This window comes from Mycobacterium basiliense, from assembly GCF_900292015.1.
Lineage (GTDB): Bacteria > Actinomycetota > Actinomycetes > Mycobacteriales > Mycobacteriaceae > Mycobacterium > Mycobacterium basiliense.
In genome coordinates this window covers 2,130,032-2,245,374 of the sequence record NZ_LR130759.1, presented here as the reverse complement: position 1 = coordinate 2,245,374, position 115,343 = coordinate 2,130,032, and the positions used below count along the sequence as shown (strand labels likewise).

Below are 115,343 nucleotides of genomic sequence, written 5' to 3'. Positions count from 1 at the left end.
GGTGCCGGGGAGCCCGATGTCCCCGATGGCGCGGTCGTGGCAGAGGTCCCAGATGCACCGGGAGTCTGAGAAGTCGCGGTGGTCGATTTTTGTCCGCATCCCGCAACGACGGTCCCGACAAGTGCTGCCGCGAACAGGATCGCTATGGACACCTTGGTCGCGGGCCGCGGGGAGACGCTGCGGTGGGAGATTTGTGCTTGCGAGTTCAAGCCATTCATGGCCAGCCTTTGCTGAGTTGTCCAAACCGGTTGTAGTGGGCAGCGGTCACCGCCCTCCTGGTACGGCACGGACGGCGTCCAGCGGTCGGACCCCCGCCCATGGCTGCGGGTCTGGGTGACTGCTCCCCGCACCCTGGTTCACCAGCAACGACACTGTCGTTGAAGCTACGCCGTTGCCCTCACAGCATGTTCCCCAGATCACATTTGCCGGAGAGCGCGACAGTAACATGCGTCAGCCGGCGTGGAAACCTTTTCCCAGAAGCAACGATCGGGCGCGCGGCGCCAAGGCGGCGGATGACGTGCACGTTCGCGGACCGGGCTCCGCTGGTCGCCAGTCGCCGGATTGCCGTGCCCGGCGACGCCATGCGGCTAACCTAAACCGGGTGAATCTCGGCGGTAATCAGGCAGCAATTCGTGAGGTCTGCGATGCCGGCTTGCTTTCCGGTGCCGTGACGGTCGTTTGGCACAACGGAGAAGTGTTGCAGGTCAACGAAGTCGGCTACCAAGACGTCGACGCCGGGTTGCCGATGCGACGAGACACGCTGTTTCGCATCGCGTCGATGACCAAGCCAGTCACGGTGGCCGCGGCGATGAGCCTGGTCGACGAGGGCAAGCTGACGTTGCGCGACCCGGTCACCCGCTGGGCACCCGAACTCGCCAACCTGACGGTGCTAGACGATCCGCACGGCCCCGTGGACCAGGTCCATCGCGCCCGGCGACCGATCCTGGTGGAGGATCTGCTCACCCATACCAGTGGGCTGGCGTACAGCTTTTCGGTCTCCGGGCCCATCTCCCGGGCATACATGCGGCTGCCATTCGGCCAGGGTTCGGACGCCTGGTTGGCCGAACTCGCCGCGCTACCCCTGGTGCACCAGCCCGGCGAGCGGGTGACCTACAGCCATGCCATCGACGTGCTCGGGGTCATCGTGTCCCGCATCGATGACAAGCCGTGTCACCAAGTGCTTGAGGAACGAGTGCTGGGTCCGGCGGGCATGGTCGACACGGGATTCTTCGTGTCGACCGAAGCACGAGGGCGCGTGGCGACGATGTATCGGCTCGACGAGCAGAACCGGTTACGGCATGACGTCATGGGTCCGCCTCGGGTGATGCCGCCGAAGTTCTGTAACGCCGGTGGCGGCCTGTATTCGACCGCCGATGATTACCTGCGGCTTATCCGGATGTTGCTGGGCGGCGGAATGATCGACGGGGTTCGGGTCTTGTCGGCGGAGTCAGCACGCCTGATGCGCACCGACAGGCTGAGCGACGAGCACAAGCGCCACAACTTCCTGGGAGCACCGTTCTGGGTGGGCCGCGGGTTCGGGCTCAACCTGTCGGTGGTGACCGACCCTGCCAAGTCCGCTCCGCTGTTCGGGCCGGGTGGCCTGGGCACGTTCAGTTGGCCCGGCGCGTATGGCACGTGGTGGCAGGCCGACCCCGCCGCCAACCTGGTCCTGTTGTACCTGATCCAACACTGCCCGGACTTGTCGGTGAACGCGGCGGACGCCGTCGCCGGTAACCCGGGTCTGGCGAAGCTTCGGACCGCACAACCGAGGTTCGTCCGCCACACCTACCGTGCACTCGGACTGTAGCGGTGAGCCGGCACCATGACGCGGTTCCCTTCCCCACACCTTTCCGGCCCGCGGCTATTGCTACGCCCACCGGTGCTCGACGACGCAGACGCATTGTTCGAACGGATCGCCGGTGATCCCGAAGTCACCCGATTCTTGCTGTGGACCGTCCATCCCGATGCGGCAGAAACGCGCCGGGTGATTCTGCACCAGCTGATCGAGGCCGACCGCGAGCGAACCTGGGTGGTCACCCTGCGCGGCAGCAATGACATCGTTGGACTCCTCAGCTGCCGCAGGTTCGCGCGTCACTCCGCGGAGGTTGGCTACTGCCTCGCTCGGCGATGGTGGGGCATGGGTCTGATGTCCGAAGCACTCAACCTGCTGCTGGACCAGCTCGCCGCCGACCCCGCGATTTATCGGGTGTGGGCCACCTGCCATGTCGACAACGGCAGGTCGGCGCTGCTACTGCAGCGGGCAGGGTTCGTATTGGAGGGCCGCCTGGCTCGGAATGCTGTTTACCCGAACGTGGCGCCCGAACCGGATGACAGCCTGCTCTACGCGAAGATCCTGCGCTGAATCGCGCACCCGGATGACCGGGCGTTGACAGCGCACATCGGCCGATTCTAGCGTTAAGAACGAACGTTCGTTCCTAACAGGGAGGCGTCGTCGTGCGTGTTTCCGTAATGCAGTTCGTGACCGATCTGACTCCACCCCCGCAGGTGGTCGCGGGGTGGGCCGAGGAGCGTGGGTTCGACGGCCTATACGTACCCGAGAAGACGCACGTGCCGATCAGTCGAGCCACGCCGTGGCCGGGCGGTGAGCTGCCCGACTGGTACCGCCGCTGCTTCGACCCCTTCGTCGCGCTCACCGCGGCCGCTGCGGTAACCACCCGATTGCGGGTAGGCACCGGGGCCTGTCTGGTTGCTGTGCACGATCCCATCCTGCTGGCCAAACAGATCGCATCCCTGTGCACCGTGTCGAACTCCCGGTTCGTGCTAGGAATCGGGTTCGGGTGGAATGTTGAAGAGCTGGCCGACCATGGCGTGCCGTTCGCCGACCGGATCGCAGTCACGGTGGACAAACTTGGGGCCATGCGTGCGCTGTGGGCCGCCGAACCGACACCCTATCGAGGGCCGCACGCCTCGGTACCACCCTCATGGGCCTGGCCTAAACCCCCGATCGGCCCGAGCGTGCTGTTCGGTTGCCGGTCCGGCGCGCGGGCCTTTGATGTGATTGCCCGTCACGGTGACGGGTGGCAACCGATCGAAGGATACGGAGAAACCATTGGGGCGCTTACCATGTTGCGCTCCGCATTCGCGCGGGCCGGACGCGACCCGGCCAGCGCGCAGGTGTGCGTGTACTCATCGGCAGGCGACCCGGCGACGCTGGAGAAGTATCGGGTGGCCGGTGTCGACGAAGTCGCGCTAACACTCCCCTCCGCAGGTCACGACGAGGTGCAATCGGCGATGGACAGCTTGGCACCGTTGCTCGAGGAATTCGGGGCGGAAGCGAAAAGCCATGCCTAGTGCGGAAGTTGGCCGCAAGACCCGCGAACAGATTCTCCACACCGCGATGAATGTGGCATCGGTCAAGGGATTGGCCGGGCTGTCTATCGGCGAGCTGGCCACCGAACTCGGGATGAGCAAATCGGGCCTGTTTCGCCACTTCGGCGCCAAAGAACAGCTGCAATTGGCCACCGTCGACGCCGCCATGGGCGTGTTCGAACGGGAGGTCCTCAACCCTGCACTGGCAGCCGAGGCCGGGCTGGGCCGGCTGCGGGCCCTGATGCGAGCATGGGTCGGCTACCTCGAGCGCGATGTGTTCACCGGTGGCTGCTTCTTTGTCGCCGCGTCCGCCGATGTCGACTCGCGGCCCGGGCCGGTGCGTGACCTCATCGCCGAGGCCGGCCACGCAGGAATCGCCGCAATGACGGCCGAAATCGAAGCGGCGCAACGCCTCGGGCAGTTGGGCGCGCACGTCGAAGCACGCCAGCTGGCATTCGAGTTGCACGCATTTGCGATGGAGGCCAACTGGTCCCGCCTGCTGTTGGACGACGACGACGCCTGCGACCGGGCCCGCGCGGCCATCGACACGGCGCTGGCACGAGCCGGCGCCGGCGCCAAGGGGGACGAGAAGTGAAGTTCATCAACCATATTGAGCCAGTGACGCCCAGGCGAGCCGTCGGCTGCGTCGCCGATGTGTACGCCGAGGTGCGTCACGATTTCGGACGAGTCGTCGAGCCGATGGTCATGTTCTCCCCCGATGAACGACTGCTGGCCGCCGCCTGGGCAACGGTGCGGGAATCCCTGATGGCGGGACAGGTGCCCCGCGCTCGCAAGGAGGCCGTCGCGGCCGCGGTCGCGGCCGGCCTGCGCTGCCCGTGGTGCGTCGACGCTCACACCACCCTGCTCTACGCCACGGGCGCGAGCGACACGGCAGCCGCGATCGCAGCCGACAAGGAGCTATCCGCCGACGATCCGAATGCACCGCTGGTGGCATGGGCCGCCGGCACCGGGCAGCTGTCGCGGCAGGAGGTACCCTTCGGCGCGGCAGAGGAGGCCGAATATATCGGCACCGCACTGGCATTCCACTTCATCGCGCGGGTTGTCCTGGTCCTGCTCGACGAGACCTTCTTGCCCGGGGGTCGGCGCACCCAGGCCTTGCTCCGGCGAGCCGGTGGGCTGGCGTTCGGCCGCAAGGCGCGCGCCGACCGCCCATCCGGACTGTCCACCCAACGACTAACATCCCGAGCACTACCCCACGAACTCCGCTGGGCCGCTTCATCTTTGCCGTTGGCCACCGCGATTGCCGCGCTCGACCATCACCTGGAGACCTCGGCGCACCTAACCGAACCTAGCCGGCAGTTGGTGCGGCGGGTCGTGGATTCCTGGCGTGGCGACCCCATGCCACTGAGCAGCGGCTGGACCACCGAGCACACCGCGCAGCTGCCTGCCGACCTGCGAGCAGCCACCCGCCTTGCCCTGTTGACCAGCCTGGCCCCGCACCAGGTCACCGGCGCCGACGTCGCCGCCGCACGACCGGCACTAGCTACCGATGCGGCGCTGGTCAACGCGCTGGCGTGGGCCGCGTGGGCCGCCGCACGCCGCATCGGCAACGGGATCACCCAGCCGGCGATCGAGCAGCCGAACCCGAACGGCCAGCACCACGGCACGGGCTGGGGCGGGTGATCCACGCGCGGGCGGTGGCCCAACAGCTCATTCAGCATGCACCGTCGGCCCTACGAGGTCCTCGCACAGTACCCCGCCTTCCTCCTGAATTGCTGCCGCGAGCGCGGAAACCGCAGCGACGTTCAGCGCAGACACCGCTTCGACGATCTCCGGGATGTCTGCGGCGCCCTCGGGCTGGGTCTTCAGCATATTGATCGTGGCTTGAGCGAGCTCGACCCTGTACGTGATGGCGCCCTTCAACTCGTCCACCTCTTCGGCTAAGTCGTCGTAGCATTCCTCCGCGGCCGCGAGGTCCGTCAGTACCCCATCTAGTTCGCGCACGATGGCTTCAAGGTTGGCCATGGCTGCCTCGGCAGCCTCTCCCCACCACGTCAGTCCTAGACCTGCCAAGAGCTCGTCACAAGCTGCCTTCTGTGCGGTGAGCACCGCCGAAGTCGCCTTGATCCTCGCCGCCTGGGCAAATACGGCGTCTTCATCGATGTCGGGCCACGCGTTAGCACCGGTCATCAGAATGGTTTCGACTTGGCCGGTCGGCCTTGGGATCGGCATTATGCTTACCTCCTGAGACGTAGCGCCGTGCAGCATCAGCTAGTACCAATAACATGAACCCGGGATATCGTCTACGAGTTCAGCTGAAAATCTCCCCGGGTAAATAGTCTCGGCGACTGCGAAATTCATCGAACTTGCGCAATATTATTCATCAACGCACGAGAAACTTCATCGCTCCCCTAGGCGCCGAAATGGGAACACTCGATACGAAACATCGGTACAAATTCAGCAACAGCAGGCGAAAAATTCACCGACGAGCCACACGCACCTTGATGACGCGGATCCACCAGCGCTAACGAGACAATCTGAGCGTGCCAACGGTTGACAACGGTGCGGGTTACTTAGGAATAATGACACCGTACTTCAGGCGCCAGTCCAACCGAGAAATACCTAACACGCAAGCAGCCAGCGCCGGCACATTCGCAGAGAAGGAGCCAACAATGACGATGCCGGCAGGGGTCACAAGCTTCCCAGCCCTCCGTTCATTGGCGGATCGCCTGGGCGTAATTTCCGCACAGATCGCCTCCCAGCGTCTCACGGAGCCTTATCTTGCGCTCGGACTTGACGACGCGTCGGCCAACTTCAATGAAATATCGCCAGAGATCGTGGCAAGTTTAGATACGAATATCGTCCGGGTTAGCGATGCCCTGCGCGGACTAGCGCAACGGATACACGTCACGGTCACCAGCTACCAGCAGACTGAGGAACGCAATCGCGCCATGGCGCACGAGCTGTATACCATCCCCGAGTAACCGTTGGCTTAGGCTGAGCCGCGTGGCAAAACCAACCGTACTGGTCAGTGGCGCGGGGATCGCGGGACCCGCGTTGGCGTTCTGGCTCGGCCGCATCGGTTACCACGTGGTGGTACTGGAGCTGGCCGATGGCATCCGCCCGGGTGGTCAGACCGTCGACCTACGGGGGGCCGGGCGCCATGTCACCGAGCGGATGGGGCTGCTGGACCAGATGCGCGAGCGCAGCCTGAGACAGCGGGGCATCGCCTGGGTGCACGCCGACGGCCGGCGTCGCGCCGAGATGCCGGTCGAGGCGTTCCACGGGAACGGCCCGGTAAGCCAGCTCGAGATCTTGCGCGGCGATCTGGTCGACGTGCTGTACGGTGCCACCGCGGCCGGTACCGACTACCGCTTTGGCAGCCGCATCACCCAGCTGGCACCTTCCGATGACGCCGTGTTGGCGACGTTGTCCGACGGATCGACGCTGCGCGCGGATCTGGTGGTTGGCGCCGACGGCCCGCATTCGACCGTACGACGGCTGGTCTTCGGTCCCGAGGAGAAATTTGTGCGCGCACTGGGCGGTTACAACGCCTGGTTCAGCGCGCCCGACACCGTCGGCCTCGACGGCTGGTACCTGATGTACCAGGCACCCGGCGGCCGCAACGCGTCGCTGCGCCCGTCACATGATCCGGCGATAGCCAAGGCCGGCCTGGCATTTCGCTCCGATCCGATCCGCTACGACCGCGCCGATCTCGATGCGCAACGCGACCTGCTGGCCGCCCGTTTCGCCGGCGCCGGTTGGCAATCCGATGCCCTGGTCGCCGCCGCACGCGAAGCCGACGACTTCTATTTCGACGCGATCGTCCAGATCCAGATGGATACCTGGTCGTGTGGGCGGGTGACGCTGGTTGGCGACGCCGGCTATTGCGCGTCGCCGCTCAGCGGCATGGGCACCAGCCTGGCGCTGGTGGGTGCCTATGTGCTGGCCGGCGAGTTGGGCCCGGCACACGATGACACCATCGATGGCGGGCTACTCGCGGACGCGCTCGGCCGCTACGCGACGGTCATGCGGCCGTACGTAGCCAAGTGCCAGGATCTGCCGAACACCATCGATCGCTATCTACCGATGTCCGCCTCCGACATCCGCATGACGGCCCTGGCGATGAAATACATGCAGCGTTGGCCGTTTCGTCCGATCGCGGAAAGAAAATGGTTCACCGTTGCCGAATCGGTCGACCTGCCCGACTATCCCGCTCTGCGCCCCAGCCAGCACGCATAGCGGGTCACCGGCATCAATCTTCGGCGACCGCCTGCAGCACACCGTCGCCGTTCACCACCGACGAATCCACCGGCACCTCGAAGGCAGGCAGCCCCGCTCCTGCCGAGGCGATCACGCTGCGGGCCGCCTCCATGCGCTTGAGCGCGGGCTCGCTGAACACCGACAACCCCAGTTCGTGGTTGTAGCCGTGAATTTCTTTGACGTCGAGCTGGGCCAGGAAATAGACGATCTCTTTGGACACCACTTGACCTGGAACCAGGACCGGGAACCCCGGTGGGTAGGGCACGACGAATGTGGTGGACACCAAGGTTTTGCCCTCGGCGAGCCGTCGACCAGCCAGACCGATCTGCACGTACTCGCGGTCGGATTCCTCATAACCGGCGTAGAAGGCCGATCGCATATCGCCGAAATTGCTTGCGTCGTCGGGACGGAACGCAACGTCAAATTCACTGAAGTCGGGTAGGTGCGGCAAGTCCTGAGTGATCTCCTCGACCCGGCGCTGGTGCAGGGCCCAGTCGGCCGCGCTGGCGGCCTTCTGGCCTCGGTCAAAGTCGGTGGCGATCCGACGCAGGACGTCGAGCAGATAGTGCACGCTGGACCAGGTGACACCGATGGTGAAGATCAGCAGCACGCTGTTGATCGAGGTCTTGTTAATCTGGATGCCGAATCGCTCCATCAGGATCTTCTCGCGGAAGTCGTATCCGTTCATTCCCGTCGCCCCGATGAACAACGTGACCCGCGTCGCGTCCAGCACAAACTGATCGGACCGCCACGCCTCATTCCACTCGGCCAAAGCACCCTGCCGCACCTGCCGATAGGAGCTGACCGCCGAGGCCCGGAACTCCTCGGGCACCAAGTCGGATTCGTCGAGAATCCGGAACCACTTGCTGATCAGCCGGTCCTTACGAACCCGGTGCCGAAAAACCAGCGCCATGTCATAGACCTGGCGGACCAGCTGGAAGCCCTCGATATCGACCTGCCGGCGGGCCAGGTCCAGCGAGGCCAGAAGTTGCTGGTTCGGCGACGTCGAGGTGTGGGTCAGAAATGCCTCACCGAACGCGTCGCGGGTCAGCGCGTTGAAGTCCTGATCACGGACGTGGATCATGGAGGCCTGCCGCAGCGCCGACAGCGACTTGTGCGTGGAGTGCGTGGCATAGACCCGGACCCGCGCGCGAGCGGGATCGGGTAGCAGCCGGCGATCCGCCCAGTCCGAGCGCGGCACCCCCTCCATCGAGGCCCGCCAAGCCTCGTATTCCTCGGCGTATTCCGGCGAGGCCAACATCGACTCGAGATATTCCGCGGATACCATCGCGGTACGTTGCCGGGCCCACGGCACGGCGGTGGCAAACGCGTACCAGGCCTCGTCCCACAGGAAACAGATGTCTGGCTTGATCGCCAGCACTTCCTCCATCACGCGGCGCGGGTTATAGACAACGCCGTCGAAGGTGCAGTTGGTCAACAGCAGCATGCGCACCTTGTGCAGCTGTCCGGCCGCTTCCAAGTCCAGCAACACCTTCTTGATCGTCTGTAGCGATACCGCTCCGTAGATGGCGAACTGAGGCAGCGGATAGGCGTCCAGATACAACGGATACGCGCCGGCCAGCACCAGGCCGTAATGGTGTGACTTGTGACAGTTGCGGTCGATCAGCACGATGTCGCCCGGCCGGGTCAGCGACTGCACCACGATCTTGTTCGCCGTGGAAGTGCCGTTGGTGACGAAGTAGGTGTGGTCGGCGTTCCAGGTGTGCGCGGCCTTGTCCATCGCTTTCTTGATGTTGCCGTGCGGGTCCAGCAGAGAATCCAAACCGCCCGAAGTGGTCGACGTCTCGGCCATGAAGATGTTGCGGCCGTAGAAGTCACCCATGTCCTGCAGCGACTTGGAGTTGAAAATGCTGGCACCGCGCGCGACGGGAAGCGCGTGGAATTGACCGACAGGTGCCGCCGCGTAGGCGCGCAGGGCATCGAAAAACGGTGTGGCAAACCGGTTCCGCAGCCCGGCGAGCACTGTGCTGTGCAGATCGGTGACATCGTTGAGCCGGTAGAAAGTGCGGTCGTAGACGTCCGGCTCGTCATCGTTGCCGGCCGCGATGGACTCGTCGGTGAGCAGGTAAAGGTCGATGTGCGGGCGCAGCTCCCTGATCCACTCACCACATTCGATCCAGTCGTGCGGACTGTCGGAAGCCACCACGTCATCGTTGGCCCCCAACAACGTGTTCATCAGCGGTAACCGGTCCCTGGACCGAAGCGGCAGGTCGTGGCGGATGATGGCGGCCTGGATCTCGCCGTTGAGCGCCACCGCGGTGATGGCGTCCTCGACGCTGGGCGCCACCAGCACTTCAAACTGAACGTCGTCAGACGGATTATGCAGTGCCCGAAGGTTTTCGGCTAAAGAGTCGGGCGCGGTCGTGGGCGCGTCGTCGGCAACCAACACGGTGTAGAACTGCTGCTGCTTGGCCTGGGCCACCAGCTCCTGCTCGGCCAGCGGCGCGGAGGTGTCGAACAACGCTGTGCGGTCGCCGTATTCACCCAGCAGACGGACGGCCAGCGACACCTCTTCTTTGAGCCGCACCGTGGACTTGCTTTCCAGGTGAGCGCGAAACGTGGCTAGCTTCTCCGCGCCCGGATAGAGCCAGTAGCGTTCGTAGGCGCCGATGCGGTCCATCAGCCGCCGCACCTTCGCCATGTCGTGGGCGGTGTCCAACCCTGCGAGGTCGACCTCGGCAAGGTGCGAGCATGCGTCATCGAGCAGATTCCACGTGTCGACGCGTGCATACGACGGGTTGGCCACCGCTGCCAATGCCGAGACACGAAGTCGTCGCGGTCGGGTGCTGTATCGCTTCATGTCGTCACCTGTCCTTGTGGTGCGGGACGCGCCGTCGGGCAGCCGTTTAGTAGCGCGCGCGCGTACCTGTCATACCCGAAGACTCACTCTCGCAGGTTATCGAGTTAATCGGTGGCATCAGACCGTATTGCAGCACCGAATGTTCGTCCCGCCGACCGCCGGCGACCGGGATCGGAGGTGTCAGCCCTCAAGCTCGTCGTCGCCGTCGACAATCCGCCGGCTTCCCAGGGTGCTATCCACCCAACGCAGCACCGGCAGCTGTGGAAGCTCCCAGCGACGTGCCGGCAGGTCAGTGACATCGCCGAGCGAGCGCACCACGGCCTGCGTCAGACCCATGATGGCGGCCATCACCGGCAGCAGCGGCTGCAGCGGCCGCGCCGCCGACCGAACGGTGCTGATGCGACGGGCCAGAACCAGGCGCTCGATCGAGTGATACAGCCAAGCACCCACGCCCAGCGCGTAAATGGACAGCGCCGAGGCGACAATGACCCACCCGTAGGCAGCGCAGATGACCGCACCAAAAATCACCGCCGCCGCCATCCAGGCGGCGATCACCACACGCAACTCGAGTCTGCTCATGTACACGATCCTTGGTTTTCCGGCTGGAGCGCCTCCTGATGCGGAACCGACTCGCGGACCGCCGCGGCGGCCGCGCGGATCTGCGGCGTCACCAACATGACCTGTCCGAGTACCCCGTTGATGAAGCTCGGCGAATCGTCGGTGGACAGCTCCTTGGCCAGCTCGACGGCCTCGTCTACGGCCACGGGTTCGGGCACGTCCTCGGCATACAGCAACTCCCACACCGCGACGCGCAATATTGCACGGTCCACCGCGGGCAGCCGGTCCAGGGTCCAACCCTGCAGGTGCGAAGCGATCAGATCATCGATGTGGGCGGCGTGCTCGCCGACCCCGTGCGCCACCGCCGCGGTGTAGGGGTGCAGCGAGGCGACCTCCGGCTTCGCTTTGGCAAGCGCAGTCCGGGCATCGGCGACCTCGACCGGGCTCATGCCGCGGGCCTCGGCCTCGAACAACAGGTCCACCGCACGCTTGCGGGCCTGATGGCGTCCCTTGGTCGCTTTCGCCGGCTTGTCCGGCTTTCCGTCCGCCATGCTCAGGCGTTGACCCTGCCCAGGTAGCTGCCGTCGCGCGAATCGACCTTCAGCCTGTCTCCGGTGTTGATGAACAAGGGCACGTTGATCTGGGCGCCCGTTTCCAAGGTGGCAGGTTTGGTGCCCGCGCTGGACCGGTCGCCCTGCAGACCCGGCTCGGTGTGGGTGACTTCGAGCTCCACGGTGACGGGCAACTCGATGTACAGCGGCGACCCGTTGTGGAAGGCCACCTGCACCGGCATACCCTCCAACAGGAACCGTGCGTCATCGCCGACCAGGGACTCCGGCAAGGGGTGCTGCTCGTAGTCCTGGCTGTCCATAAACACGAAGTCCGAGCCGTCGCGGTAGAGGTAGGTGGTGTCGCGGCGGTCGACGGTCGCCGTCTCCACCTTCACCCCGGCGTTGTAGGTCTTGTCCACGACCTTGCCCGAGAGCACGTTCTTGAGCTTGGTGCGCACAAAGGCCGGGCCCTTGCCCGGCTTGACGTGCTGGAACTCGACGATCGTCCATAGTTGCCCGTCGATAGCCAGGACAAGTCCATTCTTGAAGTCAGCGGTGCTCGCCACGATCGCCAAATCTCCTACAGGATGGCCAGTTCCTTCGGGAACCGGGTCAACAATTCCGGGGTCTGCCCGGCACTTCGCGACTCTGAGGTGACCGGGTTTTCGCTGGCCACCACCAATGTGTCCTCAATGCGAACACCGCCGCGGCCGGGTAGATAGACGCCGGGCTCCACGGTGACCACGGAGCCCGCCAGTAGTGTACCGGCGGATGTCGCACCGATGCCCGGCGCTTCATGTATCTGCAGGCCGACGCCGTGTCCCAGGCCGTGGCCGAAGTTTTCCGCATAGCCCGCGTCCGCGATCAGCTGTCGGGCCGCACCATCGACCTCACGCAGTTCGGCACCCGGGCGCAACGCCTCCCGGCCGGCCCGTTGCGCCTCGGAGACCAGCTGATAGATCTCCAGCTGCCAGTCAGCCGCCTTGCCCAGCACAAAGGTGCGGGTCATGTCGGAGTGGTAGCCGGCGACCAACGCACCGAAATCGATTTTGACAAAGTCACCCGCCGCCAACGCCGCGTCGGTGGGCCGGTGATGCGGAATCGCCGAATTTGCCCCGGCGGCCACGATGGTCTCGAACGACACCGCGTCGGCGCCATGGTCGAACATCAGGCCCTCCAGATCGCGAGCCACCTCACGTTCGGTTCGGCCCGGCCGCAGACCGCCGCGTTTGACCAGGTCGGTCAGTGCGGCGTCGGCCGCTTCGCACGCCAGGCGCAATAGCGCCAGCTCACCAGCGTCTTTGATCTCGCGCAGTGTCTCCACGGTTCCGGAGGCACGCACCAACTCGGTGTTCGTCTGCGCCAGCGCACCAGTTAGCGCATCCAAGCCGTCCACCGTGACCACATGGCTCTCAAAGCCGAGCTTGCGTACGCCGTCGTCGGCGGCACGGCGGCTCAGATGGCGTCCAAGAGCGCGTTCGATCGCTACCTCCAGGTCTGGTGCCTGGTGCGCAGCCTGAGTGCGGTAGCGACCATCGGTGGCCAGCACCGCTTCGCGTTCGTCGGCGAATACCAGCAACGCGCCGTTGGACCCGCTGAAACCCGATAGATATCGGACATTTATCAGATCGGTGACCAGCATCGCGTCCAGTCCGGCGGCACCGATTTTGGCTTTGAGGTTGTGTCGACGCTGGGAATGTGTCACGCCCCTTGACGGTACTCGCTACGCTGAGCATCCATGACTAACTGGATGCTGCGCGGGTTGGTGTTCGCTGCCGCGATGGTCGTTCTTCGCCTCTTTCAAGGGGCGTTGATCAACGCGTGGCAGACCCAGGCCGGCGTGATCAGCCTGGTGCTGCTCCTGCTGTACATCATTGGCGTGGCCCTGTGGGGGACCCTCGACGGGCGCGCGGACGCCAAGACAAGCCCGGATCCGGATCGCCGCGCGGATCTGGCCATGACCTGGCTGCTGGGCGGCCTGGTGGCCGGTATCCTCAGCGGAGCCGTGACCTGGATCATTTCGCTGTTCTGCAAGGGCGTCTACGTCGGTGGTTTGATCAACGAACTGACGACGTTCGCCGCCTTCACCGCACTCATCGTCTTCCTGCCGGGACTATCCGGAGTGGCGGTCGGCCGGTGGCGAGTGGACCGCAAGGCACCCCCGGTGCCGCACCACGACGGTTCTACCGGACGGGCCGACACCGATGTGTTCGCCGCCGTCCGCGGCGACGACAGCCCCACCGGAGAGGTGCCGGTGGCGCGCCAGGAAGCAGGAGCAACGGCGCCGACACAGGTTGCCACGGTTGAACGCGAAACACCCACCGAGACCATCGCCACGCCGGCAAGCGAATCACCAACCGAAGTGATCCGCACCTCCGAGCCCGAGACACCCACCGAAACGATCGCCACCACGGACACCGAGGCGAGCACCGAGGTGATCAATCTGGACAACGACGAGACCAAGCCGGGCAAGAAACCAAAAACGGACTAGTTCCCTTCAGCTTTGGCCGGCGGTCACCAAATACCGCAGCGCGAGCAAGTAGCCCTGGATACCCAGCCCAACAATCACCCCGGTGGCAACCGGACTGAGGTAGGAGTGGTGCCGGAATTCCTCGCGGGCATGCACATTGGAGATATGCACCTCGATCAGCGGCGCACTCAGTTCTGCGCATGCGTCGCGCAACGCGACCGACGTGTGCGTCAATCCGCCGGCATTGAGGATCACCGACTCCCCCGCATCGGCGGCCAGATGAATCCACTCCAGCAGCTGAGCTTCGCTATCACTTTGCCGCACAACGGCTTTGACTCCGAGTTCGACAGCTTCCCGCTCGATCAGAGCGGCCAGCTCGGCGTGAGTCGTGCTGCCGTAGACACCGGGCTCGCGCTGGCCCAGCCGGCCCAGGTTTGGGCCATTAATCACGTTGACCGTCCGCGCACTCATGGGGCACAGATTCCCGCGTAGGCGGTCACCAGCAGCCCGGGGTCCGGCCCCACCATCCGGCCCGGGTTGGCCAGCCCGTCGAGGACCACAAATCGAAGCACACCGGCCCGTGTTTTCTTGTCGCCGGCCATGATTTCCAGCAGCTGAGGCAGCGCGTCGGCGTCATAGCTGACCGGCAGGCCCAGACCCGACAGGATGGTGCGATGCCGTTGCGCGGTGGCGTCATCGAGCCGTCCGGCAAGCCTGGCGAGCTCGGCCGCGAACACCAGGCCCACCGACACCGCCGCGCCGTGCCGCCATTGGTAACGCTCCCTGCGCTCGATCGCGTGAGCCAAAGTGTGGCCGTAGTTGAGGATTTCGCGCAGCTCGGATTCCTTCTCATCGGCGGCCACAACTTCCGCCTTGACACTGATCGCGCGACGGATCAATTCCGGCATGATCTTGCCTGCCGGGTCAAGTGCGGCCTGGGGGTCGGCTTCGATGAGGTCCAGGATAACCGGGTCCGCGATGAATCCGGCCTTGACCACTTCGGCCATCCCACAAACAATTTCGTCACGTGGCAGGGTTTGCAGAGTGGCCAGGTCGGCGAGCACGGCCAGCGGCTGATAAAACGACCCGACCAGATTCTTGCCGGCATCGGTATTGATGCCCGTCTTGCCGCCGATGGCCGCGTCGACCATGCCCAACAGCGTGGTGGGCACATGCACGATCGAGACTCCACGCAACCAGGTGGCCGCGGCAAACCCGGCGACATCGGTAGCGGCTCCGCCGCCCAAGCTAACCAGCGCGTCTTTGCGGCCAATCCCGATGCGGCCCAACACTTCCCAAATGAACCCCACGACCGGCAGGTCCTTGCCGGCCTCGGCGTCGGGGATTTCGATCCGGTGTGCGTCCACGCCTTTGTCGGCCAGCCGCGCCCGGATGGCCTCGGCGGTCGTCGCCAGCACAGGCTGATGCAGGATCGCGACCTTGTGGCGCCCGGCCAGCAACTGCTCCAATTCGGTCAGCAGACCGGTGCCGATCAGCACCGGGTAAGGGGGGTCGACAGCCACCTGCACGGTGACCGGTGCGGCGCCATCGATCATGTGCTGACCCCGCTGGCGGTCGAGTCGGGATTTGGCTGTGGCGACGGCTTTTGCAGCCGCGACGTGATGTAGCGAACCACCGCTCCGGGATTGCGGCGGTTGGTGTCCACCCGGATGGTCGCAACCCGGCGGTATAGCGGGACCCGGGCGGACATCAGCGCCCGGTATTTGTCAGCCCGGTCGGGGCCCGCCAGCAGGGGCCGCACGGTGTTTCCGCCGGTGCGTCGCACCCCTTCGGCGGCGTTGATCTCGAGGTAGACGACGGTGTGACCGGCCAGTGCCGCGCGCACTCCGGGGCTGGTGACGGCGCCGCCCCCAAGGGACAGCACACCATCATGGTCGGCTAGTGCCGCGCGCACGACTTCCTCCTCAATCCGTCGGAACTCCTTCTCACCATCGGCGGCAAAGATATCGGCGATGCTGCGTCCGGTCCGCGCCTCGATCGCCGCATCGGTGTCGAGCAGGCCAACCCCGAGCGTTTTGGCGAGCCTGCGTCCGATGGTGGATTTACCGGAGCCCGGCAATCCCACCAGTACCGCTTTGGGAGCCATCAAACCTGCCTAGCCCTGGCCGACCCGAGCCCGAGCCGCCGGCGCCTCGCGGTCGGCGACGGTGTGCAGGTAGGCGTCGATATTGCGACGGGTTTCGGTCAGCGAGTCGCCGCCGAACTTCTCCAACGCCGCGCGCGCCAGCACCAGCGCCACCATGGTTTCGACCACGACCGCAGCCGCCGGCACGGCGCACACATCCGAACGCTGATGGATGGCGACGGCCTCATCGCCGGTAGCCATATCGACGGTGGCCAGCGCTCGGGGCACCGTGGAGATCGGCTTCATCGCCGCGCGCACCCGCAGCGCTTGGCCATTGGTCATCCCGCCTTCGAGCCCGCCTGCCCGGTTGGTCGAGCGGACGACACCATCGGCCCCCGGATACATCTCGTCATGGGCGCGGCTACCACGACGACGTGCCGTCTCGAAGCCGTCGCCGATCTCTACGCCCTTGATCGCCTGGACGCCCATCACGGCGGCGGCCAGCTGGCTGTCGAGACGGTTCTCACCGCTGGTGAACGATCCCAGGCCCACCGGCAGGCCCAGTGCCACCACCTCGACCACGCCACCGAGAGTGTCGCCGTCTTTCTTGGCCGCTTCGATTTCGTCGATCATGCTTTTTTCGGCCGCTGCGCCAAACGCCCGGACCGGGCTGGCGTCAATCGCAGGCAAGTCTTCCGCGCAGGGCGGCGCCCCATCGTAGGGCTCCGATGGCCCGATCGAGATGACATGGGAGAGCACTTCGACCCCCAACGCCTGGCGCAGGAACGCCCGCGCAATGGTGCCCGCGGCGACACGGGCGGCGGTCTCCCGGGCACTGGCTCGCTCGAGCACCGGCCGGGCATCGTCGAAACCGTACTTGAGCATGCCGGCATAGTCGGCGTGGCCCGGACGCGGCCGGGTCAGCGGCGCGTTGCGCGCTGAGTTTTGCAGATCAGCCGCTTCCGACGGATCAACCGGATCGGTAGCCATCACGGTTTCCCACTTCGGCCATTCGGTGTTGCCGATCTCGATGGCGATGGGTCCGCCCAGGGTGCTGCCGTGGCGTACCCCGGACAGCACGGTTACCGCGTCGCGCTCGAACGCCATCCGTGCGCCGCGACCGTAGCCCAGCCGGCGTCGGGCCAACTGGTCGGCGATGTCGGTCGAGGTGACCTGCACGCCGGCGACCATGCCCTCAACTACGGCTACCAATGCCCTGCCATGGGATTCCCCGGCGGTGATCCAGCGCAACACCTGATCATCTTCCCATGTGCCGCGGCAAGGCCCGCCGGCCTGCCCCACCGCCAGCGATCCAAGAACCATTCAACGTTTGTACGAACGATTCAACATCGATGACGGCGCCCTCCCGCAGTCGGGACAGCCACACCTGCGCTGTGCACCGGGCGCCAACGCCACCACGACTAGGAGCCCGCGGTCAACCCAGCAACGCCATCCCGGCCGCGCCGGCGGTGGCCATACACATTGACAGGCCGTGCGGCACCGTCTGGACACCACGCCACCGCATCCCCAGCCCCGCCAGCACGCTCAGCAGCGGCGCGGCCAGCGCCGCCAGAAACCACACGTCGGCACCGAAGCACCCGGCCAACCCGCCCAGACCGATGGCCAGCTTGACGTCGCCGGCGCCCATCGCCGTCGGCGCCACGAGGTGGACCAACAGATACACCGCGCTCAAGGCCGTCGCACCGGCCAGCGCCGCCATGCCCCACCCGCCCGCGACCGCGGCCAGCAGGATGGCTGCCGCCCCGGGCAGCGTCAGACCGTTGGGCAGGCGGCGTTGCCGGACGTCGTAAGCGCTCAACACCCCCAGCCACACCAGAACCAGCCCGGTTATCGCAATTCGCATGCGCAGCAGGCTAATCCAGTTCCGCCAACGCGCAAGTCATCGCCTCACGCGGCGCCGGCAGCCCGGTGAACTGCTCCACCTGTGCAAAGGCCTGGTGCAGCAACATCTGCAGTCCACTGATCACTCGGCCGCCGGCGCTGGCCACCGCGGCGGCCAGCGGCGTCGGCCACGGGTCATAGATCGCGTCCAGCAACACCGGGATGGGGGCCAGGGTTGGGGCGTAATACGCTGCCACCTCGGCCGGAATGGTGCTGACCAGTACCGCAGCGCCGCCGACTTCGTCGGCCAGAGCGACGTCATCCAGGCCGCAGAACCGACTCGGCACGCCCAGCCGTGTTCCCAGGTCGACCAGGCGGTCCGCCTTGTCAGGATTGCGCGCCACAACGGTGATTCCGGCTACACCCAGTTCGGCCAGTCCCGCGACGGCCGCCGGCGCGGTCCCGCCCGAACCGCAGACCAGGGCATGCCCGGATAGCGGCCCCAACGCCCCCGCTACACCGTCGATGTCGGTGTTATCGGCCCGCCAACCTTCGGGAGTGCGGACCAGGGTGTTGGCCGAGCCCACCCGTTGGGCGCGGGTGGTGCGCTCATCGGCGAACCGCAGCGCGGCGAACTTGCCCGGCATGGTGACCGACACTCCGACCCATTCCGGCCCGAATCCGCTGACCACGCCGGGCAATTCCGCAGCAGCGCACTCGATGCGGTCGTAGGTCCAGCCCTGCAAGCCCAACGCACGATAGGCGGCCAGGTGCAGTTGCGGGGACCGGGAATGGGCGATCGGCGACCCGAGAACACCGGCCTTTCTAGCGCGCGCTGTCGAGGACACCGTTACGCTTGGCCAGTTCGATATTCGCCAGATGCTGCTGGTAGTCCCGGGTGAACAACGTCGTCCCCTGGGCGTCGATGGTCACGAAGTACAACCAGTCCCCCGGCGCCGGGTGTTCGGCCGCCAGCAGCGCGTCGACGCCGGGCGAACAGATCGCCGTGGCCGGCAGGCCTTCGGACACGTAGGTGTTCCACGGCGTCCGCAGGGCTCGGTCCGCGTCGCTGGTAGCCACCTCGCGCCGATCCAGCGAATAGTTCACCGTCGAGTCGAACTCCAGCGTGCGGTGCTCATTGAGCCGGTTGTAGATGACCTGTGCCACCTTGGGGAAATCCTGGACGTTGGATTCCTGCTGTACCAGCGATGCCACCACGAGGATGTCGTAGGGCGACAGGCCTCGCGAGGTGGCAGTCGTCACCAGCCCCGCTTTCATGTACTCCACGGCGCCGGCACCGATCAGCGAGGACAGGATCCGTTCCGCTGGAGCCGCGGGATCGATATTGAAGGTGCCCGGCGCGATGAGGCCTTCGATGCGCCGATGGTCCTCACCCAGCTCGAGCACCGGCTCGACCGCCCAAGCCGGCACCGACAGCATCAGCGGAGTCCCCTTGCTCGCCGCCGAGCGCAGATCGGCAACCGAAACGCAGTGTTTGATGCCATCCAGATCCACACAGCTGGCCCGGGATATCAACGTGAGAATGCCCGGGGTCACGACGTTGGTCTTCATGTCTGTGGTGTCGTCGAGCTGACGCCCCTCCGGGATGACCAGCTTGCCCACCCGGCTTTGCGGGTCGGCGAGCCGTGCGACCGCGTTGGCCGCCGGAATCTCGGTGCGCACCCGGTAGAAGCCGGGCTGGATCGACGAAATCGCGGCGTTGCCGTGCGCGGCATCCACGAATGCCCGAACCGTGGCGACCACGCCCTGGTTGTATAGCGTCTCCCCGACCGCCGTGGTCGAGTCGCCGGCCTTGATCTGAATCACGATGTCGCGTTTGCCGGGACCGCTGAAGTCGTTGCCGCTGCCCGACATGATGTGCCAAATCTTGCCGCCGAAGACGACGGCGGCCACCACGATCACGACGAGCAGGCCCAAGGCGAATCCGCCGAAAAGTCGCCGCCGCCAGCGGCGGCCATTCCGTTCGCGGTCGCGCTTGAGCCGATCGACTCTGCTCATTCGGTGTCGGCTCGGCCCGATTGCCTCGGGTTCGGCCCTCGGGCGATATGTGTCCTCAGCCATCAAAGACGTCTCCGGCCAACGTCTGCGTGCCGGGTCCGGCCGGAGAACCGATCCCCGCACCGCGGCGTTGATCGAGCCAAGTTTGCAGGATGGCCACCGCGGCCGCCTGGTCGATCACCGCGCGTTGGTCTTTGGCCCGAATCCCTGCCTCTCGCAGGGATCGCTGCGCGCTCACGGTGCTCAGTCGCTCGTCGGCCAGCCGGACCGGCGTGGGGGCAATGCGCCGGCCCAGCGTCTCGGCCAGGTCGATCGCGTCCTGCGCCGATGCGCCGATGCGATCGCCGAGGGTCCGCGGCAACCCAACCACCACTTCCACCGCCTCCAGCTCGGCAACCAGGGCGGCGAGCCGGCGCAGGTGCTTGCCGGTGCGGTCGCGACGCACGGTTTCCACCGGGGTGGCCAGGATGCCGTTCGGGTCGCTGGCCGCCACACCGATACGCACCGTGCCCACATCGATGCCAAGGCGTCGTCCCAGTCCGGGGTCTGAGTCGCCGGGCCGGTCAGGGGGGCGATGCGGTGCGGCGACCACTCAACCGACCCGCGCTATCTCTGCCCGTAGTGCCTCAAGCGCGGCGTCGATGCCGGTCGGTTTCGTTCCCGAGCCCTGGGCCAGATCGGGCTTGCCGCCGCCGCGGCCTTCGACCGCCACGGCAACCATCTTGATCAGCTCGTTGGCGCGGATCCCCAGGTCCTGGGCGGCCGCGTTGGCCGCGATCGCATAAGGGACGGTGTCCTTCTCGCCGTCGGAGCTGGTCGAGATCAGCGCGACCACAGCGGGGTCGTTGCCCAGCTTGCCGCGAATGTCGCCGACCAGCGAACGCAGGTCGGCCGCGGTCATCGCGCCGGACATCCGCTGAGCCACCACACGCACGTTACCTATCCGCTCGGCCCCGGCGGCGGCGTTTGCCGCAGCCGCCCGCGCGTTGGCCAACCGGGCGCGCTCTAGCTCCTTCTCGGCGGCCTTGAGCCGCTCCACCAGATTGGCCACCCGAGCGGGGACCTCTTCGGACGGCACTCTTAGCGACGCGGCCAGGCCGGCCATCAGAGCACGTTCCTTGGCCAGGTGCCGGAAAGAATCCAGGCCCACGTAGGCCTCCACTCGCCGAACTCCCGAGCCGATCGACGATTCGCCCAGGATGGTCACCGGACCGATCTGCGCCGAGCTGTCCACGTGGGTGCCACCGCACAGCTCCAACGAGAACGGCCCGCCGATCTCTACCACCCGCACCTGATCGGGATAGGCCTCGCCGAACAACGCCATGGCACCCATGGCTTTGGCTTTCTCGAGTTGCTCGGTGAAAGTGTGCACCTCAAAGTCCGCCTGAACCGCCTCGTTGGTCACGTGTTCGACTTGGCTGCGTTGCTCGTCGCTTAGCGACCCCTGCCAGTTGAAGTCGAATCGCAGATAACCCGGCCGGTTCAGCGACCCGGCCTGAACCGCGTTAGGCCCCAACACTTGCCGCAGCGCGGCATGCACCATATGGGTACCCGAGTGCCCCTGGGTGGCACCTTTGCGCCAGCCGGGGTCCACCGCGGCGACGACGCTGTCGCCTTCGACAAATTCCCCGGACTCGACGTTGACGCGGTGCACCCACAGGGTTTTAGCGATCTTTTGCACATCGGTGACCGCCGCGCGCGCACTGCTGCCCGATCCCGTTCCGCCGATGGTCCCGACGTCGGCAATTTGGCCACCCGACTCGGCATACAGCGGGGTGCGGTCCAACACGAACTCCACCCGATCGGCATCCGTAGCCCCGCGCTCCGAACCGTGCGCGACCACCGGAACCCGCTTACCGTCAACGAAGATGCCCAGGATCCGCGCCTCCGAGGTCAACTCGTCAAAGCCGGTGAACTCGGTGGGCCCGGCGTCGACCAGCTCCCGGTAGGCGGTTAGGTCCGCGTGGGCGTGTTTGCGAGCGGCAGCGTCGGCCTTGGCGCGCCGACGCTGGTCGGCCATCAATTCATGGAACCCGGCCTCATCGACCGACAGACCGGATTCGGCGGCCATCTCCAGCGTGAGCTCGATCGGGAACCCGTAGGTGTCGTGCAGGGTGAAGGCATCCGAGCCGGACACCATGGTGGCGCCGGATGACTTGGTCGCGCCGGCCACCTCGTCGAACAGCCTGGACCCGGACGCCAGGGTCCGGTTGAACGCGGTCTCTTCCGCGACGGCTATCCGATTGATCCGGTCGAAGTCGGCGACCAGCTCGGGATACGACGGCCCCATCGCGTCGCGCACGCTGGCCATCAGATCGCCCAGGATCGGGGAGTCGATACCCAGGAGCTTGGCTGACCGGATGACGCGGCGCAGTAGCCGGCGCAATACATAACCACGGCCGTCGTTGCCCGGGCTGACACCGTCGCCGATCAGGATCGCGGCCGTACGGCTGTGGTCGGCGATGATCCGGTAACGCACGTCGTCAGCGTGATTACCCATGTCGTAGCCGCGCGGCGCCCGAGCGGCGACCAGGTCGATGACCGGCCGCAGCAGATCGGTTTCGTAGACGTTGTGCACTCCTTGCAGAACCAGCGCAATCCGCTCAACGCCCATGCCGGTGTCGATGTTCTTGCGCGGCAGCGGCCCCAGGATCTCGAAGTCCTCCTTGGAGGTTCCCTCGCCGCGCTCGTTTTCCATGAACACGAGGTTCCACACCTCGAGGTATCGATCCTCGTTGGCAATGGGACCGCCACCGACCCCGTATTCGGACCCGCGGTCGTAGTAGATCTCCGACGATGGGCCACACGGCCCGGGGATCCCCATCGACCAGTAGTTGTCCGCCATGCCACGGCGCTGAATCCGTTCGGCCGGCAGCCCAGCGATTTCGCGCCACAGTCCGGCCGCCTCGTCGTCATCGAGATAGACTGTGGCCCATAGCTTTTCCGGGTCAAGCCCGTATCCACCGTCAGCGATGCTGTTGGTCAGCAGCGCCCACGCCAGTTCGATGGCCCCGCGCTTGAAGTAGTCGCCGAACGAGAAATTGCCGGCCATCTGAAAGAACGTGTTGTGCCGGGTGGTGATACCCACCTCGTCGATATCGGGGGTGCGGATGCATTTCTGGATGCTGGTCGCCGTCGCGTGCGGCGCGGTGCGCTGGCCGAGAAAGTAGGGCACGAACTGGACCATGCCGGCGTTGACGAACAGCAGGTTGGGGTCGTCGAGGATCACCGAAGCGCTGGGCACCTCGGTGTGGCCCGCCTTCACGAAATGATCAAGGAACCGCTTCCTGATCTCGTGTGTCTGCACTTTTCGTCGCTTCCTTAGTTCGCTTGGTCCTAGCTGGGGTCAGTTGTCAGCCTATTCGCCGGCCTTTTGGAAGGCCGGCTAAAGATGTATATGGCCCGCTTAGCCTGCCACCTACCCCGCGAGGAAGCTCAGTCGGACCGACCGTTGCGGATTGTCGCGATTAAGGTCGACCAGCACAACGCTTTGCCAGGTGCCCAGCAGGGGCTCACCGCCCGTGACCGGCACGGTCACCGATGGCGCGACCAGGGCCGGCATCACATGGTCGGCACCATGGCCGGGAGACCCGTGTGCGTGCTGGTAGCGGTCGTCGCGCGGCAGCAGCCGTTCCAGGGCATCGACCAGGTCATGGTCCGAGCCGGCGCCCGTCTCAATGATCGCCACTCCAGCTGTCGCGTGCGGGACGAATACGTTGCACAGTCCGTCGCCGTGCTTGGCGCAGAACGCGCGCACCGCGTCGGTGAGGTCGACGATGCGCCGGCGCGCGGTGTCGACATCCAGCACATCGGTATCCATCCCGTCCAGCCTACGGTGACGGCTCGGCGACCTGCCAATCCATTGCCACCAGCCCCCGCGGGCATTGCCAGGGCAAAGCAGCAGGAGGAAGGTAGTCGGTGGGACCGGTGGCGCCACCGGGGCGCTGCCCCGACAGAGGAGGGGGCCGATCGTGTACGCACGCTCTACCACCATCCAGGCACAACCCTTGTCGGTCGACATCGGAATTGCGCATGTTCGCGATGTCGTCATGCCCGCGCTGCAGGAGATCGACGGATGTATCGGGTTATCGCTGCTGGTCGACCGGCAATCGGGCAGCTGCATTGCCACCAGCGCATGGAAGACGTTGGAAGCGATGCGCGCCAGCGCACACGCGGTAGCGCCCATCCGTGATCGGGCGGCAATGATGTTCTCCGGCAATGCGCGAGTCGAAGAATGGAGCATCGCGATGCTGCACCGCGACCACCGGTCGCACGAAGGGGCCTGCGTGCGCGCTACCTGGCTGAAGGTGGTGCCGGACCAGATTGAGCGATCCCTGGACTTCTACGGGATGTATGTGCTGCCCGAGATGGAGGATCTGGACGGATTCTGCAGCGCGAGCCTGATGGTCGATCATCCCGCGTGCCGGCGCGCGGTGTCCTGCTCGACGTTCGACACCATGGAAGCGATGGCCCGCAACCGCGACCAGGCAACCGAGTTACGCAGCAGGCGTGTCCGCGAACTGGGTGCCGAGGTGCTCGATGTCGCCGAGTTCGAGTTGGCGATCGCGCACCTACGGGTACCCGAGCTGGTCTGACCTAGCCGACGCGGCGAGTGTGACGCTGTCATCCACGTTTGCCGCGGATGATGGCGCGCAGCCGGTCGAGCCGGCCGGCGATCTCGCGCTCGCCGCCACGGCCGGTCGGCTGGTAGTAATCCACGTCCACCAGATCATCGGGTGGATATTGTTGGGCGACAACGCCGTCGGGATCGTCGTGGGAATATTTGTATCCCTGCGCATTGCCCAGCGCCGCCGCACCGGAGTAATGCCCGTCACGCAGATGAGCCGGCACCAGGCCCGCCTTGCCGGCCCTGACGTCCGCCATTGCCGCAGCCAGGGCCTTGGTCACGGTGTTGGATTTCGGCGCGGTGGCCAGATGGATGGTGGCGTGCGCCAACGTCAGCTGCGCCTCGGGCATGCCGATCAACGCCACCGTTTGCGCGGCGGCTACCGCCACCTGCAGTGCACTCGAGTCCGCCATCCCGATATCTTCGCTGGCCAGGATCATCAGCCGGCGCGCGATGAACCTCGGATCCTCCCCCGCCACCAGCATGCGAGCCAAATAGTGCAACGCGGCGTCAACGTCGGAGCCCCGCACCGATTTGATGAACGCACTCACCACGTCGTAGTGCTGATCACCGTCTCGGTCGTAACGAACCGCGGCCCTGTCCAGAGACTGCTCAATGGTCTCGACGCCGACGTGATCGCTCGCTTCGGCGGCCACCTCCATCGCCGTCAGGGCACGGCGTGCGTCGCCGGCCGCCAGTTGCACCAGCAGGTCGATGGCCTCGGGTGTCACCGTGACCCGCCCGCCGAGCCCGCGCGGGTCATCGATGGCGCGGTGTACGACCGTGCGAATGTCGTCGGCGGTCAGCGGGCGCAACTGCATGATCAGCGACCGCGACAACAGCGGCGCCACCACGGAGAATGACGGGTTTTCCGTCGTCGCGGCGACCAGCAACACCACCCGGTTTTCCACCGCTGCCAGCAGTGCGTCCTGCTGGGTCTTGGAGAACCGGTGCACCTCGTCGATGAACAGCACGGTTTGCTCGCCGCGCAGGATCGCGATTCTGGCACCCTCGATGACGGCGCGAACCTCCTTGACGCCGGCAGACAAGGCCGACAGCGCTTCGAACCGACGGCCGGTGGCCCGCGAGATCAACGCCGCCAACGTCGTTTTGCCGCTTCCCGGGGGGCCGTACAGGATGGCCGACGCCACACCCGAGCCCTGGACGAGGCGTCGCAGCGGCGATCCGGGCGCCAGCAGGTGCTCTTGACCGACCACTTCGTCGAGCGAGGTGGGCCGCATCCGCACGGCCAGCGGCGCACCGGCCGGCACGGCCAGCGCCTCTCCGCTCGGCTGCGGTTCGCCGGGCAGGTCAAACAGACCGTCGGACACGACTTCAGACATACCACGAGGGGTAGACCCCGGGCGTCTTGGCGGAGTATTGACTTATTTCGTCGGATGCACGTCGCTTAAGCGATCAGGACCTGCCATGAACCAGCCTCCGCGATTGGCGGGGCAGCCCGTCCACATCCGAAGGTGGCAATCCAGGCCCGCCCGGGTATCCGCCGCCGTCGTACCCGCCTCCGCCGAACTACGGCGCACCGACCGGGTACGGGGTTCCTCCTCCGCCATCCGGCTATGGTGGCCAGCCCGGCCTGCCGGCCCAGTTCAGCGCGGGCGCCGCGTTCGGGTGGGCCGTCAGCCGATTCGGCAAGCACGCTGGGCCGCTTATCGTTTCCGCCCTTGCGTATGTATGGGGTCGTGCTGGCCGGCCTCTACGCGGTGATGGCGGTGCCCCTTCCCGCCGACGACATCACGACAAGTTCGGACGACTATGCCGCCACCGCCACCGGCGCCGCGCAGGAATGGAGTGGCAGCCAGTGGGCCGTCCTGATCGCGTGTTGAACGCTCATCGGTGCGGTGGCAATTTACGCCCAGGCGGCGTTCTTGTCCGGATCCCTCGACATCGCCGACGGAAAGCCGGTGACGGTCGCTTCGTTCTTCAAGCCCCGCGACCTCTCCATGGCGATCCTCGCGGCGTTGCTGGTCGCCATTCTCACCGGCGCGGCCTCGACAATCCTGTTCTTCCCTGGCCTCATTCTCGCCGTGCTGCTGCGGTTCACCATGCCGCTTGTCATCGATCGGTCCTTCTCCGCGACCCAGGCACTGGGGTCCAGCGTGTCGGCCGCGTGGGCTCACATCGGTGGGGCCCTATTGGCATGGCTGTTGCAAATCGCCGTGATCATCGTCGGCGCGTTGGCATGCGGCGTCGGCCTGCTCATCGCGGTGCCTGTCGCCACGCTCATCCTGACCTACACCTACCGGAAGCTTCCGGCGGACAGGTCGTTGAGTTCGCCAGGTCGGGTTACCAACAGTGGCCTCCCGCCATGCCGCCGGGGCCGTAATACTCCTAACACACCAGTCCGCGCGCCTCCGCGTCATTTTTGCTAAGTTCCGGTTTGCTGAATTCCGCGTACCGGTACGACCGAACTACGAAGCAAATTAGGACAGCGATGAGCCAGCCGCCAGAACATCCAGGCAGTCAAGCCGACCCACAGGGCGGTGACCAAGGCAGCCCGGGCTACCAGCCACCGCCCAGCTATGGCGCGCCTCCCCCGCCCCCGCCGCCTGGCTACGGCGCACCTCCCCCACCTGGTTACGGCGCACCGCCGCCACCTGGTTACGGCGCACCGCCGCCACCACCGAGCTATGGCCAACCTCCAAGCGGCTACTCGCCCCCCGGCTACAGCCCACCACCGCCACCACCCCCCGGCTACGGCCCACCCCCACCCGGCTACCCGCCGCAACCCGGCTTCGGCGGTCCGGTGAAACCCGCCTTCAGCGTCGGCGAGGCCTTCAGCTGGGCATGGAACCGGTTCACCCAGAACATCGCGGCGCTCGTCGCGCCAGTCGCAATCTACGGCTTGATCCTGGCCGCCGTCGGCGGCGTGATGATCGGGCTTTTCTTGGCCCTTTCCGACCGCACGACCACGACCTACACCGACGCCTACGGCAACACTTCGGAAACGGTGAACATGACGACGAGCCCGCTGGGCGGCATTGTGATGTTCGTCGGCTACCTGGCTTTGTTCGCGGTGGCGCTCTACATGCACGCCGGGATCACGACGGGCTGCTTGGACATCGCCGATGGGAAACCGGTGAGCGTCGCAACGTTCTTCAAGCCCCGCAATCTTGGCGCGGTGGTACTGACCGGTCTGCTGGTCATCGTGTTGACCGCCATCGGGTCGCTGCTGTGTGTCATCCCCGGGCTGATCTTCGGCTTTCTCGCGCAGTTCGCCATCATCGCCGCCGTGGACCGGTCGCTGTCACCGATCGACTCCATCAAGGCGAGCATCACCACGGTCCGCGAACAGCTGGGCAACACGGCGTTGTCCTGGCTGGTGCAGTATGCGGTGGTACTCGCGGGTGAATTCGTTTGCCTGGTGGGGTTGCTCGTCGGCATTCCGGTGGCCTCGCTCATTCAGACCTACACCTGGCGGAAGCTGTCCGGAGGCCAAGTCGTTGAGCTCAGCCAGCCTGGACCGCCGTCCGGACTACCGCCCGGGCCACCGCCGGCCCCGCAATTCGGCTAGCCGCCCGACCAAACCAAACCAGTAACCGTAAAGCCACCGAAACGCCGTGTTCACAACCAACGGCGTAGCAACCGCGTGATCGCCCGACCGGGGCCGACGTTGTCCGCGGGTGCGCTGCGGCGTGCTGGGTCTTGTGATGGGATCAGCGATTATGAGCATCAAAGTTGCGCTGGAGCACCGCACCAGTTACGCCTTTGACAAGCTGGTGCAGGTCTATCCGCATGTCGTCAGATTGCGCCCGGCACCCCACTCCCGCACCCCCATCGAGGCGTACTCGTTGCGGGTCGAACCGACCGAGCACTTCATCAACTGGCAGCAGGACGCGCTGGGAAACTTTCTGGCCCGCTTGGTCTTTCCCAAACCAATGCGGCAACTGACGATTACCGTCGGGCTGATCGCCGACCTCAAGGTCATCAATCCGTTCGATTTCTTCATCGAGGATTGGGCCGAAACCTGGCCGTCTGCGGGGATGACCTACCCCAAGGCACTGGCCGACGACCTCGAACCGTACCTGCGGCCGGTCGATGAAGATGGCGAGGGCTCCGGGCCCGGCGACCTGGCGAAGGCGTGGGCGCGCAACTTCTCGGTGCCCGAGGGCACCCGGACGATCGACTTTTTGGTCGCCATCAACCGGGCGATCAACGCCGACGTCGGCTACAGCCTGCGCATGGAACCGGGCGTCCAGACACCGGATTTCACCCTGCGCACCGGTGTGGGATCCTGCCGGGACTCGGCGTGGTTGTTGGTGTCGATCCTGCGCCAGCTGGGGTTGGCCGCGCGGTTCGTATCCGGCTACCTGGTCCAGCTGGCCTCCGACATCGAAGCCCTCGACGGCCCGTCCGGGCCCGTCGCCGACTTCACCGATCTGCACGCGTGGACCGAGGTGTATATCCCCGGTGCGGGATGGATCGGGCTGGACCCAACGTCAGGACTGTTCGCCGGCGAGGGCCACATACCCCTGGCGGCCACACCGCACCCCGCCACCGCGGCTCCCATCAGCGGTGGCACCGACGTGTGCGGCACGGTGCTGGAGTTTTCCAATACCGTCACTCGCGTCCACGAAGACCCCCGGGTCACATTGCCCTACACAGACACCGCGTGGCAGACGATCTGCGAGGTCGGCGGCCGGGTCGACGAACGGCTGGCCGCCGGTGATGTCCGCTTGACCGTCGGCGGCGAACCCACATTCGTGTCGGTGGACAATCAGACCGACAAGGAGTGGCGGACCGCCGCCGACGGCCCGCACAAGCGTCAGCGGGCATCCGATCTAGCCGCCCGGCTAAAGGCCAAGTGGGCTCCGCAGGGACTGATTCAGCGCAGCCAGGGCAGGTGGTATCCCGGAGAACCATTGCCGCGCTGGCAGATTGCGCTGTACTGGCGCACCGACGGACGCTCGCTGTGGACGAACGGCGCGCTCCTGGCCGATCCCTGGCTGAATCGGCCGGACCCCGTCGATGCGGACGCCGCGCATCGCCTGCTCGCCGGATTTGCCAAGGGGCTGGGGTTACCGCTGTCTCAGGTACGGCCGGCCTACGAGGATCCGCTGTCGCGGCTGGCGGCCGCGGTGCGGTTGCCGGCGGGCGACCCGGTGGACCCGACTGACGACCTCGCCCCCGAAACCGACTCCGACACCCCCACCGGACGCGCCGCACTACTGGCCCGCCTCGACACCTCTATCACCACCCCAGCCGCCTATGTCCTTCCGTTGCACCGCCGCGCCGACGAACTGGGCTGGGCCAGCGCGGACTGGCGTCTGCGCCGTGGCCGGCTGGTGTTGATCGAGGGCGATTCGCCAGCCGGGTTGCGGCTGCCACTGGATTCGATCAGCTGGCAGCCACCGCGGGCCTCGTTCGACGCCGATCCGGTGTCGGTCGGACACGCACTGCCCGAGCCCGCGACCGCCGCGGCAGAGGCGGCACTCCTGGACGATCCGGAGAGCGCGCCCACGACCGCGCTCGTCGCAGAGGTTCGAGACGGTCTGCTCTACGTCTTTGTCCCACCCACCGAGGCGCTCGAACACTTCGTGGACCTGATCACCCGCATCGAAGCCGCGGCGGTGCAGGCCGAGTGCCCGGTCGTCCTGGAGGGCTACGGTCCGCCGCCGGACCCGCGGCTATCCTCCACCACCATCACGCCCGACCCCGGTGTGATCGAGGTCAACGTGGCTCCGACCGCCAGCTTCGACGAGCAACGTCGGCAGCTGGAAACGCTGTACGAAGAGGCGCGACTGGCCCGGCTATCCACGGAGTCGTTCGACGTCGACGGATCCCACGGGGGCACCGGTGGTGGCAACCACATCACCCTCGGCGGCGTCACACCCGCCGATTCACCACTGCTGCGCCGCCCCGACATGCTGGTCTCCCTGTTGACCTACTGGCAGCGACACCCGTCGCTGTCCTACCTGTTCGCCGGGCGCTTCGTCGGCACCACTTCCCAGGCACCCCGGGTGGACGAGGGCCGCGCCGAGGCCCTCTACGAGCTCGAAATCGCGTTTTCCGAGATCGCCCGACTGTCGGCGGGCGGCGCCGTGAAGCCCTGGGTGACCGACCGCGCGCTGCGCCACCTGCTCACCGACATCACCGGCAACACTCATCGTGCCGAGTTCTGCATCGACAAGCTCTACAGTCCCGAAAGCCCCCGCGGCAGGCTGGGCTTACTGGAACTTCGCGGATTCGAGATGCCACCCCATTTGCGGATGGCGATGGTGCAGTCGCTGCTGGTTCGCTCGCTGGTGGCGTGGTTCTGGGAACAGCCGCTGCGCGCCCCGCTGATCCGCCATGGCGCCAACCTTCATGGGCGATATCTGTTGCCGCACTTCCTGATCCACGACATCGCCGACGTGGCAGCGGATCTGCGCGCACATGGTATCGCGTTCGAGACCAGCTGGCTGGACCCGTTCACCGAGTTCCGCTTCCCACGCATCGGCACCGCAGTGTTCGACGGCGTGGAGATCGAACTGCGCGGGGCGATCGAGCCATGGAACACCCTCGGGGAGGAGTCCAGCGCTACCGGCACCGCCCGCTACGTCGACTCCTCGGTCGAGCGGGTACAGGTCCGCGTCATCGGCGCCGACCGCCACCGCTACGTGGTTACCTGCAATGGCTACCCGGTGCCGTTGCTGGCCACCGACAACCCCGACATCCACGTGGGTGGGGTGCGTTTCAAGGCCTGGCAGCCGCCCAGCGCGCTGCACCCGACCATCTCAGCCGACGGCCCGCTGCAGTTCGAACTCATCGACCTCACCGCTGGAACGTCGCGTGGCGGCTGCACGTATCACGTCACCCATCCGGGTGGTCGCGCCTACGACGAGCCGCCCATCAACGCCGTCGAGGCCGAGTCGCGCCGAGCCCGTCGTTTCGAGGCGACCGGGTTCACCACCCCCGGCAAACTTGATTTATCCGGAATCAGGGAGAAGCAGGCGCGGATGTTAACCGATATCGGCGCGCCTGGCATCCTCGACCTGCGACGCGTGCGTACCGTGCAACAGTAATGGCGCCCAAATCGGCACAGGATTGGCAAAGCGATGTCACTCAGCATGAGTAGGGCTGCGGACGCTTCACCCGCTGCCCGCTATGACGTTGATCGCTTGCTGGCCGGATACCGCACCGCGCGCGCTCAAGAGGCATTGTTCGATCTGCGTGACGGCCCCGGCATTGGCTACGACGAATTCGTCGACGCCGACGGCAACGTACGCCCGGCGTGGGACGAGCTGGCCGATGCGGTCGCCGAGCGTGGCAGGGCGGGGCTGGACCGGCTGCGTACGGTGGTGCACGGCCTGATCGACCACGACGGCATCACCTACACCGGGGTCGATCCCGCGCGCGACGGGCACGTTCTGCATGGCCTAGAGCCCGGGCCCTGGAAGCTGGACACCCTGCCGCTGGTCGTTTCCGCGGAGGATTGGGATGTCTTGGAAGCCGGACTGGTGCAGCGCTCGCGTCTGCTCGACGCCGTGCTCGCCGACCTCTATGGACCGCACAGCCTGCTCACCGAGGGCATTTTGCCGGCGGAGCTTGTCTTCGGTCATCCCGGTTATGTACGCGCCGGCAATGGCATCACCGTGCCCGGGCACCACCAACTTTTCCTGCACGCCTGCGACCTCAGCCGGATGCCGGACGGCAGCTACCAGGTCAACGCCGATTGGACCCAGGCCCCCTCGGGCGCCGGCTATGCGCTGGCCGACCGCCGCGTGGTCGCACACGCGATCCCGGACCTCTACGAGAACATCGGCCCGCGCCCGACGACCCCATTCGCGCAAGCGCTGCGCCTGGCACTGATCGATGCGGCACCCGATGTGGCCCAAGACCCGGTGGTGGTGGTGTTGAGCCCGGGCATCTATTCCGAAACCGCGTTCGATCAGGCGTATCTGGCTACCCTGCTGGGTTTTCCGCTGGTGGAGAGCGCGGATCTGGTGGTGCGCGAGGGCAAACTGTGGATGCGCTCGCTGGGCACGCTCAAACGCGTCGACGTGGTGCTGCGCCGGGTGGACGAGAACTACGCCGATCCGTTGGATCTGCGTGCCGATTCCCGGCTCGGCGTGGTCGGTTTGGTGGAGGCCCAGCACCGGGGAGCGGTGACCGTGGTCAACACGCTGGGCAGCGGCATCTTGGAAAGCCCAGGCCTGCTCCGCTTCCTACCAGAGCTGGCCGAGCGCTTACTGGGTGAAGAACCGCTGCTGCAGACGTCGCCCGTCTACTGGGGAGGTATCGCCAGTGAACGCTCGCATCTGCTGGCGAACCTGTCGTCGCTGTTGATCAAGTCCACCGTTGGCGGCAAAACCCTAGTCGGGCCGACGCTTTCGGCCGCGCAGTTGGCTGACCTGACGGCGCGGATCGAGGCGATGCCCTGGCAGTGGGCGGGTCAGGAACTCCCGACGTTCTCCTCCGCGCCGACCGACCACGCCGGCGTGTTGTCTTCGGCCGGCGTGGGGATGCGGTTGTTCACCGTTGCCCAACGCAGTGGCTACGCCCCAATGATCGGCGGGCTGGGCTACGTGTTAGCGCCTGGACCCGCCGCATATACGCTGAAATCTGTCGCGGCGAAGGATATCTGGGTTCGTCCCACGGAACGTGCGATCGCCGAGACGGTCAGCCTGCCCGCTTTGGAGCCGTCGGTTTTGCAACCGACGAAGACCGGCGCGGGCACCCGCGGTGTCAGTTCCCCCCGTGTGTTGTCGGATCTGTTCTGGATGGGGCGCTACGGCGAACGCGCCGAGAACATGGCCCGGTTGCTGATCGTCGCGCGCGAGCGCTACCACGTCTTCCGCCACTACCAGGACACCGAGGAAAGCGAATGTGTGCCGGTGCTGATGGCCGCACTGGGCCACATCACCGGAACCGACACCGGCGCGGCGAGCGACCACGCCGAGATGATCGCGGTTGCGCCATCGATGTTGTGGTCGATGACCGTGGACCTAGAGCGTCCGGGGTCCCTGGTTCAGTCGGTAGAAGGATTGGCGTTGGCCGCCAGGGCGGTGCGCGACCAGCTGTCCAATGACACCTGGATGGTGCTGGCTGATGTCGAGCGCGCGGTCGCGCTGCGGTCCGATCCACCGCAGTCACTCGCCGAGGCCGACGCGTTGCTCGCCGAGTCTCAGGGGCGCACGCTCGCCGGGATGCTGACGCTGTCCGGCGTGGCCAGCGAGTCGATGGTGCGCGATGCGGGCTGGACGATGATGGATATCGGCAAGCGCATCGAACGCAGCCTGTGGCTCACGGCGTTGCTGGCGGACACGCTGACCACGGTCCGCGGCGTTGTGGCCGAGCAAACCGTTATCGAGTCGACGTTGGTGGCCTGCGAATCCTCGGTGATTTACCGGCGCCGCACGGTCGGCAAGTTCAGCGTTGCCACGGTGAACGAGTTGATGCTCTTCGACGCGCAGAACCCGCGCTCGCTGGCCTACCAACTGGAACGACTGCGCGCCGATCTCAAGGATCTGCCTGGCTCATCGGGTTCGTCGCGACCGGAGCGGATGGTCGATGAGATCACTGCGCGGCTACGCAGGTCCGATCCCGCCGAGCTGGAAGAGGTCATCGAGGGGCGCCGCGGGGAACTGGCAGACCTGTTGGCCGCGATACACACCGGGCTGCGCGACCTGGCCGATGTCATCACCGCAACCCAGCTGGCCCTGCCCGGCGGTATGCAGCCGTTGTGGGGGCCCGACGAGCGGCGGTCGATGCCCGCCTAGGCGTCGTGCCCTGGCCGCTAGGCGGGCCTGCCCGTATCCCGCGAATCCCGCGAATCGGACGTGGTCTCGTGGATGACGTCATGGATGAACCGCATCTTGTTCAACACCGCGGTCGGCAGCACAAAGGGATACAGGTCGTCGTGGCCCATCGAACGGTTCACCATGTTCAGTGACCACGATAACGGCAACCACATATCGATGATGGTGGGAAAAGCGCTGGGCCCCAACGTTGGCCGGTCAAAGGTTGCCGATGCCGGCGCCAGACCGCACCAAGCCGCGGTATCCAGCGCATCCCGGATGTGCAGATAGTGAGCGAAGGTCTCGGCCCAATCCTCGGCGGGGTGCATGGTCGCATAGGAGGACACGAACCTTTCCTGCCAGCCCTCGGGTGCACCGTCGCGGTAGTGCCGATCCAGCGCCTCCTGGTAGTCGGCGTCCGGGTCACCGAACAACTCCCGGAATGTGGTCAGGTAAGCCTGGTCGGCCCTATCGTCGGTGGCCCGCTCGATCAGCCGATAGAAGTAGTAGTGCCCGACCTCATGGCGAAAGTGGCCGAGCAGGGTGCGGTAGGGCTCGTCCATCTCAACCCGCAACTGTTCGCGGTGGACATCATCACCCTCAGCGAGATCCAGTGTGATGAACCCGTTTTCGTGTCCAGTCACCACATTCTCGTGGGCACTCGACAGTAGCCGGAACGCCAATCCGCCTTCGGGATCCTCGTCACGTCCGACGATCGGCAGCTTCAGCTCGGACAGCTCGGCAACCAGCCGTCGCTTGGCGGCCTCGGCCCGGGCGAACTCCGCCAGACCTACAGCATCGCCATCGTTGGGCCGCTCCACGGTCAATACGCACGACTCGCACAGTCCGTTGGGATGTTGGGCGGACACCAGCCAATTGCATTCGGCCAGGTGCAAGTTCTTGCACAACCGAAAGTGGTCGGCCGGTACGGCACCGGCATGTTCGCTTCCGTCGTGGTGCTCGGCGATCACCAGCAACGCCATCTGATCCAGGGAGAAGCCCAACGGGCTGCCGCACGACAGACAGGTGGAGTTCTCGAAGGTCAGCCGCTGGCCGCAATTGGGACAATGAAAGTCACGCATCCAGCACATCGCTTTCGAAGGGCACGACGTCGACACCGACGTCGATGACGCTATTCTCCGAGTTGGTGTAGATGATGCCACGCAACGGCGGCACATCGGCATAGTCGCGGCCGCGCCCCACCACGATGTAGCGCTCGTCGACGAACTGGTCATTGGTGGGGTCGAGGCCCAACCATTCAAACTGTCCCGGTTGCTGGGGAGTCCACACCGATGCCCAGGCATGGGTTGCGTCAATACCGATCATCCGATCCTTTCCAGGCGGTGGGTCGGTGGCCAGATACCCGGACACGTAGCAGGCCGCCAGACCGTGGGCGCGCAGGCAGGCGATCGCCAGCCTCGCAAAGTCTTGGCATACCCCTTCCCGGGCCGAAAGAACCTCGGTAACCCTGGTGGAAACGGTGGTGGAGCCCGAACAGTAGGTGAAGTCGGTATAGATCCGTGTCGTGAGATCGCGGAGCACCTCGACCAGCGGCCGTTCGGGCACAAAGCTGGGAGCCGCGTATTCGCGCACCTCATCGGTGATTTCCGCCGGGTTCAGGTCCAGCGCGAAGTCGACCTCGAGAGCACCCTTACGCCCGCTGGGTCGGGCCTCCTCCCACGGTTTCAGCGCCGGCCCGCTGGTGTACAGCCGCGGATCCGGTGGTGCCACGTCGACGATGGATTCGCTGGTGATGCTCAGGGCGCGGTGCGGTTCGGTGACGTGGAAATAGGACCTGATATTGCCGTAGGAGTCGGGGCTGGTGGAGCTATCGGTCGGGGTCGGATCGACGGTCAGCCGGTGAGCGACACAATGCTGGCGCAGCGAGTCGCGGGGAGTGAGGAACGCTCGCCCGTAAGAGCTGGTCACGATATCGGAGTAGCGGTACTCCGTGCGGTGGGTGACTCGATAGCGCCTGGCAGCCGCGGAGCCGAACAACCTATCGGAAGGCCCGTCTAGCGAAAGGGACAACGGCCGACTCCTGATTCCTGGACGTAGTGGCAACGCTGATCACACCACATAATGGGCCGGCCCAGGCGAATGCCTCACCAAGCGGCCCTATCCGGCGCACAATCAGCAGGTGGCTACCTGGAATGATGTCACCCGCATCGTGGGTGGGCTGCCGTTGAGCGCCGAGCCGTCCCCACACAACTGGCGGGTCGGCAAGAAACCGATGGCGTGGGAACGACCGCTACGAAAGTCCGACGTGGCAGCACTGACGCGCGCCGGTGTCGAGCCACCGGCGGGCGATATCCTCGGCGTCCGGGTCGCCGATGAGGGCATCAAGTTCGCCCTGATCGCCGACGAGCCGACGGTCTACTTCACCACGCCACACTTCGACGGCTATCCGGCAGTGCTGGTCAGATTGGCCGAGATCGAGTTAACCGATTTGGAAGACCTGATCACCGAGGCCTGGCTGACTCAGGCGCCAAAAAAGGCCGTCAAGGAGTTCCTGGCGAAGTCGATTTGACCCGACTAGCCGCCTAGGCCGGGCAGGTCGATCACTTGTTGCAGGTCGTCGGCGCAGGCACAGAGGATGTCGGCCAGCACCACCTCGGCCCTGTCACGAGCCGATGTCCCCACTTCCAACGCCTGGGCACGGGCGGCGGCAGCGCATGCGGTGGCCGTTGCCGGGTCCCGGTGGGCGACGGACATCGCCTTCGCGAGTTCGTCAAGTGCGATGCGCACGGGCCGCTGCACCGCTCGGTCAAAAGTCCGGGTGACGTCGCGCGCCAGCTCCAGCACGCCGCTGACCAACATCCCCAACCGCGCCGACTGTTGCTCGACGTCGAGAATGGAGTTGCGTGACGCCCAGCGGCGGGGCGCGATGCGCACCACCACCACCGCCGTTGCCCGGGCCTCGAGCAGGCCGCCCAGCTCGGCGTGCAGCCGATCAAAGGCCGCCAGCGGCCAGTCCGGAGCGACGCGGGCCGGATCGTCCACGATGTTCGTCACCTCCACGAGGGTGTCGTGCAACGCCGCCAACACGCTGACGCGCGCATCGGCGAGGATCCGCGCGGGGTCGGCCGGAAACAACAGGATGGCGAACACGAAGGCCAGACCGCCACCGATGAGCGCATCGAAGAGACGCTCCCCCACCACACCGCCGGTGGAAGCAAACACCAGGACCAAAACCGACGAGACAGCGGTCTGATTGACGAACATCAGGCCTTGGCCGATGAAGCCCAGCGCGCCCAAAACCGCCACGCACAGCGCGACGAACACCGCAACCGCCATGGCGAGCGGTCCGGTCCCGAGAACAACGTGCACGGCGGCACCCACCACGATGCCCAGCGCCACCCCGACGATCATCTGCGCGGCGCGGCGGGCGCGCAGCACGTTGGTCGCCGACATGCACACCACGGCCGAGATCGGCGCGAAGAACGGCTGCGGGTGGTCCAGCACATCGTGGGCCAGATACCAGGCAAGGCCAGCGGCCACCGACGTCTGGGTGATCGGCCACACCACGGCCCGCAGCCGATGGACGGCCGCCAGGCCCCCATCAGCCACCCGGGTAAGCAGCGAAGTCGTCATGGGGCCTGCTTACCGCACCGCCAAACGCAACCGCTCGGCGGGCACGGCTCGAGATCGATGGCCTGTTGCAAGTCATCGACGCAGGCCTGCACGGCGCTGGCCAGCTGCCAATCCGTTTTGCTACTGGCGGCCGCATCCAACGCCGCTGCGCAGGCGCGCGCGGCCGCGATGTGCGCGGCCGATGCTGAGAGGTCCGTTTCGGCAACGGTCGCCGCAGCGGCGAGGTCCGCGATGGCTGCGGGCACGGGTGGCGGAAGCCGACCACCGACCTCGCGGACAGCGGTCGCGACACGCGACAGGTGCAAGGCCGACTCGGCGAACAGCCCGACGCGCACGGTCTGCTGCTCGGCGCGTCGGGCACTGGCGCGCACACCCCATCTGCGCGGAGCCAGCAACGTCTGCCGGGCGGAGACTCGGGCCTGGATGAGCGCCCCCAGTTGTCCGTGCACTCGGTCGACGTCGCGTAGCGGCCAATCGGCGGCCGTGGCGCGGCCACCGATCACGTCCGCGGTATCGACCAGGAGGTCACGCACGGCCGCCAACACGTTGGCACGGGCGTGGCGGAGCACTTTCAACGGATTTCCCGGGAAGAGCAACGCGGCGAACACGATGGCCAGGCCTCCGCCGAGGAGGGTGTCTTCGAGGCGCTCGACGACGTCGGCGCTGCGCGATACCGAAATGACCAGCGTCGCAGAGACGGTGACCTGGTTGAAGAACATCAATCCCTGCGCGATATAACCGCTGGCGATCAGCACCGCACAGCACAGCGAAATGAACACCGCGACCGCAATGGCGATCGCTCCGGTACCGAGAACCGTTTGCACCGCCGCGCCCAACCCGATGCCGAACGTGACCCCGATGATCATCTGCACGGCGCGTTGCGTGCGCAGGACGTCGCTGGCCGACAGGCAGACCGCCGCGGCGATCGGCGCGAAGAACGGCTGCTGATGGCCGATCACATCGTGTGCGAGGTACCAGGCCAGTCCCGCGGCCGTTGCTGTCTCGGCGATCGGAAAGAGCACCCCGCGCAGGCGCCGCAGCGCCGTGCGACTGCCGTCCCTGGTTCTGGAAAGGGTGCTGGTAAGCAGCGAAACGCTTGTCACGCAGCTTACTCAACACAACGTGGTGATTCTCAACAAGCCGGGAGCGCTAGGCGCGTCGCAACTCGAAAAGTGGAATGACCCGGCTGGTCTTGGCCTGATAGTCGGCGAATCCCGGTGCCGCGGCGGTGATTTTGGGGAACAGCTCGGCGCGTTCGGCCGATGGCATCTCGCGCGCGGTCACCTCGAACGCGTCGGCTCCGACCTCGACGTGCGCTCGCGGTTGGGCCCGCAGATTGTGTACCCACGCCGGGTGGACGTCGGCCCCCGCGAAGGATCCGATGATGATCAGCTTTCCGTCGATGCGAAAATTCGCCAGCGGCGACAGCCGTGGCTGCCCGGACCTGGCACCGGTCGTGGTAATCAGCAACAGGTCCGCCCCGGCGAACTGGCCGCCGACCTTGCCCCCATTGCTTCGGAATTCATCGACGATGGCGTTGTTGAAGGCCTTAATCGTTCCGCTGTCCGGGATACCTTGCGTCATGCCCCATCAACGCGTGTGGGCTTGGCATCTAGTCCGGATTCCTTGCGTTGTTGGGCGGTGATCGGTGCGGGCGCCTCGGTCAGTGGGTCGACGCCGCCACCCGTCTTGGGGAAGGCGATCACCTCACGGATCGAATCGGCCCCGGCCAGCAGCGCATTGGTCCGATCCCATCCGAACGCGATGCCGCCGTGTGGCGGTGCGCCAAACATGAACGCCTCCAGGAGAAATCCGAATTTCTCTTCTGCCTCGGCCTTGTTCAGACCCATCACCGCGAAGACCCGCTCCTGGATGTCGCGGCGGTGGATACGGATCGAGCCGCCGCCAATCTCGTGGCCATTGCAGACGATGTCGTAGGCGTCGGCCAACACGCTGCCCGGGTCTGCTTCGATACGGTCCTCATCCTGTGGCTTGGGTGCGGTGAACGCGTGATGGACCGCGGTCCATGCTCCCGAGCCGACCGCCACATCGCCGGCGGCGGTGGCCTCGTCGGCGGGCTCGAACAGTGGCGGGTCGACCACCCAGACGAAGGCCCACTCGTCGGGGTCGATCAGGCCCAGCCGGTTGGCGATCTCGATCCGCGCCGCCCCCAGCAACGCCCGAGACGACTTCACCGGACCCGCCGAGAAGAAGATGCAGTCCCCGGGATTAGCGCCCACGTGTGCGGCCAGACCATCGCGCTCGCGATCCGTGAGGTTCTTGGCTACCGGACCACCCAACGCGCCATCATCACCGACCAACACGTAAGCCAGCCCGCGGTGCCCTCGTTGTTTGGCCCACTCCTGCCAGCCGTCCAGCGTGCGTCGTGGCTGTCCGGCACCGCCGGGCATCACCACCGCACCGACATATGGCGCCTGGAACACCCGAAACGTGGTGTCGGCAAAGAACTCCGTGCATTCGACGAGTTCCAGTCCGAACCGCAGGTCGGGCTTATCGGAGCCGAACCGGCGCATGGCCTCGGCATAGCTGATTCGTGGGATGGGGGTGGGTATCTGGTAGCCGATCAGCGCCCACAGCGCGGTCAGGATTTCCTCCGAGATCGCGATGATGTCCTCGACATCTACGAAACTGAGTTCCATGTCGAGCTGGGTGAATTCCGGCTGCCGGTCGGCACGGAAATCCTCGTCGCGGTAGCAGCGCGCGATCTGGTAGTAGCGCTCCATCCCGGCGACCATGAGCAACTGTTTGAACAGCTGCGGGCTTTGCGGCAACGCATAGAACGAGCCCGGGTGCAGCCGGGCCGGCACCAGGAAGTCCCGTGCCCCTTCCGGGGTCGAACGGGTGATGGTCGGCGTCTCGATCTCTACGAAATCATGTCGGGCGAGCACCGCACGCGCCGCGGCATTGACCTTGGAACGCAACCGAATCGCCGACCCCGGACCGTCACGGCGCAGGTCGAGGTAGCGGTACTTCAACCGCAACTCCTCCCCCGCGGGTTCGTCGAGCTGAAACGGCAGCGGCGCGCATTCACCGAGCACGGTCAGCGAGGAGGCGTTGACCTCGATGTCTCCGGTGGCGATCTCGGTGTTAGCGTTGCCTTCGGGGCGGATCTCGACAACCCCGGTGACCGTGACGCAGAACTCGGCGCGTAGCCGGTGGGCCTGGGCCAGCACCTCGGTTTCGCGGAACACCACCTGGGCGACGCCGGAGGCATCCCGCAGATCGATGAAGATGACGCCGCCGTGGTCGCGGCGGCGAGCCACCCAGCCGGCCAATGTCACCCGCTGCCCGGCGTCGTGATCCCGTAACGCACCAGCGGCGTGGCTGCGCAGCACAAACACTCCCCTTCATTGCCCGTCGTGGCCTTGAATGACTGCTCAGTCTAGAGGGGGGCACGGGTTGCCTGCCCGACCCGGTACTTTTGGCTGCATCGCCCCGACAATCGCACTCGTTGGCCCCGGCGCCGTTGGCACCACGGTCGCCGCGCTGTTGCACGCGGCCGGCCACCGGGTGTTGCTGTGCGGGCACACTCCGCGGGACGGCATCGAACTGCGGCCCGACGGCGCCGAGCCGATCGTGGTACCGGGTCCGGTGTACACCAACCCCGCCGAGGTGACCGGACCGGTGCAGGTGCTGATATTGGCGGTCAAAGCCACCCAAACCGACGCCGCGCACCGCTGGCTGACTCGGCTGTGCGATGAGCACACCATCGTCGCGGTGCTGCAAAACGGTGTGGAGCAGGTCGAGCAGGTGCAACCGCACTGTCCGTCGTCGGCTGTGGTGCCGGGCAGCGTGTGGTTTTCCGCGGAGACGCAGCCGGCGGGTTGGGTGCGATTGCGCGGCACGGCAGCGTTGGTGCTGCCCCCCGGTCCGGCGGCAGACAACCTCGCCCGGCTATTGCGCGGTGCCGGCTGTCAGGTGGACTGCAATCCCGACTTCACCACGATCATCTGGCGCAAACTGGTGCTCAATGCGCTGGCGGGATTGATGGCGTTGTCGGGGCGGCGGTCTGGAATGTTTCGTCGTGACGACGTCGCCGAATTGTCGCGTCGCTATGTCGCCGAATGCCTGGCGGTGGCCCGGGCCGAGGGCGCCCAGCTCGACGACGGGTTGATCGAGGAGCTGGTGGATCTTTTCCGGGTAGCGCCCGAAGACATGGGAACCTCGATCCTGGCCGACCGGGAAGCCCGCCGGCGACTGGAGTGGGACCTGCGCAACGGCGTGATCATCCGCAAGGCCCGGGCCCACGGCCTAGCCACCCCGATCAGCGATGTGCTGGTGCCGCTGCTGGCCGCGGCCAGCGACGGTCCCGGCTGACCGGCCGCTACCGCTTTGACGGCGCGCCGTTGTCGCTAGTGTCTAACCCATGTTTCCCTGCGAGCGTGTCGACCTGAGCTTCGTCGACCCGGATTCTGGTCAAGCGCCCTTCCTCTTTCGCAACAGTGTCGATCTGGCGATCACGCCCGAGCAGCTGTTCGAAGTGCTCTGCGACGCGGAAGCCTGGCCGCGGTGGGCGTCGGTGATCAAGAAGGTGACCTGGACCAGCGCGGAGCCGCACGGCGTGGGTACCACTCGCACGGTCGACATGCGTGGGGGCCTGGTCGGCAACGAGGAGTTCTTTTGTTGGGAGCCGTTCACCCGCATGGCATTTCGATTCAATGAATGCTCAACGCAAGCCGTGGCAGCGTTCGCGGAGGACTACCGGATCGAGGTCATCCCCGGTGGCTGCCGGCTGACCTGGACCATGGCGCAAAGGCCCGCCGGACCGGCACGACTGGGGATGGTGTTGTTCGGCCCGCTGCTCAACCTGGGGCTGCGGCGTTTTCTGCGCAAGCTACGCAGCTACACCGACGCCCAGTACGCCACGTCGCAGCAGCCATAGCCCCACGGCCGACACCCGCTCGGCCTCGATGACGTGCATGAGCGAGTGCGTGGGCACGACGCCGACCGACCGGAAGCCGGTCACCGCAAGAAGCTGCTCGATAGCGGCGAGGGTGCGCTCGCGGCCTCCGTCATAGAAAACCAGCATCTCGAGGTCTAGGAGCTTCGCGAACCCAGGGGTGTTACCGTGCTCCACCACCGCGTCGATGACGAATAGCTCGGCGCCAGGTTTCGCGCCTGGTGAACGGTGGCCAGGATCTTCCTCGCGAGGTCGTCGTTCCAATCGTAGAGCACGTGTTAAACAGTGCAGTCCCAGCGTATTTCGGTCGAACCTAGAACGCGCGGCTGCTCGCCGACCTGCACCATCACCCCCAGCGCGCAGCTGCGGCGCGGCTGGGCGGTCCGTGACCACGGCGCGGCGTTAGGCTGGTTCGGCCGGAGCAGCCGTTGCAGTGCCAGATTTCGGGAGGGTGCGATGACCTTCAACGAGGGAATGCAAATCGACACCAGCACCGCCTCATCCTCCGGCGGCGGGGGGGTCGGGCGGATGGCGATCGGTGGGGGTGTCGGCGGGCTGCTGCTCGTGGTGGTCGCCCTGTTCCTCGGGGTCGATCCAGGTGGCGTACTGAGCCAGGCTCCGGTCGAGAGCGGCGACGTGATCGCACCCGGGTTCGACCTGAGTCAATGCAAGACCGGCGCCGACGCCAACAAGTACGTGCAGTGCCGAGTGGTGGCCACCGGCAACTCCCTGGACGCGGTCTGGAAGCAACTCCTGCCCGGCCGGTACACGCGCCCGCACTTGCGGCTGTTTAGTGGCCAGGTCAGCACCGGCTGCGGGCCGGCCAGCAGCGACGTCGGCCCCTTCTACTGCCCGGTGGACAAGACCGCCTATTTCGACACCGACTTCTTCCAGGTGCTCGTCACCCAATTCGGTTCCAGCGGTGGACCGTTCGCCGAGGAATACGTAGTGGCCCACGAGTACGGCCATCACGTCCAAAACCTCTTGGGGGTGCTTGGCCGCGCCCAGCAGGGCGCCCAGGGCGCCGGGGGCAACGGGGTGCGCACCGAGTTGCAGGCCGACTGTTACGCAGGGGTGTGGGCGCACTACGCCTCCACCGTCAGACAAGAAAGCACCGGGGTGCCCTACCTGGAACCGCTCAGCGACAAGGACATCCAAGACGCGCTCTCAGCGGCGGCCTCGGTCGGCGATGATCGCATCCAGCAACAGGTAACCGGACGCACCAACCCCGAAACCTGGACCCACGGCTCGGCCACGCAACGGCAGAAATGGTTCACCATCGGCTACCAAACCGGCGATCCCAACAAATGCGATACCTTCACCGCCGCCAGCCTGGGATAGCGCCCCGGTTGACCGGCTGCTTGGCTACCAGGGCCGCGTCGAGCAGGAAACGCCGCTGCCGCCGTTCTGCGATACCACTACCTGCCCATCGATGGCGATCTCACAGTGAAACTCGGGGTTGATCCGCAGGCCGCCGCTGGCAGTGACGATGGCCCACTGGTTCGGGTCTTCTAGCGTGGTCGTATAGACCAGCGGCTCCCCGCCGGCGATAGGGGTACGCACCGAGTTCAGGTATTTCGATGAGTCGGCATTAAAAGCGGCCTGACTCGGCGGATCGGTGTTCATGTATTGAACGTTGGCCGTCAGATCGCTGGTGGTTGTGATGGTGTAAGTCACCTGATGCCCCGCCGGATCGGCGCGTGCGAGCGCGGGTGGGACGGCTGTTCCCGCTATTCCCAGTGCCGCGACCGCCAATGCCGCACGGCCTCTCGGCGAGACCGCGCTGACCAGTTTTCGCACGTTCGTCATGCCGAAAACGCTACCGGATTCGACACTCACCATTCGGTTTTGGGATGCGCAGAGCGCTTCGCCGCGGCGCCAAAAAGTCGGCAAGAAGTCTTAGGATCCAGCTGTGACCACAGCCTTCGTGTTGTCCGGCGGCGCGAGCCTAGGAGCGATCCAAGTGGGCATGTTGCAGGCCCTGGTCGAGGAAGGCGTAGCACCGGACTTGATCGTCGGCACCTCCGTTGGCTCCCTCAACGGCGCGTGGATCGCCGCACGGCCCGACGCGACCGGAATTCGTGCGCTGGCCGACCTGTGGCGGTCGCTGTCCCGCAGACAGGTCTTCCCCACCCGCCCGGTCGTCGGGCTGCTTGGCTTCATGGGACGCCGCCAGCACATGGTCCCCAGCGAGGGCCTGCGACGCATCCTGAGCACCGAGCTCGGTTTCGTCCGGCTCGAGGATGCCCCGATTCCGCTGCACGTGGTGGCCACCGACGTGATCTGGGGCGCCGATGTCTTGCTGTCGTCAGGAAACGCGGTCGATGCGATAGCGGCAAGTGCGGCCATCCCGGGCATATTTCCGCCGGTCAACATCGATGGACGCGATCTCATGGATGGCGGTGTGGTCAACAACACCCCCGTTTCCCATGCCGTCGCCCTCGGCGCCGACCGGGTCTGGGTGCTGCCCACCGGCTATTCCTGCGCCCTGCCGAGCACCCCGCCTTCGGCCGTGACGATGGTCTTGCACGCCATATCGTTGGCGGTGAACCATCGCCTCGCCGTCGACATCGAGCGCTTCGAACGGACGGTGGATTTGCGCGTCATCAGACCGCTGTGCCCGGTCGCCATTTCCGGGGCCGACTTCTCGCAGGCGGCAACGCTCATCGAGCGCTCCCACGCGGCGACCCGCCGGTGGTTGGCGGCGGAACCGATGTCCACCGGCCAAGCCGCGCTACTCGAGGCGCACCGGCACTGAGCCGCCTCGCGGCGTTCTCCCGTCTGAGGTATGAAGCAAGGGTGAGCGACGACGGCCGGAAGCGCCCCAGGCAGCCGCCGTCCGCGGGTATCAGCCGGCGCAGGTTGCTGACGACCAGTGCGGCTTCGGCGGTCATCGGTGCTGGCGTCGGGGCGGGGGGCGCAGCGTTTGTGCGCTCGCCGCACATCGGCCCGGGTGTCTGGTATCAGCCCGATGGCAGCGGCGCACCACCGGTTGGTGGCCTGCATTTACAATTCGGCAAGAACGCTGCCACCGAGGTGGTGGTGTCGTGGCAGACCATGCAGGCCGTCCGCAATCCGCGTGTGATGTTCGGCACCCCGACTTCCGGCTTCGGCAGTGTTGTGGCAGCCGAGACCCGAACCTACCGAGACGCCAAGTCCAACATCGAAGTTCGCGTCAACCACGCCCGACTGACCAAGCTGACCGCGGACACCGACTACGTCTATGCCGCGGTGCATGACGGCACCGACCCACAATTGGGTACCGTGCGAACAGCGCCATCAGGACGAAAACCGCTGCGGTTCACCAGCTTCGGCGACCAAGGCACGCCGACACTGGGCAGATTGGTCGACGGTCGCTACGTCAGCGACAACGTCGGGACGCCCGCGGCCGGCGATATCACTCTCGCGATCGAGCGTATGACACCATTGTTCAACCTGGTCAACGGCGACCTGTGCTACGCCAACATGGCCCGAGACCGCGTCCGAACCTGGTCGGATTGGTTCGAAACCAACAGTCGCTCGGCTCGTTACCGCCCATGGATGCCCGCGCCCGGCAACCACGAGAACGAATTTGGCAATGGGCCAATCGGGTACAGCGCCTTTCAAACCTATTTCGCGGTACCCGATTCCGGGTCCAGCCAACAATTCCATGGCCTGTGGTATTCCTTCACCGCCGGCTCGGTGCGAGTGATCACCCTGAGCAACGACGACGTGTGTTTTCAAGATGGCGGCAACTCCTATGTGCACGACTATTCGGGCGGAGAGCAAAAGCGTTGGTTGCAAACCGAACTCGCCGACGCACGCAACGATTCGACGATCGACTGGTTGGTCGTGTGCATGCATCAGACGGCCATCTCGACGGCCGACCGATTCAACGGTGCCGATTTGGGAATTCGACAGGAGTGGCTGCCACTGTTCGACAAGTACCAGGTCGACCTGGTGTTGTGCGGACATGAACACCACTACGAACGGTCGCATCCGCTGCGCGGGGAACTGGATAGCGACACTCGAACGCCCATACCCGTGGACACCCGCACCGACGTCATCGACGCGACACGGGGAACGGTTCACCTGGTCATCGGCGGAGGTGGCACTTCCCTGCCCAGCAACGCGCTGTTCTTCCCCGAACCCCAGTGCCGCGTCTTGATGGCGGTAGGCGCCTACGATCCCGCATTGGGCTATAAGAAGCCGATATACGTGACCGAGCAGGCACCGTGGTCGGCGTTTCGAGACCGCCGGAACCCCTACGGTTTTGCGGCTTTTGACGTCGACCCTGGTCAACCGGGTGGCGATACGTCGATCAGAGCGACACACTACGCCGTGACCGGGAACTACGGGGCAGTCAGCGTGGTCGATGAGTTCACTTTGACCAAGCCGATCAGAACAGGGTGAGTTCTACGGGTTCCGGCATGACCGCTGCCGGCATTGCCGGCGAGGATGGACGCTGGTCTTTGCCCAGCCGATACTTGGCGATCAAGGGTGCGGTGCGGCGGCGCAGCATGTCGCGGTAGGCGGGTGGCAGATAGGCGCCGCGCCGGTACAGCTCGCGGTATCGGCCGACCAGTTCGGGATGCGCCCGGGCCAGCCACGACATGAACCAGCCACGTGTCGGGCCGCGCAGATGCAGTCCGAATACCGTCACACCGGTGGCACCGGCAGCGGCGATCCGCCCGAGCAGCAGGTCGAGGTGATCACCGGAGTCGGTGAGGTACGGCAGCACCGGCGCAACCATCACATGACAGTCCAGACCAGCCTCGCGGACCGCGTCGATAAGGCTCAACCGGGCCTGCGGTGTCGGCGTACCCGGCTCCACGTCCTTGTGCAAGTCCGGATCGGCGATCGCCAGGGATACCGCCAACGACACCGGTACCTGGTGCGCCGCATCGCAGATCAGCGGTAGATCGCGCCGTAGCAGCGTGCCCTTGGTCAGGATCGACACCGGAGTGCCGGCACCGGCGAGCGCACCGACGATACCCGGCATTAGCGCATAACGACCTTCAGCGCGTTGGTAGGGATCGGTGTTGGTGCCCAGTGCCACGGTCTCGCGCCGCCACGAAGGCCGGTGCAGCTCGCGGCGCAGGACCTCGGCCACGTTGGTCTTGACCACCACGTGGGTATCGAAATCGGCACCGGAATCGAAGCCGAGGTATTCGTGGGTGGGGCGGGCAAAGCAGTACCGACAGCCGTGCGAGCAGCCGCGGTATCCGTTGACGGTGTAGTGAAAAGGCAGCGCACCGGCATTAGGCACTTTGTTCAACGCCGACTTGCACAGCACCTCGTGGAAGGTCATGCCCTCGAAATGCGGTGAGCGGACACTCCGGACCAGGCCGATCCGTTGCAACCCGGGCAGCGCCCCGTCGTCGACCGCTGTCCCGTTAACCGCTACCGTCTGGCCAGCCCACCGCATCCATCTATTCGAACATTAGTTCGATCCAGGGTCAAGGGGGTCCACCTACCCACATGTGTCACTAGAAGTTCGGGCTATGCCGGTGTGCCCGCCTCGTAGCGACAAACGTCCCTCGTCCCGCCGTCGGACTCGAATTGTCGCGCGTAGGCGGGCACAACATGCCATGGCCGCTACCAGTTACTGCAGTGACAGCTGGGAAAGTACCTCGGCAACTACCCCGTCCATCGGCACCGAGACCTGGTTCCCGGTGGCAAGATCCTTCACGCCCACCGTGCCCGCTTCGAGGTCACGGTCCCCCGCGACCAGTGCAAGACGTGCTCCGGATCGGTCGGCTGCGCGCATGGCGCCCTTAAGCCCGCGATCCCCGTAGGCCAGATCGACGCGAACCCCGGAAGCACGCAGCCGCCCCGCAAACACGGCCAGCTGTAGCTTGGCCTGCTCGCTGAGCGGCACGGCGAACACATCGCACCGGCCGGCATCGTCGACGGTTTTGCCCTCGGCCCGCAGCGCCAGCAGGGTCCGATCCACCCCCAGCCCGAATCCAATACCGGACAGGTCCTGCCCGCCGAGTCTGCGCATCAGGCCGTCGTAGCGGCCGCCCCCGCCGATACCGGATTGCGCACCCAACCCGTCGTGCACGAACTCGAAGGTCGTCTTGGTGTAGTAGTCCAGACCGCGCACCATGCGCGGATTGATCACGTAGGGCACACCGAGCGCGTCCAGGTGTGCCAGCACGGTGTCGAAGTGCTGCTTGGCCACGTCGGAAAGGTGGTCGAGCAGCACCGGCGCCTGGGCCGTCATCGCGCGCATCTCGGGTCGTTTGTCATCCAGCACGCGCAGCGGATTGATCTCTGCGCGCCGACGGGTTTCCTCGTCGAGGTCGAGCGCAAACAGGAACTCCTGCAACAGTTCCCGGTACTGCGGCCGGCACGTTTCGTCGCCCAGCGACGTGATTTCCAGGCGGAACCCGTCCAGACCCAGCGATCGGAATCCGGCGTCAGCCACGGCGATCACCTCGGCGTCCAGGGCCGGGTCGTCGACGCCGATCGCCTCCACGCCAACCTGCTGCAACTGCCGATACCGGCCCGCCTGCGGACGCTCATAGCGGAAAAACGGCCCGGAATAGCACAGCTTTACCGGGAGCGCCCCACGGTCCAAGCCATGCTCGATCACCGCGCGCACCACCCCGGCGGTGCCCTCTGGCCGCAACGTCACCGAGCGGTCGCCCCGGTCGGCGAAGGTATACATCTCTTTGGCCACCACATCGGTGGATTCGCCCACACCGCGCGCGAACAGGGCGGTGTCTTCGAAGATCGGCAGCTCGATGTGACCGTACCCGGCCCGGCGAGCCGCGCCGATCAGCCCGTCGCGTACCGCGACAAACTGCGTCGAGTCGGGCGGCACATAGTCGGGCACGCCCTTGGGCGCGGCAAAGCTGGAGAACTCCGTCACCGGCTCAGGCCTTCGAGGAACGGGTTGAACCGGCGTTCGGCGCCGATGGTGGTCGAGTTGCCGTGGCCGGGCAGCACCACGGTCTTGTCGTCGAGCACGAGGAGTTTGTCGACTATCGAGCGATACAAGTCACGGCCGCTGCCACCGAATAGATCCGATCGCCCAATGGCGCGCTCGAACAACGTGTCACCAGAAAACACCACGTCAGCGTCGTTCTCTGCGGCCTGAAGCACCCGGAAACACACCGATCCGCGGGTGTGCCCCGGTGTGTGGTCCACGTTCACCGAGATCCCGCCGAGGTCGATCTTGTCGCCGTCGCGGTCCAGTTCCACGAGCTGTTTGGGCTCGCGGAAAAAGGCCCCCGCGAACAGTTGGGCTACCCGCGGGCCCAGGCCGTAGATGGGATCGGTCAGCATGAACCGGTCCTCGGGATGGATGTAGGTGGGGCAGCCGAAGGTGTCGGAAACCTTCTGGGCAGACCACATGTGGTCGATATGCCCGTGGGTAATCAACACCGCGGCCGGGGTAAGCCGGTTCTTGTCCAAGATGCGACGTAGCGGTCCTATCGCACGTTGGCCCGGGTCCACAATGATGGCATCAGCGCCAGGCCGTTCGGCCAGCACATAACAGTTGCACTGCAGCACCCCCGCGGGAAATCCGGTGATCAACACGGTTCCCAGTTTCCCATTCCCTACCGCGGGCGACGATGTGGGCCAACACCATGGGGCACTTGACAGCGGTTGCGGCACTCACATTAGCCTGAGCTGGCCACTCGGCCCGATCAACCGGACAACCAGGGAGGGACATCGGCCGTGCCGACCAACCAGCAGAGACGTGCGACCGCCAAGCGCAAGCTCGAGCGGCAGTTGGAGCGTCGCGCCAAGCAAGCCAAGCGGCGCCGCATCGCAGCGATCGTCGGTGGCGCGGTAGTCGCGGTCGCGGTGATCGCCGCGGTGGTGATCGCCGTGATCGTCAACAAGGACGACAACAAGCCAACCGCGTCGGCAGCTCCGAGCAGCTCCACCGCGCCCACCGGCGCTCCCCCACCCGGCTCGGTCGCGCCCTTGCCGCCGTTTAAGCCGTCGGCCAATCTGGGCGCCAACTGCCAGTACCCGCCGTCGCCGGACAAGGCCGTCAAGCCGGTCAAGCCGCCGCGGACCGGCAAGGTGCCGACCGACCCCGCTCAGGTCAGCGTGAGCATGGTGACCAGCCAAGGCAAGGTCGGTCTGATGTTGGCCAACAACGAATCACCCTGCACCGTAAACAGTTTCGCAAGCTTGGCCCAGCAGGGATTCTTCAAGGACACCAAGTGTCATCGGCTGACCACGTCCCCGACGCTGTCGGTCCTGCAATGTGGCGATCCCAAGGGCGACGGAACCGGCGGTCCGGGCTACCAGTTCGCCAACGAGTACCCGACCGACCAGTACCCGCCGAATGACCCGGCGCTGCAACAGCCGGTGCTCTATCCGCGTGGCACCCTGGCCATGGCCAACGCCGGACCGGACACCAACAGCAGCCAGTTCTTCATGGTCTATCGCGACTCCCAGCTGCCGCCGCAATACACCGTCTTCGGCACCATCCAGGCCGACGGACTGGCGACGCTGGACAAGATTGCGGCGGCCGGAGTGGCCGGTGGCGGGGAAGACGGCCCACCCGCCGAGGAGGTCGTCATCAAGTCGGTGCTACTAGACTAGGCCGCTTCTAGGCCGCTTTCTAGGCCGCAGAAGTCACCCGGTACACGTCGTAAACGCCTTCCACGTTACGAACAACGTTGAGCAGGTGCCCCAGATGCTTGGGATCGCCCATCTCAAAGGTGAACCGGCTGATCGCCACCCGGTCACCCGACGTCGCCACCGATGCCGACAGAATATTCACCTTCTCGTCAGCCAGCACCCGGGTGATATCCGATAGCAACCGGTGCCGGTCGAGCGCCTCGACCTGGATGGCCACCAAGAACACCGAGGATGCCGACGGCGCCCAGCGCACTTCGATGATGCGTTCGGATTGTTGCTGCAGCGACGCGGCGTTGGTGCAGTCGGTGCGGTGCACACTGACACCGCCACCACGAGTGACGAACCCCATGATCTGGTCACCGGGTACCGGAGTGCAGCACTTCGCCAACTTGGTCAGCACGCCCGGGGCGCCGGGGACCGAAACCCCGACGTCCTCGGAGCTGCGCGGACGACGCGGAATGGTCGTCGGGGTGGACCGCTCCGCGAGCTCCTCCTCGGCCTGGTCGATGCCGCCGAGCTCGGCCAGCAACCGCTGCACGGCATGTTTCGCCGATACGTGTCCCTCGCCGATGGCGGTGTAGAGCGCCGACACATCGGCGTAGTGGAGTTCCCGAGCAACCGCCCCCATGGACTCGCCGTTGACCAATCGCTGCAGCGGGAGCCCACCGCGGCGCACCTCACGCGCGATCGCCTCCTTACCGGTCTCCAGCGCCTCCTCACGCCGCTCCTTGGCGAACCATTGCCGAATCTTCGCCTTGGCGCGCGGCGATACCACGAACTGCTGCCAGTCTCGCGACGGCCCGGCATTGGGCGCTTTGGACGTGAAAACCTCTACTACTTCGCCGTTTTCGAGCTCGCGTTCCAGCGCTACCAGGCGGCCGTTGACCCTGGCACCGATGCAGCGGTGGCCGACCTCGGTATGCACCGCATAGGCGAAGTCCACCGGCGTCGACCCGGTGGGCAAGGTAATGACATCGCCTTTGGGTGTGAACACGAAAATCTCTTGTACAGCAAGGTCGTAACGCAATGACTCGAGGAACTCGCCCGGGTCGGCCGCCTCGCGTTGCCAGTCGAGTAGTTGACGCATCCAGGCCATATCGTCGATTTCCGCCGCGGCATGCGGGTGCGGAACTCCGTTGCGGCCCTTGGCCTCCTTGTAGCGCCAGTGTGCGGCGATGCCGTATTCGGCGGTGCGGTGCATGTCGCGGGTACGGATCTGCACTTCCAGCGGTTTGCCCTCAGGCCCAACGACGGTGGTGTGCAGGGACTGATACACCCCATACCTGGGCTGGGCAATGTAGTCCTTGAACCGCCCGGCCATCGGCTGCCACAGTGAATGCACCACGCCCACCGCCGCATAGCAGTCGCGGATCTCGTCGCACAGTATGCGAATACCGACCAAGTCGTGGATGTCGTCGAAGTCTCGGCCCTTGACGATCATCTTCTGATAGATCGACCAGTAGTGCTTGGGACGGCCCTCCACGGTGGCCTTGATCTTCGATGCGCTGAGTGTGTTGACGATCTCGGCACGGACCTTGGCCAGGTAGGTGTCGCGAGACGGCGCCCGCCCGGCGACCAGCCGAACAATCTCTTCGTATTTCTTGGGATGCAGGATCGCGAACGATAGATCTTCCAGTTCCCACTTAACGCTGGCCATACCCAACCGATGCGCGAGAGGCGCAATGACTTCCAGCGTCTCGCGGGCCTTGCGCGCCTGTTTCTCCGGCGGCAAAAAGCGCATGGTGCGCATGTTGTGCAGCCGGTCGGCCACTTTGATCACCAGCACTCGAGGGTCGCGGGCCATCGCGGTGATCATCTTGCGGATGGTCTCGCCTTCGGCGGCACTACCGAGCACGACGCGGTCCAGCTTGGTCACCCCGTCAACGAGGTGGCCCACCTCCTCGCCGAAGTCCTCGGACAGTGCCTCAAGCGTGTAACCGGTGTCTTCGACGGTGTCGTGCAGGAGGGCGGCCACCAGGGTGGTCGTGTCCATGCCCAGCTCGGCCAGGATGTTGGCGACCGCCAGCGGATGTGTGATGTACGGATCCCCGGAGTACCGCACCTGGCTGGCATGCCGCTGATCGGCGACCTCGTAGGCGCGCTGCAGGATGGACAGGTCCGCCTTGGGGTAGATCTCCCGGTGGACCGCCACCAGGGGCTCCAGCACGGGATTGATGGCGCCGCTGCGGGCCGTCATCCGGCGGGCCAGCCGGGCCCGGACCCGACGCGACGCGCTGCTGCTGGTCTTGAGGGTCTCCGCCGGGGAAGGCTCGCTGGCCTCGACAGCCGGCGAAGGCTCCGCGGGCGGCGCTACGGCTTGCGTTGTGCTTTGGTCATCCGCCACGGTCGTCACCTCCGACCTAGAGGATATCTCGTGGACCTGATCGCCCAGCTTCTCCTCGGGCCACACTCCCCGCGTCGCCACGTGGCCAACATCGGGCACGCCTTCCGCGCCGGGCCCTCAATGACGAGGCCGTCTTAGTTGCATAGTGCAATAGTTTTCATACATAATGATGCCGGTGCCGGGTAACTCGCCCGGCCGCCGCGGAGATTTGGACTAGCACGGGTCTCGGCGGCATCAGCAGGCGAAGGTCGGAGCTGACCCCAGCCCAGTTCGCCACTCAACGGCGCTGTCGAAGCTCTGTCAGTGCTCAATCCGCGGCGATCGCCAACCATTCGTGGCCGCCAAGTGCCACCGTAAATCGATGCGGCCAACGAAGCCCGCGAAGCGTCAGCAATAGCCTGGAATTCGGAGAACAACAATGGATTTCGGAAAGTGTCGTCGGTGGCGTTGACCCGACTGCATCAAGTCCTAACGACGATGCCCGACCGTATCGTCGCGTGCAGTGGCGGTGTGGACAGCATGCTGCTCGCCACCATCGCCCACCGAGCGGCCCCGCGTCGCACAGTCGTAGCCCACGCCGTCACACCGGCCGTTCCCGCCGCGGCCACGGCGCGGGTAATCGCGCACGCCGACACTGAGAACTGGAACCTTCAATTGGTCCGCTCCAGAGAATTCGAGGACGAGCGCTATCTTGCCAATCCGCGAAACCGCTGTTATTTCTGCAAAAGCCACCTCTACGCCGCGATCCGCGAACTGCCGAATCAAGAGGGCGCAACAATGCTCAGTGGCGCCAACGTCGACGATCTCGACGAGTACCGCCCCGGTTTGGTCGCGGCCAGCGAGAACGAAGTCCGGCACCCGTACATCGAAGCGGGCCTCAGCAAGGGCGATATCCGGTCTATTGCCCACGGGCTCGGACTCGATTTCGCGCAACTGCCCGCATCGCCATGCCTGGCCAGCCGCCTGTATACCGACACCACCGTCACGCCCTCGCGGCTTCGCTCGATCGAAGTAGGCGAAGATCTGTTACGCATGTTGACTGGACTCGACGTCGTCCGGTGCCGGATGCGTGCGGACGTCGTGCTGATCGAGGTGCCGGCCGAAGACCACGCACGTGTCACCGACGAGGTCATCGATCGAGTGGCCGCGGCCATGCGGCGGGTGGAGCCGTCGCTGCGCGGAGCATTCCTGGACGACAAGCCATATCGTCCTGGTCGCGCCCTGAAGGTGCTGCAGTGACCGTTCGCTACGACTACGCCCGGCTTGCGCGCGTCGGGATGCCCGAGGCGACGTTCTGCCTCGGAAAAACAACGAGCCAGCTACGCACCATCGTGGCCGAGTTGGCGGAACGGCCCGACAACCCGGTCTTGTTCACTCGCATGACTGAGTCTCAATACCAGGCTGTCCGAGAACTCGCCGGGCAATCGCTGGCATACGACGTGGAGTCGGCCACCGCAGTCATGCATGGTTGCTTGCCCGCACGCGAGGGCAAGGTAGCTGTTGTCACCGCTGGCACATCGGATATCCCCGTCGCGGCTGAAGCCTGTCGGACCCTCGAGTTCCTTGGCTTTGCGGCCACGCGCATCGTCGACGTCGGGGTCGCCGGTCTCTGGCGTTTGCTGGAAAGAATCGATGAGATCGCCGTCTACGACGTGGTGATCGTGGTCGCCGGGATGGACGCCGCACTCGCCTCGGTTGTCGGCGGGCTCACCGGCCAACCACTGATCGCAGTGCCGACCTCGACCGGGTACGGAGCAGCCGCCAATGGGGAGACCGCGCTGCGCGCGATGCTGAGCAGTTGTGCGCAGGGGATCCCCGTGATGAATATCGACAACGGGTTCGGGGCCGCCTGTGCAGCGAACCGAATCCTATTGACACTAAACCGTAAATGATCGGCTGGATCGACGCCCGGGCCGGGGTTAGCGGCGATATGTTGCTGGGCGCACTCGTCGACGCGGGGGCGTCGCTGGACTCGTTGCAGACGGCGGTCGGCCAACTTGGCCTTGGCATCACCCTCACGTCGACGACATGCGAGCGCGCCGGCATCGGCGCTACCAAGGTCGAAGTTGTTGCGGACGAAGACCTTCCCAGCTGGCACCTTCCCGAAATTCAGCGGCTGCTCGGCCGAGTTGACCGGCCAACTCGCGCGACCGCCTGCGACATCTTTCGGCGATTAGCCGAGGCCGAAGCGCGTGTACACCGAATTCCCTTGGAACGAGTCCCGTTCCACAAGATCGGCGCCACACTCGCTGGTGTGGTTGGCATCGCGGCCGGATTCCATCGTTTGGGCCTCGAGGCGCTGCACTGTTCGCCGGTCGGCCTCGGCAGCGGGATAGCCCCCCGGGTGCCTGATTCCCTGTCCACGCCGGCTCCCGCGGCGTTGGAGCTACTCAAGGGCCTCCCGGTGGCCGCCGGTCCCGGCATCACGGAATCCGCTACGCCGATGGGCGCTGCGGTGCTCGCGACGCTGGTGACCGCATGGGGTGAGATGCCCCCACTCATCATGTTTGGAGCGGGATACGGTGCGGGCCAAGACAACCCGATTGATATTGCCAACGTGCTGCGCATTGTCGTCGGTGAGCCCATAGACCAGCCGGCACGCACCGTGCTGCTCGAAACCAACGTCGATGACCTCGACCCGCGGATCTGGCCCTACGTCATCGAGCGGCTGCTCGCGGCCGGGGCCTATGACGCATGGCTGACTCCGATCATCATGAAGAAGGGTCGGCCGGCCCACACACTTTCGGTACTGGCGCCCAGACAACGTGCGGCGCAACTGCGCGCCATCGTATTCCGCGAGACCAGCACGATCGGGCTACGGGAATCGACGGTGGACAAGCATCACCGCCTGGCCAGGTCCGAAGGCCTTGTTCATATCGGTGGGCAACCAATCCGGATCAAGACGGCCCGGCTCGATGGTGAATCGGTCAACGTCAACCCGGAGTGGCGAGATGTTGTGGCTGCCGCTCAAGCGCTCGGCCAGCCGGCGAAGCAGGTGTTGGCGGCTGCCAGGCGCGCCGCATCCGAGACCGCCATGACGATCGTGGGCGCGCCGCCGGCTCCGTGATCGCCGCTCAACCCCAAACTTGGCTGACCGCGCCAATGCCCACGATGCACTTCATGTGCATACCGCCATTGCGTCCCGAGGGGTTTGGCACGAAGCCAGGAATGCCGTGACCGCGAACACGAGCACGACCGCCAAAAAGATCCACGGGAGTATGTGGCCGATGGTGAATAGCGACGAAAACAGCCCGGGTCCGACGGCGATGGCTGTGCCCCAAGACAACGAATAGACCGCCGAATGGCGACCTGCTCTGCTGTGCGGTACGAAACTCAACATCGTTTTCAGTGCGGTAGCTCCCCAGGTTGCTGCGGCCAGGCTGAATAGTGTCAAGGCCGCGCACAATAACGCTGTCCTGCTCACGTCATTGATCGTCACCATCGCGGCGAGCGCCGCGAATGCGACTCCGAGGAGCCCACTGGCTAGCGCCAACAGACGTGGGCCGGATTTGCTGCGGCCCCATTTGGTCGCCAACGGCGCGAAGGCCGCAATCAAGATGCACTCCACCAGGTAGACCAGCGGCGGAGCCCAGGCCGGGAAGCCCAGCGCGATGAGATACACCGGCAGAATGGAATCGAACCCGACGCTTGCCAGTGCCAGCACGAAAACCGCGATAACAAACACCAAGAATCCTCGTTGGGCCAGCACGTCGCGATAGTTGCCCGCGCCGTGGTTGTCGCGGCGCTCGGTGTAGCGGTCGAAACGGCGCAGCCGCCAGAACAGCAGGCCGCAAACCCCGAAGCTGACGGCGTTGGCCACCACGATGAAGTTCCAGAAAAGCCCACTGCCTTGCTCGGCCCAAACGCCGAGCGAAGCGATCAACCCACCGATCCCAAGGCCGATACTGCGCAACGCGCTGATCGTGGAAAACATACCGACGCGAGCATCCTCGGACGGCGCCAAGGCACTGACCATCCCCGGGTGCGCTACCCAGAAGAGCCGGCCGGCGAAGCTCACGGCCACGGCGATAATCGCGAGCGAAATAAGAGTGTTGGCGGCCAAGTAGCACGGGAAGGCAACCACCCGGATCAGCGAACTGATCGTCGCCGCGCGAAACGGCCCAATGCGGTCGACAATCGCCCCGGTCAACAAGCCGCCGATCAGTAGCGAAGCAAGACTGCCAAGGGTGAGGGCAGCGCCGGCATCGGTGAGCTTTATCCCGCGTCCATGCGTGAAGAACAGCAGCGCGAACGGAATCCACAACCCGCTGCCCATGGTGTCGATGACCATGGCTGTCAGGTAGCCGAGTTGGTTGGACTGGCGGGCTACCATGCCGAGCAAACCATCCGGTTCCCACCTGTGAAAGGTTCTTCGGCGTCGATGCAGTCGGTGACCGCGCGCCCATGCGGACTCACGGTTAGAGCCACAGACCGCCAATGGGTAGCAGCTCGCGGGTGTATCCGCGGCCGCCGCGGTGGCCAGCATGGATTCCGCGCCAAGGCCGGAATACCGCTTCTCGGGTTCGGTTTTCGAGGGCGCGAAAATCCATTTCGTTATCCTCCATTTTGGGTTGTTGCGAAACACACGGGCATATGCCGGTGGCCGCAAGAGCGCTGGCGTTTAGGGCCACAAACAGGTGGCGAATCGTCGCAGCGTAGGCGCAAACTTGGCACCGACGCCAGTTAGCGCCGACCCCTCGGAAGAGGCAACCACGCCGGCCGAAACGGACGTGGCCGCATTGACATGCGCTGTGGCAGATCATTGGTCAGCACAAGCAAGCTACTCGACACCGCTAGTAGTATGCACAAGCACTATTGCCTTACGCAACTATTCCTTATATTTATATTTGACATATGCAACGGAATGGGTGGGGTGCGCAATCACTGGGATCCATAGACGATGCGGCCAGTTTCGGGCCCGAAGCGCCGGTCTCGCCTACCGCGGACACCCACCCCGGCTGGACCTGACTGCCGCACTCCTCCTCGGGCCTCACCGGCCCGCATCGTCGCGCGGCTGGACCTGACTGCCGCACTCCTCCTCGGGCCTCACCGGCCCGCATCGTCGCGCGGCTAAACGCAGCTCAGACTGTGCACTGGCAACGGCGCGATCGCATCTCGACCACGCAGTGCCGCCAATTCGACGACCACTGCGGCCGCGGTCACCTGGGCGCCGGTGCGCTCCAGCAGTCGCATGGCCGCTCCGAGAGTTCCACCGGTGGCCAACACGTCGTCGATAATCACGACGCGGCGGCCCCGCAACTCGAGGCTGTCCGCAGGGATCTCCATGCTGGCAGCGCCGTATTCCCTGTCGTATTCCTCGGTCAGCACCGGCGGCGGAAGCTTGCCGCTCTTGCGGATGGACAGCACGCCGGTGCCCAGTCGCGCGGCAAGGGCCGCGGCCACCACTGATCCGCGCGACTCGATACCGGCCACCAGATCGGCGCCTGCGGCGACATCGGCCAACGCGTCGATCACCGCGCCCATGGCCTCGCGGTCAGCAAACAGCGGGGTCAGATCTTTGAACTGAATCCCTGGCTTCGGAAAATCCGCCACGTCCCGAGTCAACGATGCGATCACATCGGCTACCGGAGCGCTCCCCCTCAGTGTCGTCACTGCATCAACGCCCATCGGTCCATGTTCCATCCAGCACCCCACCGGGTCGGATTTCTGCTAACGGCATACATTTTTTTCGACATCATCAACGTCCGCTGCTGCCGGTACAACGGCAACGTTGGCATCTCGTCCCAGAGTACCGGCGCCCCCTCGGCAAGCAACCTGACACGCTCGGCCGGATCGGCGGACACCGCGAGAGCCCCGATGATGCCGTCGATTTGGGGATTGGCGTAGCCCGACAAGTTATTGCCATTACCGCTATGCAGGTCATATGCATCCATCGATGACGATCCGGTGGACCCGCTGCCGGTTGCCCCGCCCGTGCTGGCAACTAGGACATCGATCTTTCCGTCCCGCAGCGCCTGGGCACCTGCTGTGTCCAGAGTCACATCAGAAACCGTGATTCCGGCCGGCGCGCACGACTTGGCGATCGCGCCGACGATGGCCGCCAACCTCGCGTTGGGTCCCTCGTACCCAATCCGCACCGGCAGCGTCGCACCGCCGAGCGCATTACGAGCGGCAGCGGAATCACCCTTATTGAACGGACTCGCCGCCGCGGCGCCATCCGCTTCGGCAACGGCATCCTCGGCGGCCGGGCTGAGCCGGGAATTGGCGATCGGAACCCCGGCGTCGCGAGCGATCGCGTCCCGGGGCGTACACAGCGCTACCGCCCGGCGATTGCGGACATCTGCCAGCGGTCCTTGCGGCGCAAAGATCAGCTGCTCGATCCCCGCCGACGGGTAGTCGGTGCGCTGGTAGTTGTCCGGTGTGGCCAGGGCGCCCGACGACCCGGCAGCGACGTCCACCACGTCAACGTTACGGTTGTTGACCCGGTCCTGGATGTCGGCTCGCTGCGGCCATACGATGACCCGCTTGGTGATCGCCTTGGCACCCCACCATCGGTCATTGGCGACCAGCACCACGCCGCCGCCGTCGAGGACGGACTCGATTTTGTACGGCCCCGAAGACGGAAAGCGCTTGAGATCGACGCCCCGCTTCAGATCCCAGATCGTATTCCAAAGGCGGGCAATTTGTTCCACCATCGGCGCCTTGTCGTCCAGCAGGGCCCTGGTGATATCGATATCGAGTTCGTCGGCGATGACATGCGACGGCATCATCGCCGTCGCGGTGAACAGTTGGGCGTAGTCAACGACACCGCGGTCCGGAATGAATGACACCCGCGCCTTCTTTTGTCCGGGCACGCACTCGATGTTGGCAATGTCGATATACCCGGCCTGCGTTGCGGCGTCGAATCCGGGAAAGCGCCCGGATTGGGCCGCCCAGGCCAGAACCAAATCGTCGCAGGTGACTGGCTTACCGTCGGAGTAGACGGCCTTGTCGGAGATCTGGTAGTCGAGCACCAGGGGCGCACCGCTGACCTCGGCGATACTCCCGAAGTCGTGGTCGGGCACGACCTGACCGTCGGGGCCGTGATATCCGAAACCGGTGAGCACACGGGCAAATGCCTGCGCCCCGGCCGATGCGGCGCCGACGACGGTATTGGTGTTGTAAGTAACCAGCCCACCGTCCACCACGTAGTCGATCTGACCGGCAGCACTCCCCGAACACGCACTCAGGGTTGATGCCGCCGACAGAGTCACGACAACACCGAGCACCGCCCCGACAACCTTGCACCGCAAGACTTTACGCAATCTGGACCACTGGCCGGCGTTGTCTTCAACACGGCGACAACAGTTGGCCATTGTGACTACCGCCGACCGGCGTTTCGCTTGCCGGTCGGACGCTTGGTACCGGTGGGGCGGGCCGGCCGCGCACCCGGCGCCGGCTTGCTCGACGCTGCCCGCTTGGTGGCCGCCGCGCCCGGCGAGGAGGCAGCCTGAGCGTTACCCCCATCCACCGCGGATTCCGTTAACTCCTGGATAGTTTCGCTGTCCTTGTCGTTACTCTCGGTGACCGAACGCGAGGCGGGAGATCGTCGTTTGACGACTTTACGAGTATGAGCACGCACCAGTTCGGTGCGTTCCCTCAACGTCACCAGCAGTGGGGTGGCGAAAAAGATCGACGAATACGTGCCGACCATGATGCCGATCAGCTGCACCAACGCCAAGTCCTTCAGCGTGCCGACACCCAGCAGCCACACCGCCACCACCATGAGTGACAGCACCGGCAGTACCGAGATCAAACTAGTGTTGATCGAGCGCATGAACGTCTGATTGACCGCCAAATTGGCCTGCTCGGCGAAGGTGCGCCGAGTCGTGTGTTGAAAGCCATGGGTGTTCTCTTCAACCTTGTCGAACACGATGACGGTGTCATAAAGCGAGAACCCGAGGATGGTCAGGAGCCCGATGACAGTGGCGGGGGTGACTTCGAAACCCACCAATGCATACACGCCTGCGGTGACGGCCAAATCGAAAATCATGGCCGCGATCGCAGAAATGGTCATGTACCGCTCGTAGCGCACAGTGATGTAGATGGCGACCAGCACCAAAAACACCACCAGCGCGATCACCGCCTTCTTGGTGATCTGCCCGCCCCAGGTCTCGGACACCGCCGCGTCACTGATGGCCTTCTTACTGGGCTTGCCGTCCGCGCCTTTCGGGTGGAACGCGTCGAACAGGGCATCGCGCAGCTTCTCCGTCTCGGCGTTGGACAACGTCTCGGACCGGATCTGCACCGTGGCCGATGCGCCATTGCCCACGGTGACAACCGATTCGGGATCGCTGCCCAAGGTTTGATGGAATACATCTTCGACTTGGGCTACGTTGACGTCGCCGCGCGGGAACGACACCGTGGTGCCGCCCTTGAAATCGATCCCGAAGGTGAACCCGCGCACAACGATGCTCAAGATCGCGATCGCGATGATCGCGCCGCTGATGCCGTACCAGAGCTTGCGGCGCCCCACCACCTCGAACGCGCCGGTACCGGTGTAGAGCCGGGAGAGGAAGTTGTGGTGCGGTAGCGTGCGTGCCCCGTCGTCGGCCGACTCCACATTCTCGGTGGCGTCGGCAACTTCGACAGCCGCGGTGTCCTGCTTGTTCTTCGAGTCTTCGCTTCCGGCCTTGGTTTTGGACGCCATCACGTTATCCCCGTCCCGTCTTTGCGATCCCCGAACGAGCCCGCGAGTCGGAAGCTCGCCGTTCACGCGCGACCTGTTGCACCGCGCCCAGGCCGTTATAGGCCGGCTTTGCCATCCGCGCAGACTTGGAAGCCAGGTATACCAGCGGCCAAGTCACCAGGAAGACCACGACGATATCCAGGATCGTGGTGAGGCCCAAGGTGAATGCGAATCCCTTCACCTGGCCGATCGCCAGGAAGTACAGCACGGCGGCGGCCAAGAACGTGACCGCGTTGCCCGAAACGATCGTCTTGCGCGCACGAGCCCAACCTCGCGGCACCGCCGATCGGAACGAACGGCCCTCGCGTATCTCGTCTTTGATGCGTTCGAAGAACACCACGAACGAGTCGGCAGTGGTGCCGATACCGATGATCAGACCGGCAATACCCGCCAAGTCCAGGGTGTAGTTGATATAGCGACCCAACAGCACAAGAATCGCGAAAACCATCGCGCCGGAAGCAACCAGCGACAACGCCGTCAGCAACCCGAGCACTCGGTAGTAGAGCAATGAATACAGCAGCACCAGCGCCAGACCGACGGCGCCCGCGATCAGACCCGCCCGCAGCGACGTCAAACCCAATGTCGCCGATACCGTCTGAGCCTCTGACGACTCAAAGGACAGTGGCAGCGAACCGTACTTCAGGACGTTGGCTAGCTGGCGCGCGGTCGACGCGGTGAACGGCGGGTCTCCCCCACTGATCTGAGTCCGACCGCCCGGGATGGCTTCCAGAATCTGTGGTGCGCTGACGACCTGCGAGTCCAGGGTAAAAGCTGTCTGGGTCCCGGTGTGGGCAGCGGTGTAATCGGCCCAGGTATTCGCCGCCTGGCTCTTGAACTGCAGATCCACCACATAGCCGATGCTGCGCTGGTCCATACCGGAGGTCGCGTTTTGGATCTGGTCACCGCTGATGATCGACGGCGCCAGCAGGTAGGCGGTCTTGTGGTCGGTGGAGCAGGTCACCAGGGGCAGGGTCGGGTCATCGTTGCCGGCCAGAATGTCGTCCTTGCCGCAGCGGGTGGCCTCGTATTGCAGCGCGACCATCTGGATGTACTGGTTGGTGCTTTGCCGCCACTTCTTTTCTTGTGCGATGCGCTCGGCGAGATCCTTACGCGGATCGGGCGGCGCCGGTTCCTCGCCGGGCGGTACCTCCGCCGGCGGTGCCGTCGCGGGCGGCGTCGAGCTGCCGGTCGGGGCCGGACTGGGAGCCGGCGATGGCGGTGGGTCCTGCGGATAGGGCCGCGGTTGCGCCCCGGGCTTTCCCGGGGCCCCCGGTGGCGGAGCGGCCGGCGTGCTCACAGACGGAGCGGCCGGCTCTCCCGGTTGACCGCCCTGCGGTTCGGCGCCGGGTGCGCCGCTGGCGGGTGGGGTTCCCCCAGGCTGCTGGGGGCCCGGCTGGGGTTCCTGCTCGGCCGGCTGGGCCGGCATCGAATTGAGCACCGGCCGGATGTAGAGCCGGGCGGTCTGCCCGAGATTGCGGGCTTCGCTGCCGTCGGTTCCAGGCACCGTGATGACAAGGTTGTCGCCGTCAACCACGACCTCGGAGCCCGAGACGCCCAGCCCATTGACTCGGGCGCTGATGATCTGCTGAGCCTGCGCCAACGCCTCCCGACTAGGCGCCGAGCCGTCTGGAGTGCGCGCGGTCAACGTGACCCGGGTGCCACCCTGCAGGTCAATACCCAACTTGGGGGCGGCCTTCTTGTCCCCGGTGAGAAACACCAGCAAGTAGACGCCGATGAGCATGACCAGGAACACCGACAGGTAGCGGGCAGGATGGACCGGCGCCGAAGACGATGCCACGTTCCTTCTATCTCCTTGAAAGTGCGTTCTTACCCCGACAGAGCCTACGTGTCGCAGTGGGACGCGCACGTCGCGCACGCGGCCGGGCGGTCCCCGATGAGGAATTCAGTCAGGAATCCTTGGTCGCGCGGCTTTCGTCGTCGGCCGGTGCGGGCTCATCGTCGGCGTGCAAGTCGGCCAGGTCGTCGTCCAAATCCGCCAAATCCTCATCATTGTCCGGCAGGATCCGGTCGCGGATCGCCAGCTTCATCCAGGTGGTCACCACCCCGGGGGCAATCTCGAGCTCAACGGTGTCTTCTGCGATATCAACGATGGTGGCTTCCAGGCCGGAAGTGGTATGCACCCGCTCACCCGGCTGCAACGACTCGTGCAGATCGATGGTGGCCTGCATCGCGCGGCGCTGGCGTCGCGAAGCGAAGTACATGAACCCGCCCATGATGAGCAAGAACGGCAAGAATAAGACGAAACTCTCCATCAACACGCCTGTCTTTCGTATCGGTGTCCCTCGATTTCGAGGGCGGCGCCGAGGTTGGACCCTGAGCTCGCGCGCCTCGTAACGGTCTAGTCTGCCATTCCCGCAGGTCGTGCACCGACGGGCACCGGCCAATCCGGTGGCCGACGCCACACCGCGCCCAACAGCTAGGCTTTACCCGCGACGCGACCGACGCGCCGCAAGTGAAGGAGGACGCGTGGCCAGCCTCGAGCAGAGCCGTCATCTGGTCACAGAAATCCCCGGGCCCGCGTCGCTGGAGCTGAACAAGCGACGGGTCGCGGCGGTGTCCAGCGGCGTGGGGGTCACCATGCCGGTGTTCGTGGTTCGGGCCGGCGGCGGAATCGTCGAGGACGCCGACGGCAACCGGTTGATCGATCTTGGGTCCGGAATCGCGGTAACCACCATCGGCAACTCGTCGCCGCGCGTCGTGGAAGCGGTGCGAGCACAGGTAGAACAGTTCACCCACACCTGCTTCATGGTGACCCCGTACGAGCAGTACGTCGCCGTCGCCGAACAGCTCAACCGGATCACCCCGGGCTCGGGTGAGAAGCGCACCGTGCTGTTCAACTCCGGCGCGGAGGCGGTAGAGAACTCGATCAAGGTCGCGCGGGCACACACCCGCAAGCAAGCCGTGGTCGCGTTCGACCACGCCTATCACGGCCGCACTAACCTGACGATGGCCCTGACCGCCAAGTCAATGCCGTATAAGAGCGGATTTGGTCCGTTCGCGCCGGAGATTTACCGCGCGCCGCTGTCCTACCCCTATCGCGACGGCTTGCTCGACAAGGAAATGGCCACCGATGGTGAACTGGCCGCCGAAAGAGCCATCAACGTCATCGACAAACAGGTCGGCGCCGGCAACCTGGCCGCCGTCATCATCGAGCCGATTCAGGGCGAAGGCGGTTTCATCGTTCCGGCCGAAGGCTTTCTGCCCGCGCTGACGCGGTGGTGCCGCGACAACCACGTGGTATTCATCGCCGACGAGGTGCAAACCGGGTTTGCCCGCACCGGCGCGATGTTTGCCTGCGATCACGAGAACGTCGAGCCCGACCTGATTGTCACCGCCAAAGGCATCGCCGACGGATTGCCGCTGTCCGCCGTGACCGGGCGGGCCGAAATCATGGACGCCCCGCACACCAGCGGCCTGGGCGGCACCTACGGCGGCAACCCGGTCGCTTGTGCGGCGGCGCTGGCCACCATCGAGACCATCGAGCGCGAGAGCATGATCGAGCGGGCTCAGCAGATCGAGCGACTGATCATGGACCGGTTATTGCGGCTGCAGGCCGCCGATGATCGCGTAGGCGACGTGCGTGGCCGCGGCGCCATGATCGCGATGGAGCTGGTGAAATCGGGCACCACCGAACCCGACGGTGCGCTCACCTTGAAACTGGCCGCCGCCGCCCACGCCGCTGGAGTCGTGATCTTGACCTGCGGCATGTTCGGCAACGTAATTCGGCTGCTGCCACCCTTGACCATCAGTGACGAGCTGCTCGCGGAGGGCCTTGACATCGTCTCCGGGATCCTGGCCAACCTCTGAGTCAGACCCGGATCCGACGGCCCTTCAGGCCGGCCGCATCCGCTCACCCTCTAATAACGCCCTCACGCCCGCAGGCCGATCCCATCGGTCCCCGATCGCGACGGGCATCGGCCGGTCGGGTAATGCATCTCACACTTGGGCAGCGACATCTCACATTGTCTTAGATCGTTACTTTAACTAACGTTATGAGCAGCGTCGACGCTCTCCCCATCTCTCACCCACAGCGAGAGGACCTTTGATGTCCACTAATTCCCAAGAAGCCCGGCTGACCCGCCGCATCGAAGACCTTTACCGCAACGACGCGCAGTTCGCCGCCGCCAAACCCAGCGATGCAATCAGTCGGACGCTCGAGGAACCCGGTATCGGACTACCGCGGCTCATCCAGACCGTCATGGAGGGGTACGCGGACCGTCCGGCGCTGGGCCAGCGCGCGAACCAGCTCGTGGCCGACCCCACCACCGGGCGTACATCGCTGCGGCTACTTCCGCACTTCGAGACACTGACCTACGGCGAGCTCTGGGACCGCGTCGGCGCGTTGGCAACCGCATTGGCCGAGACACAGTCCGTCCGGCCTGGTGATCGTGTCTGCGTGCTGGGCTTCAACAGCGTCGACTACACGGTCATCGACATCGCACTAAACGTGATGACCGCGGTGGCCGTACCTTTGCAGACCAGCGCGGCGACCACAGCGCTGCAGCCCATCATTGCCGAAACCGAGCCGACCCTGATCGCCGCCAGTGTCGACAGCCTTGACCAGGCCGTGGAGCTGGTGCTGACCGGCCACACCCCTGCCCGGCTGGTCGTGTTCAACTACCATCGCGACGTCGACGAGCAGCGAGAAGCCGTCGACGCCGCTCGGGCGCGCCTGGCCGACAGCGAGGTGGTGGTGGAGACGCTCGACGCGCTGCTCGAGCGCGGACGGGCGGGAACGGCTCGACCGTATGCGCTACCCACCGCGACCTCCGCCGACGATCCGCAAGACCCGCTGGCGCTGCTGATCTACACCTCGGGCAGCACCGGCACGCCCAAAGGCGCGATGTACCCGGCCAGCCGGGTGATGAACTTCTGGCGCCGGTCGGGCGCCTGGTTCGAGCTGGAGACATACCCCTCGATCACGCTCAACTTCATGCCGATGAGCCACGTCATGGGGCGTCAGGGGCTCTACGGAAGCCTCTCAACCGGCGGCACCGCCTACTTCGTGGCCAACAGCGACCTCTCGACATTGTTCCAAGATCTCGCGTTGGTGCGGCCGACCGACCTGACCTTCGTGCCGCGTATCTGGGACATGCTGTTCGAAGAGTTCCAGCGCGAGGTTGCCCGGCGGACTTCGGCGGACACCGACGTCGCCGCCGTCGAGGAGCGGGTGAAGGCCGAACTACGGCAAAACTTGCTCGGCGGCCGATACGTCACGGCGGTCACCGGCTCCGCGCCGATCTCACCGGAGATGAAGGCCTGGGTCGACTCCCTACTGGACCTGCATTTGGTCGAGGGATACGGCTCCACCGAGGCGGGCATGGTCCTGAACGAGGACCGCATACGGCGCCCATCGGTGATCGATTACAAGCTCGTCGACGTGCCCGAACTGGGCTACTTTGTGACCGACCAGCCCCATCCTCGCGGCGAACTGCTGGTCAAGACGCAGAGCTTGTTCCCCGGCTACTACCACAGGCCGGAGACCACCGCCGAGGTGTTCGACCCCGAGGGTTTCTACCGCACCGGCGACATCATGGCCCAAGTCGGCCCCGAGGAATTCGTCTACCTCGACCGGCGCAACAACGTGTTGAAGCTGTCTCAGGGCGAGTTCGTTACGGTCTCCAAGCTCGAGGCGGTGTTCGGCGACAGCCCCCTGGTGCGGCAAATCTTCATCCACGGCAATAGCGCCCGGGCCTACTTGCTGGCGGTGATCGTCCCCACCGAGGAGGCATTGGCGCGCTTCGACATCGACGAGCTGCGGCCACGTCTCGCCGATTCCCTTCAAGAGGTGGCCCGGGCCGCCGCGCTGCAGTCGTATGAGATTCCGCGCGACTTCATCGTCGAAACGACGCCATGGACGCTGGAGAACGGACTGCTCACCGGGATCCGCAAGCTAGCGCGGCCGCAGTTGAAGAAGGTCTATGCCGAGCGTCTAGAGCAGCTCTACGCCGACCTGGCGGACAACCAAGCCAACGAACTACGCGCCCTGCGCGCCGGCGGTGCCGATGCGCCGGTGCTCGAGACGCTGGGCCGGGCCGCCGCCGCGCTACTGGGCACTGCCGCTACCGACCTGCGGCCCAGTGCTCACTTCAGTGATCTGGGTGGTGATTCGCTTTCGGCGCTGTCCTTCGCCAACCTGCTCAAGGAGATCTTCGACATCGACGTGCCGGTGGGCGTCATCGTCAGCCCGGCCAATGACTTACGAGCGCTCGCCGATTACATCGAAACGGCCCGCACGCCCGGCGCCGAACGCCCCAGCTACGCCTCGGTGCATGGGGCCTCACCAGATCGGGTACACGCCCGCGACCTCACGCTGGACAAGTTCATCGATGCCGCCACGCTGGCCGAGGCGCCCAACCTTCCGGTGGCCAACACCCAGGTCCGCACCGTGCTGCTCACCGGCGCCACCGGCTTCCTGGGTCGCTACCTAGCCCTGGAGTGGCTGCAGCGGATGGACCTGGTCGACGGACAATTGATCTGCCTGGTGCGGGCCAAGTCCGACGAAGAGGCGAGGGCACGGCTGGACCGGACGTTCGATAGCGGTGACCCCGAGCTGCAGCGCCACTACCGAGAACTGGCCACCGATCATCTCGAGGTGCTCGCCGGCGACAAGGGTGAAGCCGACCTCGGCCTGGACCGGCCAACCTGGCAACGCCTGGCCAACACGGTCGATCTGATCGTCGACCCGGCAGCGCTGGTCAACCACGTACTGCCATATAGCCAGCTGTTCGGGCCGAACGCGCTGGGAACCGCCGAGCTGTTGCGGCTGGCGCTGACCACGAAAATCAAGCCCTACACCTACACCTCCACGATCGGGGTTGCCGACCAGATCCCGCCATCGGCGTTCACCGAGGACGCCGATATCCGGGTCATCAGCGCAACCCGCGCCGTCGACGACAGCTACGCCAATGGCTACTCGAACAGCAAGTGGGCCGGCGAGGTGCTGTTGCGCGAAGCCCATGATCGGTGCGGTCTGCCCGTTGCCGTGTTCCGCTGCGACATGATCCTGGCCGACACCACATGGGCGGGCCAGCTCAATGTGCCGGACATGTTCACCCGGATGATCCTGAGCCTGGTGGCCACCGGTATCGCGCCTGGTTCGTTCTACCAGCTTGCCGCCGACGGCTCCCGGCAACGCGCCCACTATGACGGTTTGCCGGTCGAGTTCATCGCCGATGCGATCTCGACTTTGGGTGCGCAAAGCCAGGACGGGTTCCACACCTATCACGTGATGAATCCGTACGACGACGGCATCGGACTCGACGAATTCGTCGACTGGCTGAACGAAGCCGGTTACCCAATACATCGCATCGCCGACTACGGCGATTGGCTGCAGCGCTTCGAAACCGCGTTGCGTGCCCTGCCGGACCGGCAACGGCACAGTTCACTGCTGCCGCTGTTGCACAACTATCGGACGCCCGAAAAACCCGTCCGTGGATCGATCGCGCCCACCGATAATTTCCGCGCGGCGGTACAGGAAGCGAAAATCGGCCCCGACAAAGATATTCCGCACGTCTGCCCGCCGATCATCGTCAAGTACGTCAACGACCTGAGACTGCTCGGCCTGCTCTGAGATCAATCCGCCCAGAATGAACTGCGAACGTGCAAAGCATCATTCGGGGCTCAGCGACGGACCTCCGCGGCGACATGCTAGATGAATTTTTGCTAATTCTTTGAGTTTTCTATGGGACGTATGTGGTGGGCGTGCGACATTCATAGGAGATTAAACGCCGTCTACGGGAGAACTCACCATGTCGTCTTTTGTGTTCGCAGCACCTGAGGTCTTGACCGCCGCGGCCGACGATTTGGGTGGGATTGGGCAAGCCGTGCGGGCGGCCACAGGGGCAGCCGCACCCTCGACCACGGCGATAGCCCCCCTGGCCGGCGATGAGATATCGGTGGCGGTCACCAGGATGTTTGGCGCCTATGCGCAGGAATTTCAGACGCTCAGCGCGCGCATGGCGCGCTTCCATACCGACTTTGTACAGGCATTACTTGCGGGCGTGAGGGCGTATTCGGCGACTGAGGCGGCCAACGCCTCGCCACTGCAAACGCTGGAGCAGGAATTGCTGGCAAGCATCAACGCCCCCAGCCAGATGCTGACCGGTCGCCCACTGATCGGCAACGGCGCCAATGGGCTCGACGGTACCGGGGCGGCCGGTGGGGCCGGCGGATGGATTGTAGGCAACGGCGGCAACGGTGGGTCGGGCGCGCCCGGGCAGGCCGGTGGTGCTGGCGGGTCAGCGGGCCTGTGGGGTGCCGGCGGGGCCGGCGGCGCCGGCGGAAACGCGACCACCCCTGGTGGTGCGGGCGGAACCGGCGGCGCCGGCGGGGCCAACGGGCTGATCGGCGGTGGCAACGGCGGGACCGGTGGCTCCGGTGGGGCCGGTGCGGCCGGTGCGGCCGGTGCGCCCGGCACCACCGCGCAGGCAGGCGGGGCCGGCGGCGACGGTGGGGCCGGCGGAGCCAATAGGCAGCTGGTGTCGTTGTTCGGGGCCGGCGGTGCCGGCGGTGCTGGTGGGGCCGGTGCGGACGGGGCTTCGGGGACCGCGGGGCCGGCCGGGATGACCGGACAAATCGGCGGTTTCGGTGGGGCCGGTGGGGCCGGCGGCGCCGGCGGTGCCGACCAGGCGTTGATTGGCGGGGCCGGGGGCGCCGGCGGGGCCGGCGGCTTGGGCGGAGTCGGCGGGTGGGGCGGCAACGGCGGCGACGCCACGGGCTTTGGCACGACCGGAGGCGACGGCGCAATGGGCGGCACCGGCGGCGGTGCCGGGGCCAGTGGGGCCGGCGGCGCCGCCACAACGCCATTCAATTTCCTGGCGACCGCCGGTGCCGACGGCAGCACCGGCACCGGCGGCACCGGCGGTCTTGGCGGCGACGGAGGAGCCGGCAGCGTCGGCACGACCGGCATCGACGGCACCTCGCCGACCACGGGCGGCCCAGGCGGCGACGGCGGGACCGGCGGCGCCGGCGGCGCCGGCGGCGCGGGCGTCGGCGGGGTCGGCGGCGGTGCCGGCGGCAACGGCGGCATCGGCGGCAATGGCGGTGCCGGTGGTCAGGGCGGCATCAACACCGGTACTGGCGGCACCGCCAGCGCGAGCGGCGGTACCGGCGGCAACGGCGGTGCCGGCGGGAACGGAGGGGCACCCGGGACCGCCAACGCCACCGGTGGCCAGGGCGGCCAAGGCGGTACCGGCGGCAACGGTGGCTACGGCGGCCAAAACAGCTCCGGCATCGCAACGGCCCTCGGGTACGGCGGCGGCGGCGGGGGCGGAGGCGCGGGTGGCCACGGCGGCAACGGCGGAGGCAACGGTGCCCTCGGCGGCCAGGGCGGCACCGGCGGCACCGGCGGTACCGGCGGCGCCGCGTCGAGTAGCAACGCCGGCCCGACCCCCGATGCCGGTAGTGCCAGCGGAGGTACCGGCGGCGGAGGCGGCAGCGGCGGCAGTGCCTCCGGCGCGGACGGTGGCACCGGCGGCGGGGGCGGCGGAGGTGGCGCGGGGGCGGCGGCCGCGAAAGGGGCCGTCGGCGGAGGCGGAGGCGGAGGCGGTGCCGCCGGCGGTCCCGGCGGCACCGCAGGAAACGGTGGCTCCGGAGGTAACGCCATAGCCTTCAACGGCGCCGCCGCCTTCACCAGCGCCGTCGGCGGCACCGGAGGCGTCGGGGCCCCGGCGGGCACCGGCGGCGGCGGGGGCGGGGGCGGCCTAGCGTCCGCATTCGGCATTGACGGTGGCAGCGGCGGCAATGGAGCCAACGGCGGCGCCGGAGGAACCGGCACCACATCCGGCGGCGCGGGCGGCGATGGCGCCAAGGGCGGCTCCGGCGGCTTCGGCGGCAATGCCTTCCAAGCAGCCGCCAGCGCCGCGGGCGGCGCCGGACAGTCCGGCTAGCACCCGGATCTACGACGCCGACCGAACGGCTGCGGGCACCATTTCATCTCGCTGGGATCGAAGCCCGACTGCAGGTCGATCTATACGCCGGCGCGGCGTCGGCGGAACGGGTGGAACGATAGGCCGTGATGCTCGGTCGCGGCCTCGCTCTCCTCGGTTTCCTGCGGTACGCCCTCGTCCTTTGACCGAGGCTCTTCCTCACGCTCCTCGGACGCCGGGTTTGTGGTGGCTGACTCTGCTGTTTCATCCGCCTCGGACGCGTCGGACGCCTCGGCCGCGGGCACCGCGTAGGCGGGTTCCTCCGCGGGCTGCGTTACCGGCTGGACATCGCGCGCCAGCCGCGCCACCAGCCGCGACAAGACTGCTCCGGCCAGGAACACGATCACCACACCCAAGCCCGAAAAATACGAGACCTCGATCAGGGCGCGTTTGAGATTCGGGACCGCAACCGGGTCGCCAACCGAGCCGATCCGCAACAACGGGGCGAACGACCCGCCGACCACAAACCATGCACCGGCCAGGCCGGCTAACCAGCCGCCAAATACCGCACTGGCGCGGTTCTTGGAAATGATCAACAGCAGGCCGGCGACCGCGGTGACGGTCCCCGGCAACACCTCGAGCCAGCCTCGGGCAGCGGTCCAAGCGTGGCCAGGGGTGTAGCCGAAATCGAAGCTGGGCCCGACGAACGGGATCAGCGCTCCCCAAGCTCCCAGGACCACCAGAAGTATCCCGGTCACCGCTCCTCGAGAGCGTGGCATGCGTAGCCTGGCTGGGCGATCTTCTGTGTGCATCATCGCAATCTCCTCTTCAGATACCTTCTCGGGTACCCGAACAGGCAGACGATGTAACGCCCGTCTCAGGGCTCGCCAGCATGCGGCTACGACAGCAGCCCGAACCCAAGCAGGACAAGGGCGATCACCGGGAACAAGCCCTGCGTCACCGCGGCCCGCGCCTTGTCGGGCGCCGAGATCACCAATACGACCGCCGCCGCGGCCATCGGCCCGACACCGGCAAAGATGAGCGCGGCTCCGATTCCCCTGTACCCCATGGCCACCGCGGCGACGCCCAAGCCGCCGACAATCGCCAGGAACAGGTTGTAGAAGCCCTGATTGAACGCCAACAATTTGGTGGTCTCGGCCTCCTCGGGTGTGGTGCCAAAGGTCGCGCGGGTGCGGGGCGACGTCCAAGTCAGCGATTCCATGATGAAGATGTAGACGTGGAGCAGCGCAGCCAACCCGGCGAATACCAACGCGGCGGTGATCATCGCATCCTCCTATTCGAAGAGCCCTGGCTGACTGAGCCCGCCGGCCCCGGCCGGCGCAGTCATCCCTAGGTGAGTCCAGGCCAGCGCGGTCGCCACCCGGCCGCGCGGGGTCCGGGCCACCATACCGGCGCGTACCAGGAACGGCTCGCACACTTCCTCCACCGTGGCCGCTTCCTCCCCCACCGCCACCGCCAGCGTCGAAACCCCGACCGGACCACCGCCGAAGCTGCGGGTCAGCGCCGACAACACCGCGCGGTCCAGCCGATCCAGGCCCAGCTCGTCGACGTCATAGACCTCTAGCGCGGATTTCGCGACGTCGCGCGTGATAACGCCGTCGGCACGTACTTCGGCAAAGTCCCGGACCCGGCGCAGCAACCGGTTGGCGATCCGCGGTGTCCCCCGCGAGCGGCGCGCGATCTCCGCGCCCGCCTCGGCGCCCAGCTCGATGCCCAAAATCCCGGCCGAGCGGGCCAACACCCGCTCTAGCTCGGTGGGCTCGTAGAAATCCATGTGCGCGGTGAAACCGAACCGGTCACGCAGCGGGCCGGTCAGCGCACCGGATCGAGTGGTCGCGCCGACCAGGGTGAAGGGCGCCACTTCCAGCGGGATCGAGGTGGCCCCCGGGCCCTTGCCGACGACCACGTCGACGCGGAAATCCTCCATCGCCAGATAAAGCATTTCCTCGGCGGGCCGGGCGATGCGATGGATCTCGTCGATGAACAGCACGTCATGCTCAACCAGGTTCGACAGCATGGCGGCCAGATCACCCGCGCGTTCCAGGGCCGGACCCGACGTCACCCGCAGCGACGACCCCAGTTCGGCGGCGATGATCATGGCCAGCGACGTCTTACCGAGGCCGGGCGGGCCGGACAGCAGAATGTGATCCGGCGTGCCGCCGCGATTTTTGGCTCCCTCGATGACCAGCTGCAGCTGTTCGCGTACCCGGGGCTGGCCGATGAACTCGCGCAACGAGCGGGGCCGCAGGCTGACGTCGATGTCACCCTCGCCGACGGTCAGCGCCGGCGAGACGTCACGGTCCGCAGGATCGTCCGAATCCATCGGTTCAGCGGGCCTTTCCCAGCAGCGATAGCGCGGCCCGCAGCGCGCTGGACGTAGTCGCGTCCTGGTCTGCGGCCAATACCTTGTCGGTTGCCTCCTCCGCCTGCTTCGCGGCAAAACCGAGGCCGACGAGCGCCTCGACCACGGGGCTGCGCACCGCACGGCCGTTGACGGCAGGGGCCCCCGCCGTCGCGGACTCGCCGGCCGGCCCCACCTTGTCGCGCAGTTCCAGCACCATCCGCTCGGCGCTGCGCTTGCCGATGCCGGGCACCCGAGTCAGCGCGGCGACGTCGCCGTCGGCCAGCGCCTGCCGCAGTGCCGGCGCGTCGTGTACGGCCAGCGTTGCCATCGCCAGCCGGGGACCGACGCCCGACACCGACAACAACGTCGAAAATAGGTCGCGGGTTTCGCCATCATGAAACCCGTACAGCGTCATCGAATCCTCACGCACGATCATCGCGGTCACCAGCCGGGCCTGGGTGCCCTGCCGCAACGTCGCCAGCGTCGCCGGGGTCGCGTTCACCCGGTAGCCGACGCCGGCGGCCTCGATCACCACGTGATCAAGCGCGACCGCGAGCACCTCACCGCTTACCGAGGCGATCATCGTGCGGCCTTCAACTTCGCCGCGTAGTTGCGCCGCTGCCGCTCGGCCAAGGCCTCAGCCTTGGCCATCCGGGCGATCATCGGCGCCCGCCAACAGTGGCAGATCGCCAGGGCCAGCGCGTCGGCAGCGTCGGCGGGTGTCGGTTTGCTTTGCAGCGCAAGGATTCTGGTAACCATCGCGGTGACTTGCGCCTTGTCGGCGGCACCATTGCCGGTGACCGCCGCTTTGACCTCGGTGGGGGTATGGAAGTGCACGTCGATACCGCGTTTGGCCGCGGCCAGCGCAATCACGCCGCCGGCCTGCGCAGTACCCATCACCGTGGTCACATTCACCTGGGAGAACACCCGCTCGATGGCCAGCACATCCGGGTGATGCGTGTCCAGCCAGTGCTCGACGGCATCGCTGATGGCCAGCAATCGCTCCGACACGGCGTGACCCGAGGGCGTGCGCACCACGTCGACGTCCAGCGCGGTCAGTTGGCGACCACGCCCATTTTCGACCAACGACAGCCCGCACCGCGTCAACCCGGGGTCGACACCCATCACCCGCACCACATGCTCCCAGTCCATCAACATCGGGGCCCGAACAGCTGTTCGATAGCCTAGCGGCTGGGCCCGACATTCGCGGGCAGGACACGCGGGCGCAGCGCAACGCCGCTGGCACATCGCCAACGGGTAGCCCTCGGCGACTCCCTAAGCGCGACTCCTCAAAGGCGGTCTCATACCCGAACCATCAGGTATGACGTGTCCCCCCGCCGGTGCCACCGTCACCGCCGATGCCGCCGGTCCCGCCGAGCTGACCCGAGCTGACGTCGCCGAATCGGATCCCGCTGCCAGTGCCGCCGCCCCCGGCAACGTGGTTAGAAACGCCGCCGCCGCCGGCCCCGCCCGTGCCGCTGTCGCCACCGTTGCCCCCAACGTTGCCGCCGCCACCGTTGCCACCGCTACCGGCCTTACCGCCGGTGCCGCCCGCCCCGTTGCCTGCGCTGTCACCAACGCCGGCACCACCGTTGCCGCCGTTGCCGCCGGTGCCGCCGAAACCGCCTTGGCTGAAGCTTCCCGGGAGCACGGTGTGACCGTTGCCGCCCTTGCCACCGCCACCGCCGTTCCCGCCGTTAACCCCCTCCCCGCCGTTCCCGCCGGCTCCGCCGTCGCCACCGATCCGTGACTCCACCGTGCTGCCGGCTCCGCCGGTGCCGCCATTTCCGCCGGCCCCACCGGCGCCCCCGTCACCTCGGATGCCGTCCGCGCCGTCGGTGCCCGTGCTGGAACCGGTACCGCCGTCGCCGTGCACCCCGGCCGCACCGGCGGCGCCACCGTTGCCGCCATTCCCGCCGTTACCGACGGGGGTGGAACCGAAAGTCTGATCGCCGTCGGCGCCCTTGCCGCCGCCGCCGCCGTTGCCGCCAGCGCCGCTGTTGCCGCCGTCGCCGCCGGCGCCGCCCGCACCGTCCTGGCCCGCCAACGCGGCGCCTCCTGACCCTCCGTTACCGCCGTGCCCGCCTTGGCCGCCGGCGCCGCCTTGGCCGCCGGCCTTGCCGTTGGCAAGGAGTGGCGTTTGGATTCCGTCGGTGCCTTGAAGGCCGTCACCGCCCTTGCCGCCGTCGCCGCCGCCACCACCGGCCCCGCCCTGGCCACCGTCACCATGCAACGCGCCGGCCCTGCCGCCGCGGCCACCGTTGCCGCCGTCACCGCCGTTGTGTCCCATAGCGCCGTCGGGTGAACCGAACTCCCCATTGGCGCCGACGCCGCCGACCGCTCCCGTCCCGCCGTTGCCGCCTTGGCCGCCGTTGCCGACCAGCCCACCGTCGCCGCCGTTGCCGCCGTCCCTGCCGTTGCCGTCGCTGGTGAACACGCCGTCGGCGCCCTTGCCGCCGGCGCCCCCGTCGCCGCCGTCCATCGCCATGGCACCCTGCGCACCGGTCAGGCCGGCAGTGGAGCCGCTGCCGCCCTGCCCACCTCCTCCGGCCTGGCCGGGGTTGCCACCGTTGCCACCGTTGCCACCGATCCCATCGTTGACCGCGGGGTTACCGGCGCCGCCCCTGCCGCCGCTCCCGCCCTTGCCGCTGTCGCCACCCTGGCCGCCGTCGCCACCAGCGCCCTGGGTGCCCGACGCGGCCAACGCGGCCCCGCCTGCGCCGCCGTTGCCGCCTTGACCGCCCCCACCACCGGTACCGCCCATCCCGCCGTCGCTGCCCGCTTGCCCGTTGCCACCCTTACCGCCCTCGCCGCCGGTACCGCCGTCACCGCCCGCGCCACCGCCGCCGCCATTGCCGGCCAGCGCTCCGCCCTTGCCACCGATTCCGCCCGCGCCACCGTTGCCGCCACCGAAGCCATCCTGTCCGCCGGCACCCACGCCAGCGCCCGCGGAACCGTTGGCGCCGTCCGCGCCGCTGCCGCCGCGGCCACCATTGCCGCCGTTGCCCACCAGCCCTCCGTCGCCGCCGTTGCCACCCCGCGCACCCTCGCCACCCGGCGCCGTGGCGGCCGCGCCGGCACCGCCGTCGCCACCATGACCTCCGCTAGTGACGGTGGCGCCGTTGGCACCGTGCGAACCCAGGAGCGCGGACCCGCCAGCCCCTCCGGCACCGGGGTCGCCACCGTTGCCGCCGTTGCCGCCGGCGCCACCGTTGACGCTGAGGTCGCCGCCGCCACCACCACCGCCATTGCCGGGCGTCCCGCCCGCGCCACCATTGCCACCCGCAGCGAACAGGCCAGTGGCGCGCCCACCCGCACCACCGGTTCCACCGTTGCCACCGTCACCGCCGCGCATCCCGGCGGCGACGTCAGGACCGGTGAGACCGTTACCGCCGGCGCCACCAGCGCCCCCGTTGCCGGCGTTGCCGGCCAACAGGCCGCCGATGCCACCATTTCCGCCGGCACCACCATCGCCACCGACCCCGATCGCGCTGATGCCACCGTCCCCGCCGACACCGCCGACCCCGCCCGCACCGAGCACCCAAGCATTGCCGCCAGCACCGCCGGCACCGCCGGACACGGCGCCGTTGCCACCGCCCCCGCCGACACCACCGCCGCCGATCAGCCCGCTACCGCCGCCATCACCGCCGGACCCGCCGGAACCAAACGACCCGCCGACACCCCCGTGCCCGCCGGCCCCGCCGGCGCCATACAGGAATCCACCGTTTCCGGCGGCCCCGCCGGCACCCCCACCGAATTCGCCAGACCCGCCGGCCCCGCCGTCTCCGCCGGCACCGAGCAGCCCGCCCGCCCCGCCCGACCCACCGGACCCGCCGTTCAGGGCGCCCGCCGCGCCCGCGCCACCGTGGCCGGCATTGCCGAACCATCCCGCGTTACCGCCGACACCGCCGGACCCGCCGTCATCGCCCGATCCGCCGACCCCGCCAGCCCCGCCGCTGCCGAACAGCCCGCCCTGGCCGCCGACGCCTCCGGAACCACCACCGAAGCCGCCCGATCCGCCGGCACCACCAACCCCACCGTTGCCGAACAGCAACCCGCCAGCCCCGCCGGCCCCACCGGCGCCCGCACTGACAAACCCCGACCCGCCGGTCCCGCCGGCCCCACCACTGCCGAACAGCCCCGCGGCTCCGCCGGCCCCGCCGGCCCCACCGGTGGTACCCGACAGATTGTCTACGCCGGAGCCGCCATTACCGCCGTTACCGATCAAGATCCCACCGGCCCCACCGGCTTGCCCGGTGCCCGCGGCCCCATCAGCGCCGTTGCCGATCAGCGGACGACCGAAGAGCGCCTGCGTGGGCGCGTTGATCAGACCCAGCAGATCCTGCTCAAACGTCGCCAGGGGGGAGACATTTGCCGCCTCCGCGGCCATATATGCGCCGGCGCCTCCGGTCAAGGTCTGCACGAACCGGCTGTGAAATGCCGACGCCTGTGCACTCAATTCCTGATATTCCCGGGCGTGCGCGCCAAACAATGCCGCAATCGCCTTGGACACCTCGTCTTCGGCGGCAACCAAGATCTCGGTGGTTGGAAATGCCGCGGCGGCATTGGCCGCACTCACAAGCGACCCAATACCCGCCAAGTCCGCTGCCGAAGCCACCATAAAGTCCGGCACCGCGAGAAACGACATCCCGTACCTCCGATCGATCCGAGACCGCGCCGCGTCCTCGGGCTCACAGGGTTCAATCCGACAGGTATCTATCTGCGTGCCCGGATAACCCCTGGTCAAGGGCACAATCCCCAGAACGCGGCCGGGTCGATGAGGCAAATTGCACACTCGCCCTGGTGGCGCTGAAGCACCGAAGTCCTGCCGGCCTGGGACCTTGGGCCTCTGCCCTTGATCGCGGCCCTTGTCCGACTCGCCGCTGGTACGTCCCAGGATCGGTGGTCACGCTCCTATACCCTGAGCGCCGAGCAAACGCGAAAGAGTGACGATATGCAGCGGCTCGGACGAGAAATATTGCGTCGTATATTTCTGGGCGGAACCGTCTGCGCTAATGTCACGCGCTCCCCAGTGCCGCAGCCGCCATCTCTAGTGCCGGTTATCCCGGGCGGTCGGCAACGATCGAATTGCCGCGCTAAGGAATAGCGTTGGGATCGAACTCAGTCGACGGGCTTTCGCGCCGCGAATTTCTGGCCAAGGCGACCGCGCTGAGTGCCGCTGCCTGTCAATTGAATTGGGCGGGCCCGGTGATTGAGAAAGCCTACGCTGCCGGCCCGTGCTCCGGGCACCTGACCGACATCGAGCACGTCGTGCTGATCATGCAGGAGAATCGCTCATTCGACCATTATTTCGGCACGCTGTCCGGGATCGACGGGTTCGACACCGCCTCGCCGCTATTTCAGCAAAGGGGCTGGAATCCGCAGACACAGGCGCTTGACCCTGCCGGGATCACCATCCCGTACCGCTTCGACACCACCCGAGGCCCCCTGCTCAACGGCGAATGCGTCAACGACCCCGACCATCAGTGGATCGCGCAACACCTGTCATGGAACAACGGCGCCAACGACAACTGGCTGCCGGCGCGCGCCGGAACCGCTCCGCAGGCCAACATCGGTGTGGTGATGGGCTATTACCAACGCGACGATCTGCCCATTCACTACCTGCTTGCCGACACGTTCACGGTCTGCGACAACTACCACTGCTCGCTCATCGGTGGGACCTTGCCCAACCGGCTGTATTGGGTGAGTGCGTCCGTTGACCCCGCTGGCGCCCAGGGTGGGCCCCAACTGGTTAATCCGGACATTCCCCGGATCGGCCGGTTCAGCTGGACAACCATGGCCGAGAACCTCAGCGCGGGCGGGATCAGCTGGAAGGTATACGAATCAAAAACCCTGGGGAGGGTTATCGATTCGCTCGCTGGCTACGGAGCCATCATGGCGAACTTCAAGCAGTCGCAAAACCCGAGGTCGGATTTGGCTCGCTATGGGATCGCGCCGTTTTACCCCACGGATTTCATCACCGACGTCATGGCCAACAGACTTCCTCAGGTCTCCTGGCTGGTACCGAACTTCTTCTACTCCGAACACCCCGCGTTCCCGGCGGCGGCCGGCGCCATCGCGATCGTGGACGCACTGCGGATTCTGCTGGCCAATCCCGCGGTGTGGGAAAAAACCGCGCTGATCGTCAGCTATGACGAAAATGGCGGTTTCTTTGACCACGTCGTGCCGCCGACGGCGCCCCCTGGGACGCCCGGCGAATATGTGACGGTGCCCGATATCAACGCGGTCGCCGGTTCCGGCGGCATCAGGGGTCCGATCGGCCTGGGGTTCCGCGTCCCCTGTCTGGTCATTTCTCCCTACAGCCGCGGACCGCTGATGGTGCACGACACCTTCGACCACACCTCACAGCTGCGATTACTGGAAACCCGGTTCGGCGTGCCGGTCCCCAATCTGACCGCCTGGCGCCGCAGCGTGACCGGCGATATGACGTCGACGTTCAACTTCGCCGTCCCGCCGAACCCGTCGCGACCAAAACTGAGCCACCCCAGACTGACCACCGTCCCGAAGCTGCCGCAATGTGTCGGCAGCCTGGTGCCGGGGTACGAGGGCTACGCGCGTCCCTATCGGGTGCCCTATCCGCAAACAATGCCCACCCAAGAAACCACGCCCACCCGCGGGATTCCCAGCGGCATCTGCTGACCGGCCAGGCCAAGCCGGGTCGCCCCCGCCGCACGCTGCGCGAGTCATAATCCTTGGCGACGATCTTCGGCGTGTCGGGTGCACCATTTATGTGTCGCCTTATGTGTTGCGGTGGGTTGCGCCGGTATGCGCGGCATCGGTCACCGCGTCGCCGCCAGGTGCGAGGGACAAAGCTGTTACGTTAAGGCGCACGTTCGCTAGCGGTACGGAAGGGTTCGCGTGGGATCACTGCTGGTCGTGCTCGCGGTGGCACTGTTCATCGCTTCGATCATCGTTCTCGTCACGGCGATGAAGCGGCCGAAGACGACAGCGCAGCCGGGCGGGCGGCAAGACCCGCTGTCGTTCAACGCAATGCCTCAGTTTGGCCCGCGCCAACTCGGTCCTGGAGCAATCGTCAGCTACGGCGGCATCGACTACGTGGTCCGCGGGTCGGTTACCTTCCGAGAAGGCCCTTTCGTGTGGTGGGAGCACCTGCTCGAGGGGGGCGACCAGCCGCTGTGGTTCAGCGTCGAAGAAGACGACGGGCGACTCGAGCTGGCGATGTGGGTGAAGCGCACGGACCTCGCATTGCAGCCCAGCGGCGTACACGTGGTCGACGGGGTGACGTTCCAGGAAGCGGAGCGCGGCAGCGCCGGCTACACCACCGAAGGAACGACGGGTCTGCCGGCCGGCGGGGACATGGACTACGTCGACTACACGGCGGCCGACAAGTCCGCGCTGCTGTCGTTCGAGCGATGGGCGCCGGAGATGCCCTGGGAGATATCGACCGGTAAGTCGGTGTTGACCGGCGAACTTACCGTTTACCCCGCGCCGCCGGCGGCTACCTAGAACATCAGAGGACCGGTAGGTGCCGTTTCATCAGCTCGCCGTGGCTCCGGCTGACGTATCCGGAGCCCGGCTTGGGCTCGCGCTCAACGTGCCCGCCCCCCAGCCGCTGGCCAGCTACCGCTTGCATCACCCCGACGGTGGCACCTTGCTGCTCGGCGTGCTGGGCGCATCGCACCTCATCACCGTGCACCGCGGCAGCGAACGCTTCTCCGAGGAAGTGTCCTGTACCGCACGCACTCACGGCGGCAGTCTGCCCGCGCAGTCCGAGGCACCGGGGTATCGCTTGCAGACCGGCACCGACACGCACGACGAACCGGCCTTTCGCCGCCTCGCACACGACCTTCGCCGGCGATGTACCCACAACGACGGATGGCTGGGCGGGGCGTTTCCCGGCGATGACGCCGCGTTGACCGTGCTGACGGCCCGGCCCGAAGGCAGCGGCTGGTACTGGCGGACCTGGCATCTGTACCCGCTGAACCCTTCCGGGTCCGGAGGAACGGTGGTACACACCAGCAGCCGGTGGTGTCCATGAGCCGCAACCGTTTGTTTGTGATTGCCGGCGCACTTGCGGTCGCGGCCACCGTGTCCTTGGTTTTCGGAATAACGCTGTTGAACCGCGACATCAGTTCGTATATTGCGTCCCACTATCGCGAAGAATCGCGTGACGTAAACGGAACGCGTTACCTCTGCACGGGATCGGCCAAGGACGTGGCCAACACCCTGGCCAAGTACAAGTCGCCCGCGGCGCGTGCGTCCTACGGGGACACCGAATACATGCGCTACCGACGCAACATCGTCAGCGTCGGTCCTGATGGCACCTTTCCGTGCGTCATCCGAGTCGAAAACCTCAGTGCCGGATACAACCACGGGTCCTACATTTTTCTCGGCCCCGGGTTTTATCCCGGATCTCCGTCGGGCGGTTCGGGTGGCAGTCCCGGCGGCCCGGGCGGCAGCAAGTAAGACGCACTTGACGCACACGCAAAGGAGACCCTCATGCACCAGGCCCTGAACCTAGCCGGAGTCAGTTTCGGCACGTTGAGCGTCGATCCGCTCCTACGGGGTGTGGTCGCCAGCATCCTGTACTTCCTCGTCGCGTTCGTCGTCCTGCTCGCCGGCTTCGTGATGGTCAACCTGCTGACCCCGGGAAACCTGCGGCAACTGGTGTTCGTGGAGCGTCGCCCCAACGCTGTCGTCCTGGCCTGCTCCATGTACGCCGCGCTCGCCCTCGTCATCATCAGCGCCATCTTCACCAGCTCCAGCCAGTTGGGTGAGGGACTGCTCGGGGTGGCGTTGTACGGGCTCGTCGGCGTTGCCCTGCAAGGGGTGGCGCTGGTGATTCTGGAAATTGCGGTGCCGGGTCGCTTTCGTGATCACATCGAGGCCACGCAGCTGCATCCGGCCGCGTTCGCCACGGCAGTGATGCTGCTGTCGGCGGGAGGTGTGATCGCCGCCGCGCTGTCATGACCACCACCGATCCGTCACCGCCGGCCGCCGAGGCAATCCCGTCCGAGCCCCCGAGACGGTGGCGTGCGCTGCTGCTTGCCGCCGTCGCGGCGTGTGCGGCGTGCGGCATCGTCTACGAACTCGCGCTGTTAACGCTCTCTACCAGCCTCAACGGTGGTGGCATCGTCGCCACCTCGTTAATCGTCGCGGGCTACATCGCTGCCCTGGGCGCCGGCGCCCTGGTGATAAAACCGCTGTTGGCGCACGCGGCCATCACCTTCATCGCGGTCGAGGCGTTGCTGGGCATCATTGGTGGACTTTCGGCGACCGCCTTGTACGTGGCGTTTGCCTTTGTCGATGGGTCAACGTGGGTGCTGGCCCTCGGCACGGCACTGATCGGTGGACTGGTCGGTGCCGAGGTGCCGCTGCTGATGACACTGCTGCAACGCGGCCGGGTGGCCGGCCCCACCGACACCGGCCGCACGCTGGCCAACCTGAACGCCGCGGACTATCTGGGGGCGTTGGTCGGCGGGCTGGTCTGGCCGTTCGTCTTGCTTCCCCACCTGGGCATGATCCGCGGCGCCGCGGTCACCGGGATGGTGAACCTGGTGGCGGCGGCGATCGTGTCGCTCTTCCTACTGCGTCACGTGGGCTCCACCCGCCAACTGGTCACCGCGCTGGGCGCACTTGCCGCGGCGCTGATGTTGCTGGTCACGCTGCTACTCCGGGCACGCGAAATCGAAACCACCAGCCGCCAACAGCTCTACGCCGACCCGATCATCGCCTACCGACACTCGGTCTATCAGGAAATCGTGGTCACCCGCCGCGGCAACGACATGCGCCTCTACCTGGATGGGGGTTTGCAGTTTTCCACCCGCGACGAGTACCGCTACACCGAAACCCTGGTCTATCCCGGGTTGCGTGACGGCGCCCGCTCGGTGCTGGTCCTGGGCGGCGGCGACGGCCTGGCGGCGCGCGAACTGCTTCGGCTACCCGGCGTGCAGACGATCACGCAGGTCGAGCTGGATCCCGCGGTCATCGAGCTGGCCCGCACCACCATGCGCGACGCCAACCGCGGTGCGCTGGACCACCCCCGGGTGCACGTCGTGATCGACGACGCGATGCGCTGGCTGCGCGCGGCTCAGATCCCCTCGGGCGGCTTCGACGCGGTGATCGTCGACCTGCCCGATCCCGACACACCCGCGTTGGGCCGGCTTTATTCCACCGAGTTCTACGCGCTGGCCGGGCGCGCGCTTGCCCCCGACGGGCTGATGGTCGTGCAGGCCGGCAGCCCCTTTTCCACCCCCACGGCGTTCTGGCGCACCATCTCCACGATCCGGTCCGCCGGCTACGCGGTCACCCCCTACCACGTGCATGTGCCCACGTTCGGCGACTGGGGGTTCGTCTTGGCGCGCCACGGCGACATCGCACCGAAACCCGCGGTGCCCCGGTCTGCCCCCGCCTTGCGCTTCCTGAACCAGCAGGTGTTGGATGCCGCCGCCGTGTTCTCCGATGACGTGGCGCCGCGCCAGCTCGAGCCCTCAACCTTGGAAAATCCACGCATTGTCGACGACATGCGCCACGGCTACGACTAATTCCCGAGAGGCGGTGGCCGATCGGATTGCCGCCCTGGACGCCGGCAGCGCCGGGCGGCTGGTGAATCCGTGGTGCTGGCGGCAACACCACAACCCGATATGTATAAACCCAACAATCACTGAGAATGCACCGTGCATAGTTCACATAAGGCCTTACGATCACGCATGTGGCATGGCAACAACCCTCACCGCGAATATGTGAACTGATCCGCCAAGGGTCATGGATGGCGCTAAACCCCACCCCCGAATGGCTCGACGCGGTCGACCGCGCCACCCTGGCCGCCAACCCCAGCATCGCCGAGGACCCCGCCCTGGCCGCGGTCGTCAGCCGCTCTAATCGCTCGAACATGATCCACTTCGCCGCCGCCAACCTGCACAATCCGGGCGCCCCGGTGTCGCCCAACCTGGGCAACGAGCAGCTGCGGATGGCTCGAGAGCTGGTGCGCCATGGCCACGACAAGGCGGCGCTGGACGTCTACCGCATCGGACAGAACGTGGCTTTGCGTCGCTGGACCGAGATCGCGTTCGAACTCACCTCCGACCCCGACGAGCTACGCGAGCTGCTCGATATCCCGGTGCGATCAGCCAACGATTTCGTGGATGCCACGCTGGCCGGTCTTGCCGTCCAGATGCAGCTCGAACACGACGAGCTGACCCGCGATGTGCGCGCCAAACGCCGCAAGGTCGTCGAGCTATTGCTCGAGGGGGCCCCGATCAGCCGCGAGCGGGCGGAAACCCAGCTGGGCTACCCGTTGGAGCCAGCTCACACCGCCGCCATCATCTGGATTGACCACCCCGATGCCGACCACGGCCAGCTGGACCGCGCGGCCGAGGCCGTCAGCCACGCACTCGGCAGCCCCCGCTGGCTGCTCGTGACTGCCAGCGAAACGACACGCTGGGCTTGGCTAACCGACGTAGCCCGGCTCGATCAAGATCGGCTTCATGAGGTCTTCAACACGACATCACCGGCGCGCATCGCAATCGGCAGCACCACCGGAGGTCTTGAGGGGTTCCGTCGCAGCCACATCGAAGCACTCACCACCCAACGCACGCTGCTTCGCCTCGGGGCCAACCGGCGAGTGACCTGCTTCGCCGACATCGAGATGGTCGCGTTGCTGACTCAAGCTCCACGCGACACCGACGCCTTCATCAAGAACACCCTGGGCGAATTCGAATCAGCCAACCCGGCCCTGCACACCACCGTGCTGACCTATATCAACCAACAATGCAACGCCACCCATGCCGCCGGGCTGCTCTACATCCACCGAAATACCTTGGTTCAGCGGCTCGAGACGGCTCAGCGACTGCTGCCCCGACCGCTCGACGGCAACATCACTCAGATAGCCGTCGCGCTTGAAGTGCTGCGGTGGCGCAACAACCAAAACGGCGGGCCCGAACACCGCCACTAATTGGCGAAGCGACCTAGGAAACTGGCGGCCACGTGGCCAGGTGAAGTCCTCAGCCGCCGGTCCCGCCGGGACCGCCGGCGCCACCGGCAACCCCGTTGGGACCCGAACCGGGAAGGCCGCCAAAGCCCGGCAGTCCGTTGCCGTTCTTACCGCCGCCACCACCGGAGCCACCGGTGCCGCCGGGGGAGCCGCCGCCGAAGGGCGGGGGTGTGCCCGATCCGGTACCACCGGCGCCGCCGTCACCACCGCGGCCGCCGTGCCCGGGGCCCGCGGTGCCACTACCGCCGTTGCCGCCCGTGCCACCGATGCCGCCATCGCCAGCATTGGAGATGATGGAGTAGTCGCCACCGCGGCCACCGACGCCGCCGCCCCCACCCTTGCCACCCACACCGTTGCTGGCGACACCGCCGTTACCGCCATCACCGCCGCTGCCGCCGGTGGCCAGCGTTCCCGGACCGCCCCGGCCGCCTCCGCCGCCGTTGCCGCCGGTGCCGCCGGTGGCACCGTCGCCGCCGCGGCCGCCGTGGCCTCCGTTGCCGGCCTTGGGATTGACGATGCCACCGCCGTCGGCGCCACCGCCGTTACCGCCGTTACCGCCGTTGCCGCCGGCGCCCACACCTCCGGTCGAGCCGTCCGCCGAGGTGGTCAAGCCATTGCCGCTGGCGCCGCCGGCACCACCGGAGCCGCCCACTCCGCCACCGCCGCCGTTGCCGCCGGCACCGCCGCTACCGGCAAAGGCATGGAGCACAACCGCATCGGCGCCGTTGCCGCCATCACCGCCGTTGCCGCCGGTGCCGCCGGTGCCCCCCTTGCCCCCGAGGCCGCCGGCGCCGGTAGCGCCATCGTGATATGCCCCGCCCGCATGTGCCTGGCCGCCAGCACCGCCAGCGCCCCCGCCGCCACCCTTGCCGCCGTCGCCGCCGGTGCCTCCACCCCCGCCGTTGCCACCGGCACCCTCGTTGGTGCCTCCGACGCCGGCACCACCGGCGGACCCGCCACCGCCCTTGCCGCCGGTGCCTCCACCCCCGCCGTTGCCGCCGGTACCGCCGGCACCGCCGTTACCGGCCATGGCTCCACCATCGCCGCCGGCTCCCCCGGCACCACCGACGCCACCGTTGAGCCCGGCCCCGCCTTTTGCACTGGCCTGGGTGGCGTCCGCCCCGCCGGCACCGGAGCCACCCGCTCCACCGTTGCCGCCTTTGCCGCCATCGCCGTGCGAGCCGCCATCACCACCGTCACCACCAGCCCCACCCTTGGCTGAGGAACCGGTGGCGGCGCTGCCGCCATGGCCTCCATTGCCGCCGTTACCGCCGGCGTCCGGGGTTGCGCCGGTCTTGCCGTCGCCACCTGGTGTGGAGCCGCCGCCGCCTTTGCCGCCGGCACCGCCGCCGCCGTTGTCGCCGCCGTGCCCGCCGTTGCCCCCGGCCGCACCGGAGCCGCCGGCCGCGTCCAGACCGTTCCCACCATCGCCGGCGACCCCGCCGGTGCCTCCCGTTCCGCCGGCCCCGCCCTTGCCTTGGGCGCCGTGCGCAGCCGTTCCGCCACTACCGCCGTTGCCGCCGATCCCCCCGGTTCCGCCGTTGCCGCCATCGCCGCCGTCGATGCTGCCCAGCTGGTCCAGCCCGCCGTCCCCGCCCCTGCCGCCGTCGCCGCCGGCGCCACCCATGCCACCGGTGCCCCCGTCGCCACCGTTACCGGCCATGGTTCCGCCCTTGCCGCCGGAACCACCGACCCCGCCGCTGCCGCCCATGTCGCCGTTACCGCCGTCGGCTCCGGACGGCGAGATGATCGTGATACCTGGTTGACCCGCTCCGCCTTTGCCACCGTCCCCGCCGTGACCGCCGTTGCCGTGCGAGCCGCCGTCACCGCCGTTACCGCCGGCGCCGCCCTTCCCGGCGAACGCGGGCGAGTCGGCGCCGTTACCGCCGTTACCGCCGTTACCGCCGGCGCTTGCGGTCGCCCCGGTCGCGCCGTCGACCCCAGCGGTGGAACCGCTACCGCCCAAGCCGCCGGCACCGCCGCCGCCGTTGTCACCGCCGTGACCACCGTTACCCCCGGACGCACCGGTATTCGCCACCGCGTCTGCGCCGTTGCCGCCGTTGCCCGCGATCCCCCCGGCCCCGCCGTTGCCCCCGGCCCCGCCAGCACCTTGGCTTCCATCGGAGTATGACGCCGCTTGCGCGTGACCGCCCGCACCGCCGTTACCGCCATTGCCGCCGGTGCCCCCGGCCCCGCCGTTCCCGCCGGCCTTGCCATCGAGGTTGCCCCCGGTGACGCCGTTATCGCCAGCTTTGCCGTTGCCGCCCACCCCTCCGTTGCCACCGCTGCCGCCGTCGCCACCGTCCCCGCCATGGCCGGCCATGGCTCCGCCCATGCCGCCAGCCCCACCGTCGCCGCCTCGACCGCCTTCGCCCCCGCCGATGCCGGATTGTCCGGACACGATGGCCGAGGGACCGCTGGTTCCGGTCAAGCCGCGACCGCCGGCACCACCGTCGCCACCATTGCCGTAGCGGCCGCCGTCACCACCGGCTCCGCCTCTTCCGCCGTCACTGCTCGAGGAAAACCCGCCGGCGGCGTCCGCGCCGCGACCCCCATTGCCGCCGTTGCCGCCGCTGGTGGGCTGGGCACCGTCGACGCCATGCAAACCCAGGGAGGCGCCGCTACCGCCGGCGCCGCCGGCACCAGCGATACCGGGGTCACCACCGTTACCACCGGCACCGCCGATGCCATTGCCGCCGAAGAAGGTGCCCGTGGCACCGTTTCCGCCGTCACCGGCCGCGCCCGCTGCCCCGCCGTCACCGCCGGCCCCGCCGGCACCTTGTCCGCTCAGAAAACGGAGCAAGCCACCCTGGCCTCCGCTGCCACCGGCCCCGCCGGCCCCGCCGTTGCCACCATTGCCGCCGCTGCCGCCGTCGCTGCCGAGCGCCAATGCATTGGCGCCCGAACCACCCGCGCCACCGATCCCGCCAACGCCGCCCAGCCCGCCGGTCCCGCCCGCGCCGAGAAGCCAGCCGCCCCGCCCGCCGGCCCCGCCGTTGCCGGCGTCGCCGCCGCCGCTCCCGGGCAGGCCGAGTCCTCCCGCAGCGCCATTGCCGCCGTGCGCGCCGCTGCCGCCGTGGCCACCGACACCCCAAAGACCCGCGGCACCGCCGGCACCGCCCCGTCCTCCGTCGCCACCGATACCGCTGATCAGTGAGTCACCGCCGGCGCCGCCGGCCCCACCGCCACCACCGTTGCCGTACACCAACCCACCGGACCCACCATCACCGCCGGCGCCGCCGCTGCCCGAACCCGCGCCGGCGCCGCCCGCCCCGCCGCCACCACCGGCGCCGAACAACCGGGCGCCGCCGCCCTGGCCACCGACCCCGCTGTCATGCGTGCCGACACCGCCGGCACCACCCAGCGCGCCATCGCCGATCAGCCCGCCGTCGCCGCCGGCGCCGCCGGCCCCACCGCTGATCAGGCCCTGACCGCCGGCCCCACCGATGCCGCCGGGTCCGAACAACACCCCGGCGTTGCCGCCGGCCCCGCCAGCGCCTCCGGCGAGGGCAGTACCAGTACCGCCGGCGCCGCCGGCGCCGCCCGACCCGATCAGCCCGGTCCACCCGCCGGCGCCTCCGGAACCCCCGACCAACGTCCCCTGGCCACCAACACCGCCGGCGCCGCCGTTGCCGTACAACAACCCACCGCGCCCGCCGGCCCCACCGGCCGCGGCGTAGTCCCATGCGCCGCCGGCACCCCCGGTGCCACCGTTGCCGAACAAGCCGGCCTCACCGCCGGCGCCACCAGCCTGGCCGAAACCGCCGGAGCCGCCGTTGCCGCCATTGCCCCACAAGATGCCGCCCGCCCCGCCGGCCTGCCCGGTCCCGGCGGCTCCGCTGGCGCCGTCGCCGATCAATGGGCGCCCAAACAACGCCTGGGTAGGCGCGTTGACGAGGTTCAGCAGGTCTTGCTCAACGCCGTGCAGAGGCGACGCGTTGACCAATTCGGCGGCCGCGTAGGCCCCCACACCCCTGCTCAACGTGTGGACGAATTGCTGGTGAAAGACCGCGGCTTGCGCGCTGAGCGCCTGATACTGCAGCGCGTGCGCGCCGAACAACGCCGCGATCGCCGCCGACACCTCATCGGCGCCGGCGGCCAGCACCGTCGTGATCGACCCCGCGGCCGCCGCATTCGCCACACCAATGGTTGATCCGATGCGCGCCAAATCCGACGCCGCGGCTGCCACTGCCTCCGGCGTCACAGCGACAAACGACATCTCGCACCTTTCAGTAGCCCGACACCCCAATGCCGGCCGCAGACGCGGCCGACACCGTGTCCCGCGGGGCATTCGTCGCGCAATAGTGCGGCCCGGCAATGTGCCAACCCAAGGGCAAAACCCCCTCAACCAGGGTCGATAGACCTTGCACTATGCACATGTCCGCGGATCGTTTGGCCAGCGCCGGACCGGGCTGGCACACCCCTGCCGTGCGGACCTCGATGTCCCGGATGCACTCCCGTTTCCCGAGCACCGCAAACAGTGCTACATCCGGAACCGATGACTTAATATCGGCCCGTGGTATGGCGAGAGCCCTCACAGCGGATCCGTGAACTCATCCGCGAGGCATCCTGGATCGCGCTCAATCCCAAGCCGGAATGGCTCGATGAACTTGACCGCGCCACGCTGGCTCCCAACTCTGCCATTGCCGATGATCCCGCCCTGGCCGCCGTTGTCAGCCGCTCCAACCGTGCCAATCTGCTCCATTTCGCGGCCGCCAACCTGCGCGATCCCGGAGCCCCGGTACCCCCCTTACTGGGTGCCGAACAATTGCGCATGGCTCGAGACCTGGTGCGCTGCGGCATGGACTCACTGGCGCTCGAGGTCTACCGCATCGGGCACAACGTGGCATTGCGACGCTGGACCGAAATCGTGTTCGGACTGACCTCCGACCCTCAGGAGTTACGCGAGCTGCTCGACGGACCCGTACGCGCGGCCAACGAATTCGTCGATGCCACGCTTGCCGCCTTGGTTGCGCAGATGCGCGCGGAGCACGACGAACTGACCCACAACGTTCTCGCCGAACGCCGCAAGGTCGTCGAATCGATCCTCGATGGCAGTCCCATCAACTGCCAGCGCGTCGAAACCCAGTTGGAATACCACCTGGACCGATCTCATACCGCTGCGGTCATCTGGAGCGAGGTGCCCGACGGCGATTACGCCGAGCTCGATCGTGTGGTGGACGCGTTCGGCCACGCCGCTGGTGGCCGGCGACCGTTGGCGGTGGTGCCCAACGCCGCTACCCGCTGGGTCTGGGTCAGCGACGCCAAACCCTTCCAGGCCAATGCGTTTGACGACGCGCTGGCCAGCGCGCCGCAAGCGCACATCGCGATCGGGACCCCGGCGCGGGGAATCGAGGGGTTTCGACGGAGCCATCTCGACGCGCTCATCACACAACAGATGTTGGCGCGCCTTCGATCCAGTCAACGAGTCGCATTTTTCGCCGAGGTCGAGATGGTCGCATTACTCACCCAAAACCTGGACAACAGCGACAATTTCATCAAGACGACGCTCGGTGACTTCGTGTCGGCCAGCCCGGAGCTGCACACCACGCTGCTGACCTTTATCAAGAACCAATGCAACGCGTCGCGTGCAGCTAAGGCGCTCTTCATCCACCGAAACACCCTGCTGCATCGGCTTGAGGCGGCCCAGCGGCTGCTCCCGGGGCCGCTCGACGAAACCAGCCTCTACGTTGCGGTCGCGCTGGAAACCATGCAGTGGCGAGGCAATCAAACCGGCGAATCCCCGCAGGCACTCAACTGATCGCACCGCCCGCTCGCCGATCAGCACGCGGCGTTGGGTCACTCCTCGTCGAGCGCTGCCAACACCTCGTCCGACAGGTCGACATTGGTCCACACGTTCTGCACATCGTCGCTGTCTTCGAGCGCCTCGACCAATTTGAACACCTTGCGAGCCCCATCGATATCGACGGGCACACTCACCGACGGCTGGAAGCTGGCCTCGGCCGACTCGTAGTCGATTCCGGCGTCTTGTAGCGCAGTGCGGACACCGACCAGATCGGTCGGCTCGGAGACGATCTCGAAGCTGTCACCGAGGTCGTTGACGTCCTCGGCACCGGCGTCGAGAACCGCCGCCAGCACGTCGTCTTCGGTCAAGCCATCTTTTTCCAGAGTGACGACGCCCTTGCGGGAAAACAGATAGGCCACCGATCCCGGATCGGCCATGGTGCCGCCGTTGCGCGTCATGGCCACTCGCACCTCGCTGGCGGCGCGGTTGCGGTTATCGGTCAGGCACTCGATGAGCACCGCAACGCCGTTGGGCGCGTAGCCCTCGTAGGTGATCGTCTGCCAATCGGCGCCGCCGGCCTCCTCGCCGGCACCACGCTTGCGGGCTCGCTCGATGTTTTCGTTGGGCACCGAGCTTTTCTTGGCCTTTTGGATAGCGTCGTACAGGGTTGGGTTTCCCGCCGGGTCACCGCCACCGACACGAGCCGCGACCTCGATGTTCTTGATCAGGCGGGCGAACATCTTGCCGCGGCGGGCGTCGATGACGGCCTTCTTGTGTTTGGTGGTGGCCCACTTGGAATGGCCGCTCATCGGTGCGCAGTACCTCTTCTGTTGCTTGAAACTTCGCCAAACGAGTCTACGGGTAGGTCAGTTCAGGCCCATACCGTCACGGGGGGGATGTCATCGGCGACCGTTGACGATGTCGACGAACAACTGATGGATGCGTCGATCACCGGTCATCTCCGGGTGAAACGCGGTTGCCAGCACCGCCCCTTGCCGTACCGCGACGATGTGGTCGGCGGCCCGGGCCAACACCTGTACCGTGGCACCCACCCGCTCGACCCACGGTGCCCGGATAAACACGGCGCGCACCGGGCCGTTGATGCCCGCGAACGCGATGTCGCCTTCAAACGAGTCGACTTGACGTCCGAAAGCGTTGCGCCGCACTGTCATATCGATCCCACGCAAGGGCAGCGCCTGACGTCCCCGGGCGCCGGCATCCAGGATTTCGCTGGCCAGCATGATCATGCCGGCACACGCGCCATAGACCGGAAGTCCCTCGGCCAACCGGGCACGCAACGGCTCGAGCAAATCGAAGTCGCACAGCAGGTGGCTCATGGTGGTGGATTCGCCGCCAGGTATCACCAATGCGTCCACCGCATCGAGCTCGGCGCGGCGGCGCACGGTCATTGGTTCTGCCCCGGCTTCGCCCAGTGCCGCGAGGTGCTCCCGGGTATCGCCCTGCAGCGCCAGCACCCCGACGCGCGGCCTGCTCACTGCGCTCTCACTTGCTGGCGGGCTGGTATCCGCGCCGATAGCGGGTCAGCCCCTCCTGCATGACCGCCGCCACCAAGTCGCCGCGCTGGTTGAAGATCTTACCCTGGGTCAGGGCACGACCACTGCCCGCTGACGGCGAGGACTGGTCGTAGAGCAGCCACTCGTCGGCGCGGAACCCCCGCATGAACCACATCGCGTGGTCCAGCGATGCCACCTGCAGGTGTTCGCGCTCCTCCAGGTGGGTGACCTGGGCCGAACCCAGCAGCGTCAGGTCGCTCATGTAGGCCAGCGCGCAGATGTGCAGCACCTGGTCATCGGGCAACGGATCGTGGTGACGAAACCACACCTGCTGTTGGGAGGCCTTACTGGGCAGAAGTTGCAGTCGGTCCCGCGGCACGATGCGGACGTCCCATTCCTCGAATTGCCGAAACCCGGCATCGTCGAACACCCTTACCGATCTCAACCCAGGCAGGTCATCGGGCGGCGGCGCCGCGGGCATCTGGTCCTGGTGACTGATGCCGTCCTGCGTGGTCTGGAAGGACGCGCCCATGCTGAAGATGATCTCGCCGTGCTGGATGGCGTTGACCCGCCTGGTCGCAAACGATCCGCCGTCGCGAGTGCGTTCGACGAGATAGACCGTGGGTTCCTGGGCGTCCCCTGGGCGCAGAAAGTAACCGTGCAACGAATGGACCTGATAGCGCGGATCGACGGTGCGCACCGCCGACACCAGCGACTGACCGGCCACGTGACCGCCGAAAGTGCGCTGCAGGAAACCCGATTCCGGGCTGAAAACGCTACCGCGATAGATGTTGACCTCGAGTTGCTCGAGATCAAGTATCTCCTCGATTGCCACGAAAGATTCTTACCACCCGCGCTCTGCCAAACGATGCGGCTGGGCGATCTGTTCGACGTTGATGCCCACCATGGCCTCGCCGAGTCCGCGCGACACCTTGGCCAGCACATCGGGGTCGTCGTAGAACGTGGTGGCCTTGACGATCGCTGCGGCGCGGTGCTCGGGGGCCCCGGATTTGAAGATGCCCGAACCCACGAAGACGCCCTCGGCGCCGAGCTGCATCATCATCGCCGCGTCGGCGGGTGTGGCGATACCGCCGGCGGTGAACAGCGTCACCGGCAGCTTCCCGGCCCGGGCCACCTCAACGACAAGTTCGTAGGGCGCCTGCAACTCCTTGGCCGCCACGAAGAGCTCATCCTCCGACAACGACGTGAGCCGACGGATATCGCCCGCGATGGCGCGCATGTGCGTGGTCGCGTTGGAGACGTCGCCGGTGCCGGCTTCGCCCTTGGAGCGAATCATCGCCGCACCCTCGCTGATGCGCCGCAGCGCCTCGCCGAGGTTGGTCGCCCCGCACACGAACGGCACGGTGAATTTCCACTTGTCGATGTGGTGGGTGTAGTCGGCGGGGGTCAACACCTCGGATTCGTCGATGTAGTCCACCCCGAGGCTTTGCAGGATCTGCGCCTCGACGAAATGCCCGATGCGCGCCTTGGCCATCACCGGGATGGTGACCGCGGAGATGATGCCCTCGATCATGTCCGGATCGCTCATTCGCGACACCCCACCCTGGGCGCGAATGTCGGCGGGCACCCGTTCCAGCGCCATGACGGCGACTGCGCCGGCCCCCTCGGCGATCCGGGCCTGCTCGGGGGTGACGACATCCATGATGACGCCGCCTTTGAGCATCTCGGCCATGCCGCGCTTGACCCGGGCCGTTCCGGTCTGACCGGAGGCCGGCTGGGCCTGATGTGACGGTGCCCGATCTGCCTGGACTCCGGTTGACTCGGCGGCGCTGTCCACTGCTCTCCTTCGCTGCTGGCGATGAAGAAATCAGTCTAGTAGTGCCGGACCGGCCGACAAAGACGCAGGCCCGCCGGACTCGTGGCCGCAGTTTGGTGGAACCCCGGAGAACCGGCAGGACAGCTCCTAAATGTTTTTACTACCGGACCGCTCCCGGATGCGCGGATGCCCCATCACCTGCCACCGGCCGAGGGCGCCGGGCGGTGCGTTATCGCGGTCACTGAAGCTGGCCGCAATGCGCGCCGGGGTGCTGGTTGGTCCGGAAGGCCGGCACTAGGAAGGAGTGTCGCGATGGATTTCGCCGTGTTGCCGCCGGAGGTGAATTCGGCGCGGATATTCGGCGGCGCGGGCTTGGACCCGATGATGGCGGCAGCCACGGCGCGGGATGGGTTGGCCGGCGAATTGCGCGCCGCGCAGGACTCGTTTTCCTCGGCGACCTCAAGGCTGGCGGGCGAATTTTGGCAAGGCCCGGCCGCACTGGCGATGACTCGCGCGGCTGGGCCGTATGCGCTCTGGTTGAGCACGGCGGCGGGCCAGGCCGAGCAAGCGGCCGGCCAGGTCCGACTGGCAGCCAGCGCATTCGAGGCGGATCGGGTATCAGGATGTTCCGACCCGGTTCGGGCTGTTCCCGGACGTGGATTGGGCCTATGTCGCCGTCGAGCTGCAGCAGGGCGCCGTGGCGGTGTCAACGACGCACTGTCCGATTTGGGGTTGTCGCCACCCGACCTGGCATGGCCCCAACTGCCATGAGACTATGCGGAATCCGAGCCCGGCGTGGATGTCACCGAATGGACTGCGGCACAGCGGCTTCCCGTAAGGAATGCCGATTCAGCGCCGCATCCGCCACCCGATTGGCCTCGGGCAGCAGCTCGCCGAGCTGTCGCGGGTAAACCTGCTCACCGGCGGCGACCAGCTCGGCGATGTCGTTGGCTTGGCACCAGCGGGCGTCATGAATGTACGCGCGTTCCAGCTCGGTCCGCCCATCGCCGGACGGTTCAAACCGCTGCGTGCGATGCACCAGATAGAACTCCTCGCTGTTGATCACCGCGCCGTTGAACTCGAAGACCTCATTGCGTCGCCAGATCGGGCCCACGATGTCGGCCGGCTCGACCCGCAGACCGGTTTCTTCGGCCAACTCGCGCGCCGCGGCCTGTGCCAGCCGCTCGCCGGCCCGCACTTCACCACCGACGGTGAACCACCACCGAGGCGCGGGCGCGTCATGGGCCGTGGCCGCCGGATCCGACCCGCACAACAACAGCACCGCGCCACTTTGGTCCAGCAGCACCACTCGCGCCGAAGTGCGGTGGCCAAGATCGCCGTGGTCGCTATGGGCCTGCGCGTGTGGCCGCTCGGCGATCTCGAAATAGGTTGGCAGCGGCGCCCTTCCACCCAGCCGGAAAGCCCGCACCATGCGTCGCTCGGCCAGCACAAGAGTGTCGCGAACGGCGTCGTTGTGGAATCGTCGGGCCAGCAGCAGTCGGGCTTCGGCATCGGCCAGCTCGGCGACCAAGGCCGTCGGCAGCGACGCCGGATCAACCATCGCCAGCGCGGCGGAAAGCTCGTTTTCCGCGTTTTCACGGTCGTGTCTGGGAGCCCGCTCGGCGGCATCGGCGAGCCGCGCCAGCCGCTGGCCCTCCGGCGCGCCATGGTAGGCGTCGATCGCGATCGCGCGGGCCACCACCGCGCGCCGGGCCAGCGCGCCGTCGAGCGCCTGCCAGGACAGGTCGTAGCGAACATTCAAACGATTCAGCCGGTTGGCGCGCTGGTAACCCCAGGCCCCGAACGCAACCAGCGCCACCAACAGCACGATGCCGACCGCAAGCAGCCACATCATCAGCTTGCGACCTGCACCTTGACGCCTGCGCCGGCAACCGTCTCGTATACCCGCATGATCTGACCGGCCACTACCGACCAGTCGTAGCGACCCACCGCATCGGTGCCGGCCGCTACATACCGCTGCCGCAGCACATCGTTGTCCAGCACCTCAATCAGCGCTTCGGCCAGCGCCGCGCTGTCATCGACCGGCACCAGGCGCCCGATCTCACCGTCGTGCAGCACTCGTCGGAAGGCATCCAGGTCGCTGGCCACCACCGGGGTGCCGGCGGCCATGGCCTCGACCAAGACGATGCCGAAACTCTCACCGCCGGTGTTGGGCGCGCAATAGACGTCGGCGCTGCGCATCGCCGAGGCCTTGCCTGCATCGTCGACCTGCCCCAGAAAGCGCAGGTGGCGTGCCAAACCTCCGGCCTGGCTGCGCAATTGGTCCTCATCGCCGCGCCCGACAATCAGCAACTGCAGATCGGCAAAGCGGTCCACCACCTTGGGCAACGCGTTGAGCAGTACCGCCATGCCCTTACGGGTCTCGTCATAGCGGCCCAAGAACAGCACGGTCTTGCCGGGGCGTGGATACCCCTCGAGCTGCGACGCCGCGGCGAACGAACCGACGTCGACGCCGTTGGGGATCTCCACCGCGTCGGACCCCAGCGCCTCCATCTGCCAGCGCCGGGCCAGATCGGACACCGCGATTCGGCCGACGATCTTCTCATGCATCGGCCGCAAAATGCCCTGGAAAACCGTCAGGGTCAGCGACTTGGTGGTCGACGTGTGAAACGTCGCCACGATCGGGCCCTCGGCGATGTTGAGGGCCAGCATCGACAGGCTGGGCGCGTTGGGCTCGTGCAGGTGCAATACGTCGAAATCACCGTCGCAAAGCCACTTCTTAACCTTGCGGTGGGTGGCCGGTCCGAAGCGCAGCCGTGCTACCGACCCGTTGTAGGGAATGGGGACGGCCTTGCCACCGGAGACGACGTACTCGGGCAGCGCGGCGTGCGGTGACGCCGGTGCCAGCACACTGACCTCGTGTCCGCGGCCGCGCATTACCTCGGCCAGTTGCAACACATGCGATTGCACCCCGCCCGCCACATCGAACGAGTACGGACATACCATCCCGATCCGCATCACTCGTCCCGTAGTCGTGCCCGCCTGGCCTCCGACAGATCCGCCAGCCACTGCGGCTGCAGCATGTGCCAGTCTGCGGGATGGGCGGCGATGTTGCCAGCGAAGCGGTCGGCCAGCGCCTGGGTGATGGCGCCAACATTGCCACTGGAGCGATCCAACGCCGGGCTCACCGAAAACCCCCAGCCCTTGTTCTCGAACCAGCAGTGCGTGGGCAGCAGCGCGGCGCCGGTCTCGATCGCCAGCTTGGCCGGCCCCGCGGGCATCCGCGTCGATTCGCCGAAAAAGTCCACCTCAACACCGGTGCGTGTCAGATCACGCTCCGCCATCAGGCACACCACCCGATTGTCCCGCAGCCGTTGGCACAACACCTCGAACGGGGGCCGCGCTCCACCGGACAGCGGCAGCACCTCGAAGCCCAGGCGCTCCCGGTAGTCGATGAAACGCCGATACAACGATTCGGGCTTGAGCCGCTCCGCAACGGTGGTGAAGGTGCCATGCATTTGAGCCAGCCATACCCCGGCCATGTCCCAGTTGCCGCTGTGGGGCAACGCCAACACCACGCCGCGCCCCGCGGCCAGCGCCGCATTCAGGTGTTCTTTTCCCCGAATTGAGCCGTCGATCTGGCGGGCCACCTTGCGCAGGTTCATCGTGGGCAACCGGAACACCTCACGCCAGTACCGGGCGTAGGACTGCAGCGAGGCGCGCATCAGGGCGTCCGGCACGTCGGAGGGCCGCAGGCCCACCACCCGGGCCAGGTTCTTGCGCAATTGCTCGGGCCCGCCCTGGCGGGCCGCATATCGCGCCCCGGTGTCGAACACGTTGCGCGCCGCGAACTCGGGCATCGACCGCACCACCCGCCAGCCGGCCGCGTAGGCCCAGTCGGTCGCGGCGCCGGTCACCACGCGGCGCGGGTCCCCGGTCAAATTCAGGCCGGCCGGGGTGGGGATCACTGCGGCGTCTTTCCTGGGATACCGGGCGTCGGAAAGCCCTGGTCACCCTGGCCGCCATCGCCGCCGAACGGTGGTGCTGTGGCAACCAGGCGATCGCTGGCCCCCGGCGACGTCCACACCGTGTAGAGCCGCTGCCCGCAGGTGATCACGCTGGCCACCGCCAGCAGCCACATCGCCACCGGCAGCGCCGGAGGCCAGGCGATGAAGGGAAAGTCGGACACACCGGCGCCGGTAAGCACGATGATCAACCGTTCCGGTCGTTCGATGATGCCGCCATCTCCGCGTAGCCCGCTGGCTTCTGCGCGCGCCTTGATATAGGAAATCACCTGCGAGGTCACCAGGCAGATCAGCGTCGCCACCACCAGCAGTTGATCTCGCATGTGAAACGCGATCCACCACAACAGCCCGCAAAACACCGCGCCATCACTGATGCGGTCGCAGGTGGCGTCCAGCACCGCGCCGAACCGGGTGCCGCCGCCGCGTTCTCGCGCCATCGCCCCGTCCAACATGTCGAACAGGACGAAAAACCACACCACACACGCACCCGGGAACAGCTTGCCCATCGGGAAGAGCACGACGGCGCCGGCCACCGAGGCGGTGGTACCGATGAGGGTGACGGCGTCGGGGGTAAGACCGATGCGCAACAGGGCTCTGGCCAATGGGTTGGTGATCCGCGCAAAAGCCGCCCGGGAAAGAAATGGCACCTTGCTCATCGTGGACTCACGATTGCCGTGCCCATTCCGCCGCCAGTAGCTGACGGGTGTCCCGCAGCAACTGCGGGATCACCTTCGAGCCGCCGATAATGGTGATGAAGTTCGCATCGCCACGCCATCGCGGAACCACGTGCATATGCAGGTGTTCGGACAGCGAGCCACCGGCCGACTCACCCAGATTCATGCCGACGTTGAAGGCGTGCGGCCGTGACACGTTCTTAATGACGCGAATCGCCTTCTGGGTGAACGCCATCAGCTCCGCACTCTCCGGCTCCGTGAGGTCCTCCAACTCCGATACCCGCCGATAGGGCACCACCATCAGATGCCCAGGGTTGTACGGATAGAGATTGAGCATGGCGTAGACAAGCTCGCCACGAGCAATCACCAGACCTTCCTCGTCGGGCAGCTGAGGGATGTCGATGAACAGCTGGGACCGCGACGAATCGCCCTGCGTCTTGGGCGCTTGCCGGTGATAGTTCATCCGATAGGGCGTCCACAACCGCTCCAGGCGATCACGCTCGCCGACACCCTCGTCGACGATGGTTTTGTCCGAGGTGGCTAAACCCTCATCCTCACTCACGGCCCACCACCTTCACCAGTTCGGCAGTGGGAAACGCGTTTTCGCGCTGCGCGATCCAGTTGAGGATGGTCGCGACGGCGCTGTCGCGCGGCACACCGTTGAGCTGCGTACGGTCACCGAAACGGAAACTCAGGGCGTCGGCCTGCACGTCGCGATCACCGGCCAGCACCATGAACGGCACCTTCTGGTTGGTGTGGTGCACGATCTTCTTGGCCATCCGGTCATCGCTGGTGTCCACCTCAACCCGCACCCCGTGTGACTTCAACTGCGCGGCCACCTCATCCAAGTAAGCGATGTGTTCGTCGGCCACCGGGATACCGACCACCTGAACGGGCGCCAGCCACGCCGGGAAGGCCCCCGCGTAGTGCTCGGTGAGGATGCCGAAAAACCGCTCGATCGACCCGAACAGCGCGCGGTGGATCATCACCGGGCGCTGACGGGTTCCGTCGGCGGCGGTGTAATCGAGTTGGAATCGCTCCGGGAAATTGAAGTCGAGTTGGATGGTCGACATCTGCCAGGTGCGGCCTAGCGCGTCTTTGACCTGCACCGAGATCTTGGGACCGTAGAACGCCGCGCCACCAGGATCCGGTACCAGCTCCAACCCGGATTCGGCGCCGACCTCGGCGAGCACGTTGGTCGCTTCCTCCCAGACCTCGTCGGAGCCGACAAACTTGTCCGGGTCTTTGGTAGACAGTTCAAGATAGAAATCGGTCAGGCCGTAGTCGGCGAGCAGGTCGAGGACGAACCGCAGTAGCGAACGCAACTCGTCGCGCATCTGGTCGCGGGTACAGAAAATGTGTGCGTCGTCCATGGTCAGCCCACGCACCCGGGTCAACCCGTGCACCACGCCGGACTTCTCGTAGCGGTAGACCGTGCCGAACTCGAAGAGACGCAGTGGCAATTCGCGGTAGGACCGCCCACGCGCCCGGAAGATCAGGCAGTGCATCGGGCAGTTCATCGGCTTGAGGTAGTAGTCCTGGCCGGGCTTACGCAGCGAGCCGTCCGCGTTGTACTCCGCGTCGATGTGCATCGGCGGGAACATGCCGTCGGCGTACCAATCCAAATGCCCCGAGGTATGAAACAGCTGAGCCTTGGTGATATGCGGGCTGTTGACGAACTCGTAACCGGCCTGCGCGTGCTTGCGGCGCGAATAGTCCTCGAGTTCGCGGCGCACAATGCCCCCTTTGGGGTGGAAAACCGCTAGGCCAGAGCCTATTTCGTCAGGAAAGCTAAACAGGTCCAGCTCTACGCCGAGCTTACGATGGTCGCGGCGTTGCGCCTCTTCGATGAGTTCGATGTGACGGTCGAGCGCCTCCTGCGACTCCCAGGCGGTGCCGTAGATGCGCTGCAGGCTGGCATTTTTCTGGTCGCCCCGCCAGTAGGCCGCGGAGCTTCTGGTCAGTTTGAACGCCGGAATATGTTTGGTAGTCGGGATGTGCGGTCCGCGGCACAGATCCCCCCAAACTCGTTCCCGGGTACGGGGATTGAGGTTGTCGTAGGCGGTGAGCTCATCGCCGCCTACCTCCATGACGTCGGGATCCCCGGATTTGTCGTCGACGAGTTCTAGTTTGTAGGGCTCGTTGACCAGCTCCTCGCGCGCCTGGTCCTTGGATTCAAAGACCCGACGATCGAATAGCTGTCCGTCCTTGACAATCTGGCGCATCCGTTTTTCCAACGCCTGAAGGTCTTCGGGCGTGAACGGTTCGACCACGTCGAAGTCGTAATAGAAGCCGTCGGTGATGGGTGGCCCGATGCCCAGTTTGGCGTGCGGGAAGAGGTCTTGGACCGCCTGGGCCAGCACGTGCGCGGTGGAGTGCCGGATGACGCTGCGACCGTCGTCGGAGTTGGCGGGCACCGGGGTGACCTCGACGTCGGATTCGGGCGCCCAGCTCAGGTCGCGCAATTTACCCTCGGCGTCGCGCACCACCACGATCGCGTCCGGTACGCCGCGCCTGGGTAGCCCCGCCGCACCGATGGCGGCGGCCGCGGTTGTTCCGGCCGCAACCCGGAGCGAGGCCTGCGGCGCATCGCCGCCTTTGGCTCCTGGGGCGGGTTGCGCGGGAACGCTCATCGGGTTGGTCTCCAGTCTGGGTCGAAGCGATCGCGACCATGCTATCGGGACGGCCCGCGCCGGCGGCGGTCACTGCTCCTACGGCTGGCCCGGCTTGAGCCGCACAAACAGCGCATCGGCTTCGGCCAGCAGGGTGTCGCCGTCGCTCAATTGGGCGGATACAAAGATCTTGCGCCCGTCGACCCGATCCACTCCAGCATCGATCTGCAGCTCTTTTTCGATTGGCACGATATTGCGGTAGTCGATCTTGAGGTAGGCGGTGCGTTGGCGCCGGCTGCCGGTGAGCACCGACGCCGTCAAGCCGAGAACCGTGTCGAACAACATACCCACGGCACCACCGTGCACGGCACCGTTGCGTCCGAGGTGAAATCGGGCGAATTGGGCCCAGCCGCCGATTCGGCCGTCCGGCGTCTTGCGTGCCGACATGGGCACGGTCAGGATGTTGCCGCGCACCGGTAGGTCCATCCGGCGGCCCGAGGGTGATTGCCATTCGTCCGCCTCGAACGGCGCGAGCAGTGCGGACACTGCCTCCAGCAGATCGGCGGCCTCGGTGATCACCTCGTCGGGCGCGTCGGCGGCGCGGGCGTGATCTTGCACCTTGCGCACCGCGTCGATGAACCTGCCGTAATCCGGTCCGCCCTTGTCGGTCGGTTCCGGTGGATTGAATCCGCCACCGGGGTGGTCCTGTTCACGCGTCACCCAAACACCGTATTGGCTAGCCGCGGGCAGCACCTGCGGCTGTGCGGCTATGCGGCTAGCGCGTTAGCCCGACATGCTCAACCACCACCGGCGCCGGCGGTGCCGCCGTCGCCGGTCAGCGGACGCCCGAACACGGCCGCGGCGGCCAGCGACACCTCGTCAGCCCCGGCCACCAGCAAGCCGGTCGTCGCGCTCGACGCCGTCGCGTTCGCCGCACTCAGTGTTACGCCGATCCCCTGCAGGTCCGCCGGCGCTGCACTCACCGATGACACGTCGCCTTCTGCGATGTAGGCGAACTCGGATTCCGCCGACCACACACTTGGCGATTCGACCGATCCCGCCGACATGGCGGGCGCAACCGTTTCGCCATGCGGGTCCGGCCGAGTTCTCACGACGTGGCGCAAACTCCGATCATCGAGCGGGTAGCTCTGGCCCTTGCGACCGGCACCTATGGTCCGCCGTCAGCGGCGCCGGCGGCCGCCAGCGCCTCGAATTCCTGATCGGTCAAAGTGATCTCGGCCGCGGCGACGTTTTCCTCTAGGTGCGCCACCCGCGAGGTGCCCGGAATTGGCAACATCACCGGCGAACGTTTCAACAGCCAGGCCAGCGCCAGCTGCGACGGCGTCGCGTGGTGTGCGGCGGCGATCTGCTGCAGCGGACCGTCGAGGGCGGCCAGGGGGCCCGATGCCAACGGAAACCACGGAATGAAGCCGATCCCCTGCCGGGCAGCGGCGTCCAGCAGTGGTTCGGCGCCGCGCGCCGCCAGGTTGTACATGTTCTGCACCGACACGATTTCGGTCACCTGCTGCGCCGCGGCGAGCTGATCGACGTCGACCTCGGACAGTCCGATGTGGCGGATCTTGCCTTCGCTCTTCAACTTCAGCAGCTCGCCGACCTGATCGGCCAGCGGAAAGTTGGGATCGATGCGGTGCAGCTGAAACAGGTCGATGGCCTCGACGCCGAGCCGCCGCAGGCTCATCTCGCATTCCTGCCGCAGGTAGCTCGGGTTACCCAGCGGGATCCACACGCCGGGACCGGTGCGCAGCAGGCCCGCCTTGGTGGCGATCAGCAGCCCCCGGTACGGGTGCAGCGCCTGGTGGATGATCTCCTCGGAGACGTAGGGGCCGTAGGAGTCGGCCGTATCAATGAAATTCACGCCCAGTTCGACCGCCCGCCGCAGCACACGGATGCTCTCGTCGCGGTCGGCGGGCGGACCCCAGACACCGTGACCGGTCAGGCGCATGGCACCGAACCCGAGCCGGTTGATCGTGAGGTCACCACCAAGGGTGAACGTTCCGGATGCGGCAGCCACGGCTTTTTGGGATTGTGCGGTCACCATTTCGACCGTACGCCGGGACGGCAGTTGCGCAATCTGGCGTGGCAAGCTGGGTAAGTGGACCTGGATGCGCTTGCTGATCTCCAGCTGACTTACCCGGAAGTGGGCGCGACCGCGGCCGGACAGCTCCCGCCGGGATACGGCCACCTCAGCGTGTCAGCCCCAATCGGTACCGGACGGGATCGCTTCGAGCAAGCTGCCGACTCCGTCATGCACTGGGGTATGCAACACGGGGCCGGACTGCACGTGCAGGCCAGCTCCACTATCGCCGTGGTCTCGGCAGTTGTCGTGGTGCGGATGATGGGCTTGCTTCGCGCGCCCTGCCGCGTGGTGTACGTCATCGACGAACCCGACGTGCGCGGGTTCGCCTACGGCACGCTGCCGGGTCACCCGGAGTCTGGAGAGGAACGCTTCGCCGTCCGCTACGACCCCGCCCGCTCGGCGGTGTTTGCGGAGGTGTCGTCGTTCTCGCGGCCGGCGACGTGGTGGAGCAAGGCCGGCGGGCCCGTCGTTTCGCTGGCTCAGCGGGTCATCGCCAGGCGTTACCTGCGTGGGGTGTAGCGCAAACCTGGGCCCGCTCGCCAAGCCTGCCCTAGCGGGACGACGACGAACGCGGCTCCCCCCAACCGCCGAGTAAGCGTTCCGCGCCGGAACACATCAGCTCGATGACCTCAGCCACCGGGGCGTCGTCGCGAATCATCCCGACGCTCTGGCCCGCGTCCACTGGGGCCACCCGGAAGTCCTCGGCGTCGACGGCGTGCGCCAACTCTTCGCGGGCCGCTAGGTCCGCGGCCAGCTCACTCTCCCTACCCGTCCAGCGCGCGACGAAGTCATTGGTCAGCACCCGCGACGGGAACCGCTGGGGCCAGGGCAGACCGTCGGCGACATCGAAAATCCGGGTGACCCGGGTATCGGTTTCACGCGCAGCGATCAGGGCACGACGGCCGGCCGCACCCGTCAGGGCCTCGGGGCACGCCGCCAAGCGGGTACCCACCCACGCTCCGCAGGCGCCGGCTGCCAGCACCGCGGCCAAACTTCTGGGCGACGCCACGCCTCCGCCGGCCAACACCGGCACCGAGACCGCGTCCAGGACGGCATCAAGCAACGGCAGGGTGCCGAGCCGCACCTCGCCGTGACCACCGCCCTCGGCCCCACGCGCGACCACGATGTCCACCCCCGAATCGACCGCGCGGCGAGCCCCCAACGCGTCGTAAACCTGTGTGACGGTGGCGATTCCGGCGTCATGCGCCATGGGTATCCAGGACCAATCGGTACCGAAGCTAACCGACAGCAGCACCGGCCGAGCGGCCAGCGCGTCCTGCAGCAGACCGGCTTCCTTGCGCATGACCCAGTCCACCAGGCCGATACCGAACCGTCCGCTGACGTGCCGCAGCTGCTCGGCGAGTTCGGCCCTGGTCGCGGTGCTGCCCATGCCAACCATGCCCAAACCGCCGGCAGCGCTGACCGCAGCGGCCAAGCGACCGCCGGCAACCCCGCCCATGGGTGCGTTGACGATGGGCACCCGCAGGCCAAAGCCCCGTGACCACGGCGTGGCGAGCACCGCTAGTGAGCGCCGGGCTGGGCTTTCAGCACGGTCAGCATCACCACCGAATCCTCGACCGCGTGCAACGCGTGGCGCTGCAAGGGAATCGCGACATAGTCGCCGGTCTTGCCGTCCCAAGCGTCATCACCGGAGGTGAGGCGCACGTGCCCGTGCAATACCTGCAGCGTCGACTCGCCAGGGCTATCGTGCTCGGACAGGTCGTGGTCGGCAAGCAGGGCGAGCACGGTCTGGCGTAGTTCGTGGTTGTGTCCACCGTGAATCGTGTGCGCGGCTCGCCCGCTGTGCGATTGCTTCGCCTCGGCCAACTTCTCCGCGGCCAGGGTGGTCAGCGAAATGGATTCCATCAGTGAGTCCTTTCAGCCGGTCAGTAGCAGTATCCCCGTCACGATCAAGGCGGCCACCTTGGCCACCTCCAAACCCACGTAGACGTAGTGGGCCCGGGAGCGGGGAGCATCCAGCCCGGCGAGCACTTGATCGGAACGGCGGGTCAGGCGCGGACGCACCGCGATCAGCTGGACTGCCAACACGGCGAGCGCGACGCCGAGGGCCACCATAATGGGCACCGAGGTCGGGCCGGCCGCCATCAGGGCCACCAGGACAAGTGCGAAACCGACCTCAACGGTGTTGAGCGCACGAAACACCAACCGGCCGATGCTCAAACCGATCTGCAACGTCACGTTCGGAGCGCGGAACTTCAACGGCGCCTCCAGAAACGAAATGGCGAGCACCATCCCGAGCCATACGAAGCAAACGGCAACCTCGATCGCCGGACCGCCGCTCACGAAGCGGCCCCGTCTACCAAGAGATGGGCCAGACATAGATCCGGTTCGACGAACGCGTCGAGCCGCTCGACGCCGATGGGCGCTGCCCAGCTTTCCAACGCTCCTCGCATCAGGCCCAGGTGGATCGAACACACGACGCCGGACCGGGACTCGGCCAATTCCAAAAACGGGCAATGACGCAGGCCCAATTGCCACTTCCCGTCGAACATCCGGCGCTCGGGCGCAAACCCGAGTTCGTCGAGCAACCTGACCAGCTGATCGATCGAGCCCTCCTGACTCCTGGCAACCGCCGCCGGCTCCAGCTGCCGCCCCCACGCCCGACCCGCTTCCTGCGCCTTGGAACCGGAATCGTGTCCGGCGGCAAGATCGTTGGCAAGAACCTCGGCAAGTAGCCGGTAGTGCCGTACCCCACCGCGGTCCATCTGCTGAACCGCCTGGAACATCAGCGGCGGGCGCCCCGGACCGCGCCGAACAGGCTTGACCCGCTCCACCTGACCGTCGCCGACCAGGCTGTCGAGGTGAAAGCGCACGGTGTTGGGGTGAACGCCCAGCTCATCGGCGATCGCCACGATGCTCATCGGGACGCCGGCAACGCGCAAGACCCGCAACACCGCGCGGCGGCGTCCCGCCGGCTCGTCGACCGCGGTGCCGATCCGATTCACCCCCATTTAAGAATCTTAAGTGCTCTCGGCAACCGGGTAACCGGCCACCAGCGCGGTATCAACACCGACGGGGCCCACTTTGGCGGCCCCGCCCGGGGAACCCAATGGCTGATCGCGGCCGGGCAGGGTTTCGGTGAAGAAGGCCGCATTGTCGGCGCGGTATCGCGCAAGCGCCTCGGGTAGGTCGTCCTCGTAGTAAATGGCTTCCACCGGGCACACCGGCTCGCACGCGCCGCAGTCCACGCACTCGTCCGGATGGATGTAGAGGGCCCGACCGCCCTCATAGATGCAGTCCACGGGGCATTCTTCAACGCATGCCCGGTCCATCACGTCGATGCACGGCTCGCCGATCACGTACGTCATGGGCGCGAGTTTACACAAGTCATCTTGTAAAAAAGAGAGCATTGTCGCGCGCTCGGACAGTCGAGATAGCTTCCCGGCTACGATTGAGCGCCTGATCCCACTGTCGCAGAGGGCGATTCGAAGGTTTGCGAAGGCTAGGCCCCCCGCTACCCGGGTTGTCCCCTGCGGCCGCCATCCATGACGATCGCAACGAAAGGATGCCTCCCAGTCCGTCTACGGCATTTCGGCGGCCGACAAGCTATTGCTGGGCGCCACCGCGACCCTGGTCGGCGGGTGCGTTGCCATCGCCGGTATCGGCACCGCGCTGTTCATGGACAACCTGACCCATGTCATCGAAGTGGGCCATCTGCGATCCGTTCTGTCGGTACCCGATACCTGGGGCGTTTCTTTTCTCTACATGTGCGCCTCCGGCTCGTTCATCAGCTTCGCGTTCGCCTTCGGTCAGGTACTGCAATACAACCTGTTGGCCGAGGGGCAGACCGGCGCGCAGGCGTCACTGCACGCGGCCGAAATCGCCTTCCTCGGGCCACTACTGGGATAACAGCGCGGATCGTAGGCGGCAAATTGGGCGATCGTTTCGGCGGCGGCCGCGTCACGCTGGGCGCCTTCGTCAGCATGATTTTGGAGGCCGCGCTGCTGGTCGGTGTCGGCACCCACGCCGATCTCAGTCCTGGCCCCGGCGGTCGCCTGACGGGGGCCACCTTGCTCGGCTATGTGATCGGCTTTATCGCACTGTTCATCTGCTGCGGGGTGGGTAAGGGAACGGTGTTCAAGCTGATCCCGTCGATCTTCGCGGAGCGCAGTCGCGCCCTCCCGCTCACCGAGAATGAGCGCCGACAGTGGGCCCGCGCCATGTCCGGGGCGTTGATCGGCTTCGCCGGCTCGGTCGGCGCACTAGGTGGCGTGGCGTGGGGATCAACTTGGCCTTGCGTCAATCGTATGCAAGCAGCGGCACCGAGACGCCCGCCTTCTGGGCGTTTCTGCTGTGCTACCTGTGCGCGGCCGCACTGACCTGGGCACGATACGTACGGCCGCGCCGTCCGGCCGGCTCTGCGCCGGTGAAGCCAAACGAGGATCACCGCCTGTCTGGCGCGCCCGCCTAGGTGCACGAGCGACGCGTCGTAGCGGGGGGCCGGCTAGCGCTGCGCGACCGCGAACGGGAACAAACATCATCGTGCTGCCGCCCGCGGTGGCCACGACATGCATACTGGACCCGGCCTAGCCGCCTTGATCCATATGTTGTCCGGCAGCAGCCGGCCGAGCACCGAGGAGGGCATCATCGAGCCACATCCCGGCGTCCTGGACGCGCCCACCCGACAGACAACGTGATGGCCGGCAAGCGAGACGATGCCGGGTCGCCCCTACCCCTGTCGAACCGGGACGATGACCACCTGCAGGGGCACTGGTTACTGGCACGGCTGGGCAAGCGGGTGCTCCGTCCCGGCGGCGTCGAGCTCACCCGCACGCTGCTGGCCCGCGCCGGCGTGAACGACGCCGACGTGCTCGAACTGGCACCGGGCCTGGGCCGCACGGCCGCGGAGATCCTCGCCCGTCACCCCCGGTCGTACGTCGGCGCGGAAAGTGACCCCGACGCGGCCAACCTGGTTCGCGGCGTGCTGGGTGGCCACGGCGACGTCCGGGTCACCGACGCCGCGGATACCGGATTGCCAGACGCTAGCGCCGACGTCGTTATTGGTGAGGCGATGCTGACCATGCAGGGCGACGCGGCCAAACATGCGATCGTCGCCGAAGCGGCGCGGGTCCTCAGGCCGCGGGGACGCTACGCCATCCACGAACTCGCCCTGACTCCGGATGACGTTCCCGAGGAAGTCAGCACCGAGGTCCGCCAGTCGTTGGCCCGGGCGATCAAGGTCAACGCGCGCCCGCTGACCGTTGCCGAATGGTCGCAACTGCTGGCCGGACATGGGCTGGTCGTCAGTCACGTGGCAACCGCACCAATGGCGTTGTTGCAGCCACGGCGGATGATCACCGACGAGGGCTTTATTGGTGCCCTGCGGTTCGCCAGAAACCTGCTCACTCAGCCCGCCGCACGCAGGCGAGTCCTCATGATGCGTCAGACATTCCGCAAGCATCGGGAGCGTTTGGCGGCCGTGGCAATCGTCGCCTACAAGCCGCCGGCTTCGGGCACCTGAGCGTCATCGCAAGGCCCTGGCCTTGTGCCCGCACAGCTGGTGACAAATGGCTCTGACCACATTCGATCAGCTTCGCTAGCGTTTTCGGCAGAGCCAACGAATTACCAAAAGCTGAAGGACACGCCATGTCCTCGCACAACACCCCCTTGGGAATCATCGTCGGGATCGACGACTCACCGTCGGCGAAGGTAGCCGTACGGTGGGCCCGTCGCGAGGCCGAGCTGCGAAACGTTGCACTGGCGGTGCGCGTTTGCAGCGAGTTCGGTTGCCACCGAACCAAACCGAACGAAACCGAACGAAATGGATCGAGCATCCACAGGCACCGCTGCCCCGAACCACTGATCGCCCGAGGGACTGCGCCTAGTGGGCGCCCCACGTGCCCGGCATCATCGGCATGGCCGGCCCGCCCCTGACCCCATCGTCGGCCAGTGCTCTCAGGCCGGTCGGTGCGGCGGTGATCTGCTTGGGCGCGGTTCCGGCGAAACCCAGGGTTCGCGCACCCCGGTCACAATCGGCAGGTGCAATCCATTGCTCGCCCGACGAAGGATTCGGTTCTTGGTTGGTATCGGGCTCCAGGTCTGCGTATTCAAAACCGCGGCCGATCTTCGTAAGCTTGGCTCGCCGGCGCTGGTGCGATCGAGCTTGTGAGTGGGCGGGGAGCGCGACCGCAGCCTCCTCGGCGTCGTAGGGCACCGGCACCTTGGGTCGGCCGGCGCCGACCGCCTTCCTGGCTATCGGGATCAAGCCACCTGCCAGATAGGCATAGTTTTCCACGCCCGCACCGGTCGGCGACGGTGGTCCGAGAGCGGGGGCCGGCGCGGTCGATGCCGCCGCGGCAGTGGCGACAGTCGGTGCTGCGACTGGCGTCGCATTGGGGGCCGGGAGCGATGGCGGAGCAAGCGTTGCACCCGGTGGTGCGGGCGGGGGGCCTGCGGCAAGCGATGAGCTATCCGGTAGTACGAGGCCAGCACTCGACGTCAACGCCACCGATGGACCAACTCCAGTTAGGACGCCCCCCAGTAGCATCGGGACGTATTCGGTCGTGAGCTGAGTGAGCGTAGCGGCGAACTGCGTGACAAGTGACGCAACGTATGAAATCGCATGCATCAGCATCGTTAACGAATAGACGACTGCCGTATACACCGCGTACGCCATCTGCAGGATGGTGGTGACAAGGTTGTAGATATAGGCGATGGCCGACGCAATCATACTGACCGCGTTGTAGACGGCAACAGCGGCGAAAAGGCGTAGCGCCCAACCGATAGCACGATCAACAAAACTGATGATGTTGCCGACAAGGCTAAACGCCTGGCCAACGAAGTTGGCGATCTGACCGAGGGCCGCAACCATCAATTGCGGGATCGTGGCCGGCTCGCCTTCCACGAGGTCGGCGTTCTCGAACAACACCAGGGCTCGGTCAGCGCCCATGTCGGCACCGTCGTCCACGATTTCCTCGATGATTGGTCCGGCCTCGTCGCCGGGACGTTGCACAAGGCCGTTGGCATCACCAACGTCCTCGACAGGCTCGTCTTCCGGTTCCTCGACTATCGGTCCGGCGGGCTCTTGCAGATCAGGGCCACGCAGTAGCAGCGGCGCGGGTCGGTTGCGTGGCAAGTTCAATGCCACCGCCATATTTGCCTGTTGCTGGTACAACTGCATTACGCCCGCGGCCTGAACCCACATCCGCGCATAGTCGGCTTCATTGATCGCAAGCGGGATCGTATTGATCCCAAAGAAGTTCGTCGACAGTAGCGCCACATTGGTGGCTCGGTTGACAGACAACTCCGCCAACGTTGGCATCTCCGCCAACGCAACGGAATACGCTGCCGCCACCTGCTCGTGCGCGATAGCTTGCTGTCGGATTTCCTGACCGGCCTCTGCCAACCAATCCAGGTAAGGCCCAAACGCACCCCGATAGCCCTGCGAACCCACTCCCTGCCACGGTACGACAGCCAGCTCATTACTGAGATCCTGTGCCGCCCAGTCGTACTCAAGGCCTAGCTGTTGCAACAACTCCCCTGCCTCGGTAAGGGGGCCGGGGCCCGGACCCGAGCTCAGCGCGGTCGAATGCACCTCTGGCGGCTCGCCCATCCAGAACATGGGCAGCACCGTGAAGATCGAGAGCAAGAAGGGCAGCGTCACCTCTTACATGCCAAACGTGTAGGAAGCGGCCGCCGCGGCATCACGAGCCGCATAGTTAGCGCCGGACTCGGCGACGCCGGCCCCCGAACGGGCTAGTTCTTCGACTCCTTGAGCACCCACCAGGGTGCGCTCCCCGCCTTGGGTACTGAACACAACCGCGGCCTGTAGCGAGACCGGATCGGCAGCCGGTGGCACCACCGCCGAGATCACCGGTGCGGCAACAGCATGCGCGGCCGCCAGCCGAGCAGCGATCCCGTTCACCGCCTCACTGGCTGCCGACAGGCCAGCGGGAACTACCTGCAGTGTCATCACTCCCTACCTTCTGAGTCAGTGGTGCCGTGCTTGGTAACCGAACTGCCAACGGCGAAAAGCCGGATAGACATTAGCAGCAACACATTTGCGGGAGTAGCGAGCCTGGTCTGGGTGCCGGCGATGGTTGGGCCTTGCCAGCCAGACCTCGACCGTGCGGGCACGCCGGTGGGCTGGGAGCTCAAGCGCCGTGGATCCCTGTCCGGCTCGATAGACACCAGGTTCGGGACTGGGACTCTTGGTATCCCAGTACCGGCGTGGCGATCCACGCGCACGCCGCCGTGGCGGCGGTCACCGCGGACCAGCGCGACCCAAGAGTGGCCTGAGAACGGCACCGGGGCGGTCTGAATGCGCTGTCTGTCAACCTGTTTCACAGAACCTTCGATGCTTGCCGCCAACCACCGCGGCCCCTACCATCCCGCGCCGCGAACACCAAGGTCCTGCAGTCTCACGCCGCGCGGTCGCCCGAGCGGCCGTGATCCGCCATCCGGGGTCGGCTTAGGAAGGATCTCAGAAATGGTGGTGCCCACTGTTTTCCGTTGGCCTGATCACATTTGCCGGCCACCGCAGGCCGATATCACCGAGGGCGTCGATTCCCGCATAGCGGACGCTTTCGATGCAGCGCACCGCCAACCGCCGATCGCGCCAGCGCAGACCGCAAGCAGGTCCTTCAGGTTTTGGCGACCTGGGCATCGCGGGGCCGCCGCGCCCTGATTGCACACGGGGGTGCGACGGCTTCGTCCGTCGCCTCGATCGCGCCGTCGATGCGTTTGTTGCAACTCCGATCAAGCCATCGGCACTTCCACGGATTCAAAGCAAGAGATTCACCCGGCATGACGCACGTGGCGGTGTGCCACCCAACCCATGCGGTCGGGCGCACCTGCACCATCACCAGCTGGCCGCCTCCTGAACAACTCGCGTTTCCGAAGCCGCGAAGATGCGCTGAATCGACCGATCAGCGTGTCGTCACTTGCGTTTGCTGGAGTCACAGTAGTCACAGTCCCTACCGACGCCGTTGCCGAGCTTCGCTGTCCGATCGCGACATTGCTGCCAAACGCGCCCGGCAACTCCATTGATCTTGATACGGAAGTCGTTCGACCCGCCGCCAAGATAACTGGCGCAACCTGAAACCCGCCAGTTGGTGCCTCGCGCAACGCCGGGTGGAGCGCCAGCCGAACGGTGCGGCAAATCTGTCCAGCATCGAGCACAGCTCCGATGACCCAAATGGCAAACTCTTCCGAATCGAACTATCATCGCACGTCCGCGCCGCAACTCGATTGGGGTTTTCGTTGCCAAAGCTCCGCCTTTAACAGCGGGGCCCAGGCAGAATTCGACGCCTCGCACGATTATGCAAATTCGCTGCATTCGAACATCGCCATCTCAGCCAATAGCGCTATTCAAATTTGAGCCAAAGTAAGCTTGTGATATAACCATGGCAAATAATTTTACCGGTGAGGTCGACTTATGCCCAGGCAACAGCATTCTTTGGTGGCCCGCCGGAAGTGCCCGCGTCGCTAGCGAAAAACCTCCTCGCCAACCAGAAAACCCCCTCACGCTGCCGCGCCGAGCTTGACTCGCCCCGGCACACGGGCGTCGCGCTCAGCCCCGAGCTGGACGCCATGCCAGTTGCACCACCACAAATTTAGCTGTGCTACAAGATCTCTCGTTGTAGTCCGCGGACGCCGGACGCATCGGCCGCGGGGTTGTCCCAGCCGCCATGCGTGGGTTCATGCCACCCGGGCGAAGATCGGCCGATGTCACCGGGGGCACCGGATACGGCACCAAATCCGCGCAATAAGCACCATTGACATCTGCTATGCAAAGTATTAGAAGTGAAACGTCAAAGCGTGCAATGTCGGGCGCCGGCAGGCACCATCCGCAGAATATACGGCTGTGGGGTATTAGGTGTGAACAGAGCCTTCATCATCGATCCAACCGTAGCTGCCATCAATGGTTTGGAACTCCTTCTCGGGATTGGAATACCCAACGACGGGAGTATATTGAGCTTCACCTCCTCGCTGTTTGACAAGGGCCTTAATGAACTGGAATCGGCGTTCCCCGGCGATAGTTGGCAGGGTTCCGCCGCGGACAAATACTCCAGCAAAAACGAGACGTTCGCGAATTTCTTCAAGGAGCTCGAGGAACTCGAGCGTGAGCTCGAGGCGCTGATCGCCGATCAGGCCAGCGCCGTCAAGAAGACCCGCGAGATCCTCGACGACGCGAAGAAAGGGCTCGAGTACGTCCGTCCGGCAGCTGTGGACATGACGTATATACCGATTGTCGGTTGGGGCATGTCGGCGACGTTCCAGGCGACAGCTTGCGCAGTTGCCATGACGGCGGTAGGGGTCGGACTCGCCTACTTGATCGCA

The 115,343-nt window shown here is 66.4% G+C and carries 102 protein-coding genes and 3 pseudogenes (2 of these 105 running past the window's edge); 42 read left to right on the top strand and 63 right to left on the bottom strand.

The window, feature by feature from the left end; genetic code table 11:
• On the bottom strand, window positions 1-218 hold the beginning of the coding sequence (locus MB901379_RS09690) for an LppX_LprAFG lipoprotein (RefSeq protein WP_158016482.1). The gene continues 655 nt to the left of window position 1, outside the view; only the first 218 of its 873 coding nucleotides appear in the window; the start codon lies at window positions 216-218; the stop codon falls past the left edge of the window.
• Window positions 219-601: 383 nt separating this feature from the next.
• Here MB901379_RS09690 and MB901379_RS09685 point away from each other — a divergent pair, with 383 nt between their 5' ends.
• From MB901379_RS09685 to MB901379_RS09665, 5 genes are all read left to right on the top strand, one after another.
• Window positions 602-1,807, top strand: coding sequence for a serine hydrolase domain-containing protein (locus MB901379_RS09685; protein WP_158016480.1), 1,206 nt, complete (start codon window positions 602-604; stop codon window positions 1,805-1,807).
• A gap of 15 nt (window positions 1,808-1,822) precedes the next feature.
• On the top strand, window positions 1,823-2,362 hold the full coding sequence (locus MB901379_RS09680) for a GNAT family N-acetyltransferase (protein ID WP_158016478.1): 540 nt from the start codon (window positions 1,823-1,825) through the stop codon (window positions 2,360-2,362).
• Between the two features lie 92 nt (window positions 2,363-2,454).
• Window positions 2,455-3,312, top strand: a complete 858-nt coding sequence (locus MB901379_RS09675; protein ID WP_158016476.1) for a TIGR03619 family F420-dependent LLM class oxidoreductase — start codon at window positions 2,455-2,457, stop codon at window positions 3,310-3,312.
• The gene (locus MB901379_RS09670; RefSeq protein WP_158016474.1) at window positions 3,305-3,925 is read left to right on the top strand and encodes a TetR/AcrR family transcriptional regulator; all 621 of its coding nucleotides are present in this window, start codon (window positions 3,305-3,307) and stop codon (window positions 3,923-3,925) included. The genes MB901379_RS09675 and MB901379_RS09670 overlap by 8 nt, the downstream gene beginning before the upstream one ends.
• Complete coding sequence (locus MB901379_RS09665; protein ID WP_158016472.1) at window positions 3,922-4,974, top strand: carboxymuconolactone decarboxylase family protein; 1,053 nt, start codon at window positions 3,922-3,924, stop codon at window positions 4,972-4,974. Before MB901379_RS09670 ends, MB901379_RS09665 begins: the two co-directional genes overlap by 4 nt.
• A gap of 27 nt (window positions 4,975-5,001) precedes the next feature.
• Here the strand turns inward: MB901379_RS09665 and MB901379_RS09660 are convergent, their stop codons facing one another.
• Window positions 5,002-5,523 carry a hypothetical protein gene (locus MB901379_RS09660; protein ID WP_158016471.1) on the bottom strand — a complete coding sequence of 174 codons (522 nt, stop codon included), beginning with the start codon at window positions 5,521-5,523 and terminating at the stop codon, window positions 5,002-5,004.
• A gap of 440 nt (window positions 5,524-5,963) precedes the next feature.
• On the opposite strand from MB901379_RS09660, the gene MB901379_RS09655 reads away from it, so the two are divergent.
• Window positions 5,964-6,275 (top strand): hypothetical protein, encoded by a 312-nt coding sequence (locus MB901379_RS09655; RefSeq protein ID WP_158016470.1) that lies wholly within the window; start codon window positions 5,964-5,966, stop codon window positions 6,273-6,275.
• Between the two features lie 22 nt (window positions 6,276-6,297).
• Window positions 6,298-7,533: an FAD-dependent monooxygenase gene (locus MB901379_RS09650; protein WP_158016469.1), complete on the top strand. Its 1,236-nt coding sequence runs from the start codon at window positions 6,298-6,300 to the stop codon at window positions 7,531-7,533.
• Between the two features lie 13 nt (window positions 7,534-7,546).
• Here the strand turns inward: MB901379_RS09650 and MB901379_RS09645 are convergent, their stop codons facing one another.
• From MB901379_RS09645 to MB901379_RS09625, 5 genes are all read right to left on the bottom strand, one after another.
• Window positions 7,547-10,375 (bottom strand): aminotransferase class I/II-fold pyridoxal phosphate-dependent enzyme, encoded by a 2,829-nt coding sequence (locus tag MB901379_RS09645; protein ID WP_158016468.1) that lies wholly within the window; start codon window positions 10,373-10,375, stop codon window positions 7,547-7,549.
• A 180-nt stretch (window positions 10,376-10,555) separates the two neighbouring features.
• Window positions 10,556-10,954: an antitermination protein NusB gene (locus MB901379_RS09640; protein WP_158016467.1), complete on the bottom strand. Its 399-nt coding sequence runs from the start codon at window positions 10,952-10,954 to the stop codon at window positions 10,556-10,558.
• Window positions 10,951-11,484 (bottom strand): transcription antitermination factor NusB, encoded by a 534-nt coding sequence (gene nusB / locus MB901379_RS09635; RefSeq protein ID WP_158016466.1) that lies wholly within the window; start codon window positions 11,482-11,484, stop codon window positions 10,951-10,953. The genes MB901379_RS09640 and nusB overlap by 4 nt, the downstream gene beginning before the upstream one ends.
• A gap of 2 nt (window positions 11,485-11,486) precedes the next feature.
• Entirely contained in the window at window positions 11,487-12,050 is a 564-nt protein-coding gene (efp, locus tag MB901379_RS09630; protein WP_158016464.1) for an elongation factor P, read from the bottom strand.
• Window positions 12,051-12,064: 14 nt separating this feature from the next.
• A complete protein-coding gene (locus MB901379_RS09625; protein WP_158016462.1) occupies window positions 12,065-13,189 on the bottom strand; it encodes an aminopeptidase P family protein in 1,125 nt (374 codons plus the stop codon).
• A 33-nt stretch (window positions 13,190-13,222) separates the two neighbouring features.
• Between MB901379_RS09625 and MB901379_RS09620 the strand changes: the two genes are divergently transcribed.
• Window positions 13,223-13,975, top strand: coding sequence for a B-4DMT family transporter (locus MB901379_RS09620; protein WP_158016460.1), 753 nt, complete (start codon window positions 13,223-13,225; stop codon window positions 13,973-13,975).
• Between the two features lie 6 nt (window positions 13,976-13,981).
• Here MB901379_RS09620 and aroQ read toward each other — a convergent pair whose 3' ends face one another.
• The 10 genes from aroQ to MB901379_RS09570 form a co-directional block, all read right to left on the bottom strand.
• Window positions 13,982-14,425, bottom strand: a complete 444-nt coding sequence (gene aroQ, locus MB901379_RS09615) for a type II 3-dehydroquinate dehydratase (RefSeq protein WP_158016458.1) — start codon at window positions 14,423-14,425, stop codon at window positions 13,982-13,984.
• Window positions 14,422-15,510 carry a 3-dehydroquinate synthase gene (gene aroB / locus MB901379_RS09610; protein WP_158016456.1) on the bottom strand — a complete coding sequence of 363 codons (1,089 nt, stop codon included), beginning with the start codon at window positions 15,508-15,510 and terminating at the stop codon, window positions 14,422-14,424. The genes aroQ and aroB overlap by 4 nt, the downstream gene beginning before the upstream one ends.
• Window positions 15,507-16,061, bottom strand: a complete 555-nt coding sequence (locus tag MB901379_RS09605; RefSeq protein ID WP_158016454.1) for a shikimate kinase — start codon at window positions 16,059-16,061, stop codon at window positions 15,507-15,509. Before MB901379_RS09605 ends, aroB begins: the two co-directional genes overlap by 4 nt.
• 9 nt (window positions 16,062-16,070) lie before the next feature.
• Window positions 16,071-17,294 (bottom strand): chorismate synthase, encoded by a 1,224-nt coding sequence (aroC, locus tag MB901379_RS09600; protein WP_158019057.1) that lies wholly within the window; start codon window positions 17,292-17,294, stop codon window positions 16,071-16,073.
• 181 nt (window positions 17,295-17,475) lie between these two features.
• The gene (locus tag MB901379_RS09595; protein WP_158016452.1) at window positions 17,476-17,904 is read right to left on the bottom strand and encodes an A24 family peptidase; all 429 of its coding nucleotides are present in this window, start codon (window positions 17,902-17,904) and stop codon (window positions 17,476-17,478) included.
• Window positions 17,905-17,914: 10 nt separating this feature from the next.
• Window positions 17,915-18,730, bottom strand: coding sequence for a shikimate dehydrogenase (locus MB901379_RS09590; protein WP_158016451.1), 816 nt, complete (start codon window positions 18,728-18,730; stop codon window positions 17,915-17,917).
• Window positions 18,708-19,964, bottom strand: coding sequence for an endolytic transglycosylase MltG (locus tag MB901379_RS09585; RefSeq protein WP_158016449.1), 1,257 nt, complete (start codon window positions 19,962-19,964; stop codon window positions 18,708-18,710). The genes MB901379_RS09590 and MB901379_RS09585 overlap by 23 nt, the downstream gene beginning before the upstream one ends.
• The gene (ruvX, locus tag MB901379_RS09580; protein WP_158016447.1) at window positions 19,957-20,493 is read right to left on the bottom strand and encodes a Holliday junction resolvase RuvX; all 537 of its coding nucleotides are present in this window, start codon (window positions 20,491-20,493) and stop codon (window positions 19,957-19,959) included. The genes MB901379_RS09585 and ruvX overlap by 8 nt, the downstream gene beginning before the upstream one ends.
• On the bottom strand, window positions 20,494-23,208 hold the full coding sequence (gene alaS / locus MB901379_RS09575; protein WP_158016445.1) for an alanine--tRNA ligase: 2,715 nt from the start codon (window positions 23,206-23,208) through the stop codon (window positions 20,494-20,496).
• 111 nt (window positions 23,209-23,319) lie between these two features.
• The gene (locus tag MB901379_RS09570; protein WP_174237083.1) at window positions 23,320-23,709 is read right to left on the bottom strand and encodes a secondary thiamine-phosphate synthase enzyme YjbQ; all 390 of its coding nucleotides are present in this window, start codon (window positions 23,707-23,709) and stop codon (window positions 23,320-23,322) included.
• Between the two features lie 163 nt (window positions 23,710-23,872).
• Between MB901379_RS09570 and MB901379_RS09565 the strand changes: the two genes are divergently transcribed.
• Entirely contained in the window at window positions 23,873-24,496 is a 624-nt protein-coding gene (locus tag MB901379_RS09565; protein WP_197717880.1) for a hypothetical protein, read from the top strand.
• 28 nt (window positions 24,497-24,524) lie between these two features.
• Here the strand turns inward: MB901379_RS09565 and MB901379_RS09560 are convergent, their stop codons facing one another.
• Entirely contained in the window at window positions 24,525-25,871 is a 1,347-nt protein-coding gene (locus MB901379_RS09560) for a replication-associated recombination protein A (RefSeq protein ID WP_158016439.1), read from the bottom strand.
• 339 nt (window positions 25,872-26,210) lie between these two features.
• On the opposite strand from MB901379_RS09560, the gene MB901379_RS09555 reads away from it, so the two are divergent.
• From MB901379_RS09555 to MB901379_RS09535, 5 genes are all read left to right on the top strand, one after another.
• Window positions 26,211-26,372: a hypothetical protein gene (locus tag MB901379_RS09555; RefSeq protein ID WP_158016437.1), complete on the top strand. Its 162-nt coding sequence runs from the start codon at window positions 26,211-26,213 to the stop codon at window positions 26,370-26,372.
• 15 nt (window positions 26,373-26,387) lie between these two features.
• Window positions 26,388-26,918: a DUF2189 domain-containing protein gene (locus MB901379_RS09550; RefSeq protein WP_158016435.1), complete on the top strand. Its 531-nt coding sequence runs from the start codon at window positions 26,388-26,390 to the stop codon at window positions 26,916-26,918.
• 62 nt (window positions 26,919-26,980) lie between these two features.
• Entirely contained in the window at window positions 26,981-28,060 is a 1,080-nt protein-coding gene (locus MB901379_RS09545; RefSeq protein ID WP_158016433.1) for a hypothetical protein, read from the top strand.
• A 151-nt stretch (window positions 28,061-28,211) separates the two neighbouring features.
• Window positions 28,212-31,550 (top strand): transglutaminase family protein, encoded by a 3,339-nt coding sequence (locus tag MB901379_RS09540; RefSeq protein ID WP_158016432.1) that lies wholly within the window; start codon window positions 28,212-28,214, stop codon window positions 31,548-31,550.
• Between the two features lie 45 nt (window positions 31,551-31,595).
• Window positions 31,596-34,247, top strand: a complete 2,652-nt coding sequence (locus tag MB901379_RS09535) for a circularly permuted type 2 ATP-grasp protein (RefSeq protein WP_158016430.1) — start codon at window positions 31,596-31,598, stop codon at window positions 34,245-34,247.
• Between the two features lie 17 nt (window positions 34,248-34,264).
• Here MB901379_RS09535 and MB901379_RS09530 read toward each other — a convergent pair whose 3' ends face one another.
• Both MB901379_RS09530 and MB901379_RS09525 read right to left on the bottom strand, forming a co-directional pair.
• The gene (locus MB901379_RS09530) at window positions 34,265-35,347 is read right to left on the bottom strand and encodes a zinc-binding metallopeptidase family protein (RefSeq protein WP_158016428.1); all 1,083 of its coding nucleotides are present in this window, start codon (window positions 35,345-35,347) and stop codon (window positions 34,265-34,267) included.
• Window positions 35,340-36,263 carry a transglutaminase family protein gene (locus MB901379_RS09525; protein WP_158019056.1) on the bottom strand — a complete coding sequence of 308 codons (924 nt, stop codon included), beginning with the start codon at window positions 36,261-36,263 and terminating at the stop codon, window positions 35,340-35,342. Before MB901379_RS09525 ends, MB901379_RS09530 begins: the two co-directional genes overlap by 8 nt.
• A 142-nt stretch (window positions 36,264-36,405) precedes the next feature.
• On the opposite strand from MB901379_RS09525, the gene MB901379_RS09520 reads away from it, so the two are divergent.
• On the top strand, window positions 36,406-36,795 hold the full coding sequence (locus MB901379_RS09520) for an MmcQ/YjbR family DNA-binding protein (protein ID WP_158016426.1): 390 nt from the start codon (window positions 36,406-36,408) through the stop codon (window positions 36,793-36,795).
• A 5-nt stretch (window positions 36,796-36,800) separates the two neighbouring features.
• On the opposite strand, the gene MB901379_RS09515 is transcribed toward MB901379_RS09520, so the two are convergent.
• The 4 genes from MB901379_RS09515 to aspS all read right to left on the bottom strand — a co-directional run bounded on the left by MB901379_RS09515 (window position 36,801) and on the right by aspS (window position 41,221).
• Window positions 36,801-37,859 (bottom strand): FUSC family protein, encoded by a 1,059-nt coding sequence (locus MB901379_RS09515; RefSeq protein WP_158016424.1) that lies wholly within the window; start codon window positions 37,857-37,859, stop codon window positions 36,801-36,803.
• Window positions 37,856-38,947 (bottom strand): FUSC family protein, encoded by a 1,092-nt coding sequence (locus MB901379_RS09510; protein ID WP_158019055.1) that lies wholly within the window; start codon window positions 38,945-38,947, stop codon window positions 37,856-37,858. Before MB901379_RS09510 ends, MB901379_RS09515 begins: the two co-directional genes overlap by 4 nt.
• A gap of 61 nt (window positions 38,948-39,008) precedes the next feature.
• On the bottom strand, window positions 39,009-39,443 hold the full coding sequence (locus MB901379_RS09505) for a nitroreductase family deazaflavin-dependent oxidoreductase (protein WP_158016421.1): 435 nt from the start codon (window positions 39,441-39,443) through the stop codon (window positions 39,009-39,011).
• The gene (aspS, locus tag MB901379_RS09500; RefSeq protein WP_158016419.1) at window positions 39,440-41,221 is read right to left on the bottom strand and encodes an aspartate--tRNA ligase; all 1,782 of its coding nucleotides are present in this window, start codon (window positions 41,219-41,221) and stop codon (window positions 39,440-39,442) included. Before aspS ends, MB901379_RS09505 begins: the two co-directional genes overlap by 4 nt.
• Before the next feature lie 88 nt (window positions 41,222-41,309).
• Between aspS and MB901379_RS09495 the strand changes: the two genes are divergently transcribed.
• Both MB901379_RS09495 and MB901379_RS09490 read left to right on the top strand, forming a co-directional pair.
• Window positions 41,310-42,197: an oxidoreductase gene (locus MB901379_RS09495; RefSeq protein WP_174237082.1), complete on the top strand. Its 888-nt coding sequence runs from the start codon at window positions 41,310-41,312 to the stop codon at window positions 42,195-42,197.
• 49 nt (window positions 42,198-42,246) lie between these two features.
• The gene (locus MB901379_RS09490) at window positions 42,247-42,762 is read left to right on the top strand and encodes an SRPBCC family protein (RefSeq protein WP_158016415.1); all 516 of its coding nucleotides are present in this window, start codon (window positions 42,247-42,249) and stop codon (window positions 42,760-42,762) included.
• Here MB901379_RS09490 and MB901379_RS09485 read toward each other — a convergent pair.
• Complete coding sequence (locus MB901379_RS09485; RefSeq protein WP_158016414.1) at window positions 42,715-43,044, bottom strand: class I SAM-dependent methyltransferase; 330 nt, start codon at window positions 43,042-43,044, stop codon at window positions 42,715-42,717. The genes MB901379_RS09490 and MB901379_RS09485 overlap by 48 nt on opposite strands.
• A gap of 192 nt (window positions 43,045-43,236) precedes the next feature.
• Here MB901379_RS09485 and ypfJ point away from each other — a divergent pair, with 192 nt between their 5' ends.
• On the top strand, window positions 43,237-44,121 hold the full coding sequence (gene ypfJ / locus MB901379_RS09480; RefSeq protein WP_158016412.1) for a KPN_02809 family neutral zinc metallopeptidase: 885 nt from the start codon (window positions 43,237-43,239) through the stop codon (window positions 44,119-44,121).
• Between the two features lie 24 nt (window positions 44,122-44,145).
• Here ypfJ and MB901379_RS09475 read toward each other — a convergent pair whose 3' ends face one another.
• A complete protein-coding gene (locus MB901379_RS09475; RefSeq protein ID WP_174237007.1) occupies window positions 44,146-44,589 on the bottom strand; it encodes a hypothetical protein in 444 nt (147 codons plus the stop codon).
• A gap of 103 nt (window positions 44,590-44,692) precedes the next feature.
• Here MB901379_RS09475 and MB901379_RS09470 point away from each other — a divergent pair, with 103 nt between their 5' ends.
• Both MB901379_RS09470 and MB901379_RS09465 read left to right on the top strand, forming a co-directional pair.
• The gene (locus MB901379_RS09470; RefSeq protein ID WP_158016410.1) at window positions 44,693-45,538 is read left to right on the top strand and encodes a patatin-like phospholipase family protein; all 846 of its coding nucleotides are present in this window, start codon (window positions 44,693-44,695) and stop codon (window positions 45,536-45,538) included.
• 41 nt (window positions 45,539-45,579) lie between these two features.
• Window positions 45,580-47,172, top strand: coding sequence for a fibronectin type III domain-containing protein (locus MB901379_RS09465; RefSeq protein WP_158016408.1), 1,593 nt, complete (start codon window positions 45,580-45,582; stop codon window positions 47,170-47,172).
• Here the strand turns inward: MB901379_RS09465 and MB901379_RS09460 are convergent.
• The 3 genes from MB901379_RS09460 to MB901379_RS09450 form a co-directional block, all read right to left on the bottom strand.
• Window positions 47,159-48,187 (bottom strand): Rv2578c family radical SAM protein, encoded by a 1,029-nt coding sequence (locus MB901379_RS09460; protein WP_158016406.1) that lies wholly within the window; start codon window positions 48,185-48,187, stop codon window positions 47,159-47,161. The genes MB901379_RS09465 and MB901379_RS09460 overlap by 14 nt on opposite strands.
• A 177-nt stretch (window positions 48,188-48,364) precedes the next feature.
• Window positions 48,365-49,639: a histidine--tRNA ligase gene (gene hisS, locus MB901379_RS09455; protein WP_158016404.1), complete on the bottom strand. Its 1,275-nt coding sequence runs from the start codon at window positions 49,637-49,639 to the stop codon at window positions 48,365-48,367.
• The gene (locus MB901379_RS09450) at window positions 49,636-50,310 is read right to left on the bottom strand and encodes an MBL fold metallo-hydrolase (RefSeq protein WP_158016402.1); all 675 of its coding nucleotides are present in this window, start codon (window positions 50,308-50,310) and stop codon (window positions 49,636-49,638) included. The genes hisS and MB901379_RS09450 overlap by 4 nt, the downstream gene beginning before the upstream one ends.
• Before the next feature lie 141 nt (window positions 50,311-50,451).
• Between MB901379_RS09450 and MB901379_RS09445 the strand changes: the two genes are divergently transcribed.
• Window positions 50,452-51,333: a peptidylprolyl isomerase gene (locus MB901379_RS09445; protein ID WP_158016400.1), complete on the top strand. Its 882-nt coding sequence runs from the start codon at window positions 50,452-50,454 to the stop codon at window positions 51,331-51,333.
• 19 nt (window positions 51,334-51,352) lie between these two features.
• Here MB901379_RS09445 and MB901379_RS09440 read toward each other — a convergent pair whose 3' ends face one another.
• Window positions 51,353-53,716: a RelA/SpoT family protein gene (locus tag MB901379_RS09440; RefSeq protein ID WP_158016398.1), complete on the bottom strand. Its 2,364-nt coding sequence runs from the start codon at window positions 53,714-53,716 to the stop codon at window positions 51,353-51,355.
• 477 nt (window positions 53,717-54,193) lie between these two features.
• Between MB901379_RS09440 and MB901379_RS24535 the strand changes: the two genes are divergently transcribed.
• Genes MB901379_RS24535 through larC2 form a run of 3 tightly spaced genes read left to right on the top strand, consistent with a single transcriptional unit; the run spans window position 54,194 to window position 56,783 of the window.
• Window positions 54,194-54,955, top strand: a complete 762-nt coding sequence (locus MB901379_RS24535) for an adenine nucleotide alpha-hydrolase family protein (protein ID WP_232022027.1) — start codon at window positions 54,194-54,196, stop codon at window positions 54,953-54,955.
• Window positions 54,952-55,608 (top strand): nickel pincer cofactor biosynthesis protein LarB, encoded by a 657-nt coding sequence (larB, locus tag MB901379_RS09430; protein WP_158016394.1) that lies wholly within the window; start codon window positions 54,952-54,954, stop codon window positions 55,606-55,608. Before MB901379_RS24535 ends, larB begins: the two co-directional genes overlap by 4 nt.
• Entirely contained in the window at window positions 55,605-56,783 is a 1,179-nt protein-coding gene (gene larC2 / locus MB901379_RS09425; protein WP_158016392.1) for a nickel pincer cofactor biosynthesis protein LarC2, read from the top strand. The genes larB and larC2 overlap by 4 nt, the downstream gene beginning before the upstream one ends.
• Window positions 56,784-56,834: 51 nt before the next feature.
• Here the strand turns inward: larC2 and MB901379_RS09420 are convergent, their stop codons facing one another.
• From MB901379_RS09420 to yajC, 6 genes are all read right to left on the bottom strand, one after another.
• A complete protein-coding gene (locus tag MB901379_RS09420; protein WP_158016390.1) occupies window positions 56,835-58,049 on the bottom strand; it encodes an MFS transporter in 1,215 nt (404 codons plus the stop codon).
• A 737-nt stretch (window positions 58,050-58,786) separates the two neighbouring features.
• Window positions 58,787-59,344: an adenine phosphoribosyltransferase gene (locus tag MB901379_RS09415; protein ID WP_174237006.1), complete on the bottom strand. Its 558-nt coding sequence runs from the start codon at window positions 59,342-59,344 to the stop codon at window positions 58,787-58,789.
• Window positions 59,326-61,032 (bottom strand): ABC transporter substrate-binding protein, encoded by a 1,707-nt coding sequence (locus MB901379_RS09410; RefSeq protein WP_158016386.1) that lies wholly within the window; start codon window positions 61,030-61,032, stop codon window positions 59,326-59,328. Before MB901379_RS09410 ends, MB901379_RS09415 begins: the two co-directional genes overlap by 19 nt.
• A gap of 5 nt (window positions 61,033-61,037) precedes the next feature.
• Complete coding sequence (gene secF, locus MB901379_RS09405) at window positions 61,038-62,366, bottom strand: protein translocase subunit SecF (RefSeq protein WP_158016384.1); 1,329 nt, start codon at window positions 62,364-62,366, stop codon at window positions 61,038-61,040.
• Window positions 62,367-62,370: 4 nt separating this feature from the next.
• On the bottom strand, window positions 62,371-64,203 hold the full coding sequence (gene secD, locus MB901379_RS09400; protein WP_158016382.1) for a protein translocase subunit SecD: 1,833 nt from the start codon (window positions 64,201-64,203) through the stop codon (window positions 62,371-62,373).
• 109 nt (window positions 64,204-64,312) lie between these two features.
• Window positions 64,313-64,678 carry a preprotein translocase subunit YajC gene (gene yajC / locus MB901379_RS09395; RefSeq protein ID WP_158016381.1) on the bottom strand — a complete coding sequence of 122 codons (366 nt, stop codon included), beginning with the start codon at window positions 64,676-64,678 and terminating at the stop codon, window positions 64,313-64,315.
• 214 nt (window positions 64,679-64,892) lie between these two features.
• On the opposite strand from yajC, the gene gabT reads away from it, so the two are divergent.
• The 3 genes from gabT (at window position 64,893) to MB901379_RS25000 (ending at window position 72,316) form a co-directional block, all read left to right on the top strand.
• A complete protein-coding gene (gene gabT / locus MB901379_RS09390) occupies window positions 64,893-66,233 on the top strand; it encodes a 4-aminobutyrate--2-oxoglutarate transaminase (protein ID WP_158016379.1) in 1,341 nt (446 codons plus the stop codon).
• Window positions 66,234-66,471: 238 nt separating this feature from the next.
• On the top strand, window positions 66,472-69,999 hold the full coding sequence (gene car / locus MB901379_RS09385) for a carboxylic acid reductase (protein ID WP_158016377.1): 3,528 nt from the start codon (window positions 66,472-66,474) through the stop codon (window positions 69,997-69,999).
• Window positions 70,000-70,177: 178 nt separating this feature from the next.
• Complete coding sequence (locus MB901379_RS25000) at window positions 70,178-72,316, top strand: PE family protein (RefSeq protein ID WP_158016375.1); 2,139 nt, start codon at window positions 70,178-70,180, stop codon at window positions 72,314-72,316.
• Window positions 72,317-72,396: 80 nt separating this feature from the next.
• Here MB901379_RS25000 and MB901379_RS09375 read toward each other — a convergent pair whose 3' ends face one another.
• The 6 genes from MB901379_RS09375 to MB901379_RS09350 form a co-directional block, all read right to left on the bottom strand.
• Window positions 72,397-73,110 (bottom strand): hypothetical protein, encoded by a 714-nt coding sequence (locus MB901379_RS09375; RefSeq protein ID WP_158016373.1) that lies wholly within the window; start codon window positions 73,108-73,110, stop codon window positions 72,397-72,399.
• 83 nt (window positions 73,111-73,193) lie between these two features.
• Window positions 73,194-73,580 carry a DUF1304 domain-containing protein gene (locus MB901379_RS09370; protein WP_158016371.1) on the bottom strand — a complete coding sequence of 129 codons (387 nt, stop codon included), beginning with the start codon at window positions 73,578-73,580 and terminating at the stop codon, window positions 73,194-73,196.
• A gap of 9 nt (window positions 73,581-73,589) precedes the next feature.
• Window positions 73,590-74,639, bottom strand: coding sequence for a Holliday junction branch migration DNA helicase RuvB (gene ruvB, locus MB901379_RS09365; RefSeq protein WP_158016368.1), 1,050 nt, complete (start codon window positions 74,637-74,639; stop codon window positions 73,590-73,592).
• Window positions 74,640-74,643: 4 nt separating this feature from the next.
• Window positions 74,644-75,243: a Holliday junction branch migration protein RuvA gene (gene ruvA / locus MB901379_RS09360; protein ID WP_158016367.1), complete on the bottom strand. Its 600-nt coding sequence runs from the start codon at window positions 75,241-75,243 to the stop codon at window positions 74,644-74,646.
• Window positions 75,240-75,794 carry a crossover junction endodeoxyribonuclease RuvC gene (gene ruvC, locus MB901379_RS09355; protein WP_158019053.1) on the bottom strand — a complete coding sequence of 185 codons (555 nt, stop codon included), beginning with the start codon at window positions 75,792-75,794 and terminating at the stop codon, window positions 75,240-75,242. The genes ruvA and ruvC overlap by 4 nt, the downstream gene beginning before the upstream one ends.
• 181 nt (window positions 75,795-75,975) lie before the next feature.
• The gene (locus MB901379_RS09350; RefSeq protein WP_158016366.1) at window positions 75,976-79,308 is read right to left on the bottom strand and encodes a PE family protein; all 3,333 of its coding nucleotides are present in this window, start codon (window positions 79,306-79,308) and stop codon (window positions 75,976-75,978) included.
• Between the two features lie 461 nt (window positions 79,309-79,769).
• Here MB901379_RS09350 and MB901379_RS09345 point away from each other — a divergent pair, with 461 nt between their 5' ends.
• The 7 genes from MB901379_RS09345 (at window position 79,770) to MB901379_RS09315 (ending at window position 86,595) form a co-directional block, all read left to right on the top strand.
• Window positions 79,770-81,320, top strand: a complete 1,551-nt coding sequence (locus MB901379_RS09345; RefSeq protein ID WP_158016365.1) for a phospholipase C — start codon at window positions 79,770-79,772, stop codon at window positions 81,318-81,320.
• A 219-nt stretch (window positions 81,321-81,539) separates the two neighbouring features.
• The gene (locus MB901379_RS09340) at window positions 81,540-82,148 is read left to right on the top strand and encodes a DUF4178 domain-containing protein (protein WP_158016364.1); all 609 of its coding nucleotides are present in this window, start codon (window positions 81,540-81,542) and stop codon (window positions 82,146-82,148) included.
• Between the two features lie 19 nt (window positions 82,149-82,167).
• Complete coding sequence (locus MB901379_RS09335) at window positions 82,168-82,680, top strand: DUF2617 family protein (protein ID WP_158016363.1); 513 nt, start codon at window positions 82,168-82,170, stop codon at window positions 82,678-82,680.
• A complete protein-coding gene (locus tag MB901379_RS09330; protein WP_158016362.1) occupies window positions 82,677-83,108 on the top strand; it encodes a DUF4247 domain-containing protein in 432 nt (143 codons plus the stop codon). Before MB901379_RS09335 ends, MB901379_RS09330 begins: the two co-directional genes overlap by 4 nt.
• Before the next feature lie 33 nt (window positions 83,109-83,141).
• Window positions 83,142-83,612: a DUF350 domain-containing protein gene (locus MB901379_RS09325; RefSeq protein ID WP_408632342.1), complete on the top strand. Its 471-nt coding sequence runs from the start codon at window positions 83,142-83,144 to the stop codon at window positions 83,610-83,612.
• Window positions 83,609-85,186: a polyamine aminopropyltransferase gene (locus MB901379_RS09320; protein ID WP_158016361.1), complete on the top strand. Its 1,578-nt coding sequence runs from the start codon at window positions 83,609-83,611 to the stop codon at window positions 85,184-85,186. The genes MB901379_RS09325 and MB901379_RS09320 overlap by 4 nt, the downstream gene beginning before the upstream one ends.
• Window positions 85,187-85,353: 167 nt before the next feature.
• Window positions 85,354-86,595: an Rv1453 family transcriptional regulator gene (locus tag MB901379_RS09315; protein ID WP_158016360.1), complete on the top strand. Its 1,242-nt coding sequence runs from the start codon at window positions 85,354-85,356 to the stop codon at window positions 86,593-86,595.
• Between the two features lie 49 nt (window positions 86,596-86,644).
• Here MB901379_RS09315 and MB901379_RS09310 read toward each other — a convergent pair whose 3' ends face one another.
• The gene (locus tag MB901379_RS09310; protein WP_158016359.1) at window positions 86,645-90,853 is read right to left on the bottom strand and encodes a PE family protein; all 4,209 of its coding nucleotides are present in this window, start codon (window positions 90,851-90,853) and stop codon (window positions 86,645-86,647) included.
• Between the two features lie 297 nt (window positions 90,854-91,150).
• Between MB901379_RS09310 and MB901379_RS09305 the strand changes: the two genes are divergently transcribed.
• A complete protein-coding gene (locus MB901379_RS09305) occupies window positions 91,151-92,395 on the top strand; it encodes an Rv1453 family transcriptional regulator (RefSeq protein ID WP_158016358.1) in 1,245 nt (414 codons plus the stop codon).
• Window positions 92,396-92,433: 38 nt separating this feature from the next.
• Here the strand turns inward: MB901379_RS09305 and MB901379_RS09300 are convergent, their stop codons facing one another.
• From MB901379_RS09300 to pdxS, 4 genes are all read right to left on the bottom strand, one after another.
• Window positions 92,434-93,189, bottom strand: a complete 756-nt coding sequence (locus MB901379_RS09300) for a YebC/PmpR family DNA-binding transcriptional regulator (RefSeq protein WP_158016357.1) — start codon at window positions 93,187-93,189, stop codon at window positions 92,434-92,436.
• Between the two features lie 90 nt (window positions 93,190-93,279).
• Window positions 93,280-93,876, bottom strand: coding sequence for a pyridoxal 5'-phosphate synthase glutaminase subunit PdxT (pdxT, locus tag MB901379_RS09295; RefSeq protein WP_158016356.1), 597 nt, complete (start codon window positions 93,874-93,876; stop codon window positions 93,280-93,282).
• A gap of 7 nt (window positions 93,877-93,883) precedes the next feature.
• Window positions 93,884-94,729: an acyl-CoA thioesterase II gene (tesB, locus tag MB901379_RS09290; RefSeq protein WP_158016355.1), complete on the bottom strand. Its 846-nt coding sequence runs from the start codon at window positions 94,727-94,729 to the stop codon at window positions 93,884-93,886.
• Window positions 94,730-94,738: 9 nt separating this feature from the next.
• Window positions 94,739-95,692, bottom strand: a complete 954-nt coding sequence (pdxS, locus tag MB901379_RS09285) for a pyridoxal 5'-phosphate synthase lyase subunit PdxS (RefSeq protein WP_158016354.1) — start codon at window positions 95,690-95,692, stop codon at window positions 94,739-94,741.
• A 291-nt stretch (window positions 95,693-95,983) separates the two neighbouring features.
• Here pdxS and MB901379_RS24520 point away from each other — a divergent pair.
• A pseudogene (locus MB901379_RS24520) lies at window positions 95,984-96,280 on the top strand (PPE family protein); the annotation flags it as partial.
• A 193-nt stretch (window positions 96,281-96,473) separates the two neighbouring features.
• On the opposite strand, the gene MB901379_RS09275 reads toward MB901379_RS24520, so the two are convergent.
• The 9 genes from MB901379_RS09275 to MB901379_RS09235 all read right to left on the bottom strand — a co-directional run bounded on the left by MB901379_RS09275 (window position 96,474) and on the right by MB901379_RS09235 (window position 105,002).
• Entirely contained in the window at window positions 96,474-97,526 is a 1,053-nt protein-coding gene (locus MB901379_RS09275; protein WP_158016352.1) for an NUDIX hydrolase, read from the bottom strand.
• On the bottom strand, window positions 97,526-98,650 hold the full coding sequence (locus tag MB901379_RS09270; protein ID WP_158016351.1) for a glycosyltransferase family 4 protein: 1,125 nt from the start codon (window positions 98,648-98,650) through the stop codon (window positions 97,526-97,528). The genes MB901379_RS09275 and MB901379_RS09270 overlap by 1 nt, the downstream gene beginning before the upstream one ends.
• The gene (locus tag MB901379_RS09265) at window positions 98,650-99,600 is read right to left on the bottom strand and encodes a phosphatidylinositol mannoside acyltransferase (protein WP_158016350.1); all 951 of its coding nucleotides are present in this window, start codon (window positions 99,598-99,600) and stop codon (window positions 98,650-98,652) included. The genes MB901379_RS09270 and MB901379_RS09265 overlap by 1 nt, the downstream gene beginning before the upstream one ends.
• The gene (gene pgsA, locus MB901379_RS09260) at window positions 99,597-100,313 is read right to left on the bottom strand and encodes a phosphatidylinositol phosphate synthase (protein ID WP_158016349.1); all 717 of its coding nucleotides are present in this window, start codon (window positions 100,311-100,313) and stop codon (window positions 99,597-99,599) included. Before pgsA ends, MB901379_RS09265 begins: the two co-directional genes overlap by 4 nt.
• Window positions 100,314-100,320: 7 nt before the next feature.
• Window positions 100,321-100,893 (bottom strand): HIT family protein, encoded by a 573-nt coding sequence (locus MB901379_RS09255; RefSeq protein WP_158016348.1) that lies wholly within the window; start codon window positions 100,891-100,893, stop codon window positions 100,321-100,323.
• Window positions 100,886-102,964: a threonine--tRNA ligase gene (gene thrS / locus MB901379_RS09250; RefSeq protein ID WP_158016347.1), complete on the bottom strand. Its 2,079-nt coding sequence runs from the start codon at window positions 102,962-102,964 to the stop codon at window positions 100,886-100,888. Before thrS ends, MB901379_RS09255 begins: the two co-directional genes overlap by 8 nt.
• Window positions 102,965-103,042: 78 nt before the next feature.
• Complete coding sequence (locus tag MB901379_RS09245; protein ID WP_158016346.1) at window positions 103,043-103,663, bottom strand: PaaI family thioesterase; 621 nt, start codon at window positions 103,661-103,663, stop codon at window positions 103,043-103,045.
• Between the two features lie 77 nt (window positions 103,664-103,740).
• Entirely contained in the window at window positions 103,741-104,055 is a 315-nt protein-coding gene (locus MB901379_RS09240) for a PE family protein (protein WP_232022026.1), read from the bottom strand.
• Window positions 104,056-104,111: 56 nt separating this feature from the next.
• The gene (locus tag MB901379_RS09235; protein WP_158016345.1) at window positions 104,112-105,002 is read right to left on the bottom strand and encodes an aldo/keto reductase; all 891 of its coding nucleotides are present in this window, start codon (window positions 105,000-105,002) and stop codon (window positions 104,112-104,114) included.
• 54 nt (window positions 105,003-105,056) lie between these two features.
• On the opposite strand from MB901379_RS09235, the gene MB901379_RS09230 reads away from it, so the two are divergent.
• A complete protein-coding gene (locus MB901379_RS09230; RefSeq protein WP_158016344.1) occupies window positions 105,057-105,560 on the top strand; it encodes a DUF1990 family protein in 504 nt (167 codons plus the stop codon).
• A 31-nt stretch (window positions 105,561-105,591) separates the two neighbouring features.
• On the opposite strand, the gene MB901379_RS09225 is transcribed toward MB901379_RS09230, so the two are convergent.
• The 5 genes from MB901379_RS09225 to fdxA are packed head-to-tail and all read right to left on the bottom strand — an operon-like array spanning window position 105,592 to window position 108,370.
• A complete protein-coding gene (locus tag MB901379_RS09225) occupies window positions 105,592-106,560 on the bottom strand; it encodes an NAD(P)H-dependent flavin oxidoreductase (RefSeq protein ID WP_158016343.1) in 969 nt (322 codons plus the stop codon).
• Between the two features lie 2 nt (window positions 106,561-106,562).
• Window positions 106,563-106,907 (bottom strand): cupin domain-containing protein, encoded by a 345-nt coding sequence (locus MB901379_RS09220; protein ID WP_158016342.1) that lies wholly within the window; start codon window positions 106,905-106,907, stop codon window positions 106,563-106,565.
• Window positions 106,908-106,919: 12 nt separating this feature from the next.
• Window positions 106,920-107,345: a hypothetical protein gene (locus MB901379_RS09215; RefSeq protein ID WP_158016341.1), complete on the bottom strand. Its 426-nt coding sequence runs from the start codon at window positions 107,343-107,345 to the stop codon at window positions 106,920-106,922.
• Window positions 107,342-108,013, bottom strand: a complete 672-nt coding sequence (locus MB901379_RS09210; RefSeq protein WP_158016340.1) for a helix-turn-helix transcriptional regulator — start codon at window positions 108,011-108,013, stop codon at window positions 107,342-107,344. Before MB901379_RS09210 ends, MB901379_RS09215 begins: the two co-directional genes overlap by 4 nt.
• 9 nt (window positions 108,014-108,022) lie before the next feature.
• Window positions 108,023-108,370: a ferredoxin gene (fdxA, locus tag MB901379_RS09205; RefSeq protein ID WP_158016339.1), complete on the bottom strand. Its 348-nt coding sequence runs from the start codon at window positions 108,368-108,370 to the stop codon at window positions 108,023-108,025.
• Window positions 108,371-108,647: 277 nt separating this feature from the next.
• On the opposite strand from fdxA, the pseudogene MB901379_RS09200 reads away from it, so the two are divergent.
• The 4 genes and pseudogenes from MB901379_RS09200 to MB901379_RS23980 form a co-directional block, all read left to right on the top strand.
• A pseudogene (locus MB901379_RS09200) lies at window positions 108,648-109,473 on the top strand (MFS transporter); the annotation flags it as partial.
• Between the two features lie 97 nt (window positions 109,474-109,570).
• Entirely contained in the window at window positions 109,571-109,699 is a 129-nt protein-coding gene (locus MB901379_RS24995) for a hypothetical protein (RefSeq protein WP_269462779.1), read from the top strand.
• Window positions 109,699-110,523, top strand: coding sequence for a class I SAM-dependent methyltransferase (locus tag MB901379_RS09195; RefSeq protein WP_158016338.1), 825 nt, complete (start codon window positions 109,699-109,701; stop codon window positions 110,521-110,523). The genes MB901379_RS24995 and MB901379_RS09195 overlap by 1 nt, the downstream gene beginning before the upstream one ends.
• Window positions 110,524-110,648: 125 nt before the next feature.
• Window positions 110,649-110,768, top strand: a pseudogene (locus MB901379_RS23980) (universal stress protein); the annotation flags it as partial.
• 115 nt (window positions 110,769-110,883) lie between these two features.
• Here MB901379_RS23980 and MB901379_RS09190 read toward each other — a convergent pair.
• Together MB901379_RS09190 and MB901379_RS09185 are read right to left on the bottom strand one after the other, a co-directional pair.
• Window positions 110,884-112,665, bottom strand: a complete 1,782-nt coding sequence (locus MB901379_RS09190; RefSeq protein ID WP_158016337.1) for a PPE family protein — start codon at window positions 112,663-112,665, stop codon at window positions 110,884-110,886.
• Window positions 112,666-112,668: 3 nt separating this feature from the next.
• Entirely contained in the window at window positions 112,669-112,974 is a 306-nt protein-coding gene (locus tag MB901379_RS09185) for a PE family protein (RefSeq protein WP_158016336.1), read from the bottom strand.
• 1,907 nt (window positions 112,975-114,881) lie between these two features.
• Here MB901379_RS09185 and MB901379_RS09180 point away from each other — a divergent pair.
• Window positions 114,882-115,343: the 5' portion of an EspA/EspE family type VII secretion system effector gene (locus tag MB901379_RS09180; RefSeq protein WP_158016335.1), read on the top strand. It continues 699 nt past the right edge of the window; 462 of the gene's 1,161 nt are visible here — the first part of the coding sequence; its start codon is at window positions 114,882-114,884; its stop codon lies beyond the right edge, outside the window.

Bases quoted from the DNA above. Each gene is read 5' to 3' on its own strand.
- MB901379_RS09460 (WP_158016406.1), bottom strand. From the start codon at position 48,187: ATGCGGTGGGCTGGCCAGACGGTAGCGGTTAACGGGACAGCGGTCGAC.
- MB901379_RS09475 (WP_174237007.1), bottom strand. From the start codon at position 44,589: ATGACGAACGTGCGAAAACTGGTCAGCGCGGTCTCGCCGAGAGGCCGT.
- pgsA (WP_158016349.1), bottom strand. From the start codon at position 100,313: ATGAGCAAGGTGCCATTTCTTTCCCGGGCGGCTTTTGCGCGGATCACC.
- MB901379_RS09605 (WP_158016454.1), bottom strand. From the start codon at position 16,061: ATGGCTCCCAAAGCGGTACTGGTGGGATTGCCGGGCTCCGGTAAATCC.
- MB901379_RS09655 (WP_158016470.1), top strand. From the start codon at position 5,964: ATGACGATGCCGGCAGGGGTCACAAGCTTCCCAGCCCTCCGTTCATTG.
- ypfJ (WP_158016412.1), top strand. From the start codon at position 43,237: ATGACCTTCAACGAGGGAATGCAAATCGACACCAGCACCGCCTCATCC.
- yajC (WP_158016381.1), bottom strand. From the start codon at position 64,678: ATGGAGAGTTTCGTCTTATTCTTGCCGTTCTTGCTCATCATGGGCGGG.
- MB901379_RS09670 (WP_158016474.1), top strand. From the start codon at position 3,305: ATGCCTAGTGCGGAAGTTGGCCGCAAGACCCGCGAACAGATTCTCCAC.
- nusB (WP_158016466.1), bottom strand. From the start codon at position 11,484: ATGGCGGACGGAAAGCCGGACAAGCCGGCGAAAGCGACCAAGGGACGC.
- MB901379_RS09375 (WP_158016373.1), bottom strand. From the start codon at position 73,110: ATGATGCACACAGAAGATCGCCCAGCCAGGCTACGCATGCCACGCTCT.
- MB901379_RS09620 (WP_158016460.1), top strand. From the start codon at position 13,223: ATGACTAACTGGATGCTGCGCGGGTTGGTGTTCGCTGCCGCGATGGTC.
- MB901379_RS09530 (WP_158016428.1), bottom strand. From the start codon at position 35,347: ATGCGTGACTTTCATTGTCCCAATTGCGGCCAGCGGCTGACCTTCGAG.
- MB901379_RS09415 (WP_174237006.1), bottom strand. From the start codon at position 59,344: ATGGGCGTTGATGCAGTGACGACACTGAGGGGGAGCGCTCCGGTAGCC.
- MB901379_RS09410 (WP_158016386.1), bottom strand. From the start codon at position 61,032: ATGGCCAACTGTTGTCGCCGTGTTGAAGACAACGCCGGCCAGTGGTCC.
- fdxA (WP_158016339.1), bottom strand. From the start codon at position 108,370: ATGACGTACGTGATCGGCGAGCCGTGCATCGACGTGATGGACCGGGCA.
- MB901379_RS25000 (WP_158016375.1), top strand. From the start codon at position 70,178: ATGTCGTCTTTTGTGTTCGCAGCACCTGAGGTCTTGACCGCCGCGGCC.
- larC2 (WP_158016392.1), top strand. From the start codon at position 55,605: ATGATCGGCTGGATCGACGCCCGGGCCGGGGTTAGCGGCGATATGTTG.
- MB901379_RS09645 (WP_158016468.1), bottom strand. From the start codon at position 10,375: ATGAAGCGATACAGCACCCGACCGCGACGACTTCGTGTCTCGGCATTG.
- secF (WP_158016384.1), bottom strand. From the start codon at position 62,366: ATGGCGTCCAAAACCAAGGCCGGAAGCGAAGACTCGAAGAACAAGCAG.
- MB901379_RS09300 (WP_158016357.1), bottom strand. From the start codon at position 93,189: ATGAGCGGCCATTCCAAGTGGGCCACCACCAAACACAAGAAGGCCGTC.
- MB901379_RS09535 (WP_158016430.1), top strand. From the start codon at position 31,596: ATGAGTAGGGCTGCGGACGCTTCACCCGCTGCCCGCTATGACGTTGAT.
- MB901379_RS24535 (WP_232022027.1), top strand. From the start codon at position 54,194: ATGCCCGACCGTATCGTCGCGTGCAGTGGCGGTGTGGACAGCATGCTG.
- MB901379_RS09325 (WP_408632342.1), top strand. From the start codon at position 83,142: ATGCACCAGGCCCTGAACCTAGCCGGAGTCAGTTTCGGCACGTTGAGC.
- ruvA (WP_158016367.1), bottom strand. From the start codon at position 75,243: ATGATCGCCTCGGTAAGCGGTGAGGTGCTCGCGGTCGCGCTTGATCAC.
- MB901379_RS09370 (WP_158016371.1), bottom strand. From the start codon at position 73,580: ATGATCACCGCCGCGTTGGTATTCGCCGGGTTGGCTGCGCTGCTCCAC.
- MB901379_RS09330 (WP_158016362.1), top strand. From the start codon at position 82,677: ATGAGCCGCAACCGTTTGTTTGTGATTGCCGGCGCACTTGCGGTCGCG.
- MB901379_RS09585 (WP_158016449.1), bottom strand. From the start codon at position 19,964: ATGGCTGAGGACACATATCGCCCGAGGGCCGAACCCGAGGCAATCGGG.
- MB901379_RS09310 (WP_158016359.1), bottom strand. From the start codon at position 90,853: ATGTCGTTTGTCGCTGTGACGCCGGAGGCAGTGGCAGCCGCGGCGTCG.
- MB901379_RS09420 (WP_158016390.1), bottom strand. From the start codon at position 58,049: ATGGTAGCCCGCCAGTCCAACCAACTCGGCTACCTGACAGCCATGGTC.
- MB901379_RS09560 (WP_158016439.1), bottom strand. From the start codon at position 25,871: ATGTCTGAAGTCGTGTCCGACGGTCTGTTTGACCTGCCCGGCGAACCG.
- MB901379_RS09640 (WP_158016467.1), bottom strand. From the start codon at position 10,954: ATGAGCAGACTCGAGTTGCGTGTGGTGATCGCCGCCTGGATGGCGGCG.
- MB901379_RS09515 (WP_158016424.1), bottom strand. From the start codon at position 37,859: ATGACGACTTCGCTGCTTACCCGGGTGGCTGATGGGGGCCTGGCGGCC.
- MB901379_RS09680 (WP_158016478.1), top strand. From the start codon at position 1,823: ATGACGCGGTTCCCTTCCCCACACCTTTCCGGCCCGCGGCTATTGCTA.
- MB901379_RS09490 (WP_158016415.1), top strand. From the start codon at position 42,247: ATGTTTCCCTGCGAGCGTGTCGACCTGAGCTTCGTCGACCCGGATTCT.
- MB901379_RS09270 (WP_158016351.1), bottom strand. From the start codon at position 98,650: ATGCGGATCGGGATGGTATGTCCGTACTCGTTCGATGTGGCGGGCGGG.
- MB901379_RS09275 (WP_158016352.1), bottom strand. From the start codon at position 97,526: ATGATGTGGCTGCTTGCGGTCGGCATCGTGCTGTTGGTGGCGCTGGTT.
- MB901379_RS09350 (WP_158016366.1), bottom strand. From the start codon at position 79,308: ATGTCGTTTCTCGCGGTGCCGGACTTTATGGTGGCTTCGGCAGCGGAC.
- MB901379_RS09320 (WP_158016361.1), top strand. From the start codon at position 83,609: ATGACCACCACCGATCCGTCACCGCCGGCCGCCGAGGCAATCCCGTCC.
- MB901379_RS09235 (WP_158016345.1), bottom strand. From the start codon at position 105,002: ATGGTGACCGCACAATCCCAAAAAGCCGTGGCTGCCGCATCCGGAACG.
- MB901379_RS09660 (WP_158016471.1), bottom strand. From the start codon at position 5,523: ATGCCGATCCCAAGGCCGACCGGCCAAGTCGAAACCATTCTGATGACC.
- aroB (WP_158016456.1), bottom strand. From the start codon at position 15,510: ATGATCGATGGCGCCGCACCGGTCACCGTGCAGGTGGCTGTCGACCCC.
- MB901379_RS09195 (WP_158016338.1), top strand. From the start codon at position 109,699: ATGGCCGGCAAGCGAGACGATGCCGGGTCGCCCCTACCCCTGTCGAAC.
- aroQ (WP_158016458.1), bottom strand. From the start codon at position 14,425: ATGAGTGCGCGGACGGTCAACGTGATTAATGGCCCAAACCTGGGCCGG.
- MB901379_RS09595 (WP_158016452.1), bottom strand. From the start codon at position 17,904: ATGCGAATTGCGATAACCGGGCTGGTTCTGGTGTGGCTGGGGGTGTTG.
- MB901379_RS09545 (WP_158016433.1), top strand. From the start codon at position 26,981: ATGAGCCAGCCGCCAGAACATCCAGGCAGTCAAGCCGACCCACAGGGC.
- MB901379_RS09220 (WP_158016342.1), bottom strand. From the start codon at position 106,907: ATGGAATCCATTTCGCTGACCACCCTGGCCGCGGAGAAGTTGGCCGAG.
- MB901379_RS09540 (WP_158016432.1), top strand. From the start codon at position 28,212: ATGAGCATCAAAGTTGCGCTGGAGCACCGCACCAGTTACGCCTTTGAC.
- MB901379_RS09505 (WP_158016421.1), bottom strand. From the start codon at position 39,443: ATGACGCAAGGTATCCCGGACAGCGGAACGATTAAGGCCTTCAACAAC.
- thrS (WP_158016347.1), bottom strand. From the start codon at position 102,964: ATGAGCGTTCCCGCGCAACCCGCCCCAGGAGCCAAAGGCGGCGATGCG.
- MB901379_RS09210 (WP_158016340.1), bottom strand. From the start codon at position 108,013: ATGGGGGTGAATCGGATCGGCACCGCGGTCGACGAGCCGGCGGGACGC.
- MB901379_RS09185 (WP_158016336.1), bottom strand. From the start codon at position 112,974: ATGACACTGCAGGTAGTTCCCGCTGGCCTGTCGGCAGCCAGTGAGGCG.
- ruvB (WP_158016368.1), bottom strand. From the start codon at position 74,639: ATGGATTCGGACGATCCTGCGGACCGTGACGTCTCGCCGGCGCTGACC.
- car (WP_158016377.1), top strand. From the start codon at position 66,472: ATGTCCACTAATTCCCAAGAAGCCCGGCTGACCCGCCGCATCGAAGAC.
- MB901379_RS24995 (WP_269462779.1), top strand. From the start codon at position 109,571: ATGCATACTGGACCCGGCCTAGCCGCCTTGATCCATATGTTGTCCGGC.